Annotated in this window: 106 protein-coding genes, 2 tRNA genes and 2 pseudogenes (1 of these 110 cut by a window edge); 53 read left to right on the top strand and 57 right to left on the bottom strand. The window is 63.3% G+C overall.

The features are described 5' to 3' along the window. Nucleotides 1-282 carry the 3' portion of a DUF3579 domain-containing protein gene (locus tag QM685_RS09380; RefSeq protein ID WP_415115025.1) on the top strand. 66 nt of this gene lie to the left of the window's left edge, so 282 of the gene's 348 nt are visible here — the last part of the coding sequence; the start codon falls outside the window, past its left edge; it ends in the stop codon at nt 280-282. Nucleotides 283-457: 175 nt separating this feature from the next. Here the strand turns inward: QM685_RS09380 and rpsT are convergent, their stop codons facing one another. After that, nucleotides 458-736 carry a 30S ribosomal protein S20 gene (gene rpsT / locus QM685_RS09375; RefSeq protein ID WP_013090353.1) on the bottom strand — a complete coding sequence of 93 codons (279 nt, stop codon included), beginning with the start codon at nt 734-736 and terminating at the stop codon, nt 458-460. A 582-nt stretch (nt 737-1,318) separates the two neighbouring features. Between rpsT and murJ the strand changes: the two genes are divergently transcribed. Further along, nucleotides 1,319-2,869 (top strand): murein biosynthesis integral membrane protein MurJ, encoded by a 1,551-nt coding sequence (gene murJ, locus QM685_RS09370; protein WP_415115023.1) that lies wholly within the window; start codon nt 1,319-1,321, stop codon nt 2,867-2,869. Further along, nucleotides 2,866-3,717 (top strand): SirB1 family protein, encoded by an 852-nt coding sequence (locus tag QM685_RS09365; RefSeq protein ID WP_415115021.1) that lies wholly within the window; start codon nt 2,866-2,868, stop codon nt 3,715-3,717. Before murJ ends, QM685_RS09365 begins: the two co-directional genes overlap by 4 nt. 115 nt (nt 3,718-3,832) lie before the next feature. On the opposite strand, the gene QM685_RS09360 is transcribed toward QM685_RS09365, so the two are convergent. The 5 genes from QM685_RS09360 to lpxK form a co-directional block, all read right to left on the bottom strand. Further along, entirely contained in the window at nt 3,833-4,591 is a 759-nt protein-coding gene (locus QM685_RS09360; RefSeq protein ID WP_415115019.1) for a 3-hydroxyacyl-CoA dehydrogenase, read from the bottom strand. A gap of 260 nt (nt 4,592-4,851) precedes the next feature. Further along, on the bottom strand, nt 4,852-5,517 hold the full coding sequence (gene adk / locus QM685_RS09355) for an adenylate kinase (RefSeq protein ID WP_415115017.1): 666 nt from the start codon (nt 5,515-5,517) through the stop codon (nt 4,852-4,854). Nucleotides 5,518-5,733: 216 nt separating this feature from the next. After that, on the bottom strand, nt 5,734-6,528 hold the full coding sequence (gene kdsB, locus QM685_RS09350; protein ID WP_415115015.1) for a 3-deoxy-manno-octulosonate cytidylyltransferase: 795 nt from the start codon (nt 6,526-6,528) through the stop codon (nt 5,734-5,736). Nucleotides 6,529-6,745: 217 nt separating this feature from the next. After that, a complete protein-coding gene (locus QM685_RS09345; RefSeq protein WP_007180583.1) occupies nt 6,746-6,949 on the bottom strand; it encodes a Trm112 family protein in 204 nt (67 codons plus the stop codon). Continuing rightward, the gene (gene lpxK / locus QM685_RS09340) at nt 6,930-7,946 is read right to left on the bottom strand and encodes a tetraacyldisaccharide 4'-kinase (RefSeq protein ID WP_415115012.1); all 1,017 of its coding nucleotides are present in this window, start codon (nt 7,944-7,946) and stop codon (nt 6,930-6,932) included. Before lpxK ends, QM685_RS09345 begins: the two co-directional genes overlap by 20 nt. A gap of 602 nt (nt 7,947-8,548) precedes the next feature. Between lpxK and xseA the strand changes: the two genes are divergently transcribed. The 3 genes from xseA (at nt 8,549) to QM685_RS09325 (ending at nt 11,780) form a co-directional block, all read left to right on the top strand. Next, nucleotides 8,549-9,928, top strand: a complete 1,380-nt coding sequence (gene xseA, locus QM685_RS09335; RefSeq protein WP_415115010.1) for an exodeoxyribonuclease VII large subunit — start codon at nt 8,549-8,551, stop codon at nt 9,926-9,928. Nucleotides 9,929-10,159: 231 nt separating this feature from the next. Further along, nucleotides 10,160-10,738, top strand: a complete 579-nt coding sequence (locus tag QM685_RS09330) for a superoxide dismutase (protein ID WP_415115008.1) — start codon at nt 10,160-10,162, stop codon at nt 10,736-10,738. A 493-nt stretch (nt 10,739-11,231) separates the two neighbouring features. Continuing rightward, entirely contained in the window at nt 11,232-11,780 is a 549-nt protein-coding gene (locus QM685_RS09325) for a glycine zipper family protein (RefSeq protein ID WP_415115006.1), read from the top strand. A gap of 170 nt (nt 11,781-11,950) precedes the next feature. Here the strand turns inward: QM685_RS09325 and QM685_RS09320 are convergent, their stop codons facing one another. Continuing rightward, nucleotides 11,951-13,447 (bottom strand): NYN domain-containing protein, encoded by a 1,497-nt coding sequence (locus QM685_RS09320; RefSeq protein WP_415115004.1) that lies wholly within the window; start codon nt 13,445-13,447, stop codon nt 11,951-11,953. Nucleotides 13,448-13,583: 136 nt separating this feature from the next. Next, on the bottom strand, nt 13,584-14,237 hold the full coding sequence (gene clpP, locus QM685_RS09315) for an ATP-dependent Clp endopeptidase proteolytic subunit ClpP (RefSeq protein WP_415115393.1): 654 nt from the start codon (nt 14,235-14,237) through the stop codon (nt 13,584-13,586). Nucleotides 14,238-14,505: 268 nt separating this feature from the next. On the opposite strand from clpP, the gene QM685_RS09310 reads away from it, so the two are divergent. Beyond that, nucleotides 14,506-15,588 (top strand): sigma-70 family RNA polymerase sigma factor, encoded by a 1,083-nt coding sequence (locus QM685_RS09310; RefSeq protein ID WP_415115002.1) that lies wholly within the window; start codon nt 14,506-14,508, stop codon nt 15,586-15,588. Here QM685_RS09310 and QM685_RS09305 read toward each other — a convergent pair. From QM685_RS09305 to QM685_RS09295, 3 genes are all read right to left on the bottom strand, one after another. Continuing rightward, a complete protein-coding gene (locus QM685_RS09305) occupies nt 15,544-16,818 on the bottom strand; it encodes an EAL domain-containing protein (protein ID WP_415115391.1) in 1,275 nt (424 codons plus the stop codon). The two genes, QM685_RS09310 and QM685_RS09305, sit on opposite strands and share 45 nt — an antisense overlap. 295 nt (nt 16,819-17,113) lie before the next feature. Then, on the bottom strand, nt 17,114-18,574 hold the full coding sequence (gene mdtD / locus QM685_RS09300) for a multidrug transporter subunit MdtD (protein WP_415115000.1): 1,461 nt from the start codon (nt 18,572-18,574) through the stop codon (nt 17,114-17,116). 130 nt (nt 18,575-18,704) lie between these two features. Then, nucleotides 18,705-20,123 carry a PLP-dependent aminotransferase family protein gene (locus tag QM685_RS09295; protein WP_415114998.1) on the bottom strand — a complete coding sequence of 473 codons (1,419 nt, stop codon included), beginning with the start codon at nt 20,121-20,123 and terminating at the stop codon, nt 18,705-18,707. A 174-nt stretch (nt 20,124-20,297) separates the two neighbouring features. On the opposite strand from QM685_RS09295, the gene QM685_RS09290 reads away from it, so the two are divergent. Next, nucleotides 20,298-20,603, top strand: coding sequence for a DUF2917 domain-containing protein (locus QM685_RS09290; protein ID WP_415114996.1), 306 nt, complete (start codon nt 20,298-20,300; stop codon nt 20,601-20,603). Nucleotides 20,604-20,742: 139 nt separating this feature from the next. Here the strand turns inward: QM685_RS09290 and QM685_RS09285 are convergent, their stop codons facing one another. Then, nucleotides 20,743-21,990, bottom strand: coding sequence for a citrate synthase family protein (locus QM685_RS09285; RefSeq protein ID WP_415114994.1), 1,248 nt, complete (start codon nt 21,988-21,990; stop codon nt 20,743-20,745). Between the two features lie 126 nt (nt 21,991-22,116). On the opposite strand from QM685_RS09285, the gene QM685_RS09280 reads away from it, so the two are divergent. Then, on the top strand, nt 22,117-23,520 hold the full coding sequence (locus QM685_RS09280) for a CoA transferase (RefSeq protein ID WP_415114992.1): 1,404 nt from the start codon (nt 22,117-22,119) through the stop codon (nt 23,518-23,520). 12 nt (nt 23,521-23,532) lie between these two features. On the opposite strand, the gene QM685_RS09275 is transcribed toward QM685_RS09280, so the two are convergent. Beyond that, entirely contained in the window at nt 23,533-24,279 is a 747-nt protein-coding gene (locus QM685_RS09275; protein WP_415114990.1) for a GntR family transcriptional regulator, read from the bottom strand. A gap of 207 nt (nt 24,280-24,486) precedes the next feature. Here QM685_RS09275 and QM685_RS09270 point away from each other — a divergent pair, with 207 nt between their 5' ends. Next, on the top strand, nt 24,487-25,332 hold the full coding sequence (locus QM685_RS09270) for an aldo/keto reductase (RefSeq protein WP_415114988.1): 846 nt from the start codon (nt 24,487-24,489) through the stop codon (nt 25,330-25,332). Between the two features lie 77 nt (nt 25,333-25,409). Here the strand turns inward: QM685_RS09270 and QM685_RS09265 are convergent, their stop codons facing one another. The 12 genes from QM685_RS09265 to QM685_RS09210 all read right to left on the bottom strand — a co-directional run bounded on the left by QM685_RS09265 (nt 25,410) and on the right by QM685_RS09210 (nt 39,483). Next, entirely contained in the window at nt 25,410-25,871 is a 462-nt protein-coding gene (locus QM685_RS09265) for a hypothetical protein (protein WP_415114986.1), read from the bottom strand. A 328-nt stretch (nt 25,872-26,199) separates the two neighbouring features. Next, nucleotides 26,200-26,946: a hypothetical protein gene (locus QM685_RS09260; RefSeq protein WP_415114984.1), complete on the bottom strand. Its 747-nt coding sequence runs from the start codon at nt 26,944-26,946 to the stop codon at nt 26,200-26,202. A 291-nt stretch (nt 26,947-27,237) separates the two neighbouring features. Next, the gene (locus QM685_RS09255; protein ID WP_415114982.1) at nt 27,238-29,490 is read right to left on the bottom strand and encodes an ABC transporter ATP-binding protein; all 2,253 of its coding nucleotides are present in this window, start codon (nt 29,488-29,490) and stop codon (nt 27,238-27,240) included. Beyond that, nucleotides 29,487-30,386, bottom strand: a complete 900-nt coding sequence (locus QM685_RS09250) for an ABC transporter permease (protein WP_415114980.1) — start codon at nt 30,384-30,386, stop codon at nt 29,487-29,489. The genes QM685_RS09255 and QM685_RS09250 overlap by 4 nt, the downstream gene beginning before the upstream one ends. Next, nucleotides 30,383-31,411, bottom strand: a complete 1,029-nt coding sequence (locus QM685_RS09245; RefSeq protein WP_415114978.1) for an ABC transporter permease — start codon at nt 31,409-31,411, stop codon at nt 30,383-30,385. Before QM685_RS09245 ends, QM685_RS09250 begins: the two co-directional genes overlap by 4 nt. 49 nt (nt 31,412-31,460) lie before the next feature. Beyond that, nucleotides 31,461-33,158: an ABC transporter substrate-binding protein gene (locus tag QM685_RS09240; RefSeq protein ID WP_415114976.1), complete on the bottom strand. Its 1,698-nt coding sequence runs from the start codon at nt 33,156-33,158 to the stop codon at nt 31,461-31,463. A gap of 273 nt (nt 33,159-33,431) precedes the next feature. Then, complete coding sequence (locus QM685_RS09235; RefSeq protein ID WP_415114974.1) at nt 33,432-34,460, bottom strand: HoxN/HupN/NixA family nickel/cobalt transporter; 1,029 nt, start codon at nt 34,458-34,460, stop codon at nt 33,432-33,434. Between the two features lie 14 nt (nt 34,461-34,474). Next, nucleotides 34,475-35,002 (bottom strand): cupin domain-containing protein, encoded by a 528-nt coding sequence (locus QM685_RS09230; RefSeq protein ID WP_415114972.1) that lies wholly within the window; start codon nt 35,000-35,002, stop codon nt 34,475-34,477. 230 nt (nt 35,003-35,232) lie between these two features. Further along, nucleotides 35,233-37,338 (bottom strand): elongation factor G, encoded by a 2,106-nt coding sequence (gene fusA / locus QM685_RS09225; protein ID WP_415114969.1) that lies wholly within the window; start codon nt 37,336-37,338, stop codon nt 35,233-35,235. Between the two features lie 266 nt (nt 37,339-37,604). Next, the gene (locus QM685_RS09220) at nt 37,605-38,114 is read right to left on the bottom strand and encodes a DUF192 domain-containing protein (protein WP_415114967.1); all 510 of its coding nucleotides are present in this window, start codon (nt 38,112-38,114) and stop codon (nt 37,605-37,607) included. A gap of 144 nt (nt 38,115-38,258) precedes the next feature. Next, nucleotides 38,259-38,462 (bottom strand): hypothetical protein, encoded by a 204-nt coding sequence (locus QM685_RS09215; RefSeq protein ID WP_415114965.1) that lies wholly within the window; start codon nt 38,460-38,462, stop codon nt 38,259-38,261. A 451-nt stretch (nt 38,463-38,913) separates the two neighbouring features. Beyond that, nucleotides 38,914-39,483 (bottom strand): pseudouridine synthase, encoded by a 570-nt coding sequence (locus QM685_RS09210; protein ID WP_415114963.1) that lies wholly within the window; start codon nt 39,481-39,483, stop codon nt 38,914-38,916. 368 nt (nt 39,484-39,851) lie between these two features. On the opposite strand from QM685_RS09210, the gene icd reads away from it, so the two are divergent. Then, a complete protein-coding gene (gene icd / locus QM685_RS09205) occupies nt 39,852-41,108 on the top strand; it encodes an NADP-dependent isocitrate dehydrogenase (RefSeq protein WP_415114961.1) in 1,257 nt (418 codons plus the stop codon). A 181-nt stretch (nt 41,109-41,289) separates the two neighbouring features. Here icd and QM685_RS09200 read toward each other — a convergent pair whose 3' ends face one another. Beyond that, complete coding sequence (locus QM685_RS09200) at nt 41,290-41,496, bottom strand: cold-shock protein (protein ID WP_007180614.1); 207 nt, start codon at nt 41,494-41,496, stop codon at nt 41,290-41,292. 550 nt (nt 41,497-42,046) lie between these two features. Here QM685_RS09200 and clpS point away from each other — a divergent pair. After that, nucleotides 42,047-42,361: an ATP-dependent Clp protease adapter ClpS gene (clpS, locus tag QM685_RS09195; RefSeq protein ID WP_008919570.1), complete on the top strand. Its 315-nt coding sequence runs from the start codon at nt 42,047-42,049 to the stop codon at nt 42,359-42,361. Further along, complete coding sequence (gene clpA / locus QM685_RS09190; RefSeq protein WP_415114957.1) at nt 42,358-44,655, top strand: ATP-dependent Clp protease ATP-binding subunit ClpA; 2,298 nt, start codon at nt 42,358-42,360, stop codon at nt 44,653-44,655. The genes clpS and clpA overlap by 4 nt, the downstream gene beginning before the upstream one ends. Nucleotides 44,656-44,802: 147 nt before the next feature. Here the strand turns inward: clpA and dut are convergent, their stop codons facing one another. The 6 genes from dut to QM685_RS09160 all read right to left on the bottom strand — a co-directional run bounded on the left by dut (nt 44,803) and on the right by QM685_RS09160 (nt 52,234). Continuing rightward, complete coding sequence (gene dut / locus QM685_RS09185) at nt 44,803-45,249, bottom strand: dUTP diphosphatase (protein ID WP_415114955.1); 447 nt, start codon at nt 45,247-45,249, stop codon at nt 44,803-44,805. 64 nt (nt 45,250-45,313) lie between these two features. Further along, nucleotides 45,314-46,330 carry an LLM class flavin-dependent oxidoreductase gene (locus tag QM685_RS09180; RefSeq protein ID WP_415114953.1) on the bottom strand — a complete coding sequence of 339 codons (1,017 nt, stop codon included), beginning with the start codon at nt 46,328-46,330 and terminating at the stop codon, nt 45,314-45,316. Between the two features lie 69 nt (nt 46,331-46,399). Beyond that, nucleotides 46,400-47,614 (bottom strand): bifunctional phosphopantothenoylcysteine decarboxylase/phosphopantothenate--cysteine ligase CoaBC, encoded by a 1,215-nt coding sequence (coaBC, locus tag QM685_RS09175; protein WP_415114951.1) that lies wholly within the window; start codon nt 47,612-47,614, stop codon nt 46,400-46,402. Nucleotides 47,615-47,731: 117 nt separating this feature from the next. Continuing rightward, the gene (lspA, locus tag QM685_RS09170; RefSeq protein WP_415114949.1) at nt 47,732-48,238 is read right to left on the bottom strand and encodes a signal peptidase II; all 507 of its coding nucleotides are present in this window, start codon (nt 48,236-48,238) and stop codon (nt 47,732-47,734) included. Beyond that, nucleotides 48,238-51,075, bottom strand: a complete 2,838-nt coding sequence (gene ileS / locus QM685_RS09165) for an isoleucine--tRNA ligase (RefSeq protein WP_415114947.1) — start codon at nt 51,073-51,075, stop codon at nt 48,238-48,240. The genes lspA and ileS overlap by 1 nt, the downstream gene beginning before the upstream one ends. A 163-nt stretch (nt 51,076-51,238) precedes the next feature. Next, nucleotides 51,239-52,234 (bottom strand): bifunctional riboflavin kinase/FAD synthetase, encoded by a 996-nt coding sequence (locus tag QM685_RS09160; protein ID WP_415114945.1) that lies wholly within the window; start codon nt 52,232-52,234, stop codon nt 51,239-51,241. Between the two features lie 135 nt (nt 52,235-52,369). Between QM685_RS09160 and purN the strand changes: the two genes are divergently transcribed. From purN to nadC, 6 genes and pseudogenes are all read left to right on the top strand, one after another. Beyond that, nucleotides 52,370-53,023 (top strand): phosphoribosylglycinamide formyltransferase, encoded by a 654-nt coding sequence (gene purN / locus QM685_RS09155; RefSeq protein ID WP_415114943.1) that lies wholly within the window; start codon nt 52,370-52,372, stop codon nt 53,021-53,023. Further along, a complete protein-coding gene (locus QM685_RS09150; protein ID WP_415114941.1) occupies nt 53,020-54,279 on the top strand; it encodes an RsmB/NOP family class I SAM-dependent RNA methyltransferase in 1,260 nt (419 codons plus the stop codon). Before purN ends, QM685_RS09150 begins: the two co-directional genes overlap by 4 nt. Nucleotides 54,280-54,372: 93 nt before the next feature. Next, nucleotides 54,373-55,047, top strand: a pseudogene (locus tag QM685_RS09145) (mechanosensitive ion channel protein MscS); the annotation flags it as partial. Between the two features lie 317 nt (nt 55,048-55,364). Further along, nucleotides 55,365-56,561, top strand: coding sequence for a fatty acid desaturase (locus QM685_RS09140; RefSeq protein WP_415114939.1), 1,197 nt, complete (start codon nt 55,365-55,367; stop codon nt 56,559-56,561). Nucleotides 56,562-56,692: 131 nt separating this feature from the next. Continuing rightward, entirely contained in the window at nt 56,693-57,832 is a 1,140-nt protein-coding gene (gene nadA / locus QM685_RS09135) for a quinolinate synthase NadA (protein WP_415115389.1), read from the top strand. Then, a complete protein-coding gene (gene nadC / locus QM685_RS09130) occupies nt 57,832-58,755 on the top strand; it encodes a carboxylating nicotinate-nucleotide diphosphorylase (protein ID WP_415114937.1) in 924 nt (307 codons plus the stop codon). The genes nadA and nadC overlap by 1 nt, the downstream gene beginning before the upstream one ends. A 105-nt stretch (nt 58,756-58,860) precedes the next feature. On the opposite strand, the gene nadB is transcribed toward nadC, so the two are convergent. The 4 genes from nadB to radC all read right to left on the bottom strand — a co-directional run bounded on the left by nadB (nt 58,861) and on the right by radC (nt 62,212). After that, a complete protein-coding gene (nadB, locus tag QM685_RS09125) occupies nt 58,861-60,459 on the bottom strand; it encodes an L-aspartate oxidase (RefSeq protein WP_415114935.1) in 1,599 nt (532 codons plus the stop codon). A 278-nt stretch (nt 60,460-60,737) separates the two neighbouring features. After that, nucleotides 60,738-60,905, bottom strand: coding sequence for a 50S ribosomal protein L33 (gene rpmG, locus QM685_RS09120; protein ID WP_008919555.1), 168 nt, complete (start codon nt 60,903-60,905; stop codon nt 60,738-60,740). A 10-nt stretch (nt 60,906-60,915) separates the two neighbouring features. Further along, complete coding sequence (gene rpmB / locus QM685_RS09115) at nt 60,916-61,149, bottom strand: 50S ribosomal protein L28 (RefSeq protein WP_027198616.1); 234 nt, start codon at nt 61,147-61,149, stop codon at nt 60,916-60,918. 196 nt (nt 61,150-61,345) lie between these two features. After that, nucleotides 61,346-62,212 (bottom strand): RadC family protein, encoded by an 867-nt coding sequence (radC, locus tag QM685_RS09110; protein WP_415115387.1) that lies wholly within the window; start codon nt 62,210-62,212, stop codon nt 61,346-61,348. Between the two features lie 280 nt (nt 62,213-62,492). Between radC and QM685_RS09105 the strand changes: the two genes are divergently transcribed. The 7 genes from QM685_RS09105 (at nt 62,493) to QM685_RS09075 (ending at nt 69,575) form a co-directional block, all read left to right on the top strand. Then, nucleotides 62,493-62,948: an FKBP-type peptidyl-prolyl cis-trans isomerase gene (locus QM685_RS09105; RefSeq protein ID WP_062128641.1), complete on the top strand. Its 456-nt coding sequence runs from the start codon at nt 62,493-62,495 to the stop codon at nt 62,946-62,948. Nucleotides 62,949-62,950: 2 nt separating this feature from the next. After that, a complete protein-coding gene (ispH, locus tag QM685_RS09100) occupies nt 62,951-63,910 on the top strand; it encodes a 4-hydroxy-3-methylbut-2-enyl diphosphate reductase (protein WP_415114931.1) in 960 nt (319 codons plus the stop codon). Between the two features lie 548 nt (nt 63,911-64,458). After that, nucleotides 64,459-65,664, top strand: a complete 1,206-nt coding sequence (locus tag QM685_RS09095) for a branched-chain amino acid ABC transporter substrate-binding protein (RefSeq protein WP_415114929.1) — start codon at nt 64,459-64,461, stop codon at nt 65,662-65,664. 229 nt (nt 65,665-65,893) lie between these two features. Continuing rightward, nucleotides 65,894-66,844 (top strand): branched-chain amino acid ABC transporter permease, encoded by a 951-nt coding sequence (locus QM685_RS09090; RefSeq protein ID WP_415114927.1) that lies wholly within the window; start codon nt 65,894-65,896, stop codon nt 66,842-66,844. A gap of 17 nt (nt 66,845-66,861) precedes the next feature. After that, nucleotides 66,862-68,031 (top strand): ABC transporter permease subunit, encoded by a 1,170-nt coding sequence (locus QM685_RS09085; RefSeq protein ID WP_415114925.1) that lies wholly within the window; start codon nt 66,862-66,864, stop codon nt 68,029-68,031. A 21-nt stretch (nt 68,032-68,052) separates the two neighbouring features. After that, entirely contained in the window at nt 68,053-68,853 is an 801-nt protein-coding gene (locus QM685_RS09080; RefSeq protein ID WP_415114923.1) for an ABC transporter ATP-binding protein, read from the top strand. Nucleotides 68,854-68,870: 17 nt separating this feature from the next. After that, nucleotides 68,871-69,575 (top strand): ABC transporter ATP-binding protein, encoded by a 705-nt coding sequence (locus tag QM685_RS09075; protein ID WP_415115385.1) that lies wholly within the window; start codon nt 68,871-68,873, stop codon nt 69,573-69,575. Nucleotides 69,576-69,649: 74 nt separating this feature from the next. On the opposite strand, the gene QM685_RS09070 is transcribed toward QM685_RS09075, so the two are convergent. From QM685_RS09070 to QM685_RS09060, 3 genes are all read right to left on the bottom strand, one after another. Beyond that, a complete protein-coding gene (locus QM685_RS09070; protein WP_415114921.1) occupies nt 69,650-70,120 on the bottom strand; it encodes a GNAT family acetyltransferase in 471 nt (156 codons plus the stop codon). A 17-nt stretch (nt 70,121-70,137) separates the two neighbouring features. Continuing rightward, entirely contained in the window at nt 70,138-71,322 is a 1,185-nt protein-coding gene (locus QM685_RS09065; protein ID WP_415114919.1) for an acetylornithine transaminase, read from the bottom strand. Between the two features lie 373 nt (nt 71,323-71,695). Then, on the bottom strand, nt 71,696-72,727 hold the full coding sequence (locus QM685_RS09060) for a CDP-6-deoxy-delta-3,4-glucoseen reductase (protein ID WP_415114917.1): 1,032 nt from the start codon (nt 72,725-72,727) through the stop codon (nt 71,696-71,698). A gap of 94 nt (nt 72,728-72,821) precedes the next feature. Here QM685_RS09060 and QM685_RS09055 point away from each other — a divergent pair, with 94 nt between their 5' ends. Further along, entirely contained in the window at nt 72,822-73,865 is a 1,044-nt protein-coding gene (locus tag QM685_RS09055) for an NAD-dependent epimerase/dehydratase family protein (protein WP_415114915.1), read from the top strand. A 178-nt stretch (nt 73,866-74,043) separates the two neighbouring features. Here the strand turns inward: QM685_RS09055 and QM685_RS09050 are convergent, their stop codons facing one another. Both QM685_RS09050 and QM685_RS09045 read right to left on the bottom strand, forming a co-directional pair. Next, nucleotides 74,044-74,232 (bottom strand): hypothetical protein, encoded by a 189-nt coding sequence (locus QM685_RS09050; RefSeq protein WP_415114913.1) that lies wholly within the window; start codon nt 74,230-74,232, stop codon nt 74,044-74,046. Nucleotides 74,233-74,401: 169 nt separating this feature from the next. Then, nucleotides 74,402-75,112 carry a pseudouridine synthase gene (locus tag QM685_RS09045; protein ID WP_415114911.1) on the bottom strand — a complete coding sequence of 237 codons (711 nt, stop codon included), beginning with the start codon at nt 75,110-75,112 and terminating at the stop codon, nt 74,402-74,404. Between the two features lie 94 nt (nt 75,113-75,206). On the opposite strand from QM685_RS09045, the gene QM685_RS09040 reads away from it, so the two are divergent. The 9 genes from QM685_RS09040 (at nt 75,207) to QM685_RS09000 (ending at nt 86,302) form a co-directional block, all read left to right on the top strand. Then, the gene (locus QM685_RS09040; RefSeq protein WP_415114909.1) at nt 75,207-76,484 is read left to right on the top strand and encodes an MFS transporter; all 1,278 of its coding nucleotides are present in this window, start codon (nt 75,207-75,209) and stop codon (nt 76,482-76,484) included. 203 nt (nt 76,485-76,687) lie between these two features. Next, entirely contained in the window at nt 76,688-77,812 is a 1,125-nt protein-coding gene (locus tag QM685_RS09035) for a MurR/RpiR family transcriptional regulator (RefSeq protein WP_415114907.1), read from the top strand. Continuing rightward, entirely contained in the window at nt 77,809-78,798 is a 990-nt protein-coding gene (locus QM685_RS09030; protein ID WP_415114905.1) for an isoaspartyl peptidase/L-asparaginase family protein, read from the top strand. The genes QM685_RS09035 and QM685_RS09030 overlap by 4 nt, the downstream gene beginning before the upstream one ends. 50 nt (nt 78,799-78,848) lie before the next feature. Continuing rightward, entirely contained in the window at nt 78,849-80,771 is a 1,923-nt protein-coding gene (locus QM685_RS09025) for a dipeptide ABC transporter ATP-binding protein (protein WP_415114903.1), read from the top strand. Nucleotides 80,772-80,880: 109 nt separating this feature from the next. Further along, nucleotides 80,881-82,443 (top strand): glutathione ABC transporter substrate-binding protein GsiB, encoded by a 1,563-nt coding sequence (gsiB, locus tag QM685_RS09020; RefSeq protein ID WP_415114901.1) that lies wholly within the window; start codon nt 80,881-80,883, stop codon nt 82,441-82,443. 96 nt (nt 82,444-82,539) lie between these two features. Beyond that, complete coding sequence (gene gsiC / locus QM685_RS09015) at nt 82,540-83,460, top strand: glutathione ABC transporter permease GsiC (RefSeq protein ID WP_415114899.1); 921 nt, start codon at nt 82,540-82,542, stop codon at nt 83,458-83,460. Between the two features lie 7 nt (nt 83,461-83,467). Continuing rightward, entirely contained in the window at nt 83,468-84,373 is a 906-nt protein-coding gene (gsiD, locus tag QM685_RS09010; RefSeq protein WP_415114897.1) for a glutathione ABC transporter permease GsiD, read from the top strand. Continuing rightward, nucleotides 84,370-85,458, top strand: coding sequence for a P1 family peptidase (locus QM685_RS09005; protein WP_415114895.1), 1,089 nt, complete (start codon nt 84,370-84,372; stop codon nt 85,456-85,458). The genes gsiD and QM685_RS09005 overlap by 4 nt, the downstream gene beginning before the upstream one ends. A 10-nt stretch (nt 85,459-85,468) precedes the next feature. After that, the gene (locus QM685_RS09000) at nt 85,469-86,302 is read left to right on the top strand and encodes a M55 family metallopeptidase (RefSeq protein ID WP_415114893.1); all 834 of its coding nucleotides are present in this window, start codon (nt 85,469-85,471) and stop codon (nt 86,300-86,302) included. 55 nt (nt 86,303-86,357) lie between these two features. On the opposite strand, the gene QM685_RS08995 is transcribed toward QM685_RS09000, so the two are convergent. Next, nucleotides 86,358-87,245: an alpha/beta fold hydrolase gene (locus QM685_RS08995; protein WP_415114891.1), complete on the bottom strand. Its 888-nt coding sequence runs from the start codon at nt 87,243-87,245 to the stop codon at nt 86,358-86,360. Between the two features lie 210 nt (nt 87,246-87,455). On the opposite strand from QM685_RS08995, the gene QM685_RS08990 reads away from it, so the two are divergent. Beyond that, a complete protein-coding gene (locus QM685_RS08990; protein WP_415114889.1) occupies nt 87,456-88,841 on the top strand; it encodes an amino acid permease in 1,386 nt (461 codons plus the stop codon). 255 nt (nt 88,842-89,096) lie between these two features. Here QM685_RS08990 and QM685_RS08985 read toward each other — a convergent pair. Both QM685_RS08985 and hemN read right to left on the bottom strand, forming a co-directional pair. Then, nucleotides 89,097-89,181: transfer RNA gene (locus tag QM685_RS08985), tRNA-Leu, on the bottom strand. 97 nt (nt 89,182-89,278) lie between these two features. After that, on the bottom strand, nt 89,279-90,664 hold the full coding sequence (gene hemN, locus QM685_RS08980; protein WP_415114887.1) for an oxygen-independent coproporphyrinogen III oxidase: 1,386 nt from the start codon (nt 90,662-90,664) through the stop codon (nt 89,279-89,281). 320 nt (nt 90,665-90,984) lie between these two features. On the opposite strand from hemN, the gene QM685_RS08975 reads away from it, so the two are divergent. From QM685_RS08975 to QM685_RS08965, 3 genes are all read left to right on the top strand, one after another. Continuing rightward, the gene (locus QM685_RS08975; protein WP_415115383.1) at nt 90,985-91,266 is read left to right on the top strand and encodes a YkgJ family cysteine cluster protein; all 282 of its coding nucleotides are present in this window, start codon (nt 90,985-90,987) and stop codon (nt 91,264-91,266) included. A 104-nt stretch (nt 91,267-91,370) separates the two neighbouring features. Beyond that, complete coding sequence (locus tag QM685_RS08970; RefSeq protein ID WP_415114885.1) at nt 91,371-91,964, top strand: DUF1439 domain-containing protein; 594 nt, start codon at nt 91,371-91,373, stop codon at nt 91,962-91,964. Between the two features lie 92 nt (nt 91,965-92,056). Next, nucleotides 92,057-92,893 (top strand): undecaprenyl-diphosphate phosphatase, encoded by an 837-nt coding sequence (locus QM685_RS08965; protein WP_415114883.1) that lies wholly within the window; start codon nt 92,057-92,059, stop codon nt 92,891-92,893. A gap of 70 nt (nt 92,894-92,963) precedes the next feature. Here the strand turns inward: QM685_RS08965 and trmB are convergent, their stop codons facing one another. Both trmB and QM685_RS08955 read right to left on the bottom strand, forming a co-directional pair. After that, nucleotides 92,964-93,752 (bottom strand): tRNA (guanosine(46)-N7)-methyltransferase TrmB, encoded by a 789-nt coding sequence (trmB, locus tag QM685_RS08960; RefSeq protein ID WP_415114881.1) that lies wholly within the window; start codon nt 93,750-93,752, stop codon nt 92,964-92,966. A 235-nt stretch (nt 93,753-93,987) separates the two neighbouring features. Beyond that, nucleotides 93,988-94,061 (bottom strand) — tRNA-Gly (locus tag QM685_RS08955). A gap of 265 nt (nt 94,062-94,326) precedes the next feature. On the opposite strand from QM685_RS08955, the gene QM685_RS08950 reads away from it, so the two are divergent. Then, nucleotides 94,327-95,118, top strand: a complete 792-nt coding sequence (locus tag QM685_RS08950) for a hypothetical protein (protein ID WP_415114879.1) — start codon at nt 94,327-94,329, stop codon at nt 95,116-95,118. A 33-nt stretch (nt 95,119-95,151) separates the two neighbouring features. Here QM685_RS08950 and QM685_RS08945 read toward each other — a convergent pair whose 3' ends face one another. Then, nucleotides 95,152-96,003, bottom strand: a complete 852-nt coding sequence (locus QM685_RS08945; protein ID WP_415114877.1) for a hypothetical protein — start codon at nt 96,001-96,003, stop codon at nt 95,152-95,154. A 192-nt stretch (nt 96,004-96,195) separates the two neighbouring features. Further along, nucleotides 96,196-96,843, bottom strand: a complete 648-nt coding sequence (locus QM685_RS08940) for a hypothetical protein (protein ID WP_415114875.1) — start codon at nt 96,841-96,843, stop codon at nt 96,196-96,198. A gap of 80 nt (nt 96,844-96,923) precedes the next feature. Here QM685_RS08940 and QM685_RS08935 point away from each other — a divergent pair, with 80 nt between their 5' ends. Both QM685_RS08935 and QM685_RS08930 read left to right on the top strand, forming a co-directional pair. Beyond that, a complete protein-coding gene (locus QM685_RS08935) occupies nt 96,924-97,151 on the top strand; it encodes a hypothetical protein (protein WP_415114873.1) in 228 nt (75 codons plus the stop codon). Then, nucleotides 97,148-97,423 (top strand): hypothetical protein, encoded by a 276-nt coding sequence (locus QM685_RS08930; RefSeq protein ID WP_415114871.1) that lies wholly within the window; start codon nt 97,148-97,150, stop codon nt 97,421-97,423. The genes QM685_RS08935 and QM685_RS08930 overlap by 4 nt, the downstream gene beginning before the upstream one ends. Nucleotides 97,424-97,457: 34 nt before the next feature. On the opposite strand, the gene QM685_RS08925 is transcribed toward QM685_RS08930, so the two are convergent. Next, the gene (locus QM685_RS08925) at nt 97,458-97,856 is read right to left on the bottom strand and encodes a helix-turn-helix domain-containing protein (RefSeq protein ID WP_415114869.1); all 399 of its coding nucleotides are present in this window, start codon (nt 97,854-97,856) and stop codon (nt 97,458-97,460) included. 258 nt (nt 97,857-98,114) lie between these two features. Here QM685_RS08925 and QM685_RS08920 point away from each other — a divergent pair, with 258 nt between their 5' ends. The 6 genes from QM685_RS08920 to QM685_RS08895 all read left to right on the top strand — a co-directional run bounded on the left by QM685_RS08920 (nt 98,115) and on the right by QM685_RS08895 (nt 102,987). Then, nucleotides 98,115-99,899, top strand: coding sequence for a CHASE domain-containing protein (locus tag QM685_RS08920; protein WP_415114867.1), 1,785 nt, complete (start codon nt 98,115-98,117; stop codon nt 99,897-99,899). Beyond that, nucleotides 99,896-100,510 carry a response regulator transcription factor gene (locus QM685_RS08915; RefSeq protein WP_415114865.1) on the top strand — a complete coding sequence of 205 codons (615 nt, stop codon included), beginning with the start codon at nt 99,896-99,898 and terminating at the stop codon, nt 100,508-100,510. The genes QM685_RS08920 and QM685_RS08915 overlap by 4 nt, the downstream gene beginning before the upstream one ends. A 116-nt stretch (nt 100,511-100,626) precedes the next feature. Further along, nucleotides 100,627-100,932 (top strand): hypothetical protein, encoded by a 306-nt coding sequence (locus QM685_RS08910; protein WP_415114863.1) that lies wholly within the window; start codon nt 100,627-100,629, stop codon nt 100,930-100,932. A gap of 176 nt (nt 100,933-101,108) precedes the next feature. Then, on the top strand, nt 101,109-101,366 hold the full coding sequence (locus QM685_RS08905) for a hypothetical protein (protein ID WP_415114861.1): 258 nt from the start codon (nt 101,109-101,111) through the stop codon (nt 101,364-101,366). A 225-nt stretch (nt 101,367-101,591) separates the two neighbouring features. Further along, the gene (locus QM685_RS08900; protein ID WP_415114859.1) at nt 101,592-101,969 is read left to right on the top strand and encodes a hypothetical protein; all 378 of its coding nucleotides are present in this window, start codon (nt 101,592-101,594) and stop codon (nt 101,967-101,969) included. A 133-nt stretch (nt 101,970-102,102) separates the two neighbouring features. Further along, nucleotides 102,103-102,987 (top strand): reverse transcriptase family protein, encoded by an 885-nt coding sequence (locus QM685_RS08895; RefSeq protein ID WP_415114857.1) that lies wholly within the window; start codon nt 102,103-102,105, stop codon nt 102,985-102,987. A gap of 106 nt (nt 102,988-103,093) precedes the next feature. Here the strand turns inward: QM685_RS08895 and QM685_RS08890 are convergent, their stop codons facing one another. Beyond that, on the bottom strand, nt 103,094-103,654 hold the full coding sequence (locus QM685_RS08890) for a hypothetical protein (RefSeq protein WP_415114855.1): 561 nt from the start codon (nt 103,652-103,654) through the stop codon (nt 103,094-103,096). Between the two features lie 899 nt (nt 103,655-104,553). Here QM685_RS08890 and QM685_RS08885 point away from each other — a divergent pair. After that, a complete protein-coding gene (locus QM685_RS08885; protein ID WP_415114853.1) occupies nt 104,554-105,555 on the top strand; it encodes a BsuBI/PstI family type II restriction endonuclease in 1,002 nt (333 codons plus the stop codon). 3 nt (nt 105,556-105,558) lie between these two features. Here the strand turns inward: QM685_RS08885 and QM685_RS08880 are convergent, their stop codons facing one another. Together QM685_RS08880 and QM685_RS08875 are read right to left on the bottom strand one after the other, a co-directional pair. Further along, nucleotides 105,559-107,097 (bottom strand): Eco57I restriction-modification methylase domain-containing protein, encoded by a 1,539-nt coding sequence (locus tag QM685_RS08880; RefSeq protein WP_415114851.1) that lies wholly within the window; start codon nt 107,095-107,097, stop codon nt 105,559-105,561. 619 nt (nt 107,098-107,716) lie between these two features. Then, nucleotides 107,717-107,962 carry a helix-turn-helix domain-containing protein gene (locus tag QM685_RS08875; RefSeq protein ID WP_415114849.1) on the bottom strand — a complete coding sequence of 82 codons (246 nt, stop codon included), beginning with the start codon at nt 107,960-107,962 and terminating at the stop codon, nt 107,717-107,719. Between the two features lie 371 nt (nt 107,963-108,333). Between QM685_RS08875 and QM685_RS08870 the strand changes: the two genes are divergently transcribed. Further along, entirely contained in the window at nt 108,334-108,552 is a 219-nt protein-coding gene (locus tag QM685_RS08870; RefSeq protein ID WP_415114847.1) for a hypothetical protein, read from the top strand. A 94-nt stretch (nt 108,553-108,646) separates the two neighbouring features. On the opposite strand, the gene QM685_RS08865 is transcribed toward QM685_RS08870, so the two are convergent. The 5 genes and pseudogenes from QM685_RS08865 to QM685_RS08845 all read right to left on the bottom strand — a co-directional run bounded on the left by QM685_RS08865 (nt 108,647) and on the right by QM685_RS08845 (nt 112,135). After that, complete coding sequence (locus QM685_RS08865; protein WP_415115381.1) at nt 108,647-108,898, bottom strand: transposase; 252 nt, start codon at nt 108,896-108,898, stop codon at nt 108,647-108,649. A gap of 65 nt (nt 108,899-108,963) precedes the next feature. After that, nucleotides 108,964-109,671 (bottom strand): annotated as a pseudogene (locus QM685_RS08860) (IS256 family transposase); the annotation flags it as partial. A 282-nt stretch (nt 109,672-109,953) separates the two neighbouring features. Then, nucleotides 109,954-110,517 carry a YggT family protein gene (locus QM685_RS08855; protein ID WP_415114845.1) on the bottom strand — a complete coding sequence of 188 codons (564 nt, stop codon included), beginning with the start codon at nt 110,515-110,517 and terminating at the stop codon, nt 109,954-109,956. A gap of 271 nt (nt 110,518-110,788) precedes the next feature. Next, nucleotides 110,789-111,109, bottom strand: coding sequence for an EthD family reductase (locus QM685_RS08850; protein WP_415114843.1), 321 nt, complete (start codon nt 111,107-111,109; stop codon nt 110,789-110,791). Between the two features lie 96 nt (nt 111,110-111,205). Then, a complete protein-coding gene (locus tag QM685_RS08845; protein ID WP_415114841.1) occupies nt 111,206-112,135 on the bottom strand; it encodes a Rossmann-like and DUF2520 domain-containing protein in 930 nt (309 codons plus the stop codon). Between the two features lie 241 nt (nt 112,136-112,376). Between QM685_RS08845 and QM685_RS08840 the strand changes: the two genes are divergently transcribed. Together QM685_RS08840 and QM685_RS08835 are read left to right on the top strand one after the other, a co-directional pair. Further along, nucleotides 112,377-112,607 (top strand): hypothetical protein, encoded by a 231-nt coding sequence (locus tag QM685_RS08840; RefSeq protein ID WP_415115409.1) that lies wholly within the window; start codon nt 112,377-112,379, stop codon nt 112,605-112,607. Nucleotides 112,608-113,002: 395 nt separating this feature from the next. Next, the gene (locus tag QM685_RS08835; RefSeq protein ID WP_167046451.1) at nt 113,003-113,296 is read left to right on the top strand and encodes a hypothetical protein; all 294 of its coding nucleotides are present in this window, start codon (nt 113,003-113,005) and stop codon (nt 113,294-113,296) included. Nucleotides 113,297-113,325: the final 29 nt, after the last annotated feature.

Below are 113,325 nucleotides of genomic sequence, written 5' to 3'. Positions count from 1 at the left end.
CCGAGCGACTGGTCGGAGCGGCTCGCGGGTGTGATGTCGTCCTTTGGGCCGGGTGTGAGGAAGGGGCCGAACGCCTATATGCAGTACTCGCTGTATGTCCGGCCGACCATGATCGGCGATCTCAAATGCGTGATTCTCGATTCGCGTCTGCGTGACATCGAGCCGATGGCTTTCGATTTCGTGCTCAATTTCGCGAAAGACAACGATCTCGTCGTGACCGAGGCGTGCGAGTTGGAGCTCGAGCACGCGCCTGAGCCGCAAGCCAAAAGACACGTAATCTAACGCAAGCCAGCCCGATCGATCGTCAAAAACAGAAACCCGCGCGCGAGCAGCGGGTTTTTTTGTGGCTGGGGTCCCGCTGCGATCTGCGCTCGAGCGCAAAACAAAAAAGCCCGCCAAAGCGGGCTTCTCGTGCAGCGGAAACAGGAGGTAGCCCGCCGAAGCGGGCCGACCGGAATTACTGCGCTGCGGGCGCTTGCAGACCCTTGATGGCTGCAGCGAGGCGGCTCTTGTGACGAGCGGCCTTGTTCTTGTGGATGATGTTCTTGTCGGCGATGATGTCGATGGTCTTCGACGATGCCTTGAAGATTTCAGCGGCCTTAGCCTGGTCGCCTGCGTCGATTGCCTTGCGGACAGCCTTGATAGCCGTGCGGAACTTCGAGCGCAGTGCCGAATTGTGCGAGTTTGCCTTGGCGGCCTGGCGGGCGCGCTTGCGTGCTTGTGCGGAGTTAGCCATGACGGTTCCTTATCCTGTTCCTGTTTCCAGTACCCGGCCTTCGAAATGATTTCGGGAGGGCGAGGCGCTGCTTCTCGATCCGAACTTCTGGAAGCGATTGCCCAGAAGCGCAAAAGTGTCGAAAAAATCGATCGAACTACGCGAAGGCGGGCCCGTGTTCCCGATTATTCGAGTGCATTGCCAGGCGGCCTTGGGCCTTACCTGAGAATCCTGCCGACAACCGGTTGAAAACTGAGCGAGCTTCGAAACGGGCGATTATAGCAACAAAATCAGACACGTGGCAACGACAAAGCTGTGGTGGCGCCACGGCCGCCCGCGCGACGCCGTGGCGCCCGTGTTTCTGTTTCGTGCCCCGCGACGCCGTCAACGGGCAAGCGGCGCGCCGCACACCGCAGACGCGAGCGCCAAACCCGTCCACCAGATCCCGCTGCAAACCACCAGCCGTCGTCACTCAAAAACGACGGAAAAAACACAAAAATCGCACCTGGCCGCCGATCGGAGCGAACGTCCGCGCGGCAAATCGGTCCGATTCGCTCTCCGGCTCGTCGCCCGCATTGGCGGGACCCGTATAATAAGCGCCCCATGAATCTATTCCGAGCCCTGCTGACGGTCAGCGGCTTCACGCTGCTGTCGCGCGTGACCGGACTGGCCCGTGAAACGTTGATCGCCCGTGCGTTCGGCGCCAGTCAATACACCGACGCTTTTTACGTCGCCTTCCGCATTCCGAACCTGCTGCGCCGCATTTCCGCCGAAGGCGCGTTCTCGCAGGCCTTCGTGCCGATCCTCGCGGAGTTCAAGAACCAGCAAGGTCATGACGCCACCAAGGCGCTCGTCGACGCGACCTCGACCGTGCTCGCGTGGGCGCTCGCCGTGCTGTCGCTGCTCGGCGTGGTCGGCGCATCGGGCGTCGTGTTCGTCGTCGCGTCGGGCCTCGCGCACGAGGGCCACGCGTATCAGCTCGCGGTCGCGATGACGCGCATCATGTTCCCGTACATCATTTTCATCTCGCTGACGTCGCTCGCGTCCGGCGTGCTGAATACGTACAAGAACTTCTCGTTGCCGGCGTTCGCGCCGGTGCTGTTGAACGTCGTGTTCATCGTCGCGGCGGTGTTTGTCGCGCCGCACCTGCAAACGCCGGTCTACGCGCTCGCATGGGCGGTGATCGTGGGCGGCGTGCTGCAATTCATCGTGCAGTTGCCCGGTCTGAAGAAGATCGACATGGTGCCGCGCATCGGCCTGAATCCGCTGCGCGCGCTCGCGCATCGCGGCGTGAAGCGGGTGCTGTCGAAGATGGTGCCGGCGATGTTCGCGGTCTCGGTCGCGCAGATCAGCCTCATCATCAACACGAACATCGCGTCGCGTATCGGGCCCGGCGCGGTGTCGTGGATCAACTACGCCGACCGGCTGATGGAATTCCCGACCGCGCTGCTCGGCGTCGCGCTCGGCACGATCCTGCTGCCGAGCCTGTCGAAAGCTCACGTCGATGCTGATCCGCACGAGTATTCGTCACTGCTCGACTGGGGCCTGCGCGTCACCTTCCTGCTCGCGGCGCCGAGCGCGGTCGCGCTGTTCTTTTTCGCGCAGCCGCTGACGGCCGTGCTGTTCAACTACGGCAAGTTCGACGGCAACTCGGTCGTGATGGTGAGCCGTGCGCTTGCCGCCTACGGTGTCGGCCTGATCGGCCTGATCCTGATCAAGATTCTCGCGCCCGGCTTCTACGCGAAGCAGGACATCAAGACGCCGGTGAAGATCGGCATCGGCGTGCTGATCGTCACGCAGTTGAGCAACTATGTGTTCGTGCCGGTATTCGCGCACGCGGGTCTGACACTGAGCGTCGGGCTCGGCGCTTGCGTGAATGCGTTGCTGCTGTTCATCGGTCTGCGCAAGCGCGGCATCTATATGCCGTCGCGCGGCTGGCTCAAATTCTTCGTGCAACTGCTCGGCGCCTGCCTCGTGCTTGCCGGGGCGATGCGTTGGCTTGCCATCAGCTTCGACTGGATCGGCATGCATAGTCAGCCGGTCAACCGCATTGCGTTACTCGGTGCGTGCCTCGTGCTGTTCGCGGCGCTATATTTCGGTATGCTCTGGCTGATGGGCTTCAAATACGCGTATTTCAAAAGGCGGGTGAAGTGATCACAACGACGCGGGTTCTCGACTATTTCAGCACGCTCGTCGCCGACGACGAAAGTCTGCCGTTGACGGAGGCGGCGCTGTCGCTCGCGCAGGACGCCTATCCCGATCTCGATCTGCAAGGCGCGCTGGCTGAGATCGATGAACTCGTGCTGCGTCTGCGCCGCCGCCTGCCCGACGACGCCGACATCCGCCAGAAAGTCGGCATCCTGAACCGCTTCTTCTTTCGCGAGCTTGGTTTCGCAAGCAATCTGAACGATTACTACGACCCCGACAACAGTCATCTGAACGTCGTGCTGAAGCGTCGCCGCGGCATTCCGATTTCACTCGCGGTGCTGTATCTGGAGATGGCCGAGCAAATCGGCATTCCGGTGCGCGGCGTGTCGTTTCCGGGCCACTTCCTGCTGCGCGTCACGACACCCGACGGCGACGTGATGCTCGATCCGACCACCGGCCATTCGCTGTCCGAGGCGCAGATGGTCGAAATGCTGGAACCGTACGTGGCGTCGGCCGGCGACTCGATCGGCCGCGCGCTGCGCATGCTGCTGCAGCCGGCCACGCGTCGTGAAATCGTCGCGCGGATGCTGCGCAATCTGAAAGCGGTCTATCTGCAGACCGAACGCTGGCAGCGCCTGCTCGCGGTACAGCAACGTCTCGTGATTCTGCTGCCGGAGAATATCGAGGAAGTGCGTGATCGCGGCTTCGCGTACGCGCGGCTCGATTATCTGCGTCCGGCGCTCGAAGACCTCGAAAACTATCTCGGTGACCGCCCCGATGCCGAGGATGCGACGGTGGTCGAGTCGCAACTGCACGAGCTGCGGCAGCGCACGCGGCATGACGGCGGCGCATAGCGCCACGCACGCACTGTTCACCTGTACCAAACAGCAACGCCTGCACATGAGTAGCGCATGTGTAGGCGTTTTTTTGCGTCAGGCCGTGCGGGGCGGCCCGTCGGAATGCTGTGCCTTACTTCGGCTGCATGCGGATCGCGCCGTCCAGACGGATCACTTCGCCGTTGAGCATCGGATTGTCGAAAATCTGCTTGGCGAGCATCGCGTATTCCGCCGGCTTGCCGAGACGTGGCGGGAACGGCACCATCGCGCCCAGCGCGTCCTGCACTTCCTGCGGCATGCCGAGCAGCATCGGCGTTTCGAAGATGCCGGGGGCGATCGTCATCACGCGTATCGCGTTGCGCGACAGGTCGCGCGCGATCGGCAGCGTCATGCCGACCACGCCGCCCTTCGACGCGGAGTAGGCCGCCTGGCCGATCTGGCCGTCGTACGCGGCGACCGACGCCGTGTTGATGATCACGCCGCGCTCGCCATAGGCGTTCGGTTCGTTCTTCGACATTTGCGCCGCGGCGAGCCGGATCATGTTGAACGTGCCGATCAGGTTGATCGAGATCGTGCGCGTGAACAGATCCAGCGAATGCGGGCCGTCCTTGCCGACGGTTTTCGAAGCCGGCGCGACGCCCGCGCAATTGACGAGGCCACGCAGCGTGCCGAGCTTCGTCGCGGCCTCGACGGCCTTGAGCGCATCGTCTTCGCGGCTCACATCGCATTTGACGAACACGCCGCCGAGTTCCTTCGCGAACGCTTCGCCCGCGTCCAGATTCAGGTCGGCAAGCACGACCTTGCCGCCGTTTTCGACGATGAGGCGCGCGGTGGCGGCGCCCAGGCCCGATGCACCGCCGGTGATCAGGAACACATTGTCACGAATCTCCATGTCTTCTCCTTTGCTACGGTTGTTCAGTACTGTCTCGATCGAATATTTTTCCGACGATCGATTGTAGCGGCTATGTTGCAATGCGGAAAGCAAAGGAACGGCAGCGATAGCGCGTGGGGCGGCGTTTTGGGGGGAATGCGCGCAGACAGGGAGGACTAACTAATTCACCTGAGGAATCGATAAGTCCCGATCAGCATGCGGCAACAAAAAACCCGCCGACATGGGCGGGTTTTTCGTCGAACGCCGACAGCGGGTGACGCTTACTTCAGCGCGTCGAACGCCCGGGCGCGGATTTCGTCGACGCTGCCAAGGCCCGAAATACGGCGGTATTGCGGCGCCTTCAGCGTGCTCGACGCAGTGCCGTTCCTTGCCCAGTTGTTGTAGTACTCGATCAGCGGCTTGGTTTGCGACTCGTACACTTCGAGGCGCTTCTTGACCGTTTCTTCCTTGTCGTCGTCGCGCTGGATCAGCGGCTCGCCGGTCACGTCGTCGACGCCTTCGACCTTCGGCGGATTGAACTTGACGTGATACGTGCGGCCCGAAGCCGGGTGCGAGCGGCGGCCGCTCATACGCATGATGATCTCGTCGAACGGCACGTCGATTTCGAGCACGTAGTCGATCGCGACGCCGGCCTGCTTCATCGCCTCGGCTTGCGGAATCGTGCGCGGGAAGCCGTCGAACAGATAGCCGTTCGCGCAGTCCGGCTGCTGCAGGCGCTCCTTCACGAGATTGATGATCAGTTCGTCGGTGACCAGCTCACCCGCGTCCATGAAACGCTTCGCTTCGAGGCCGAGCGGCGTGCCTGCCTTGACGGCCGCGCGCAGCATGTCGCCGGTCGAAATTTGCGGAATGCCGAACTTTTCCTTGATGAAGTTTGCCTGAGTGCCCTTGCCAGCGCCCGGTGCACCCAACAGGATCAAACGCATGTCATATCTCCAGATCTATGTGAATTCTTTGCTGACGCGGCCATTCTTCCGACGGCACTCCAAGGGCCCTCATCAGCCACCGTTTCATGTCTTGCGCTGCACGTCGACATACGACGGCGCTGCAAAACGTCAACGGCGCGACCGGGACGACCCCGCATGCCGCGCATTATGTGGGAGGCGCGTACAAGCGTCCGATTATGCCATGGGTTCCGGCGCTCAAGACCCGAATAAAGCCCGTACACGCGCGAGATCGGCGGGGGTGTCGACGCCCGGCAGCGGCACGTCATGCGTGACGAGTACGGCGATGCGTTCACCATGCCACATCGCACGCAACTGTTCGAGCGCTTCGACCTGCTCGATCGGCGAGATCGCGAGGCTCGGGTAGGTGCGCAGGAATTTCGCGCGATACGCATAGAGGCCGATATGCCGGTACACGATGGCGGGCGCGGGCGGTGCGGGCATCGACGCGACATCGGGCCAGTGCGGTTGCCACGCATCGCGCGCCCACGGAATCGGCGCGCGCGAGAAATACAGCGCGACGCCGCGCGCATCGGGCACGACCTTGACGACGTTCGGACTGAAAATTTCGACGGGATCGGTGATCGGATGCGCGGCGGTGGCGATCGCGCAACCGCTCACCGCCGCGAGATGCGTGGCGACGCCGCGCACGAGCGCCGGATCGATCAGCGGTTCGTCGCCCTGCACGTTGACGACGATCGTGTCGTCGCTCCAGCCGAAGCGCGTCGCGACTTCCGCGAGACGGTCGGTGCCCGACGGATGATCGGCGCGCGTGAGTACGGCATCGAAGCCGTGGTCGTGCGCCGCGTCGAGCACCGCCTGCTCGTCCGATGCGATCAATACCTGCTGCGCGCCCGATTCGCGCGCGCGTTCCGCGACCCGCACCACCATCGGCTTGCCGCCGATGTCCGCGAGCGGCTTGTTGGGCAGACGCGTCGACGCGAGGCGGGCCGGCACGACGGCGATAAACGGGTGAGTGGCAGTGTGGGTCATCGGATGAAGGAAGGGCGGCGAGAGGATCGGAGCAGGCGTCGGAACGAGCGTCGGTACAAACGCCGGGGAAGCGGCTGCGCCCGCGGCGCATAGCCGGACTCAGACGTGCACAGGAAAAACGAAGGCGGCGGCGGATAGATTATGCGGTGAACCTGCGCGAAAATCCTCATTTGCGCGAGGGGGATTGCATTACCGGGCCTCGCGCTGTCGATCTGCTTCAGGCAACCGAGCCCGGATTCAGATCGACCGGCGTGCCTTCGACGGTCTGCCGCGCTTCATCGACCAGCATCACGGGGATGCCGTCGCGGATCGGGTAGGCGAGCTTGTCCGCGTTGCAGATCAGTTCCTGCGCGGCGCGGTCGTAGCTGAGCGGGCCCTTGCAGATCGGGCAGACGAGAATTTCAAGCAGGCGAGCGTCCACGGACTTTCTCCACGACTAATGCAGTGAGGCGGTGATCGAGCGCGGCTTCGACCGGAACTACCCAGATGCGCGCATCGTGCCAGGACCCTAATTTTACCGCATCCTTTTCCGTAATCAGGATCGCGTCGGCGTCGACATCGGTGAACGGATTGCGCTCGAACGCGTAGTGATCGGGCAGCGCGCGGGTCGCGGGCGCGAGGCCGGCCGCGCGCAGCGTCGCGAAAAAACGCTCGGGCGCGCCGATGCCGGCGGCGGCCAGCACGCGCTGACCCGCGAATTGCGCGAGCGGGCGGCGCAGCGCGGGATTGTCGAGATGCCATGCGTCGGCGGGCGCGAGTTGCAGCGCGAACGTGTTCGGCCAGGCGGGCAGCGTGCGCGCGTATGGATCGTTGATCAGCGTCGCGTCGCGGCGGCGCGACAGTGGCTCGCGCAGCGGCCCGGCCGGCAGCAGGAAGCCGTTGCCGCCAAGGCGGTGATCGAACACGACGAGTTCGACGTCGCGCGCGAGACGATAGTGCTGCAGGCCGTCGTCGCTGACGATCACGTCGACGTCGCGGTGCGCGGCGCACAGCGCCTGCGCGGCGGCCACGCGGTCCGGACAGACCCACACCGGCGCGCCGGTGCGGCGCGCGATCAGCAACGGCTCGTCGCCGCCGACGCGCGCCGGCGAGCCCGGCATGACCGGCGTCGGCGTGCTCACGCGCGCGCCGTAGCCGCGCGACACGACACCGGGCGTGAAGCCGGCGGCGCGCAACGCTTCGACGAGCGCGATCACGGTGGGCGTCTTGCCGGTGCCACCGACGGTCACGTTGCCGACCACGACCACCGGCACGCCGATGCGAACCGACTTCAGCCAGCCGAGCGAGAAAGCGGCGCGCCGCGCGGCCGCGATCGCGCCGAATACGCACGCGAGCGGCGCGAGCGCCCACGCGAGCGGTCCGCGCTGCTGCCATTCGCGCGCGAGGCGCGCTTCGAGACGATCGTTGAGTGTGCTCATGAGCGGGTTGCGGGCACCGGCTGCGCGCCGTTCGCCGGATGGGGGCGGCGCGGCGACGCGAAGGCGTGGTGCGCGATACGCGGGGTCAGCATCAACGCGATTCTCCGGGCAATCGAAAATTCAATCGGAAATGAGGCGCAAGTGACGGGCTGGAAGGGCTCCCGCCATCGGCCAGATTTTTGCCGGGGTTTCGGCCGGCGCGGCCGCGCCGGCTCGCTTCGCGGTGCGCCCGGCATACCGTCGAACCCGCCACTCTAGCGCGCGGGCGGCCCGCCCGGCAAGTCGGGTGGCGCGTGCCGCACGCTCGCACAGGCGTTTCCGCGATACCCACAGCCTGTGGATAACTTTGTGGAGAACCTTGCGCCTGATCGGCCGGAAGGGCCATCCCGTGCGCTTTCGCTCGACGCACCGCATCCTTATGGAGATGTAAACGCCATATAAATCAAGGGTATGCTGGAAATTCATAGGCATTCGCGGGGGCTCTGGCGGAATTCGTCAGGCGGTTCCCGCCATGTGGACACTTTTAACAATCTCGCGGTGGCGCTGGACGCCGATAGCCGGTCGGTCTATCGTCTGTCCGGCCAGTCCTACTTATTCCTCGCATGAATCCCGAACCTCCTTTTGCTGCGCCGGCGATGCCCGGTGGTGAGACCGTCGTCCCCGTTTCCGCGCTCAACCGCGCGATAGGCGCGATGCTCGAACGCTCGTTTCCGCTCGTCTGGGTGGCGGGCGAAGTGTCGAATTTCACACGCGCCGCGAGCGGCCACTGGTATTTTTCGATCAAGGACGCGCAGGCGCAGATGCGCTGCGTGATGTTTCGCGGACGCGCGCAATACGCCGAATTCATGCCGCGCGAGGGCGACCGCATCGAAGTGCGCGCGCTGGTCACGATGTACGAGCCGCGCGGCGAGCTGCAACTGAACGTCGAGGCGGTGCGCCGTACCGGCCAGGGGCGTCTGTACGAAGCGTTTTTGCGGCTCAAGGCGCAACTCGAGGCCGAAGGCCTTTTTGCCGCCGAGCGCAAGCGCGCGTTGCCCGCGCATCCGCGGGCGATCGGCATCGTTACGTCGTTGCAGGCCGCCGCGTTGCGCGACGTGCTGACCACGTTGTCGCGCCGCGCGCCGCATATTCCGCTGATCGTTTATCCGGCGCCCGTGCAGGGCGTCGGCGTCGGCGCGAAGCTCGCGGCGATGGTCGAGGCGGCCGGCGCGCGGCGCGAGGTCGACGTGCTGATCGTGTGCCGCGGCGGGGGCTCGATCGAAGACCTGTGGGCATTCAACGAAGAAGTGCTCGCGCGCGCGATCGCGCAAAGCGTGATTCCGGTGGTGAGCGGCGTCGGTCACGAAACCGATTTCACGATCGCCGATTTCGCCGCCGATGTGCGCGCGCCGACGCCGACCGGCGCCGCCGAACTCGTGAGCCCGCAGCGTGTGCTGTTGCTGCGCGAACTCGATCATCGGCACGCGACGCTCGCGCGCGCATTCGGCCGCATGATGGAGCGGCGCGCGCAGCAGCTCGACTGGCTCGCGCGCCGGCTCGTGTCGCCGGCCGAGCGGCTCGCGCGGCAACGCACCCATCTGCAGCAGTTACGCGCGCGGCTCGCGTCCGCGGGCGCGCGTCCGGTGCGTGACGCGCGGGCCCGCTTTGCGCTGCTGCAGATGCGCTGGCAGCGCTGGCGTCCGGATCTCGCGGCCGAGCGCAAGAGCATCGACAATCTCGCGCAGCGATTGAACACCGCGTTGCTACGCCAGCACGAACGTCAGGTCGCGCGCATCGATACGCTTGCCGCGCGGCTCGAAGTGCTCAGCCCGCAACGCACGCTCGAGCGCGGTTATGCGGCAGTGCTCGATGCGCAGAGCGGTCGCGCGGTGCGCGCGCCGTCGTCGCTGAAACCGGGCCGGCGCCTGACGATGCATTTCGCCGAAGGATCGGCCGACGTCGCGCTCGCCGACGTACAGGCGCGTCTGAGCGACGGCTTCTGAGGTTTTTCTGGCGTTTCATGGATGGCGCGTCCTGTCCTGTTCGTTGTCCTGCAAACGAGGCAGGCACGCGCCGTGCGAATCCGTTTTCAAGGCTCTATTTGCCGCATGTTTGTCATACCCGGCATAAAGTCCGTTGGTTTGCGGGGTTATTCCAACTCGCCTACAATCGAGTGCTCGATAGCGTCATCCTCGCAGACTCCCCACAACAGATACAGACAGAAGGAAAGCACCATGGAACATACGCTCCCGCCGTTGCCGTTCGCGAAAAACGCGCTCGCTCCGCACATGTCGGAAGAGACGCTCGAGTATCACTACGGCAAGCATCACCAGACCTATGTGACCAACCTGAACAATCTGATCAAGGGCACGGAGTTCGAAAACCTGCCGCTGGAAGAGATCGTCAAGAAGTCGTCGGGCGGCTTGTTCAACAACTCGGCTCAAGTCTGGAACCACACGTTTTTCTGGAACAGCCTGTCGCCGCAAGGTGGCGGCGCACCGACCGGCGCACTGGGCGACGCAATCAACGCCAAGTGGGGCTCGTTCGACAAGTTCAAGGAAGAATTCACGAAGACCGCGGTCGGCACGTTCGGCTCGGGCTGGGCATGGCTCGTGAAGAAGGCTGACGGTTCGCTCGATCTCGTGTCGACGAGCAACGCCGCCACGCCGCTCACCACCGACGCCAAGCCGCTGCTGACGATCGACGTGTGGGAGCACGCGTACTACATCGACTACCGCAACGCGCGTCCGAAGTTCGTCGAAGCATTCTGGAACATCGCCAACTGGGAATTCGCGGCGAAGAACTTCGCGTGAGATTGCCGGCTGCTGTCTGCCGCGTGAGGTCGTGATGTGACGTGAGGTTCGGGCAGCCCGAACCGATGCTTGCAAGTGCGATCGAGCGCGGTAACGGAAAGATGAAAGCCCTCCTGTGTGAGGGCTTTCTGTTTTCCTGGGGTTGATTGGTACTCGCTCGCGAGAGGTTCAGGGTTTCTTCCCTGAATTCCCTGAAACGTCGATGTGTCTTTCCCGGCGATTTCTGAAAGAAGATTGTCACAGTTGGTAACTGCGGCGGCGTGTGTGCGGCGCGGCGAGATCGTTCGATGCGAGTCCAGGACGCCTGCGGTGGAATTCGATCACTGGTTCACTTACAAGCGTTCCCCGATATAACGTGCGCGATGAGCTCGTTTTCGTGATCCGCGCGACCCGCATGCACGGTCCGGCGAAAAACTTTCTGTAACGAACCGGTAACCACGGAATTCAGCGATTGGCCTAACGTTTGAATTCCAATGTTTGGAAACGCACTGCCATGATTTCCCGTAATAAAACGATTAGCCTGGCTATTCCCGCCGCCGTCATCGCACTCGCGCTAGGCGGTTGCGCGGTGGCGCCACCGACCGGTCCGAGCATTGTCGCGCTGCCGCATAGCGGCCAGCCGCTCGAACAGTTCCAGCAGGACGACTATGCATGCCGCGATTACGCGAATCGTTCGACCAATCCGTCCGGCGCGGCGCAGGCGGCCACTACGAATAGTGTGAACAGCGCGGCGCTTGGCACGCTCGGTGGCGCGGCGGTCGGCGCGCTGCTCGGTGCGGCGGCGGGCAACGCCGGCGCGGGCGCGGCCATCGGCGCGGGCAGCGGTCTGCTGATCGGCGGCGCGAACGGCGCAAATGGCGCCGAGTATTCGGCCGCCGGCTTGCAGGCGCGCTACGACGCTGCCTACGCCCAATGCATGACCTCGAAGGGCGATACGATCGCGCAGCCGCAGCCTTACTACGCGCCGCAACCGGTGTATGTCCAGCCCCGGCCTTATTACGCGCCGCCGCCGGTCATGTATGCGCCCTATCCGTACTATTGAGCGTGCTACCGGGTTGATCCGTCCGTGGCCGTGACTGCAATGGCCGGCCGCTGTAAGGATCTTGTTATATCTGGTTCATTGCGCCGATGGTCACGCGCGGCCAACGACTACGTCGGGGCGACGAACGGGATCGCGGTGTTTGGCCTGTCATGACGGGTGTCGTGGCGTGCTTATTCCGTGTTGTCCGCTGACGCTGCTTTCCGTGGGCGACGCCCGCGCGATGTTGTTTTTCGCGTTGCCTGCCTTGTTGACGCAGAGGCTTCTTCCGCGCTGACTGCCGATGCGGGCGGCTCGGCTGGCGCGGCGATCTCGGGCACTTCATCGATCGTTCGCGGCGTGCCTGGCTTCACCTTCTTCGCAGCCGTCTTGCGCGATGCGCGCTTTTTGGTGCTTTTGGGCTGCCCGCTTTGGTCGGCGTCCGTTTCCGGTTCGTTTTCGCTACCTACGACGACGGGTTCAACGGCAATGCTTTCCGCCGCGGTGACCGAAGAGGTGTTGGACTGGTCGGCGATGAGTCCGTGTGCGGAGGGTGTTTGCTCGTGCGTCTCTTCCCGCTGGAACGGCTCGACGTGGGCAGTGTGCTCCGCGTGTTCGGCGGCAACCGGCTCGATGGCAGCGGGCTCCTCATGAGACGCTTCATTATCAGCGGCTTCGTGCTGGCCACGGCCTGCCTTGCGATTGCCCCGGTCCTTGCGACGCGACTTGTGCTTGCTGCCCGGCTCGGCAGTGGCCACTTGCGCAGCCTGCGCCTCATATGCGCGTTCAACGGCGTGTTCAACCAACTCGGCTTCACCAGGTTGTTCATTCGCGGTTTCGCTCGCGACGCTCACTGCCGCGCTTCGATACACATACGCGCCTGATTTCTCGTCACGGCCGAATTCAAGTAGCCCACGCGCTTGCGCTTCTTCCAGCAGATTGCCAAAAGCACGAAACCCGTAGTACGTCTCGTTGAAATCCGGTTTGCGCCGTTTGATTGCGTTCTTCAGCACGGACGCCCAGATCTTGCCGCTGTCGCCGCGTTCGGAAGCGAGCGCATCGAATGTTTGCACGGCGATTTCAACGGCTTTGCTGCGGCGTTTTTCGAGATCTTCCTTGGGCCGGGCCTTCTCTTCATCCGGCGAACGCCTGGCTGGCTGCTGGGCGCTTTGTGGCTGGCGCGACGATTCTCGCCTCACGACCGAGCGTTGGCTTTCGCGCACGAGGTCGTCGTAAAAAAAGAACTCGTCGCAATTCGCAATCAGCAGATCCGAGGTGGACTGCTGCACACCGACGCCGATCACCTGTTTGGCGTTTTCGCGCAGTTTCGACACGAGCGGTGAAAAATCCGAGTCGCCGCTGATAATGACGAACGTATTGACGTGCGATTTCGTGTAGCAGAGATCGAGCGCGTCGACTACGAGCCGGATGTCGGCGGAATTCTTGCCCGACTGACGCACATGCGGAATCTCGATCAACTCGAAATTGGCCTCGTGCATCGCCCCTTTGAAGCTCTTGTAGCGATCCCAGTCGCAATACGCCTTCTTGACGACGATGCTGCCTTTGAGCAGCAGGCGTTCGAGCACCAGCTTGATGTCGAATTTGTCGTACTTCGCGTCGCGCACGCCGAGCGCGACATTTTCGAAGTCGCAGAATAGCGCCATGCTGACGTTTTCGTTGGATGACGCCATGTGTATCTCCATTGAAGCGGTCGTCGAATTCGACGAATCGCGACATGATAGCGATTCCAGCGAAGGTGAGCAGCTTTTGCGCTCCGGTCGCACTGCGGGATTAAAAACTGCGTCGGGCGGCGACGAGGCGGTTGCGCTACATGTTCTCGTGGCGGTTCGGGGGGGCGCCGCTCAGTACCGCGCGAGTTTCCAGCACTTCGTCGATCAATCCATACTCCCTCGCTTCCAGCGCCGACATGAAGTTGTCACGGTCGGTATCGCGCTCTATTTCTTCGATGCTGCGGCCGGTCCTTTCGGCCATTATCGCGTTGAGACGCGCTCGTAAATACAGGACCTCTTTTGCCTGGATTTCGATATCCGCCGCGGTGCCCTGGCCGCCGCCGGACGGCTGGTGAATCATGATGCGCGCATTCGGCAGCGCATACCGTTTGCCGCGTTGACCCGCGGTGAGCAGGAATGTGCCCATGCTCGCGGCAAACCCGGTGCACAACGTCGAGACCTCCGGCTTGATGAACTGCATGGTGTCGTAAATCGCGAGGCCGTCGTACACCGAGCCGCCCGGCGAGTTGATATAAAAGGAAATATCCTTGTCCGGATTCTCCGATTCCAGAAATAGCAGTTGCGCGACAATGAGACTGGCCGACTGCTCGTTTACCGGTCCGACCAGAAAGACGATGCGCTCGCGCAACAGACGGGAGTAAATGTCATACGCGCGCTCGCCGCGGCCGGATTGCTCGATCACGGTGGGCACGAGGCCCAGACCGGAGGGGGACGAACAGGTGGAATACATGGGTTCCTCGTTACGGGTGGTTCCTGGCGGGCGGGGTGCCGGTTCAAAAAACAGAACCGCGCGCGCCATGCGGCGGTTGTTGCTCATTTGACGAAGCGGCGGCCGGCCGTGTGACAGGAAATTTTTTTCGCTGCGCTGTCACATCGCCGGTTGCCCCGGCGTCAAGTTGAAAGAATGCCGGCGATGGCAACGGGCTGACCAATGTCGCACAATGCCCGTCATTACGCCGGCGCGCCTTTTTCACCACGCACGATCTGGAGGTCTACGCATGACGGAACAGGGAATCGACAAGGCGTCCAGTTTCGAGGCCGCGCGCGCCCGTTTGCTGGCGCTCGCGTATCGGATGCTCGGCAGCCGCGCGGAAGCGGAAGACGTGGTGCAGGACGTCTGGCTCAAATGGCATCTGGCTGATACGCAGGCGGTGCAAACACCGGCGGCATGGCTCACCACCATTACCACGCGCGCGGCGATCGACCGGTTGCGGCACGCGCAGCGCGAGCGCGCGTCGCAGGCCACCGGCTGGCTGCCGGAACCGTGGCTCGACGAGGTCGCGCCGTCTGCGGAGGAACTGGCGTTGCGCGCGGCGGATATGTCGTACGGCGTCATGCTGTTGCTCGAACATCTGAAGCCTGACGAACGCGCGGCGTTCGTACTCCACGAAGCGTTCGATTGCGACTATGCGGAGATCGCCTCGATTCTCGAACGCACACCGGCCGCCTGCAGACAGATCGTCCATCGGGCCAAGGCCCGTTTACGGCGTGCGGGCGCGCCGCTGGAGCGGCCCGATCCCGCGGTGCACGGGCGGATCGTCGAGCGTTTGCGTGTGGCGCTGGAAGCGCAGGACCGGGCGGGTTTGCTGCGGCTCTTCAGCGACGCACCTGAAGTGATGAGCGACGCGCCGCTGCGCGTTTCTCCGAATGCGGAACGGGATGCTCCGCGGAATGCGCCGTTGAGCGCCCCTCTGAACCTGCCCCTCGGTGCGCCGGTCCCGGCACCTGCATCCGAACCCTTGCATTCAGGCGAGCCGGCAACGGCGGGATGGGTGGACACGGTAGCGGCGCTCGCGCTGCAGGCGAACAATGCCGAGGTGGTGTCGATGGAAGGCGCCGTGTGTATCGCGTTGCTCTGCGAAGGCGACGTCGTCGGGGTGATCGACGTGCTGACGGACGGTGCAACGGATGCTTCGGCGAAGATCGTCGCGTTGCGCATCGTGACCAGGACCGAGCGTTTGCGGGCCGCCAACCGCATGCTGGGTCGCGAGGCGGTCAGGCAACTGCTCGCCAGGATCCAGCAGCGTTCGGGGTTTTCAACTGCGGTGAGCCGCGACTTCCCAGTTGATGTCTACGCATAGCACCTGCGTGCCATGGGGCGTATGGGCAGCGATCGACGCAGTCACACACAGGTGCGCTTCATTGATCGACAGATACGGCGGCGTCAGATGCACTTGACCGGGTTGGCGCATTGCCTGAATAAAGTACGGGCGGCGTTCCCAACTCGCGCCTTCCGAATGCAGCAGCGGGCGGAAGCGCTTGGCGCGTTGCGATGTGCGGCCCGGCGGCAACACGTTGTCGCCGATCTGCCGGCCCGAGCCGTCCAGCACGAAGCAGCGCGCTGTTTCGCCCAGCGCCAGCAGCGGCGCGGTGGCCTGACCGACCGGTTCCCCGGCAACCAGTTGCGCGGCGGCTGCCTCGAGCGCGGTGACATAAGGGGTAAGCCGGGCGGATTGCGCCTTCTCGCGAGCGGCAACGCGTTCGCGCAGCGCCGCGGAGAGCGAGTCCATCAGGCCGGCCGCGACTTGCGGCTTGACCGGTTCGACGCTCGGGCCCGCGAAAAACGCGCCCTGGACGAAGTCCACGTTGCATTCGAGCGCGATCAGCGCGTCACGTTCGGTGCTCAGGCTGCCCATCAGCACCAGTTGCCCGGATTCGTGCAGCAGCGAGACGAGACCCGGCAGTACGCGCTCGATGTGCGAATGCTCGCTCGCCTGCGCGAGGATGCAGCGGTCGAGTGTGACGATGTCCGGCCGCAGATTCCACACGCGGTCGATGTTCGAATGCTTGGCGCCGAAGCCGTCCAGCGCGATCAGGAAACCGGATTTGCGCAGCGCGTCGATGATTTCGGCAAATCGCGTGGTTTCGCCGCCCGCCTGTTCCGACACTTCGAGAACTACGCGCTGCGGCGGCAGACCGAGCGTCTTCAGGCTGGCAAGCAGTGCGTCGCCGTAACTGGTGTCCATCAGCGCAGCGGGATGCAGGCTCAGGAAAAGCCATTCGTCGTGGCTGTCGAACGCGTTGAAATTGCCGAGGTGCAGCGATTCGGCCAATCGCCCGAGTTCCAGCAGGTCACCACGCCGCGCGGCCTGCGTGAAAACCTCATGCGAGGGGACCTGGTGCGCATGCTCGTCGTGTGCGCGCAACGATGCGTGATATCCGATCGCCCGCCGGTGCGACACCGAGAAAACTGGCTGGAACACGCTGAAAACGGTGTAGCCGCCATACAGAACGGTGCGCCGGGAGCCTTCGTCACCGGCCATCGGGCGTGGCGGCTGAAAGCCTGGAGGATCGAGTTCGATCATGCTCATCATGTCGGTCGTGTGGAGGTGGCGGCGCTTGCAGGGCTCTGCACGAATTCGCACGCGCAGGTCAAGAGTTTACAGGATAGGCGAGCAAGAACTATGCGCGTGCGCAAACATAGCCGAGGTGTCCAGCAGCCAGGCTCTCAGGCGCCCATTGTGCGCCCGCCGAGGTGCGAAGGCGATCAATCGCACTTCGCTGGTGCGGTGGCCGCCCCGTTGCGGGTCGGCGATGCCTTATCGAAGGCGCTCTCGCGGCATCCGCGCAGATGCGCGCAATCGGCTATTGCTATCGGTCCGGCGTTCAGGTCCGTTCCGAAGGATCGGTCTTTTTCGCGGGCGTGCGGATGTCCGGCGACAACTGCGCGAAGATCCACGACGAGCACGCAGTGATGATGCCGACGCACAGGAACGTCGCATGAAACGCGGGCAGCGAATTGGCGGCGGTCACGCGCTGCATGATGCCGGTAAAGGTCGCCAGCAACGCACCGGCTACGGTTACGCCGAGGCTCATCGAAAGCATCTGCACCAGCGAGAACAGACTGTTGCCGCTGCTCGCGCCGCCGGTGCCGAGGTCCTTGAGCGTCAACGTGTTCATCGCGGTGAACTGGATCGAGTTCACGCCGCCGAAGATCGCCAGTTGAACGAGCCGCAGCCACAGTGGCTGATTCGTGCTGGTCAGCGCAAAGCTCGCCATCATCAGGCCGACCAGAATCGTGTTCGCGATCAGCACGCTTCGGTAGCTGTATCTGAGAATCAGCTTCGTCACGAGGCGCTTGGAGGCCATGCCCGCGGCCGCGACCGGCAGCATCATCAGGCCGGCTTCGAATGCGCTATAGCCGAGACTCACCTGCAACAGCAGAGGGATCAGATAGGGCATCGAACCGCTGCCGATCCGCGCGAACAGATTGCCGAGCAGACCGACGCTAAAGGTATGGATCTTGAAAAGATCGAGCGGGAAGATCGGCGACGGCTCGCGTACCGCGTGCAAACCATAGGCGACGAAACAGGCGAGGCTCAGAATCAGCAGCACCAGCACAGTGGCATGTTGAATGCCGAACTCGGTGCGGCCGTCGAGCGCGAACGAAATCGCCACCATGCCGACAACCAGAAACAGGTAGCCCTTTATATCGAACTTGCCCGTGTCTTCGTTGCGGCTATCCGGCATGAAGATAAACGTCGCGATGCAACCCACGATGCCGACCGGCACGTTGATCAGAAAGATCCAGTGCCACGACGCGATCTTGACGAGCCAGCCGCCGAGCGTCGGGCCGATCAGCGGCCCGATCAGGCCAGGAATCGCCACGAACGACAACGCCGGCAAATAGCGTTCCGCCGGAAAGGTGCGCAGCACCGCGAGCCGTCCCACCGGCAGCAGCATGGCGCCGCCCACGCCTTGCAGCACGCGGAAAACCACCAGTTGATTCAGCGTATGCGCATTCGCGCACAGCAACGAGCCGACAGCGAATATCAGAATCGCGCTAAAGAACACACGCCGCGTGCCGAGCTTGTCGGCCAGCCAGCCGGAGACGGGAATCATCACCGCCATCGTCAGCGAATAGGCAATGACCACCGATTGCATGCGCAGCGGCAACTCGCCGAGGCTCGTCGCCATCGCTGGAAGCGCAGTGTTGACGATGGTCGAGTCCAGCGTCTGCATGAAGAAGCCGGTGGCAACGAGCCACAGCATCACGGTAAGCGAGCGGGCCGAAGGGCCCGAGGCGGTGTCGGGAGCGAGGGAGGGTGGAGTCGGCGTCGTGGACATGGCGGGCGGCTGGGCACGCGGGGGCGGGCTGGGACTCGCTATTCTAGGGAAAAGCGCGGCTCGGCGCAGCGTGAGACGGCGGAGGGCGCGCCGCGCAACGCCCCCGTTGCGGCAACACTTCCTGTTGCGTTTATTCATCCGGCGCCAGCTCGACAGCCGCATGAAAAAACGCCTGTGCCCGCGGCTCGTTGGCGAATGCCACATGAATCCTGATCCACGGACTCACTTCCCGATTCGGCCTGAAGTGCTGACCAGGCAGGACCGTCACACCGAGCGGTACAGCGCATCTCACCAGCCGCTCGGCATCCGTGACATGCGGTACGCGCGCCCACACGAACTTGCCGCCTGCGGGCTCTTCGAAAATCTCCCATCCGGCATCTTCGAGCGTCTGGACGGTCGAGCCAAGCGCGCCGCGCATCTGCCGGCGCAGGCGCTCCAGATATTTGCGATACGCGCCGCGCTCCAGCATCGACACCGCCACCGCTTCGGCAAAGCGCGAGCCGCCAATGCTCGTCAGCATCTTGATATCGACCAGATCCTTGATGATCGCGTGGTTTGCGACCACGCAGCCGATCCGTAGCGATGACGACAGCGTCTTCGACAAACCGCCCACGTAGATCACCTGTTCGAGCTGATCGAGGGTCGCGAGGCGGTCGGTGATCTCGGTCTGGAAATCGGCGTAGATGTCGTCTTCGATGATCTGGAAGCCGTGTTCGCGCGCCAGTTGCAGAAGCCGGAAAGCGACCTGCGGCGCAACCGTGGTGCCGGTCGGATTGTGGAACACGGTATTGATGAGCAGCAGCCTTGGCCGGTGCAACCTGAGCTGCGCCTGCATCACGTCGAGATCCGGACCGTTGCCGGTGCGTGGAATGCCGACCAGCTTCATGCCGTGCAGTCTGAGCAGGCCGTACAGGTTGTAGTAGCCGGGGTCTTCGACAAAGATCGTATCGCCGGGCTTGAGCATGTAGCGCAGCAGCAGATCAAATGCCTGGCTCGCGCCATTGGTGATCAGAATTTGCGACGCATCGGCCTGGATACCCAATTGGGCGATACGGCCTCTCAGGTGTTCGCGCAGGAGTGGATTGCCGAGCGGCGTCGCGTAATCGACCATGCTCGACGGATCGGTACGCGACACATGGCGGATAGCCTGCGCGATGCCGTCCATGTCGCGCCAGCTTTCGGGAATGAAGCCCGTGCTGAGCTTCAGCGTTTCGCCCGGATAGTTGAACTGCTGGAGTAAATGATCCGACTCGACATCGGCGAGGCGTGGGTCCGATGCGCCCTGGCAGCGCATGTCAACCGGCTGACGATCGGCGACATAGAAGCCGGAGCCGTGGCGCGAGTCGACATAGCCGAGCGACACGAGACGGTCATACGCCTCGATTACCGGAAAGCGGCTCACGCCGAAGTCCGCGGAAAACTGGCGGATCGACGGCAGCTTCGAGCCGGGGTGGGCGTTGCGCGAGCGGATCCACGCGCTGACGCCCGTAACGATCTGCTCGGTGAGCGGCACCCCGTTGTCCCGATCGAGCTGGATATCGAGCTTCATACGTCTGCTTCCTTGCTGGCCGGCAAGCGGGAGATTTTTCCGTTCCTGTCACGCCAACTGTTCGGTTTTTTAACTGAACAGTTCCGCCGAAAGTGTTCGGAACTGTGCATGGGTGTCCGATCATCGCACGTCAATAATCGGTGCAACAGGAAATGTTCTTCAAGGAGAACGGCGATGCGTGAGGTACGGATTTTCGAGTTGGAGCATGGCGAGCCCGCAACAGCCTGGCGTGTCGCGCGTCCTGCGATTTTCAAGGTGATCTCGGGCGAGATCTGGCTGACCGTCGAGGGCGAGCATGACGATCACTGGCTCGCGGCTGGCGAATCGATCGAGCTCGCGCGGGGCTCGGTCGCGTGGATCAGCACGGGGCAGGCCGGGGCGCGCTTCGCGCTGGCAAGCGGTTCGGAGCGCAAGGTGCGGAACCCGCTGCCCGGCTGGCCGATGCCGAACTGGCTGGCGCGCCGGCCCAGCGTGGTTTGACACCGTTTCGCGAGCGTCGGCTGATGGGCAGCAGGCGAGGCCAGCCGGCGTGCCGTGGCGGTTTTTGAAGAAGCAGGGAACCCGCGCCCGCCTTTCGTCGCCCATCGGCGCAACGCGGCACAATCCCGCACAACCCCCGCTACCCAGCACCCCCCGTCTCATACTCTCCGATATACCGCGCCCGTGGCCGGATCAACCGTCCGTCGCGCGTCTGTTCCATCGCGTGAGCAATCCAGCCGACCACCCGTCCCGCCGCGAACAGCGTGAACGCCGCCCCGGCCGGCAAGCCGAGCACGCGCTCGATCGCAGCAAGCGCGAAATCGACCGTCGGTTCCGCGCCTGTCGTGTCGCGCACCGCACGCGCGAGCTTCAGCACGTCGTTCAGCGGCGAGCGGGCCGGCGCGCAGTCGTTGAGCAGCGTCAGCAGCAGCCGCGCACGCGGATCGCCATCCGGATAAAGCGGATGACCGAAGCCCGATAGCACCGGCCCTTGCGCGCCGTGTTCGTGGCGCGCGAGGCGGTTCGCCAGATAGCGGTCCAGATCGGGGGCGCGCGACGCCTCTTCGAGCAGCGCCGCGATGCGCACCGTCTCGCCGCCGTGGCGCGGCCCAGCCAATGCCGCGAGCCCGCCCGCGACCGCGCCGAACAGATGCGTGCCCGTCGACGTGATGCAGCGGACCGTAAATGTCGATGCGTTCAGTTCGTGATCCGCGCACGCGACCAGCGCCGCGCGCAGCAGTCCGCTCTGCTGCCGGTTGCGCACCCGCCAGGCCGTCGCGATCTGCCGGTGCAGCGGTTCGTTCGACGCCGCCGCCGGCAGCATCGCGGCGGCGAGCAGCCGCATCACGGCGCACGCGGTGTCGAGTTGCGCGTCGCGCCCGAGCGCCCAGACGCGCGGCATCTGCGCGGCGGCGGCCGGCAGCAGCACGAGCGCGCGATCGAGCGGCGTGCTGTCGCTCCACAGCTTGAGCCACGCGGCCCATTGGGCCGGGGCGAGCGGCACGGCGGGCGCATCGGCGATACGTCGCGCACTGCATTCCCACAACAGCGCCGCGACGTCTTCGAGCGACGCACTGCGCGCGAGCTCGATTGCATCGTGCCCGCGATACAGCAGCCGGCCGTCCGCGACCAGCGTGATCGACGATTCGAGCACCGGCACGCCCCAGTCGAGCACCTTCTGCGCGACCTTGCCCGCGCGCTTGCCGTCCGCCTTGCGGCGCGCGAGGCGGCGCACCTCGGCGGCATCGTAGAGCCGGTGCCGGCCGTGCGCATCCGGCGACGAACCGAGCATGCCGCGGCTCACGTACGCATACAGCGTGGGCAGGCTGACACCGAGCATCGCGGCGGCTTCGGCGGCGGTCAGAAAGGTCGGAGTCGGACTGGGCATGAAAATGCGTGGAAACCGAATAAATCAATATATATTGATTATCATAATCAAGATTGATCGAAGCAAGGCAAAATTCTAGACTCGGTGCATCTTCTTCCTGTCCTTGCCGGGAACGCAATGAATGCCATGACGCCCGAACTTGCCCTCAAACATATCTGGACCGTCGCCGGATGCGATCCGGTCGCGCTGCACGCCATTTCGCTGGGCGGCGCGGACCCCGGTCTGCCGTCGGTCCACCGTGTCGGCGCGCTCGCCTCGGCCACCATCGCCGCGACGGGCCTCGCCGCGGCCGAATACCGGCGCCTGCGTACCGGACGCAGGCAGCACGTATCGGTGCAGATGCGGCGCGCGCTCGCGGCGTTTCGCAGCGAACGTTATCTGCGTATCGACGATGGCCCACCGCCCGTGCTGCGTGATCCGGTCACAGGTTTCTACGAGACCGGCGACGGTCGCTGGATCCAGTTGCACACGAATTTCGCGCATCACCTGCAAGGGGTGCTCAAGGTGCTCGATTGCGGCAACGATCGGGCCGCCGTGGCCGCCGCGATTCGCGGCTGGGAAGGCGCGACGCTCGACGGCGCGCTTGCCGACGCGGGCCTGTGCGCCGCGTTGATTCGCTCGCCCGGCGAGTGGGCCGCGCTCGAACAGGCGCAGGCGATTGCAGGTCTGCCGCTTTTCGAGATCGAGCGTATCGGCGACGCGCCGCCTGGCTCGCCACGCCCGGCTGATACCGGTGGCGGTGCCGACCGGCCGCTCGCGGGCGTGCGGGTGCTGGATCTGTCGCGGATCATCGCGGGACCGGTGGTCGGCCGCGCGCTCGCGCATCATGGCGCGGAGGTGTTGATGATCAACGGGCCGCATCTGCCGAACATCGCGCCGCTCGTGATCGACAACGGCCGCGGCAAGCGTTCGGCGCTCGTCGATCTGCGCGATGCGGCCGGCTGCGACACGTTGAGCGGACTCGCGCGCGACGCCGACGTGTTTCTGCAGGCGTATCGTCCGGGCGCGCTCGCGGCGCGCGGCTTCGGTCCGGACGAACTCGCGCGGCTGCGGCCGGGCATCGTGTATGTGTCGGTGTGCGCGTATGGGCACACGGGGCCGTGGGCGCAGCGGCGCGGCTTCGACAGCCTCGTGCAGTCGGCGAGCGGCATCGCGTGGACCGAGCGCGCGGCGGCGGGTTGCGCGGAGCCGCGGCATCTGCCGTGTCAGGCGCTCGATCATGCGACCGGCTATCTGGCCGCGTTCGGCGCGATGGTGGCGCTGGCGCGGCGGGCCACCGAAGGCGGCAGCTGGCACGTGAAAGTGTCGCTCGCGCAGACGGGGCGCTGGCTTCAGTCGTTCGGGCTGCTGCCCGACGGTCAGCAGGTCCCGGACGTCACGCTCGACGACGTGCGCGATTGCGTCGCGACCGTGCCGTCGGAATTCGGGCGGGTGCTTGCGGTGCAGCCAGCGGAGGAACTGGAGGAGACGCCGGCGTTTTATGCATTGCCGCCGTCACGTATCGGCGCGCATGACGCGAAGTGGGCATAAACGGCAGCCGTGCTACTTCCTCAGCTCCGCCACAAAATCGTAGTAATCGTTCCGGCAATACGTATCGGTCAACTCAATTGCCCGCTGATCCGCCGTGTACCCCACACGCGTAATCAGTAACAACGCTTCATTGGGCGCGATGCTCATCTGCTGCGCAATTTCCTCGCTGGCGTTCACCGCGCGGAAATGCTGCAACGCGCGCACGATCGTCAGTCCGCGATTTTCGAGGTACGTATAAAGCGAGTCGCCGATCGCCTGCGGATCCGGAATCACCGCGGCCGGGAACGTCGAATTCTCGACCGCCATCACGATACCGTCCGCGAGCCGCAACCGGCGCAGCCGCGTTACCGCCGCGGCCGGCGACAGGCCGAGCTGGATCACTTCGTCGCGATTGGCCGGCGAAATCTCGCGCGACAGCCACTTCGAGCTCGGCGTGAAGCCGCGCCGCCGCAGCATTTCGCTGAAGCTCGACAGGCGCGACAACGGATCTTCATAGCGCGGCGTGATGAAACTGCCCGCGCCCTGGGTGCGGCGGATCAAGCCCTGCTCGACCAGAAGCGCGATCGCCTTGCGCGATGTGATGCGCGACACGCCGAGCGCTTCCGACAGCACGCGCTCCGAGGGCAGCGCCTCGCCGGCGTTCCAGCGGTTTTCGTGAATCGCGCCGCCGAGCTTGCGGGCAAGTTGCAGATAGAGCGGCGTGTCGTTTTCCGGGTCCGGGCGCAGGTCGCGCCAGCGGTCTTCCGAGGCAGAGGTCATGGGGCTCACGCAAGATGGGCAAGCGGCAATTCTAGAACATCGGCGCGCTGCGTTATAGCGGGCTTTTGCCTGGCGCACGGCCGCGAGGCCGTCGAGCCGCTAAACTCGTCGCTATGTTTTTCATAGCGTGCGTTGCGCGCGGCAATCCGCGGCGTCACGCGGCAGTAGCGCGCATTGCACTGGATCGGGCCACTTGAAGGAGTCAGCATGACGAGCGATATCGCAAGCGTAAGCCTGCTTGGCGGCGAGCGCATTCCGGCATTGGGGCAGGGCACGTGGGAGATGGGCGAACAGCCGTCGCGCCGCAAGGCGGAAATCGACGCGCTGCGTTGCGGCATCGAACTCGGCATGACGCTGATCGATACCGCCGAAATGTACGGCGACGGCGCGACCGAATCGTTGCTCGGCGAAGCACTCGCCGGTGTGCGCGACAAGGTGTTTCTGGTCAGCAAGGTATATCCGCACAACGCGAGCCGGCGCGGCGTGATCACCGCGTGCGAGCAGAGCCTGAAGCGTCTGAAAACGGATCGGCTCGATCTGTATCTGCTGCACTGGCGCGGCTCGGTGCCGCTCGCGGAAACCGTCGATGCATTCGAGGCGCTGCGTCGCGCGGGCAAGATTCGCCACTGGGGCGTGAGTAACTTCGACACCGACGACATGGAAGAACTCGTCGCGACACCGGGTGGCGACGCGTGCGCGACCAATCAGATTCTGTACAACGTCGCGCGGCGCGGGCCGGAGTTCGATCTGCTGCCGGGGCTCGCCGCGCGCGGCGTGCCGGCGATGGCGTATAGCCCGGTCGATCATGCGCGCCTGCCGAAGCGCTCGCCGCTCGACGATATCGCCGACGCGCGCGGCGTCTCGGTGTTTCAGGTGGCGCTTGCGTGGGTGCTGGGCAAACCCGGTGTATGCGCGATTCCGAAGGCGGCGCGTGTCGAGCATGTGCGCGCCAACCATCTTGCATCGCAGTTGCGGCTGGAAGCCGGCGAACTCGCCGCGCTCGACGCGTACTTCAAACCGCCGCGCGGCAAGCGGCCGCTGGAGATGCTGTAAGCAAAAGAAAAGTGCTGAAAACGAAAGCGCGGCCGCCGCGAGTTGCGGCGCGGCGGCGCGCGAGGCCGGCGATGCGCTCAGCTACAGATGTGATGCTGATGCACGGAACCGAGCACCGCGACTTCGGCGGGGGTGTGCTGGAGGGCGTCGACCGGGACTTGGGCGGCGTCGTTGAGGAAGTCGTCGACGATCGACGACACCGTCACGTCACGCAGGCACAGCGACACGCGCTGGGTTTCGTTGGCCGGCAGCGTGTCGCGCTGGCCGAGGAACAGCACGCCGTACTGGTAGCCGTGGATGATGCCGCGGATCGCGCCGACGCATTGGCCTTGCGCGACGTTGTCGTTGCGCTGCTTGCACATCTGCACGAGCGAGTAGGCCGAGAACGTCGGGTCGACCGGCGGCGCGGCTTGCGAAAGGGTTTGCGGCATCGGCTGCGGCGGTGTTTGCGCATTGGCGAGCGATGCGAGGCCCAGGGCGGCAGCCGTCAGCACGGCGGCGGCCGCACGTTTCGTGGAGGGGGGGACGTTTCGTTGCATGTTGTGGGCCCTCATATCGAACGTTGAATCTGATATGAGGCAGTCGTCTCGGATTGGTTCCATAACACTCGCACGCAATGAGGGTGGTGTTCCCGCCGCCCGTGGCGCGCTTCGCGTGACGGCGCGGGAACGTCTCGTGCGTCCTGCGTGGCGTGTCCGTCGAGCGCGCGCCGAAGGCGGGCGGGCCGCTCCGACCGGCCTCGGGCGGTGACGCTCGACCGGGGGATCGAGACGTCACCGCCGTTGCCGGCGGATAGCGGACAGTATGCCGGTACATGCCGCCGGCGGGTAGGGCGCGGGGGCACCCTACCGAAAGATCGGGCGACGCCTAGTGCCCGTTCCCGCCGCCGTTGCCACCGCCACCACTGCCGCCACCCTTGCCTCCGTGGCCGCCGCCGAAGCCTCCGCCAAAGCCGCCGCCGAACCCGCCACCGAAGCCGCCACCAAACCCACCGCCTTTACCACCGCCGAAACCACCACCAAAGCCACCGCCCGGGCCGCCGCTGGAGCCGCCGCAACCGCAGCCGCTGCTGCTTCCGCCGCCTCCGCTGCCACCGCTGTTGCCACCGCCTCCGCTGCTGCCGCCACCGCCCCCACCACCACTACTCCCGCCACCGCTATTCCCTTTGCCGCTCGCACCGGAACCACCGCTCCCGCTCCCGCTTCCACTGCCGCTCCCTGAACCTGCCGCCGCGCTCCCTGCACCGTTGCCGCTTGCCCCCGCGCCGCCATTGCCCGAACCCGCCGCGCCGCCATTGCCGCTGCCGCCACCGTACCGTCCGCAGCCGGGCACGCCCGCGCCGCAGTCGGTCGGCGCGAATACCGCGGCGGCATCGTCGGCGGCAGTCGGGACGCCGCCCTCGGAGCCGGTCGCCGCGCCGTCGTTCTGCGCGAGTTGCAGCGGAGCCGGTCGGGCGACCCCCGATTCGGATGCACCGGCGAGCACCATCCATCCAGGGATCACGTCCGTCGATGCCGCGTACGCAACCTCGCTCGCCAATCCCGCCACGCCCGCGACGATCACGGCGCAACGCATCACCCCGCTGTAATACGGATTGAATTTTCTGGTCTTCATCGCGCTTCTCCCGAGCGAACGACGGTACTTCGTTGCCGCCTTGTCGCGTGCCGCGTCGTCGGCGGCTGACCTGTCTGAACGCGGGCCTTGTTCTGGCCGCTGATTAGCGATATCCATGCCACGGGTCGCGGAACCTTGAAGCGGCATGGGCGAGATAGGGATGTGCGATGCGCACGAGGAAAAAACGCGAGAAAACGTTTCGACGATGAAACGCGCGGCCCGGAAAGTCGCTTCCCTTCGCGTGATTCGTCAAGGTTGGCGCTGCCGCGCGTGAGGCGACGCTATCCGGCGTTACCCGGCGTCGTGGGGTGCGTCGCCGGAAGCACCGTCATTCACCGGCTTGTCATCATCACTGTCACCATCGCGTGAAGCGGCTTGCACCGCCCGCAACGTATCGACGGGAATATGGCAGCGGATCCGATGCGCGGCAGGCTGAGCGGGATGGCTGCCCGCATCGAGAAACGGTGGGTCCTGCTGCTCGCAGATCGCGCCGAGCTTGCGCGGACAGCGCGTGTGAAAGACGCAGCCCGACGGCATCGCGCCCGCGCCGGGCGGCTCGCCCTCGAGATGGATGCGTGCGCGCGTCGTCGTGCGGCGACTGCTCTGGTCGCCCGGCGCGTCGTCGAGCACACCCTGACCGTTCAGCGTCGGCACCGCCGACAACAACGCCTCGGTATAAGGATGCTGCGGCCCGTCGAACACCGCGGCGGCGGGTCCGATCTCGAGCAGCCGGCCGAGATAGAGCACCGCGATGCGGTCCGACACATAGCGCACCACGTGCAGATCGTGCGAGATGAACACATAGCTGACGCCACGCTCACGCTGCAGATCGGCGAGCAGGTTCAGGATCGCCGCCTGCACCGACACGTCGAGCGATGAAGTCGGCTCGTCGCAGACCACGACGCGCGGCTCGCCGGCAAACGCGCGCGCAATCGCGACGCGCTGCTTGAGGCCGCCCGACAACTGCCGCGAACGCGCGTCGAGATAGCGTTCCGGCAGACGCACGGCGTCGCTCAGCGCGGCGAGCCGTTCGTCGGCCGCCGGACCGCGCAGCGTGGTGAAGCGCGCGAGCGCACGGCCGATCAGCCGCTTCACCGAATGGGCGCGATTGAGCGCCGAGTCCGGATTCTGGAACACGATCTGCATCGACTTCAACTGCTCGCCGCTGCGTCGTGTGACGCGCGTGGCGAGCGGTGCGCCGTCGAGTTCGAGCACGCTGCCCGCGTCGGGCGCGAGCAGGCCGAGCATCAGCCGCGCGAGTGTCGTCTTGCCGCTGCCCGATTCGCCGACGAGGCCTAGCGTTTCGCCGCTCGCGAGTTCGAGCGAGACATCGTCGACCGCGCGCAGCGGTGTGCCGGAAGCGTGGAACGTTTTCGACAGATTGCGTGCGCGCAGCACGGGCCCGGTGCGCCGAAGTTCTTTCGCGTCGTTCGGCTTCGCCGCCGCATCGAGCGCATCGGATGCTTCGGGTGCGTCGGGCATAGCCTCGGGCGTCGCGCGCGGCAATTCGATCGCGCGTTCGTGATAGTGGCAGCGCGCCATCTGATCGCCATGCGCGGCGCAAAGCCGGTAAGGCGGCGGCGCTTCGCGGCGGCAACGTTCGTCGGCGAGACGGCAGCGTTCCGCATAGATGCAGCCCTGCGTGACCGAGCCCGGCAGCGGCAGGGCGCCCGCGATCGTATCGAGCCGCGCGGTGTCCTTGCTGCGCCCGGCTGTCGGCAGGCAACGCAGCAACCCCACCGTGTACGGATGACGCGGCCGCGCGAACACGTCCCGCGTCGCGCCTTCCTCGACCAGCTTGCCCGCGTACAGCACGCCGACGCGTTCGCACATGCGTCCGATCACCGCGAGGTTGTGGCTGATGAACAGCACCGCGGTGCCGAGCTCCTTGCGCAGTTGCGCGATGAGGTCGAGCACTTCCGCTTCGACGGTCGCGTCGAGCCCGGTGGTCGGTTCGTCGAGAATCAGCAGCGCGGGGTTCGACGCGAGCGCCATCGCGATCACGACGCGCTGCTGCATGCCGCCCGACAGTTGATGCGGGTAGCTGTCCATCACGCGCTCCGGCGTGGCGATGCGCACGCGCTTCAACATCTCGAGCGTGCGTTGCAGCGCTTCGTCGCGCGCGAGGCCCGCCGCTTCGTACGCTTCGGATACCTGCGTGGCGATCGTCAGCGACGGATTCAGCGCGCGCGCGGGATCCTGATAGACCATCGAGATCGTCGTCGCGCGCATGCGGCGCAATGCGTCGGCGCCGAGCTTCTGCACGTCCTCGCCGGCGATCACGATCTTGCCCGCCTTCACCTTGCCGTTGCGCGGCAGATAGCGCAGCGTCGCCATCGCCACCGTCGACTTGCCGCAGCCCGATTCGCCGACGAGTCCGTACGCTTCGCCGCGCCGCACGCGAAACGACACGTCCTGCAGCACTTCGCGATCGCGTCCGCGGATCCGGTAGGTGACCGTCAGGCCGACGATGGTCAGCGCATCGGTGCGGTCGCTCTTCGACACGTCGAACGCGGCAAACGACGAAGGCGGCGGCCCGTTCATCGGTCGAGCACTCCCTGCACGCCGTCGGCGACCAGATTGACGCCGACCACCAGCGACGCGATCGCGCCGGCCGCGAACACGACGGTCCACCACGCGCCGCCCGCCATCAGCGTGTACGACTCGGACAGCGCGAGCCCCCAGTCGGCCGATGGCGGCTGGATGCCGAAGCCGAGAAACGACAGCGTCGCGACCGCGAAGATCGCGTAGCCGAGCCGCACGGTCGCCTCGACGAGGATCGGCGGCAATACGTTCGGCAGGATCTCCGCGAACATGATGTACGGCGCGCGTTCGCCGCGTAGCTGCGCGGCGGCCACGTAGTCGAGATGGCGCTCGGTGAACACCGCGGCGCGCACGGTGCGCGCGGTGATCGGCGTGAACGTGATGCCGATCACGAGGATCACCGTGAAATTCGACGCGCCGACCGCGGCGAGCGCGAGCAGCGCGACGATCACGAGCGGCAGCGCGAGCACCGCGTCGATCACGCGGCCCACCACGTTGTCGACCCAGCCCTCGAAGTAGCCGACCAGCAGACCGAGCGCGGTGCCCGCGAGCGTGCCGAGCAGCGTCGCGAGCGGCGCGATGGTCAGGATGTCGCGCGCGCCGACGATCACGCGCGAGAACACGTCGCGGCCGAGCTGATCGGTGCCGAACCAGTGCGTGCGATCGGGCGGCGTCAGCGAGTTCAGCGGATCGGACGCGTACGGATCGAGATGCACGAGCCACGGTCCCGCGATCGCGCAGCCGATCCACCACGCGACGATCAGCGCGCCCGCGACGAAGGTCGGCGAGCGTAGCAGCAGACGCAGGCGGGGAAAACGCGGCTCGGTCGCCGCGCGGGACGCGGGTGACGCCGGCGGCGCGGCGGGCGGTGTGGTCGGCGGCACGGCGGTGCTCATTCGGCGCTCCTCACCCGCAGGCGCGGATTGAGCAGCACGTGCAGCGCGTCGGCGATCAGATTCGCGAGCGTGTAGACCACGCCGATCGTCAGCACGCCCGCCTCGAGCATCGGGAAGTCCTTCGCCTTGGCCGCGTTGTAGATCAGCGAGCCGATGCCCTGGTAGTGGAACAGCGTCTCGACCACCACCAGCCCGCCGATCATGTAGCCGAGCTGCGTCGCGGCCACCGTGATGGTCGGCAGCAGCGCGTTGCGCAGCACGTGCCGCCAGATCACCACGCGGCGCGGCAGCCCCTTCAGGATCGCGGTGCGCGTGTAGTCGGAATCGAGCGCTTCGACGGTGCCCGCGCGCGCCATCCGCGCGATATAGCCGAAGAACACCAGCACCAGCGGCAGCACCGGCAGCACCAGATGCCGCAACTGCTCGAACACCCCCGCATCGGGCGGATACGATGCCTCGATCGGCAGCCAGCGCAGCCACACGCCGAACACCAGAATCAGCACGATCGACGACACGAATTCCGGCACCACGGTCGCCGACAGCCCGGCAATGCTGATCGTGCGATCGAGCCAGCGTCCCGCATGCATCGCCGACCATACGCCGCCCGCGATACCGAGCGGCACGACGACGATGAACGCGAGCAAGCCGAGCTTCGCCGAATGGCCGAGCGCGTCGGCGATGAATGGCCCGACCGGCTCGCGATACGCATACGACAGCCCCATGTCGCCGCGCGCGAAATGCGTGATCCAGTCGGCGTATTGCGTGAGAAGCGGCCGGTCCGCGCCGAGCTGATGATTGAGCGCGGCAACCGCACGCGCGTCGGCGAGCGGCCCGAGCACCGCGCGGCCGATGTCGCCGGGCAGCAGTTGTCCGCCCGCGAACACGATCAGCGACAGCAGCCACAGCGTGATCAGCGACAGCCCGACGCGCGTCGCCAGAAACCGCGCGACGCGGCCGGCATTGCCGTTCGCCGCGCGGGGAGCGCGGGATGCATCGGATGCGGGAGAGGGCGCCGGGGCCGACATCGTCAATTCTCCTGGCGAATCCTGTCGAATCGTGCCGAAGCTCGGACGCTTACGCGCTCAGCGTCGCGCGATCGAAATACAGTTGCGCGAGCGCGGTGAAGCGCACGCCGTTCACGCCCTTGCGCATCGCGATCAACTGATCGTAGAAGAACGGAATGATGACGGGCGTTTCGTCGAGCAGCAGCCTTTGAATTTCGCCGGAGATCTTTCTCTGCGACGCGAGATCGATTGCCGCGACGAATTGCGCGACCAGTTGATCGTATTGCGGATTCTTGAAGTGCGCGGCGTTCCACGTGCCGTTGCTCGTCAGCGGTGCGTTGAGGAACACGTTCGGCACGCCGCGATGGCCGTAGTCGGTGATGCCGAGCGGCGAGTCGAGCCAGTCGGATTTGCCCGGCGTGCCCGCGCCATAATAGAGCGACTGGCTCTCGATCTTCAGATTGATGCGCACGCCGATCGCTTTCGCGGCGTTCTGCACGACCACCGCGAGGTCGGGTATCTCCATGTATTTTTCGGTGGTCAGCGTGACGTCGAAGCCGTTCGGCACGCCGGCCTGCGCGAGCAATTGCTTCGCCTTCGCGACATCGATCCTGCGCTGCGGCACGCCCGCGTCCGATGACGGAAACACCGGCGCGAACGGACTGTCGTTGCCGAGCTGCGCGCGGCCCTTGAATAGACCGCGCACGATCACGTCGCGATCGAGCGACAGCGCGAGCGCCTGGCGCACCCGCTTGTCCCTGAACAGCGGGCTGTCGTTGCGCATGTGGATCTGCCGATGCGCGCTCGATTTCACGCCGACTGCCTTGTAGTCCGGATTGTTCAGGATGCTCGCGCCGCCCTGCACGGTGAAGGTGCCCATCACGTCGGCCTGATGGCCTTGCAATGCGAGCAACTGCGCCTGTTCGTCGGCGTAGAACGTGAACTGTACGCGCTGCGGTAACGCTTTTTCGCCCCAGTAATCCGGATTGCGCACGAACGACGCGCCGACCTTCGGCTGATACTTCTCGAACCGGAACGGACCGGTGCCGATGAAGCTCTTTTCGTAATTGCCCGCGAAGTTGGCGGGCAGGATCACGCCGTTGTAATTATCCGAGGAAACGTAGTACGGGAAATTGCCGTTCGGCGCGTCGAGATGAAACTCCACCGTGTGTTCGTCGACGACCTTCGCGCCGCCTTTCGACAACACGCCCTTCAGCACCGACAGCGCGGCCGAGCCGCTCGCCGGGTCCGCGAGACGGTCGAACGTGGCGACCACGTCTTTCGCGCCGAAGCTCTGGCCGTCGTGGAACTTGACGTTCGGACGCAGCTTGAAGGTCCAGACGTCGCCCTTGTCGTTCGGCTTCCACGACAGCGCGAGCGCCGGTTTCAGCATCAGCTTTTCGCCGTCGTCGTCGATCAGGAATTCGCCGGTCTGGTTCAGCAGCGCGAGGCTCGCGGCGTCGGTCACGGTGAGCGGATCGACCGCGCCCGCCGGCGTCAGATGCGCGACGCGGATTGTCTGATTCGAAGGCGCGGTGCCTTGCGCCCGCGCCCGTGGCGCGCCGAAGAGGCCGCCCCCGGCGAGCGCCAGACCGATCACGCTCGCATGGCGCAGCAACTCGCGGCGCGTGAGGCGGCCGGCCAGAAATTCGTCGAGGGCGTGATTGCCGTAGGCGTCGGCGTTGCGGCGGGCTGCGTTCAGTGCGGCGTCAGGTGCCGTATGAGGTGCCGTATGGGGGGCGAGAAATCGGTCCGCTGGCGTTTTCATCGATGGCGTGTCCAGTCCGTTCTGTTGCCGGTTCCGTGGCGAAAAGCGGTTTCAGTGTAAGCGATTGCTCACCGCTCTGGCGCGCTTGCGGTGCCGTGAGCTTGCCGATCGGCCGATAAAGGAGGCGGGTGTGTCGTTGCCACAACGGTCGCAGCGGGGCCTTCACGACGCACCGACGCCGTTGCGGACGGATCGCCGGTATCGCGCTGGAATCCTTACCGGTCGGCTGGTTCGCGGGCTGTGAGATTTACCGCACGGCTTTACCGTGGGCGCTTACCGCGGCCCGGCGGCCGGCCGCCGCCAGCGATGGAACAGTACCGAGCCGATCCAGCACGCCATGAAGGCCGCGACGATGCCATAGCCGAGCGCGCCGAAACGATCGTTGATGCCCGCGACCGCGTCCCACACGCCGCCGCTCCAGCCGAACCGGTCCGACAGCAGCCCCAGCGCCTCGACGCCGCCGATCACGATGGCCACCAGCGCCGACACGAACGTGATGCTCGCGTTGTAGTAGAGCTTGCGCTTCGGGTCGTCCATTGCCCAGCCGTACGCGTGGACCATCAGCACGTTGTCGGTCGAATCGACGAGCGTCATGCCGGCCGTGAAGAGCGCGGGGAACACGAGGATCGAATAGAGCGGCAGGCCGGTGCTTGCCTGCGACGCGGCGATCGCGAGCAGGCCGATCTCGGTCGCGGTGTCGAAGCCGAGCCCGAACAGCACCCCGACCGGGTACATGTGCCAGCTTTGGGTGACGAGCCGGAACAGCGGCCGTAACGCGCGCGACAGCAGGCCGGCCGGCGCGGGCGCGGCGTCGGTCCGCGCGGTTTGTGCGCCCGTTTCGGCGCCGCGCTGCGCGTGCCGGTAACGGCGCCACACGTCGCGCAGTATCACGAGATTCACCGCCGCGAGCACGAGCAGGAACGTCGCCGAAACGAGGGTGCCGAGCGTGCCGCCCACTTCCCTGAAGTTCTCGAAGCGTCCATGCAGCGAATGCGTGGTCCACGCAATGCCGATCGTCGCCGCGATCACGATCGACGAATGTCCGAGCGAAAACGCGAGCCCGATACCGAGCGGACGCTTGCCGGTTTGCATCAGCTTGCGCGTGACGGCGTCGATGGCCGCGATGTGGTCGGCGTCGACCGCGTGACGCAGCCCGAAGCCGTAGGCGAGCAGCGCGGTGCCGAGCAGCAGCGGATAGTGGCGAAACGCGATCAGCGCCCACAGCCATGCACCGAGGTTGGCGGCGATCAGCACCGCATACAGCGTGACGAGGCGAGGGCGCAGCGAGGTGGTAGGCGTCATGAGGCGCGGGCGGGTTAGTGATCGTGCGGATGTTTGTGAATCGGATCGACCCAGTAGACGGTTTCGGGCTGCTCGACCGCGTCGATGTTCAGATTGACCACGACCGCTTCGTTGTCGCTGCGCACGAGCACGCATTCGAGCGGCTCGTCGGTGCTCGCGTTGATCTCCTGATGCGGCACGTAGGGCGGCACGAAGATGAAGTCGCCCGGACCGGCTTCGGCGGTGAACTCGAGATGCTCGCCCCAGCGCATGCGCGCGTGGCCGCGCACCACGTAGATCACGCTTTCGAGCGCGCCGTGATGATGCGCGCCGGTCTTCGCGTTCGGATGGATCGTCACGGTGCCGGCCCAGATCTTCTGCGCGCCGACGCGCGCTGCGTTGATCGCCGCCGCGCGGTTCATGCCCGGCGTCTGCGCGGTGTTGGTGTCGAGCTGATCGCCGCGGATGACCTTCACGCCGTGCTCGCGCCAGTCGACCGGCGCGGCGGCGTCGGCGGCCTCGTGCTCGGCCCGGTAATGCGGATGTTCGTGATCCTGGCTCATGGTGTCTCCTCCCCGGCCTAGCGGCCGTGCTGCGCTTGAGTACTGACCCATGCCGCCTGGCCGGCCGTGCCTGACCGCTGATGCATAACGGCGGGTCCGCTGCTGTCCGGCATTCTGGCACGTTCAAAAAAGGTGCGGTGCGTGCGCATCGCGGGTGTTGCGGCGAGAAAAAAAGCCCGTCCACGAGGAACGGGCTTCGGGTTGCCAACGCGGCGCCGGCTTCGCGGCGCTTACTGCTTCTTCGCGTTGATCACCGCCTCGGCCACGTTGCTGGGTGTTTCGGCGTAGTGCTTGAACTCCATCGTATAGGTCGCGCGGCCCTGGGTGGCCGAGCGCAGCGACGTCGAATAGCCGAACATCTCGGCGAGCGGCACTTCGGCGCGCACGAGCTTGCCGCCGCCGCCGGCGATGTCTTCCATGCCCTGCACCATGCCGCGCCGGCTCGACAGATCGCCCATCACGTTGCCCATGAACTCTTCGGGCGTTTCCACCTCGACGGCCATCATCGGTTCGAGCAGCACGGGCTTCGCCTTGCGCATCGCTTCCTTGAACGCCATCGAGCCGGCCATGCGGAACGCGTTTTCGTTCGAGTCGACGTCGTGATACGAACCGAACGTGAGCGTCACTTTCACGTCGACGACCGGGTAGCCCGCGAGCACGCCGGCCTTCAGCGTTTCCTGGATGCCCTTGTCGACCGCCGGGATGAATTCGCGCGGAATCACGCCGCCCTTGATCGCGTCGATGAATTCGTAGCCCTTGCCCTGCTCGGACGGCTCCAGCGTGATCACCGCGTGACCGTACTGGCCGCGGCCGCCCGACTGCTTGACGAACTTGCCCTCGACGTCCTCGACCTTGTTGCGCACCGTCTCGCGATACGCGACCTGCGGCTTGCCGACGGTCGCCTCGACGCCGAACTCGCGCTTCATGCGGTCGACCAGAATTTCGAGGTGCAGCTCGCCCATCCCGGAGATGATCGTCTGGCCGGATTCTTCATCCGTCTGCACGCGGAACGATGGGTCTTCCTGCGCGAGACGGTTCAGCGCGATGCCCATCTTTTCCTGGTCGGCCTTCGTTTTCGGTTCGACGGCCTGCGAGATCACCGGGTCGGGGAAGATCATCCTCTCGAGGATGATCACGTGATTCGGATCGCACAGCGTATCGCCGGTGGTCGCTTCCTTCAGGCCGACCGCCGCGGCGATGTCGCCCGCGTAGACCTCCTTGATTTCCTTGCGCTCGTTCGCGTGCATCTGCAGGATGCGGCCGAGGCGCTCCTTCTTTTCCTTGACCGCGTTGTAGACGGTGTCGCCGGAATTGACGACGCCCGAATACACGCGGAAGAAGATCAACTGGCCGACGAAGGGGTCGGTCATGATCTTGAACGCGAGCGCGGAGAACGGATCGTCGTCGTTCGGATGACGCTCGATTTCCTTGTCGTCCTCGTCGTGACCGGTGATCGCCGGCACGTCGGCCGGCGACGGCAGATAGTCGATCACCGCGTCGAGCATCGCCTGCACGCCCTTGTTCTTGAACGCGCTGCCGCACAGCATCGGCACGATCTCGTTGGCGATCGTGCGCGCGCGGATGCCATGCTTGATTTCTTCTTCGGTGAGCGTGTCGCCGCCCAGGTATTTCTCGAGCAGCGTTTCGTTCGCTTCGGCCGCGGCCTCGACCATCCTGTCGTGCCATTCCTTCGCGGTGGCGGCGAGCTCCGCCGGAATGTCGCGGTACTCGAACTTGATGCCCTGGCTGTCGTCGTCCCAGAAGATCGCCTTCATCTTCACGAGGTCGACCACGCCCTGGAAGTGCTCTTCGGCGCCGACCGGAATCTGGATCGGCACCGCGACGCCTTTCAGACGATCGCCGATCTGCCGCTGCACGCGGAAGAAGTCGGCGCCCACGCGGTCCATCTTGTTGACGAACGCGATGCGCGGCACCTTGTACTTGTTCGCCTGGCGCCACACGGTTTCCGACTGCGGCTGCACGCCGCCGACCGAGTCGTACACCATGCACGCGCCGTCGAGCACGCGCATCGAGCGCTCGACTTCGATCGTGAAGTCGACGTGCCCGGGGGTGTCGATGATGTTGATCCGATGCTCGGGATAGTTGCCGGCCATGCCCTTCCAGAACGCCGTGGTGGCCGCCGACGTGATCGTGATGCCGCGCTCCTGCTCCTGCTCCATCCAGTCCATCGTCGCCGCACCGTCGTGAACCTCGCCGATCTTGTGGGTCACGCCGGTGTAGAACAGGATGCGTTCAGTGGTGGTGGTTTTGCCGGCATCGATGTGAGCGCTGATGCCGATGTTCCGGTAGCGCTCGATGGGAGTCTTGCGGGGCACGTGAATCTCCTTGGAATGGTGCGCCTGAAACGCATGCCGGGCGGCCATATGGGCCGCCCGGGGAGTCTGGGTGCTGCTGAACGGAGATTACAAGGATAGCGCGTCGGTCGGTCTTTTGCATGAATCCTGCCAGCCGGCTCGAAGCCCGCCCACGCGGGGTTTCGTGGGCGAAAAAAAGCCGGCGCCTCGTAAGGGCGCCGGCTTTTTTGCGGCAAGGCGCTGCAACGACGGGGCGGCGCGCGTGGTCGCGCGCTGCGCCGGGCCGCTTACTGCGTGAGCCCCGGCACCGGCGGCAGGCCCTGGATTCGCATCCCCGGCTTGATGCCCTTCGACGCGAACCAGCCCTTGCTCATCTCGAGCGCGAACACGCCGTTGTGCGTCGGGCAGTGATTGTTGGTGGTCTCGGCGTCCATCTCGGCGAGGTCGGTGATCGTGCCGTCCGCGCGCATGAACGCGATCGACAGCGGGATCAGCGTGTTCTTCATCCAGAAGCAGTGGCCCGCGTTTTCGTTGAACACGAACAGCATGCCTTCGTTCGGCGCGAGACTGGTGCGGTACATCAGGCCCTGTTCGCGGTCCGCGTCGTTGGCGGCGACGGCCGCGTCGATCACGAACATGCCCGCGGTCAGCTTGATACGCGGAAATTCGCTCGGCTGCTTCGCGCCCGGTGGCATCTGCTGCGCATGAGCGGGGGCGGCGGCAAACGAAATCGCCGCGAGCGGCAGTGCAATGGCGACGGCAAGGCGCGCCATCGACGAGCGCATGGAAAATCGCACGGCAAGACTCCTGGCTGAAATTGACCCGCGCATGTTACGCGAGCGCGTCAAAAACAAAAAGGCAGATCGCCTTGCGGTGATCTGCCTTACAACGCCGTAAGAACGGCAATGAAGCGTATTCTTGACTGCGTTTTTACAAACAACTTATTCCGAAGCTGCCGAAGCTGCGGCAGCAGCGGCTGCCTTCTTGTGCGACTTCGACTTCTTGTGAGCGTGGTGCTTGGTGGTTTTCTTTGCCGACGAAGCTGCCGCGGCCGGAGCTGCCGAAGCTGCTTCCGGAGCCGAAGCTTGTGCGAATGCTGCCGTTGCGAAAAGGCCAGCGACCAGAGCGGCGATCAGTTTGTTCATTGTGTGAATCCTCAGCTTGAGTTAATTAACCAAATGACCCGGCTTATGTAGAGTCATGTCGGTAAACGTGCCATCCACCTTTCGGTTGACAGCCGCATCGAACAAACTCTTTCGACGCGTCTGCTAGCGTTCGGACTTCCGTGCTCGCCGCGAAAACGGCTTGCGCAAAGGTCTTTAAGGCTGAATGCCGGATAGCTTCGCGGCATCTGCGTCGAATAACGCGTGGGATTGGAGAGCGGTTGACGCGAATTTCGCGGAAATTTCCGTTGCGGGAAAACGCGGTGAAAATGCGTTGCCAGGGCTCGTGCAAACATGTTTGTTTCACGCTTTCCCTGTACCTGTTTCACGCGTGGTTTTGTTCGCGAATACAACGGCTTAGACGCGATTGTCGCAACCGTGAAACACGCGTTGGGCGATCACGTATGCGCATATTCAGGCGTTCGTCACGCGTTCAGACGATGCCGTCCCACGGCGCATTCGAGCGTAACTCGATGCTCTCTCCGGGCTGAAGACCCAGTGAAAAAATATCGAGCGCGCCGACGCCGGCGCGCACCAGGCGCAGCGTCGGAAAGCCGACTGCGGCCGTCATGCGGCGCACCTGACGGTTCTTGCCTTCGGTGATCGACAACTCGATCCAGGTGGTGGGTATCGCCGCGCGATAGCGGATCGGCGGCGTGCGCGCCCACAGCGCATCGCCCGGCTCGACATAGGTCGCGCGGCACGGACGCGTGACGTAGTCGCCGAGATCGACGCCGCCCGCGAGCTTCTTCAGCGCGGCGTCGTCGATCGCGCCCTCGACTTGTGCCCAATAACGTTTGACGAGCTTGTGCCGCGGCTCGGCGATGCGCGCCTGCAACGCGCCGTCATCGGTGAGCAGCAGCAGGCCTTCGCTATCGGAGTCGAGCCGGCCCGCCGGATAGACGCCGGGCAACTTGACCCAATCGGCGAGCGACGCGCGCGTCTCGTGCGGCGAAAATTGACAGATGGTGCCGAACGGCTTGTTCAGGGCGAGAAGGCGCATAAGGGATACGGCAGGGAGGGACGTCGCGCGGAGCGAGGCGCCGACGCGGGTCGCGAGATTGTCACGGAGGGTGTCGCGACGATTCTACGACGGCCTCGGACAGCCCCGGCGCGCTTCGATCCGGTCATGAATGGCGCGATGATAATGCATAAACCGGCATCACGATTCCTGTGTCTTATAGAGGAGCGCGGCACGCTCCGTCGTTCGTCCATGTTGGAAAACCCGGAGCTGCGGGCCGGCTCGTCGCGCGCGAGGCGTGGGCTAGAATAGCGGCCAGGCCGCTCGCGGGCGTCCGGCATCGCGCGGCGGGTGGCACCCATTTCGCAGTCTTCCATCAGCTTTTGCACAGCTTTCACTGGAGTCCGATCATGCCGTATCAGCACATCAAGGTTCCGACCGGTGGCGACAGGATTACCGTCAACGCCGATTTTTCGCTCAATGTTTCCGACCAGCCGGTCATCCCGTTTATCGAAGGCGACGGCACCGGTGTGGACATCACGCCGGTCATGATCAAGGTCGTGGACGCGGCGGTCGAGAAAGCGTACGCGGGCAGGAAGAAAATCCACTGGATGGAAATCTACGCGGGCGAGAAGGCGACCAGGGTGTACGGCCCGGACGTGTGGCTGCCGGACGAAACGCTGCAGGCGGTCAAGGAATACGTGGTGTCGATCAAGGGGCCGCTCACCACGCCGGTTGGCGGCGGCATCCGTTCGCTGAACGTCGCGTTGCGCCAGGAGCTCGACCTGTATGTGTGCCTGCGCCCGGTGCAGTATTTCAAGGGCGTGCCGTCGCCGGTGCGCGAGCCCGAGAAGACCAATATGGTGATCTTCCGCGAGAACTCCGAAGACATCTACGCGGGTATCGAATGGCCGGCCGAGTCGGAGCAGGCGAAGAAGCTGATCCGGTTCCTGCGCGACGAAATGGGCGTGAAGAAGATCCGCTTTCCGGAGTCTTCGGGGATCGGCGTGAAGCCGGTATCGCGCGAAGGCACCGAGCGTCTGGTGCGCAAGGCGATCCAGTATGCGATCGACAACGAGCGCCGCTCGGTCACGCTGGTGCACAAGGGCAATATCATGAAGTTCACCGAAGGCGCGTTCCGCGACTACGGTTATGCGCTCGCGCAGAAGGAGTTCAACGCGGAGCTGATCGACGGCGGTCCGTGGATGAAGGTCAAGAATCCGAAGACGGGCGGCGACATCGTCGTGAAGGACGTGATCGCCGATGCGTTCCTGCAGCAGATCCTGCTGCGCCCGGCCGAATACGACGTGATCGCGACGCTGAATCTGAACGGCGATTACATTTCGGATGCGCTCGCCGCGCAGGTCGGCGGCATCGGCATCGCACCGGGCGCGAACCTGTCGGATTCGGTTGCGATGTTCGAAGCGACGCACGGCACCGCGCCGAAATACGCGGGCAAGGACTACGTGAATCCGGGCTCGGAAATTCTCTCGGCGGAAATGATGCTGCGCCACCTCGGCTGGTTCGAGGCGGCGGATCTGATTATCAGCTCGATGGAAAAGTCGATTCTGCAAAAACGCGTGACATACGACTTCGCACGCCTGATGGAAGGCGCGACCCAGGTGTCGTGCTCAGGATTTGGACAGGTAATGATCGAAAATATGTAATTAACGCGTCGCGATTATTCGACGCGCATGAATACCCCGGTGCCGACAAAAGACCGGGGTATTTTTTTACCCGGAATTTTTGCGCTATTCCGTTAGCCGGAAAATCGGCGCGGCCAGAATGACGCCGCAAAAAAGAAACCCGGCGCGAAGCCGGGTTTCAACGGACGGGTACCGAATTGTTTCAGGCGGGTGCCTGAATGTTCGATGCCTGTTTGCCTTTCGGGCCTTGCACGACCTCGAAGGTGACCTTCTGACCTTCCTTGAGGGTCTTGAACCCATTCATCTGGATGGCCGAGAAGTGTGCAAACAGATCCTCACCACCCTCGTCAGGCGTGATGAATCCGAAACCTTTTGCGTCGTTGAACCATTTGACCGTACCAGTTGCCATTTCCAACTTCCCCTGTAACTCATGTCACTACCACGAGCCCTCGAAAAGCCACGACCACGCGAGGCAGCCGCTCCCTCCTCACAAGCTCACCATCGGCATTTTTTCGAAATTATGGCGCAGTGAAAAAAGTGCCAGCTTGATTGTTGGGGCTCTTTATTCGAGTGTCAAGAAAATTTTGAGACACCGTTGATCGCGTTGCAAACACGCTGCTTTTCCAGGGGTTTTTACCGCTTCCGTTATGTGCGGTTGCGCAAGCGGCACGGCTTGAAAAGTCGCATAATCGACTCACATGTCGACAGTGCCCGACGCGCCGAAGCCGGCTGCGGCAAGCGCTCCCAGCCGGCGCCGGCAGGTTGTGCGATACTCGATCCGACCGCGGTGCAGCACGCGCCGCGCGGGGGCCGGCTCCGCAATCGGCCCGTCGAAAGCGCGCATGTCCCGGCAATCATGACAGCGTGATGACCGCCGGGCGGCGGCGAAGGGGCGCATCGGCCGGCTGGCCGGGTTTTGACAGGATTGCGGGCCTGTCCTAGTTGTTTAGAATGGGTGTATGGCGATTATCCCGGACAAGCAGGACGGCACCGTACTGGAGCGGCAGGAGCAGAAACTCAAGCCGCCGTCCATGTACAAGGTGGTGCTGCTGAACGACGACTTCACGCCAATGGAATTTGTCGTGATGATCGTGCAGGAATATTTCAATAAGGATCGTGAAACCGCAACGCAGGTCATGTTGAAGGTGCATCGCGAGGGCAGGGGAGTTTGTGGGGTCTATACGCGGGACATCGCGTCGACCAAAGTCGAGCAAGTCGTTACCCACGCACGGCAGGCCGGGCATCCGCTGCAGTGTGTGATGGAGGAAGCATGATTGCCCAGGAACTGGAAGTCAGCCTGCACATGGCGTTCATGGAAGCGCGCCAGGCACGGCACGAGTTCATAACGGTCGAACACCTTTTGCTCGCGCTGTTGGACAACCCGACGGCGGCGGAAGTGTTGCGTGCATGCGCGGCCAATATCGAGGATCTGCGCCAGAACCTGCGCAACTTCATTCATGACAACACGCCGACCGTGCCGGGCACGGACGACGTCGACACGCAGCCCACGCTGGGTTTCCAGCGTGTGATCCAGCGCGCGATCATGCATGTGCAGTCCACCTCGAACGGCAAGAAGGAAGTGACCGGCGCGAACGTGCTGGTGGCGATCTTCGGCGAGAAGGATTCGCATGCGGTGTACTACCTGCAGCAGCAGGGCGTCACGCGCCTGGACGTGGTCAATTTCATCTCGCACGGCATCGCCAAGACGAGCAGCACCGACGCCGCCAAGGCGAGCGACGCGAATGCCGAGTCCGACGAAGCCGCCGCGCAGAAGGAAACGCCGCTTGCCCAGTTCACACAGAACCTCAACCAGATGGCGAAAGACGGCCGCATCGATCCGCTGATCGGACGCGAGTCGGAAGTCGAGCGCGTGGTGCAGGTGCTGTGCCGCCGGCGCAAGAACAATCCGCTGCTGGTCGGCGAGGCCGGCGTCGGCAAGACCGCGATCGCCGAAGGGCTCGCATGGCGCATCACGCGCGGCGAAGTGCCGGACATCCTCGCGGATGCGCAGGTGTATTCGCTCGACATGGGCGCGCTGCTCGCGGGCACCAAATATCGCGGCGATTTCGAACAGCGTCTGAAGACGGTCCTCAAGGAACTGAAGGAACGTCCGCACGCCATTCTGTTCATCGACGAAATTCATACGCTGATCGGCGCGGGCGCCGCGTCGGGCGGCACGCTGGACGCGTCGAACCTGCTGAAGCCGGCGCTCTCGTCGGGCACGCTCAAATGCATCGGCGCGACCACCTTCACCGAATACCGCGGCATCTTCGAAAAAGACGCGGCGCTGTCGCGCCGGTTCCAGAAGGTCGACGTGACCGAGCCGACCGTCGAGCAGACGGTGGCGATTCTGCGCGGCCTCAAGTCGCGTTTCGAAGAGCACCACGGCGTCAAGTATTCGTCGGGTGCGCTGTCGGCGGCGGCTGAACTGTCGGCGCGCTTCATCACGGATCGTCATCTGCCGGACAAGGCGATCGATGTGATCGACGAAGCGGGCGCGGCGCAGCGCATTCTGCCGAAGTCGAAGCAGAAGAAGACGATCGGCAAGAACGAGATCGAGGAAATCATCTCGAAGATCGCGCGGGTGCCGGCACAAAGCGTGTCGCAGGACGATCGCAGCAAGCTGCAGACGCTCGACCGCGATCTGAAGAGCGTGGTGTTCGGGCAAGACCCGGCCATCGATGCGCTGTCGGCCGCGATCAAGATGGCGCGCGCGGGTCTCGGCAAGCTCGACAAGCCGATCGGCGCGTTCCTGTTCTCCGGCCCGACCGGCGTCGGCAAGACCGAAGTCGCGAAGCAGCTCGCGTTCACGCTCGGCATCGAGCTGATCCGCTTCGACATGTCGGAATACATGGAGCGTCACGCGGTGAGCCGGCTGATCGGCGCGCCGCCGGGCTATGTCGGTTTCGACCAGGGCGGCTTGCTGACCGAGGCGATCACGAAGAAGCCGCACTGCGTGCTGCTGCTCGACGAAATCGAGAAGGCGCATCCGGACATCTTCAACGTGCTGCTGCAGGTGATGGACCACGGCACGCTGACGGACAACAACGGCCGCAAGGCGGACTTCCGCAACGTCATCATCATCATGACGACGAACGCGGGCGCCGAGGCGATGGGCAAGTCGGTGATCGGCTTCACGAACCGCCGCGAGGCGGGCGACGAAATGGTCGACATCAAGCGCATGTTCACGCCGGAGTTCCGTAACCGTCTGGACGCGACGATCAGCTTCCGTGCGCTCGATGAGGAAATCATCATGCGCGTGGTCGACAAGTTCCTGATGCAACTGGAAGATCAGTTGCACGAGAAGAAGGTCGACGCGCTCTTCACCGACGCGCTGCGCCAGCATCTCGCGAAGCACGGTTTCGATCCGCTGATGGGTGCGCGGCCGATGCAGCGCCTGATCCAGGACACGATCCGTCGTGCGCTCGCCGACGAGTTGCTGTTCGGCAAGCTGATGAATGGCGGTCGCGTGACGGTCGACGTCGATGCGGATGACAAGGTGCAGTTGACGTTCGACGAGCATCCGGCACCGCGTAATCCGAATCCGGAAGCAGTCGAAGTCGAGTAAGGCGCGCAACGGGCGCTACGCCAGGCCAGTTAGGCCGGTTGAGCTTAAAAAAGAACGGCGCGGGTTTATCCCGCGCCGTTCTTTTTTGTGCCTGGTTTTCTTCAGGCTTTCTTCAGGCGATGTGCTTAAAAACGCAGCCGCCAGGCCTCAATGCTTGCCGGTACTACCGAACCCGCCGGCACCGCGGTCGCTCTGCGCAAAGTCATCGACGATATTGAACTCGGCCTGCACGACCGGCACTATCACCAGTTGCGCGAGGCGTTCCATCGGATTCAGCACGAACGTCGTTTCACCGCGATTCCACGTCGAAATCATCAGTTGCCCCTGGTAGTCGGAATCGATCAGACCGACCAGATTGCCGAGCACGATCCCGTGCTTATGTCCGAGGCCCGAGCGCGGCAGAATCAGCGCCGCATAACCCGGATCGCCAACATGGATCGCGAGACCGGTCGGCACCAGCGCGGTTTCGCCGGGTGCGAGCGTCAACGGTTCGTCGAGGCAGGCGCGCAGGTCGAGGCCGGCGCTGCCGGTCGTCGCGTAGGCGGGAAGCTGTTCGCGCATGCGCTCATCGAGAATCTTCAGGTCGAGTTTCATTCAGGTTCTGTCGTTGGTGTTGGAGTAAGCGTTGAGATGGGCGGCGCGTCGACAGGACATACCGTCAAGCCGCCGGGTTCGAGCCGAGCTGGAACGCCTCGGCGAGAAGTTCGTAGGAGCGCAATCGCGCGCGATAGCTGCCGGCAACGGTCAGCACCATCAGCTCGTCCGCCTGGAACTGCTCCTGCAGGTTCGTGAGCCGCTCGGTCACGGTTTCCGGCGTGCCGATGATGCTGCGCGGCTTTTCCCGATCGATCACCAGTTGTTCGCGCTCGCCGTACTCCTGCGCGACGCCCTGTTCGATCGTCGGAATCGGTTCGTTCAAACCGTATGCCATTTGCACGCGACGCAGATCGACGGCTTTTTCGAGGTCCGCGGCCTCCTGCGCGGTATCCGCGCAGATCACGAAGACCGCGGCCGCGAGATACGGCTGCGACGCTTCCTCGCTCGGCTGGAAACGCTCGCGGTACGCGAGCGCGACCGGCTTGCCGAAATGCGCGTTGATGAAATGCGCGAACGAAAAGCGGATGCCGAGCTGCGCCGCGAGCAGACCGCCGAATTCGCTCGAGCCGAGCATCCACAGTTGCGGACGCGTGTCGATTTGCGGTTGCAGCAGCACGCCCTGCGCGAGGTGATCGGCGGGAAGCGTGCCGTGCAGGAGCCCGAGCAGATCGGCGACCTGCTGCGGGAAAATCTCGCCGCGATTGTAGGCGCCGCCGGCCACTGCCTGCGCGGTCCGCATATCGCCGCCGGGCGCGCGCCCGACGCCGAGATCGACACGATTCGGAAACAGCGCCTCGAGCATCATGAACTGCTCGGCGACCTTGAACGGGCTGTAGTACGGCAGCATCACGCCGCCCGAGCCGATGCGAATGCGTCGGGTCACGCTGCCGAGGCGCGCCAGCATCACTTCGGGGCAGGGATTCGATACGCCGCGCAGGCCGTGGTGCTCGGCGCACCAGTAGCGCGTATAGCCGAGGTCGTCGGCAAGTTGCGCGAGTTCGACGGTGGCGGCGATCGCGTCCGCGACCGAGTGTCCGGAGATCACCGGCGTTTGATCGAGCACGGAAAGTAGCGTCATGTCAGTAGTGCTCCAGATGACTCCGGTCGGGGCAGCCGGCGGCGGAGCGTCCAGGCCGCCGCCGGCTGCTCAGCGAACCGGGCTGGTGTCAGGCAGGCGCTTGGCGATTTCCGTGATGAGCGCGCGCGCGAGCGTCTGCTTGTCGGCGCGCGGCAGCTTCGTTGCGCTGCCTGCTTCGAACAGGATCACTTCGTTATCGTCGAGCCCGAACGTCTGCGGGCCCAGATTACCGATCAGCAGCGGCACGTTCTTGCGCACGCGCTTTTCCTCGCCGTGGATGTCGAGGTTGCCGCTCTCCGCCGCGAAGCCGACCGCGAACGGTGGTTTCGGCAGCTTCGCGACCGCGGCCAGGATGTCCGGATTCTCGACGAACGCGAAGCTCGGCAGCGCGCGCTCCGCGGTCTTCTTGATCTTCTGCTCGCTGACGTGATCGACACGCCAGTCCGCGACCGCCGCCACGCCGATGAAGATGTCCGCGTCGCCGACCGCGCGCATCACCGCGTCGTGCATCTGCTGCGCGGTCTGCACGTCCTCGCGGAACACGCCCCACGGGGTTTCCAGCGCGACCGGGCCGGCCACCAGATGCACGTCGGCACCGGCCTGCTGCGCGGCGCGCGCGAGCGCGAAGCCCATCTTGCCGCTCGAGCGGTTGGTGATGCCGCGCACCGGGTCGAGCGGTTCGAAGGTCGGCCCGGCGGTCAGCAGCACGCGCCGGCCGGCCAGGATCTTCGGCGCGAAGAACGACGCGATCGCCTCGAAGGTTGCGGCCGCTTCCAGCATGCGCCCGTCGCCGATTTCACCGCAAGCCTGTGGGCCCGAATCGGGACCGAGCACTTCGATGCCGTCCGCGCGCAGTTGCGCGACATTGCGCTGCGTGGCCGGGTTTTGCCACATCTGCCGGTTCATCGCCGGCACGACGAGCAGCGGACAGTCGCGCGCGACGCACAGCGTCGACAACAGATCGTCGGCCATGCCGTGCGCGAGTCTGGCGAGGAAGTCGGTGGAGGCGGGCGCGATCACGATCGCGTCCGCTTCGCGCGACAGATCGATATGCGCCATGTTGTTCGGCACGCGCCCGTCCCACTGACTCGTGTAGACCGGCCGGCCCGACAGCGCCTGCATCGTGATGGGGGTGATGAACTGGGTGGCCGCTTCGGTCATGACGACCTGCACGGTCGCGCCTGCCTTGGTCAGCAGACGCGTGAGTTCGGCGATCTTGTAGCAGGCGATGCCGCCCGTCATGCCGAGGACGAGGTGTTTGCCTGCGAGTTCTGCGGTTGCCAACGAAAGCCTCCGACAAAGCGTGATCGCGCGGCGGCGCGAGACGTTGCCCGCGGTTGCCGCCGTGCCTTTCCAACGGATGCGCGCGCCGCGAGCGAAGCGGCACCCGCGCCGGCGACGTCAGCGTGAACCGCGTACGCGCCGCAACTCGTCGAGTACGAGCAGGATCGCGCCGATCGTGATCGCGCTGTCGGCGAGATTGAACGCCGGCCAGTGCGAGCCGCCCACGTGGAAATCGAGGAAGTCGATCACGTGGCCGTACATCAACCGGTCGATCACATTGCCGAGCGCGCCGCCGAGAATCAGCGCGAGCGCCGTGCAGAACATCTTCTGTCCGCTGTGACGCTTGAGCAGATAGCAGATCACCAGCGCGGCGACCACGCCGAGCGCGGTGAATGCCCAGCGTTGCCAGCCGCCCGCCATCGCGAGGAAGCTGAACGCGGCGCCGCGGTTGTACACGAGGATCAGGTTGAAAAACGACGTGATCTCATGCGGCACACCGTACTCGAACATCTTGCGGACCGCGATTTTCGTCAACTGGTCGAACAGGATGACGATCAGCGCGATGCCGAGCCAGGGTACCAGCGAACTGCTTCGGGCCGATGTTTTCGACATGCTTCCCGCCATTATGCCGCGCTCCTCGTTTCGCCATTGCCGAACAGATTGCTGAAGCAGCGGCCGCACAGCGACGGATGCTCGGCGTTTGCGCCGACGTCGGCGCGGTAGTGCCAGCAGCGCTCGCACTTCAGATACTTCGACGCGATCACTTCGACGCCTTCGTCCGCTTCGCTCGCCACCTTCACGACGCTCGCCGCCGACGTGATCAGCACGAACTTCAGGTCGTCGCCGAGGCTCGCGAGCGCGTCGTAACGCGCGCCGCTCGCGCGGATTTCGACTTCCGCCTGCAGCGACGAACCGATCAGGTTCGCGACGCGCGCTTCTTCCAGCGCCTTGGTCACGTCGCCGCGCGCCGCGCGCAGCAGCGTCCATTTGTCGAGCAGCGCGCCCGCTTCCGGCACGGCCGGGTACGCGTGATACGTCTCGGTGAAAATCGTCTCGCCATGGGGCTGGAACACCTTCCACGCTTCTTCCGCGGTGAACGACAGGAACGGCGCCATCACGCGCAGCAGGCCGTGCGCGATGTGATAGAGCGCGGTCTGCGCCGAGCGGCGCGCGACCGAATCCGCGGCGGTCGTGTACAGGCGGTCCTTCAGCACGTCGAGATAGAAGCCGCCCAGGTCTTCCGAGCAGAACGTCTGCAGCTTCGCGACGACCGGGTGGAATTCGTACTTCTCGTAGTGCGCGAGGATGTCGTTCTGCAGGTTCGCCGACAGCGCCACCGCGTAGCGGTCGATCTCGAGCCAGTCTTCGAGCGGACGCGCGTGCCGCGCGAAGTCGAAGTCCGACAGGTTCGCGAGCAGGAAGCGCAGCGTGTTGCGGATCCGGCGATAGCTTTCCGTCACGCGCTTGAGGATTTCCTCGGAGATCGCCAGTTCGCCCGAGTAGTCGGTCGACGCGATCCACAGGCGGATGATTTCCGCGCCGAGGCGGTTCGCCACTTCATGCGGATCGATACCGTTGCCGAGCGACTTGCTCATCTTGCGGCCTTCGCCGTCGACGGTGAAGCCGTGCGTGAGCAGCGCGTTATATGGCGGGCGGCCGTCGAGCATCGACGCGGTCAAGAGTGACGAGTGGAACCAGCCGCGGTGCTGGTCCGAGCCTTCCAGATACAGGTCGGCCGGGAACTGCAGCTCGTCCTTGTGCGAGCCGCGCAGCACGTGCCAGTGCGTGGTGCCCGAGTCGAACCACACGTCGAGCGTGTCGCGGTTCTTTTCGTACAGGTTGGCGTCGTCGCCGATCAGCTCGCGCGGATCGAGCGTTTGCCATGCCTCGATGCCTTCCTTCTCGACGCGCCGCGCGACCTGTTCGAGCAACTCGAGCGTGCGCGGATGCAGCTCGCCGGTTTCCTTGTGCACGAAGAACGCCATCGGCACGCCCCATTGACGCTGACGCGACAGCGTCCAGTCCGGGCGGTTCGCGATCATGCTGAACAGGCGCTGCTTGCCCCACGACGGATAGAACGCGGTGTTCTCGATGCCTTCGAGCGCGGTTTCGCGCAGCGTCCTGTCGCTGTCGTTCGGCTTCACGTCCATGCCGGCGAACCACTGGGACGTGGCGCGATAGATGATCGGCGTCTTGTGGCGCCAGCAGTGCATGTAGCTGTGCGAGTACTTCTCGGTGCGCAGCAGCGAGCCGGCGCCTTGCAGCGCCTCGACGATCTGCGGATTGGCCGCCCAGATCGACAGGCCGCCGAACAGCGCGAGCGATTCGATGTAGCGGCCGTCGCCCATCACCGGGTTGATGATGTCCGAGTCCGCCATGCCGTGCGCCTTGCACGACACGAAGTCTTCCACGCCGTAGGCGGGCGACGAGTGCACGATACCCGTACCGCTTTCGGTCGTCACGTAGTCGCCGAGATAGACCGGCGCCGTGCGCTTGTAGGCCGGATGCGCGGACGCGAGCGGATGGTTGAAGCGCAGGTTCACGAGCTTCTCGCCCGGCGTGGTCGCGATGACCGTGCCGTCGAAGCCGTATTGCTTCAGGCACGCTTCGACGCGCTCTTCGGCGAGGATCAGCAGACCGCGCGGCGTGTCGACCAGCGCGTAGACGATCTCCGGATGCAGGTTCAGCGCCTGGTTGGCGGGGATGGTCCACGGCGTGGTGGTCCAGATCACGATGCCGCCCTCGTTGCGCGGCAGCGCGGCGAGGCCGAACGCCTGCGCGGTCTTTTCCGGCTCGGCGAAGCTGAACAGCACGTCGATGGTCGGATCGGTCTTGTCCTTGTACTCGACTTCCGCTTCGGCGAGCGCCGAGCCGCAGTCGAAACACCAGTTGACCGGCTTCAGGCCGCGGAACACGTAGCCCTTTTCCATGATTTTCGCGAGCGCGCGGATTTCGCCGGCTTCGTTCGCGAAATTCATCGTCTTGTACGGATTGTCCCAGTCGCCGAGCACGCCGAGACGCCGGAAGCCGGCCTTCTGCTTTTCGATCTGCTCGGTTGCGTAGGCGCGCGCCTTCTGCATCACTTCGGCCGCCGGCAGCGATTTGCCGAACTGTTTTTCGATCTGGATTTCGATCGGCATGCCGTGACAGTCCCAGCCCGGCACGTAGACCGCGTCGAAGCCCGCCAGATTGCGCGCCTTGACGATCATGTCCTTCAGGATCTTGTTCACCGCGTGGCCGAGGTGGATATCGCCGTTCGCATACGGCGGGCCGTCGTGCAGGATGAACTTCTTGCGGCCCTTCGAGGCGGCGCGGATCTTCTCGTAGACCTTGCGTTCCTGCCAGTCCTTGACCCATTGCGGCTCGCGCCTGGGCAAGTCGCCGCGCATCGGGAACGGCGTGTCGAGCAGGTTGACCGGGTAGCGGGACTGCGGTTTCGAATCGGCTTTCTTGTTGCTCATGATGTGGGTGCGGTGAATGCGTTGTATGCGTAGCGAGCGGTGCGCCTCGTTCTCGCGAGGGCGTGGGACGCGCCCGGCAGGCGGCTCGCGTGAAGCCCGGACGCCCTTCGATGCGCGCGGCGGCGGCTCGGGCGGCGCCGCGCGCCGGTCCGGACCGCGGCAGCTATCTAATTCGGTCGGTGGCCGAGGTGGCGAAACCGGTGGAGCGGCTGCCCGGCGTGCCGGCGCCGACGGCCGCGAACCACGCGCGGGCATTGGCGACGTCGCGCGCGATCGCGGCGGTGAGCGTTTCGAGGTCGGCGAACTTTTCCTCGTCGCGCAGCTTCTTCAGGAATTCGACGCGCACGAGTTTGCCATACGCGTCGCCGTGCCAGTCGAGCAGATGCACTTCGAGCAGCACGCGGCCGGAATCGTCGACGGTGGGGCGCAGGCCGAGGCTCGCGACGCCCGGCAGCGGGTGCTCGGCGATGCCGTGCACCTGCACGACGAAAATGCCGGCGAGCGCCGGGCGCTTGTGCGCGATCGGCAGATTGAGCGTGGGAAAGCCGAGATCACGGCCGAGTTTCATGCCGTGCGTGACGTGGCCGCTGATCAGATAGTCGCGGCCGAGCGCGGCGCGCGCCGCGTCGAGGTCGCCCGCGATCAGCGCGGCGCGCACGCCCGAGCTCGAAATGCGCGCGCCCGACGGATCGGCCACCGTCGCCATCTGTTCGACTTCGAAGCCGTATTGCTTGCCGGCCGCCTGCAGCGACGCGAAATCGCCGGCGCGCTTCGCGCCGTAGCGGAAGTCGTCGCCGATCATGATCCAGCGCGCGTGCAGCCCGTTGACGATGATCCGCTCGACGAACGCGTCCGGCGACTGGCTCGCGAACGTGTGATTGAAGTGCTCGACGACGACCCGGTCGACCCCGTTGGTGCGCAGCGCCTCGAGCTTGTCGCGCAGCATCGCGATGCGCGGCGGCGCGCCGGCCGGGTTGAAGAATTCGCGTGGGTGGGGCTCGAAGGTCATCACGCAGACGGGCAGGCCGCGCGCGTCGGCGGCCGCGCGCACGTGCGCGAGCAGAGCCTGGTGGCCGCGGTGGACACCGTCGAAATTGCCGATGGTCAGCGCGCAGGGCGCGCGGCTCTCGGCATTGGGAAGACCGCGGAAAACTCTCACGATAGCGGGCGGCGGTTGCGGCGGTTGGGTTGCAGTGGCGGCCAGGGTGCCGCAAAACAATCGATTATAAACGCTTGGTGCAACAGACGGCTGCGCGGCCGCTGTCCGACTGTTGCCGAATGATAAAATCCGCGCATGAAAAAACTCGTCATCCTGATTTCCGGACGGGGCAGCAATATGGAAGCCATCGTGCGCGCCTGCGCGAGCGAGGGCTGGCCGGCGCGGATCGCCGCCGTGATTGCCAACCGTCCCGATGCCGCGGGCCTCGCGTTCGCGGCGTCGCACGGCATCGCCACCGCGGTGGTCGACCACCGCCAGTTTGCCGATCGCGACAGCTTCGACGCGGCGCTCGCCGAGATGATCGACGCGTTCGCACCGGACCTCGTGGTGCTCGCCGGCTTCATGCGGGTGCTCACCGCGCGCTTCGTCGACCATTACGCCGGGCGCATGCTGAACGTGCATCCTTCGCTGCTGCCGAGCTTTCCCGGCCTCAAGACCCACCAGCAGGCGCTCGACGCCGGCGTGCGGCTGCACGGCGCGTCGGTGCATTTCGTCACGTCGCAGCTCGATCACGGGCCGATCGTCGTGCAGTCGGCGGTGCCCGTCGTCGCGAACGACACCGCCGCCACGCTCGCCGCGCGCGTGCTGGCGACCGAACACATCATTTATCCACGCGCGGTGCGCTGGTTCGTCGAAGGGCGTCTCGCGCTCGACGGCCTGCGTGTCACGCTTACGCCGCCGGAGCCGCAATGGCTCTTTGCCGGTCACACCGCCGGAGAGGGCGCATGAGATTGCATGGTTTCCTGATTGGACAAACTGAAACGCTGCTGGCCGAAGTGCTGAGGCTCAACGGCCCCGCCGACGCCACCACGAGCCGCTTTTTCCGCGCTCATCCGAAGCTCGGGCACGGCGAGCGCGGCGTGATCGCCGAGGCGGTGTTCGCGGTGCTGCGCCGCCGGATGGAGTTCGCGCACCTCGCCGAAAGCGGCTCCGGCAGCCCGGCGCGCCGCATGGCCCTGCTCGGCCTGATGCAGACGGCCGGGCGCAGCGCGTTGAAGCCGTTCGTCACCGAGGCCGAGGCGACGTGGCTCGAACACGTGTCGAAGATCGATCCGGAAAGCCTGCCGCTGCGGATTCGCCTGAACCTGCCCGACTGGATCTGCCAGGCGCTCGCCACGCGCTTCGAGGCCGCCGAGCTCGCGCAACTGGCCGCCGCGCTGAACTACCCGGCGCCGTTGGATTTGCGTGCGAACCCGATCAAGGCGAGCCGCGACGACGTACTGGGGGCGCTGTCGAAGGCCGGCATCGAGGCCGGCGCGACGCCGTTCGCGCCGCTTGGCGTGCGCGTGGTCGGCAAGCCGCCGCTCACGAAGCTCGACGCGTTCCAGCAGGGTTGGCTCGAAGTGCAGGACGAGGGCAGCCAGCTCCTGTGTTCGCTGGTCGCGCCGCGGCGCGGCGAGATGATCGTCGATTTCTGCGCGGGCGCGGGCGGCAAGACGCTCGCGCTCGGCGCGGCGATGCGCTCGACCGGCCGTCTCTATGCGTTCGATATCTCCGAGCGGCGGCTTGCCAAGCTCAAGCCGCGTCTCGCGCGCAGCGGGTTGTCGAACGTGAACCCGGTGCTGATCGACAGCGAGCACGACGCGAAGATCAAGCGGCTCGCCGGCAAGATCGACCGCGTGCTCGTCGATGCGCCGTGCAGCGGCCTCGGCACGCTGCGCCGCAATCCCGATCTGAAATGGCGCCAGTCGCCGGAGTCGGTTGCCGAGCTGGCGCCGAAGCAGGCGTCGATTCTCGCGAGCGCGGCGCGTCTCGTGAAGAAGGGCGGGCGGCTGGTCTACGCGACGTGCTCGATTCTCGAAGCGGAAAACGAGGCGATCGTGCAGCAGTTCCTCGCCGACCACCCGGACTTCGCGCTCATGCCCGTGCGCGATGTGCTCGCCGAGCAGCGCATCGACCTCGAAATGGGCGACTACCTGTCGCTGTGGCCTCACCGCCACGCCACGGACGGTTTCTTCGCCGCCGTGCTCGAGCGCCAGAGCTAGGCGCAACCGGCTTTTCGCCGGCGCGCGGGGACTGGCTTTCGGCCCCGCCGCGCCGGAGATTTCGGCAACCTCATGCATACCGTCTTTCCCCACATGTTCGGCGACATCGCGCGCGACTTCGGTCAGCCCGTGATGTTGTGGCAGGTCGGCATCCTGCTCGCGACGCTGCTGGTCGCGTGGCTCGTCGCGCGTACACTGCGCCGCCGGTTGACACCGCCGTGGGCCCCGCGTTACCAGACCCTGCGCTTCGGGATGGAGAGCCTGAACCGCGCGGCCTTTCCGCTGATCGGCGCGGCGCTCGTGTGGCTCGCGCGGGCGATCGCCGGCCAGTTCATGCACACCGCGCTGCTCGATCTGGCGCTGGTGCCGCTCGTCGGCATCGGCCTGATCTACATCGTGTTCTTCTTCGCGCGACGGGTCTTTAATCGCGACGGCGGCGTGCATCCGTGGCTGTTCCTCGTCGAGAAGACCGTGTCGGTGGTCGTATGGATCGGCATGGTGCTCACGCTGATGGGCATCCAGGACGAGGTGATCGCGTGGATGGGCAGCGTGCAATTCCGGGTCGCCAACGCGCACATGACGCTGCTGTCGCTCGTGACGGGGCTGCTGTGGGTCGGTGTCACGATGATCGTCGCGATGTGGCTCGGCTCGACATTCGAAGACCGTCTGATGCGCTCGAAAACGCTCGACGCGAACCTGAAAGTGGTGGTTGCGCGCGTCGGCCGGGCAGCCTTCGTGCTCGCGGCGGTGCTGGTCAGCCTGTCGATGTCGGTCTCACAGGCGGCACAATGCCGCATCCGGCAACAATGACCGATTCCGCGCCCGATTCCACGGCCGATGCCGCGCTCAGGCCCGCGGACGGCGCCGCCAACCACGGCCGGTGAGGCCGTTTCACCCTGCCGCGAGCCGAGAATTGCGGACGCGGCAGGCGCCATTCTGTTGATAGCACACAAAAAATCCCTATTTGTTACAAACACTTGGAACGCTTCAAGTAGAATATCGTCCTATCCCGCTGTATGCTTTCACTTTCATGACACACGCGCGGCGCGTGTGCTCCGTATCTCTCGTTCTGCAGGTAACTTACCTTGTTGAATTCCTTGCTCGATTTTCTTGCTCACGGTCTGTTGCGCTTCTCGTGGTGGCAACTCGTCGTGTACACGCTCATCGCGACGCACATCACGATCATCGGCGTGACCGTTTATCTGCATCGCTGCCAGGCGCACCGCGCGCTGGAGTTGCACCCCATCGCAAGTCATTTTTTCCGTTTCTGGCTGTGGATGACCACCGGTATGCTGACCGGCCAGTGGGCCGCGATTCACCGCAAGCACCACGCCAAGTGCGAGACCGAGGAAGATCCGCACAGCCCGCAGACGCGCGGCATCTGGAAGGTGCTGCTGGAAGGCGCCGAACTCTATCGCACTGAAGCGAAAAATGAAGAGACGATGCGCAAATTCAGCCACGGCACGCCGAACGACTGGATCGAGCGCAACGTCTACACGAAGTACCCGATCCTCGGCGTGAGCCTGATGATGGTGCTCAACGTCGCGCTGTTCGGCGTCGTCGGCCTGACGATCTGGGCCGTGCAGATGATCTGGATTCCGTTCTGGGCCGCGGGCGTGGTCAACGGTCTCGCGCACTTCTGGGGCTACCGCAACTTCAATTCGGCGGATGCGAGCACCAACATTCTCCCGTGGGGCATCATCATTGGCGGCGAGGAGCTGCATAACAATCATCACACGTATGCGACGTCGGCCAAGCTGTCGAACAAGTGGTACGAGTTCGATATCGGCTGGATGTACATCCGCATCATGCAGGCGTTCCGTCTGGCCAAGGTGAAAAAGGTTGCTCCGACGCCGCGTCTGACCACCGGCAAGCTCGTGCTCGATCAGGACACGCTGCAGGCCGTGCTCGCAAACCGCTACGAAGTGATGGCGCGTTACGCGAAGGCGATCAAGCGCGCGTATCGTCAGGAGCTCGCACATCTGAAGGAAGTCGGCGCGCGCGAGAAGTATCAGGTGATGCGCGGCGCGCGTAGCTGGTTCCACAAGGAAGAGGCGGGCCTGAACGAACCGCAGAAGCGTCAACTGCCGCAGATTTTCGCGAACAGCCAGAAGCTGAAGACGTACATCGACATGCGTAACGAACTCGCGTCGATGTGGGAGCGTTCCAATGCTTCGCGCGAGCAACTGCTGGTGCAGTTGCAGGACTGGTGCCACCGCGCCGAGCAAAGCGGTATCAAGGCGCTGCAGGACTTTGCGATGCGACTGCGTCGCTATGCCTGAAATCCATTAAAATTTCGGCACGTCACAAAACCCCGCGTTGGCGGGGTTTTTTATTTTGGGCCGCGAAAACCGTTGCGACGATAGCGACGCGACCGAAATTCCGCGGCGGCCGAGCGAGGGCAGAGGAGATGATGGAGCAGCAGGCGATCAGGACCGTCGAATACGACCGGCCTCAGCAGCAGGGCACGACCTGCGGAATCGGGCAGGCGTGGGCGAAAGTGCCCGAGATGCCGTCGGCGGAAGAAAAGCGGGCGCTGAAGGCACGCATTCGCGCGCTGCTCGAACGCGAGAAGGCAGTGCTCGTCGCGCATTATTATGTCGACGCTGAATTGCAGGAGCTGGCCGACGAAACCGGCGGCTGCGTGGCCGATTCGCTGGAAATGGCGCGTTTCGGACGAGATCACGACGCGCAAACGCTGGTGGTCGCGGGCGTGCGTTTCATGGGCGAGACCGCGAAAATCCTCAGTCCCGACAAGCGCATTCTGATGCCGGATCTGGACGCGACCTGTTCACTCGACCTCGGCTGTCCGGTCGACGAATTTACGGCTTTCTGCGACGCGCATCCGGACCGCACGGTGGTCGTGTATGCGAACACGAGCGCGGCGGTGAAGGCGCGCGCGGACTGGATGGTGACGTCGTCGATCGGGCTCGAGATCGTCGCCGATCTGCACGCACGCGGCGAAAAGATCATCTGGGCGCCGGATCGCCATCTCGGCAGCTATATCCAGGGCAAGACCGGCGCGGACATGCTGATGTGGCAAGGCTCGTGCCTCGTGCACGACGAATTCAAAGGCATCGAACTCGATCTGCTGCGCGCGGACTATCCGCACGCGAAGGTGCTCGTGCATCCGGAGTCGCCGCCCAACGTGGTCGCGCAGGCCGATGTCGTCGGCTCGACCACGCAGTTGATCGATGCCGCGCAGAAGCTCGACGCGAGCCATTTCATCGTCGCGACCGATCTCGGCATCCTGCACAAGATGCAGCTCGCCGCGCCCGGCAAGACGTTGATTGCCGCGCCCACGGCGGGTAACAGCGCGACCTGCAAGAGCTGCGCGCATTGTCCGTGGATGGCGATGAACGGCCTCGCCAATCTGGCTGACGTACTCGAGCGCGGCCATAACGAAATTTTCGTCGATCGCGCGGTCGGCGCGCGCGCGCGTGTGCCGATCGACCGGATGCTCGACTTCGCCGCGTGTCAAAAGAAGCGCGTACAGGCAAGCGGCGATCTCGCGCGCGACGCGCAACTGTATTCGAATGTGGGGGCAGCGTAATGACGGTGGTCGAGAAAACGCTTGCGCAGGCAGCGGAGTACAAAGGATCTGACGCGGTATCGCCGCTCTTCGCGGAGATTCGCGCGGAATACGGCGCCGCATTCGATGCGGCGCTCGCGCGCAACGTTGCTGATGCGCTCGCCGAAGATATCGGTACTGGCGATCAGACCGGCCGGCTCGTGTCCGCGGACGACGTCCGCAACGCACGCATCATCGTGCGCGAAGAGGCGGTGCTGTGCGGCGTGCCGTGGTTCGACGCGGTGATGCACGCGATCGATTCGCGTATTGAGGTTCAATGGCATTACCGTGAAGGCGTTCGCATGAGCGCGAATACCCCGGTCTGCGAGTTGCGGGGGCCGGTGCGCGCGCTGCTGACCGCGGAGCGCAACGCGATGAATTTCCTGCAACTGCTATCGGGCGTGGCGAGCGTGACGCGCCGCTATGCGGACGCGATCGCCCACACACGCACGCGCGTTCTGGACACGCGCAAGACCTTGCCCGGTTTGCGGCTCGCGCAGAAGTACGCGGTGCGTGTCGGCGGTGGCGCGAATCAGCGGCTCGCGCTGTACGACGGTATTCTGATCAAGGAAAACCACATTGCCGCCGCGGGCGGCGTGGGCGCGGCGATGGACGCGGCGCTCGCATTGAATGCGGGCGTACCGATCCAGATCGAAGTCGAAACGCTCGAGCAACTGGAAATCGCGCTCGCACATCATGCGCAGTCCATTCTGCTCGACAACTTTTCGTTCGACATGATGCGTGACGCGGTTCGTATCACGGTGGGGCGGGCGGTGCTCGAGGTGTCCGGCGGCGTGAACTTCGAGACTGTGCGCACGATTGCGGAGACGGGCGTCGATCGTGTGTCGATCGGTGCGCTGACCAAGGACGTGCGCGCTACCGACTATTCGATGCGGATCGTCTGAGGCCCGCATATAAGCGCTTAAGCTCGCAGCGACTGCTGAACGAGGCCATTGCTGGTGGATTCCAGCAATGGCCTTTTCGTTTTGACGCTTGCCAATCGGGACCGGTCAGGCGTTAGGCTTGCGCACATACTCCGGCGACAGCACGCTCGGCAGCGCCTTCGGCAACGTGGCGGGCCAATCTCGGCTGAAATGCAGGCCTCGGCTTTCGCGCCGCGAGCGCGCGCCTTCGACGATCAGCGATGCCACGTCGACCAGGTTGCGCAGCTCCAGCAAATCGCGGCTCACCTTGAAGTTTGCGTAGTACTCATGGATCTCGTCGCGCAGCAACGCAAGTCGATGCTTTGCGCGCTCGAGCCGCTTGTCGGTACGCACGATGCCGACGTAATTCCACATCAGCCGGCGCAGCTCGTCCCAATTGTGCGCGACCACGACTTCCTCGTCCGGATCGGACACGCGGCTTTCGTCCCAGGCCGGCAGCGGTGCATGGATGGCGGCGCTGAAGCCTTCCGCCTCGATTGCCTGCGCAGCGGAGCGGCCGATCACGAGACACTCGAGCAGCGAGTTGCTCGCGAGCCGGTTTGCGCCGTGCAGACCGGTGCAGGACGTCTCGCCGACAGCATAGAGGCCCGCCAGATCGGTGCGGCCCGCGAGATCGGTGACGACGCCGCCGCAGGTGTAGTGCGCGGCGGGTACGACCGGAATCGGTTCTTTGGTGATGTCGATGCCGAATTCGAGGCAGCGGGCCAGAATCGTCGGGAAGTGCTCATGCAGGAATTCGGCCGGCTGATGACTGATGTCGAGATACACGCAATCGATGCCGCGCTTCTTGATCTCGAAGTCGATTGCGCGCGCGACGATATCGCGTGGCGCGAGCTCCGCGCGTTCGTCGTGATTCGGCATGAAGCGCGTGCCGTCCGGCAGCTTCAGGATGCCGCCTTCGCCGCGTACCGCTTCCGAAATCAGAAATGACTTCGCGTACGGATGGAACAGGCAGGTCGGATGGAACTGGATGAATTCCATGTTCGACACGCGGCAGCCGGCGCGCCATGCCATCGCGATACCGTCGCCGGTCGCGGTATCGGGGTTGGTCGTGTACAGATAGACCTTGCCGGCACCGCCGGTCGCGAGCACCGTATGCGGTGCTTCGATCGTCACGGTACGGCCGCTTTGCAGGTCGAGCGCATACAGGCCGTGGCAACGGCGGCCGGGCAGGCCGAGACGCTCGGACGTGATCAGGTCGATTGCGTGGTGGTCTTCGAACAGCGTGATGTTCGGGTGGCGGCGCACCTTTTCGTTGAGCGTGGCGACGACCGCGTGGCCCGTCGCATCGGCTGCGTGAATGATCCGGCGATGGCTGTGGCCGCCTTCGCGCGTCAGATGGAAACCGAGTTCGGCGGCGTCGTCTTTCGTGAACGGCACGCCCTGTTCGATCAGCCATTCGATCGCGGCGCGCCCGTGTTCGACGATGAAGCGCGTCGCCGCTTCGTCGCATAGACCCCCGCCCGCGATCAGCGTGTCGCGTACGTGATCGTCGATGCTGTCCGCGGAATCGAGTACTGCGGCGATGCCGCCTTGCGCCCAGTCGCTCGCGCCTTCGGTCAAGGAGCGCTTGGCGATCACCGCAACCCGCCGAGTTTGCGCGAGATTGAGCGCGACGCTCAAACCAGCGAGACCGCTACCGACAATCGCCACATCGAATTCCATTGCCCACATCTCCGTCTTTCGTTTTGCGATGACGGCGCGCGAGCCGCGCGCCGCCGAAACGACAAAGGATACGCGTCGCGGCGGACGAACGAAAGCTGGCCGAACGGAAGAGGGCGGTTTGCGCGGATAAGGCGCGGACGAATTGCGGTGGCGAAGGTGACGCCAAACAGGCGGTGCGGCGCTGCTGTCGCCAGGTGTGCCCAAAAACAAAAAAGCCTCGCACGGATGGCGAGGCTTTTTGCTTGTCTTCTGCCTTCGTCAGGCTCGAGGACCCAAGATTATTTGATCTTGGTTTCCTTGTAGTCAACGTGCTTGCGGATGACCGGATCAAATTTCTTGATCAGCATCTTTTCCGGCATGTTGCGTTTGTTCTTCGTCGTCGTATAGAAGTGACCCGTGCCAGCGGTCGACTCCAGCTTGATCTTGTCGCGTGCGCCTTTCGCCATGATTTACTCCTTAGGCTTCACCGCGTGCGCGCAGGTCTGCGAGCACAGCGTCGATACCGTTCTTGTCGATCAGGCGCAGGCCGGCGTTCGAAATGCGCAGACGCACCCAGCGGTTTTCGCTTTCCACCCAGATACGGCGGTTTTGCAGGTTCGGCAGGAACCGGCGCTTGGTCTTGTTGTTCGCGTGGGAAACGTTGTTGCCGCTCATCGGCGCTTTCCCAGTTACTTGGCATACGCGTGCCATGAGAGCACTCCTAATACGCTAATTCTGAGTTCGAACGCCGTGAAAGTTTCCCGGAAAGAGCCGCGCTGAAGTGGGAGTCGAGAAACTCGCTACTACAGCCGCCCGACCTTTGCGGAACGCCTTGGTGGCTTCGGAACAGGGGGTTGGAAATAGGCAAACCGGGATTCTAGCAGAAAAAAAGCCGCAAAATCAAACCTTATTTGTGACGCCGGCCATGCGCGCCACGCGGGGAGCCTCCCGGTTCCAGGGGCTCTCCCGGTTTGCACGCGAGCCCCGGCCAGCCGGCGCGGGCGAACGAGTATACGCTGTCCGCGCCGATCACCAGGTGATCGATCAACTGCACGTCGACCAGCGCGAGCGCGTCGCGTAACGTCTGCGTCAGGCGGCAGTCGCTCGCGCTCGGCTGCACGGCACCGGACGGGTGATTGTGCGCAACGATGAGGTTCGCCGCATTCGCGGCAAGCGCGCGGCGCACGATCTCGCGCGGATATACGGCCATGCGCGTGAGCGAGCCACGCGCGTTTTCCTCACAGCGGATCAGCCGATGCCGCGCGTCGAGAAACAGCGACACGAACACCTCCTGCGGTTGTCCGCCGATCCGCAAACGCAGGTAATTTTCGACCGCTTCGGGCGAATTCATCAATTGGCGCTTGCGCATCTTGTCGACGAGCGAGCGGCGCGCCATTTCCATGATCGCGAGCAACTGCGCCTTTTTCGCCGGGCCGATGCCGCGGATGCCGTCGAAATCCATGTAGGTCGCATCGAGCATCGCGCGCAGCGAGCCGAAGCGATCCAGCAGCGCGCGTGCGACGCTGAACACATCGTGACCGGGCAAGCCGGAGCCGAGCACCAGCGCGATCATTTCGGTATCCGACAGTACATGGGCGCCCTGATTGATCAGCCGCTCGCGCGGCATGTCGCGCTTGAGCCACTTGCCGTGCAGGAGCCGCGGCTGGGCTCGCGGCTTGGCCGCGGCTGCCTTGGCCGCTTTGGCCGATCTGGCGAGTCCTGTAGTTCTGGACGGCCTGACAGCCCCAGCAGCCCCAGCCGTTACAGGTCCCATAGCCGCTGCGTCGGCCCGGATACGGGTTTCCGGCCTCGTCCGGGCCTCTGGCGCAGATGTGTCGTCGATTGTGCTGGCGAAATCAGCCATATATATAGAATCCTCCGCTTTGGATGGCGGCGCGCGGTGTAACGCGCCTCCGTTGCGCGCGACGGACTCGAACCGTCGCCCGCTAGGTGGCTTACAATAAACGCTTTGCGCACGGCACCCGACGGTTTGCCACACGCGTAGACTGCCCGTGGCGCACGCGTGCAGCGCGCAACGACAGAGCGAGCATTGCATGAGCATCATCGACATTTCCGAGGTGAAACCCGGTTCACACGTCACGCTGCATTACCGGCTTTCCCTTGCCGATGGCGCCGAAGTGATCAACACGTTTAATGACAAGCCGGCCACGCTGCTGCTCGGCGCCGGTCAACTGGCGCCGCCGCTGGAAGATATTTTGCTGGGTTTGAAGGTGGGCCACCATTCGACCTTTCAGCTAGCCCCGGGGCAGGCATTCGGTCCGCGTAATCCGGACCTGATCCAGCGCGTGTCCCTCGCCACGCTGCGGGAAAACAGCATGATCGGCGAGGATTTTTCCCCGGGTGACCTGGTCGAATTCAACGCGCCGGGCGGCGGGCGCTACGCCGGCGTGCTGAAGGAAGTCGGTGAAACGTCGGCCCTGTTCGATTTCAACCACCCGCTTGCCGGCCAGGCGCTGGCGTTCGAAGTGAAAATCATCGGGATTCTGTAAACATGAGCATCACGGATACGACTCTCGCCGAAGCGGAGATCCTGCTGGCTCAGCCACGCGGATTCTGCGCTGGCGTCGACCGGGCGATCGAGATCGTCGAACGGGCCATCAAGCTGCACGGCTCGCCGATCTACGTGCGCCACGAAATCGTCCATAACGCCTATGTGGTCGAAGATCTGCGCAAGAAGGGGGCGATCTTCATCGAGCGGCTCGAGGAAGTGCCCTCGGGCAACACGGTCATCTTCAGCGCGCACGGTGTGTCGAAGGCCGTGCGCGCGGAGGCGGAATCACGCGGGCTGCGGGTGTACGACGCGACCTGTCCGCTCGTGACCAAGGTGCACATCGAAGTCGCGAAGATGCGCCAGGACGGTTTCGACATCGTGATGATCGGCCACAAGGGCCACCCGGAAGTCGAAGGGACGATGGGCCAGGCGGGCGAAGGCATGCATCTCGTCGAAGACATCGAAGACGTGCAGGCGTTGCAACTGGCCGATCCCGAGCGCATCGCGTTCGTTACGCAAACCACGCTGTCGGTCGACGACGCCGCCGAAATCATCGGTGCGCTGAAGGCCAAATATCCGTCCATCCGCGAGCCGAAGAAGCAGGACATCTGCTACGCGACGCAGAATCGCCAGGATGCCGTGAAGTTCATGGCGCCGCAGTGCGATGTCGTGATCGTCGTCGGCAGCCCGAACAGCTCGAACTCCAACCGCTTGCGCGAGCTCGCCGAAAAACTCGGCGTGCCGGCCTATATGGTCGATTCACCTGATCAGATCGATCCGGTCTGGGTCGAAGGCAAGCGCCGCATCGGCGTGACGGCCGGCGCGTCGGCGCCGGAAGTGCTGGCCCAGGCGGTGATCGCGCGCTTGCGCGAGCTCGGCGTGCGCAATGTGCGCGCGCTCGACGGCATCGAGGAAAACATCGCGTTTCCGCTGCCGCGCGGCTTGGGGCTGCCCGCCTGACCATTCGCCACACGGAAAGAAAAGAGAAAAGCGCACCCGAGAGTGCGCTTTTTTTATGCTCCCTGAGCCGGCGAGCTATGTCATAAATAAGTACCGGATTGACAGAATTTGTTAATTTCGGTGGTTTTGCGCACAAACTAATTCGCATGGTGATCAGGTATTTTATTGATTTTCTATCGATGCGTCCCCGTTTTAAACTCATAGGACGGGCTCGCGCGAATTAACCATGCACTGAATTAGTGCGCTTTGTCTAATGCGCGCTAAAAGCTCATACCGACGCGAGGCCCGGTGCATCCGGCATTCGCCCCGAGCCGCCCGCAACACTTGATGCCAGCGGGCTCGACGGTGGTGCAACTGATGCACGGAAAAGAATCGCAACCGGGTTGCGCTTTTTCGCCGATTTTGCTCTCAAAATAAGGTTGCAATGCAGGAAAACCCTGCCGGTTCAACAATATTGCCAGCCGCATAATTGGAGTTACAATGCGCGCGTTCTCAAGGCCTTAAGGTCCTGAACAGTGGATTTTGCAAGGCGCGGGAGACCTTACTTGATGCGAGTCAAATTTGCTTACGCCGTGTCCATCGCGGCCGCGGTTGCGATGCTGACTGCGTGCGGCAAGAAACAACAGGATGGCGAAGCGGGAGCGGGCGCATCGGCGGCAACGGCTGCGGCGGTAGCATCCGCGAGTGAAGTGACGATCGTGAAGATCGGTCATGCGGCTCCGTTGACGGGCGGCATCGCGCATCTGGGCAAGGACAACGAAAATGGGGCGCGCCTCGCGGTCGAGGAAATCAATGCGCAGGGTCTGACGATCGACGGTCACAAGATCCAGCTGGAGCTCGACGCGCAGGACGATGCGGCGGACCCGAAAACGGGCACCGCCGTCGCGCAGAAGCTGGTGGACGACCACGTGGTCGCGGTGGTCGGGCACCTCAACTCCGGGGTATCGATTCCGGCGTCGAAGATTTATAGCGACGCGAGCATCGTGCAGATCTCGCCGTCGTCGACGAATCCGGCGTACACGCAGCAGGGGTTCAAGACGACCTACCGCGTGGTCGCCACCGACGCGCAACAGGGTCCGGCGCTTGCTAACTACGCCACGAAGGCGTTGGGCGCCAGACGCATCGCGGTAGTGGACGATGCGACCGCCTACGGCAAGGGTCTCGCGGACGAGTTCGTGAAGACCGCGGAGGCAGGCGGAGCGAAGATCGTCGCGCGGGAGGCGACGAACGACAAGGCCACGGATTTCCGGGCCATCCTCACGAAGATCAAGAGTGTTCAGCCGGACGCAATCATGTTCGGCGGTATGGACGCGACGGGCGGGCCGTTTACGAAGCAGGCGGCGGCGCTCGGTATCAGGGCAAAAATCCTTGGCGGCGACGGTGTGTGTACCGACAAGGTAGGTGAGCTGGCGGGAACCGCCGTGCAAAACCTGGTCTGTTCGGAGGCGGGACTTGCGCTTTCGAAGATGGACAAGGGAGCGGACTTCGAAAAGAAGTACGAGGACCGTTTCCACACACCGGTGCAGATTTACGCGCCGTTCACGTATGACGCTGTGTACGTGATCGTCGATGCAATGAAGCGCGCTAATTCGATCGAGGCGCCCAAGGTGCTGGCTGCGATGCCTTCGACCGATTACAACGGGGTAATCGGCCACATCGCGTTCGACGACAAGGGTGATTTGAAAGAGGGCGCCATTACGCTTTACGACTTCAAGGACGGCAAGAAAGCAGTTCTCGACGTCGTCAAGATGTGATGACGGGAAGTTGAGCCTGACGGCACCGACACCATCCAACGGTGCCGTTTTTGCATCCGCTCATGGCGAGCCCGCGACCGTATCACGGTCGTCAGGGCAAACCGGCGGCGGATAACCCTTACCGGTCTTTTATATCAGTACCCGCAGTGCCGTTGAGATTCCGTAGCGCATCACCGCCTACCGGCCGATGAAGAACGAGAATCCAGCCGCACGGGCTAAGGAGCATTAAATGGATATCTTCATCCAGCAGATCCTGAATGGACTGGTGCTTGGCAGTGTCTACGCCATCATCGCACTGGGCTATACGATGGTTTACGGCATTCTGGGCATCATCAACTTCGCTCACGGCGATGTGTTGATGGTGGGCGCGATGGTCGCGCTCTCCGCCATAGGTGTGCTGCAGAACCACTTTCCCGGCCTCGGCAACGTGCTGACGCTCGTCATCGCGTTGATCATCGCAGCGGCGGTTTGCTCGGTGGTCGGCTACACGATCGAGCGCGTGGCCTACCGGCCATTGCGCCGGGCGCCGCGACTCGCGCCGCTGATCACCGCGATCGGTGTGTCGATCCTGCTGCAGACGCTCGCGATGATGATCTGGTCGCGCAATCCGCTGCCGTTCCCGCAGTTGCTGCCGACCGATCCGATCAACGTGATCAAGGCCACCGACACGACGCCCGGCGCCGTGATCTCGATGACCGAAATCGTGATCATCGTCGTCGCTTTCGTCGTGATGGCCGGTCTGCTGCTGCTCGTGCACAAGACCAAACTCGGCCGTGCGATGCGCGCGATCGCCGAGAACCCGAACGTCGCGAGCCTGATGGGCGTGAGCCCGAACTTCGTGATTTCGGCGACCTTCATGATCGGCTCCGCGCTCGCCGCGCTCGCCGGTGTGATGATCGCGTCCGAATACGGCAACGCGCACTTCTACATGGGCTTCATCCCCGGCCTGAAGGCCTTTACCGCGGCGGTGCTCGGCGGTATCGGCAATCTCGGCGGCGCGATGGTGGGCGGCGTGCTGCTCGGCCTCATCGAACAGTTGGGCGCCGGCTATATCGGCAACCTGACGGGAGGGGTGTTCGGCAGTAACTATCAGGACGTGTTCGCATTCATCGTGCTGATCGTCGTGCTGGTGTTCCGTCCGTCGGGTCTGCTCGGCGAACGCGTGGCGGATCGCGCCTGACCTCGGGAGAAATAAACATGACCTCAATTCAACCGATCGAGCCGTCCACGACGCTCATCCCCGAAAAGAACCTGACGAAGACGCTGGCTGTCGGCATCGTCACGGCCATCCTCGTGATCGCGGCGCCGATCATCATCGGCACGGCGGGCGGCAACTACTGGGTCCGCGTGCTCGACTTCGCGATGCTGTACGTGATGCTGGCACTCGGCCTCAATGTGGTGGTCGGCTTCGCCGGCCTGCTCGATCTGGGCTACATCGCGTTCTACGCGATCGGCGCTTACACGGCAGCGCTGCTGAGCTCGCCGCACCTGACCACGCAGTTCGACTGGATCGCGCATCTCGCGCCGAACGGCCTGCACACGCCGATCTGGATCATCGTGCCGATCGCGATGGCGCTCGCGGCGGTCTTCGGGATTCTGCTCGGCGCGCCGACGCTGCGTTTGCGTGGCGACTATCTGGCGATCGTGACCCTCGGCTTCGGGGAAATCGTGCGGATCTTCATGAACAACCTCGACCGTCCGGTGAACATCACCAACGGCCCGAAGGGGATCACCGGCATCGATCCGGTGCAGGTCGGCGGCTTCAGCCTCGCGCAGACGCACTCGCTGTTCGGCTTCCAGTTCCCGTCGGTGTACTCGTATTACTACCTGTTCGTGCTGTGCGCGCTGTTCGTGATCTGGGTATGTACGCGTCTGCAGCATTCGCGTATCGGCCGCGCATGGGCCGCGATCCGCGAAGACGAAATTGCCGCGAAGGCGATGGGCATCAACACCCGTAACGTGAAGCTGCTCGCGTTCGCGATGGGCGCGTCGTTCGGCGGTCTGTCGGGCGCGATGTTCGGTGCGTTCCAGGGCTTCGTGTCGCCTGAATCGTTCACGTTCTGGGAATCGGTCGTGGTGCTCGCGTGCGTGGTGCTCGGCGGCATGGGACACATCCCAGGCGTGATCCTCGGCGCGGTGCTGCTGGCGGTGTTCCCTGAATTCCTGCGCTCGACGATGGGTCCGTTGCAGAACATGATCTTCGGCCATGAAATCGTCGACACCGAAGTGATCCGTCAGTTGCTGTACGGTCTCGCGATGGTCGTGATCATGCTGTATCGCTCGGAAGGCCTGTGGCCCGCGCCGAAGCACGAAGACAAGATCGCGAAGCTGGCGAAGCGCAGCGGCAAGAAGCCGGCGCGCGCCTGAAGCACGCAGGGAGAAAAAGACATGAGCGATAACGTAAGCAACAACGCGGGCAACGGTCAGATCCGCCTGTCGGTGAAGGGCGTGAACAAACGCTTCGGCGGCCTGCAGGCGCTGTCGGACGTCGGGCTGGAGATCAAGGCCGGCCAGATCTACGGCCTGATCGGCCCGAACGGCGCCGGCAAGACGACCTTCTTCAACGTGATTACCGGCCTGTATACGCCGGATTCGGGCGAATTCAAGCTCGACGGCGAGAACTACACGCCGACCGCGGTGTACCAGGTCGCGAAGGCGGGCATCGCCCGTACGTTCCAGAACATCCGTCTGTTCGGCGGCATGACCGCGCTCGAGAACGTGATGGTCGGCCGTCACGTGCGCACGAAGCACGGCCTGCTCGGCGCGGTGTTCCAGACGCCGTCCGAGCGCAAGGAAGAGCGCGAGATCAAGGAGCGCGCGATCGAACTGCTCGACTACGTCGGCATCGCGCAGTACGCGGACTACACGTCGCGCAACCTGTCTTATGGCCACCAGCGTCGGCTGGAAATCGCGCGTGCGCTGGCAACCGATCCGAAGCTGCTCGCGCTCGACGAACCGGCCGCCGGCATGAACGCGACCGAGAAGGTCGAGCTGACCAGGCTGCTCGACAAGATCCGTACGGACGGCAGGACGATCCTGCTGATCGAGCACGACGTGAAGCTGGTGATGGGTCTGTGCAACCAGATGACGGTGCTCGACTACGGCAAGGTGATTGCGCAGGGTCTGCCGCAGGACGTGCAGAAGGATCCGAAGGTGATCGAAGCTTATCTGGGTGCGGGAGTCCACTGATGTCCACGACGCAAGCAATGTTGAAAATCAAGGGCCTGCAGGTCAACTACGGCGGCATCCAGGCAGTCAAGGGTATCGACCTCGAGGTCGGGCAGGGCGAACTGGTCACGCTGATCGGCGCGAACGGCGCGGGCAAGACCACGACGATGAAGGCGATCACGGGGCTGAAGGCGTACTCCGCGGGTGATATCGAATACATGGGCCAGTCGATCAAGGGGCTGCCCGCGCACGAGCTGCTCAAGCGCGGTCTCGCGATGGTGCCGGAAGGCCGCGGCATCTTCGCGCGCATGTCGATCGTCGAGAACATGCAGATGGGCGCGTATCTGCGTAACGACACGGAGGCGATCAAGGCGGACGTCGAGCGCATGTTCGGCTTCTTCCCGCGCCTGAAGGAACGGGCCACGCAGTTCGCGGGCACGCTGTCGGGCGGCGAACAGCAGATGCTGGCGATGGCGCGCGCGATCATCTCGCGCCCGAAACTGCTGCTGCTGGACGAACCGTCGATGGGTCTGTCGCCGATCATGGTCGAGAAGATCTTCGAAGTGGTGCGCTCGATTTCGTCCGAAGGCATGACGGTGCTGCTGGTCGAGCAGAACGCGCGTCTCGCGCTGCAGGCGGCGAACCGCGGCTACGTGATGGACTCGGGTCTGATCACGATGTCCGGCGACGCGAAGCAGATGCTCGACGATCCGAAGGTGCGGGCTGCTTATCTCGGTGAGTGAGCGGATGAATCGATGAAAAAAAGGCCGTATGCGTTTGTCGCATGCGGCCTTTTTCCATTGAGGCGTTCGAATCTTCAGCCAGCCGGCACCGCATCCGCGAATTCGCCGAGCCGTTTGCCGAGGCTGATCACCGCATCGGCGCGATAACCGAGCGCCTCGTAAAACGCCCGAATGTCGGACTTCGCGGACAGCACCTGCAGATTCAGCTTCGGACAGCCCAGCGCGGTCAACGCGTTTTCGACGTGCGCGACGAGCCGCGTGCCGATGCCATGACGCCGCACCGCTTCATCGACCGCGAGCGAATACAGCCAGCCGCGGTGCCCATCGTAGCCGCCCATCACGGTGCCGACGAGACGTCCGTCGAGCACCGCGACGAAGAACAGCTCGGGCTGCGTCGCGAGCTTGTTCGCGATCGACAGACGCGGATTGCGCTGCGGTCTCGTCACGTCCCGGTACTCGGGAAAGGCCTGCTGCCACAGCGCGATCACGGCATCGGTGTCGCTCGCGTCGAAGCGGCGGATCGAAAGCGTCGTGTGCGTCGTCATCGGCACGCTCCCTTTGATTACAGCGAGTCGAGCACCGAACGGAGCATCGCCAGCATCTGGTCGATCTCTTCGTTCGTCACGTTCAACGCCGGCATGAAACGCAGCAGATTCGGGCGCGCCGCGTTCAGCAGCAGACCGTCCGGTTGCATCTCGCGCGCCTTCTCGACGATCTGGTTGCCGATGTCCTTGCCGAGCAGCAGCGCGCGCAGCAGACCTTCGCCGCGCTCGCCCTTGAAGCCGCGCTCTTCCGACAGCTCGAGCAGCTTCGCGCGCAGATATTCGCCGCGCGCGGCCACGCCTTCGAGGAAGCCGGGCGCCGTCAATTGCGAGATCACCGAGTAGCCGACCGCGGTCATCAGCGGATTGCCGTTGTAGGTGCCGCCCTGGTCGCCCGCTTCGAACACCGCGATTTCGGCCTTCGAGAGCAGCGCCGCGAGCGGCACGCCGCCGCCGATACCCTTGCCGAGCGTCATGATGTCCGGCTCGATGCCCGACAGCTGATACGCGAACAGCGTGCCCGCGCGGCCGCAACCGCTTTGCACTTCATCGACGATCAGCAGCAGGTTGTGCTTCTTCGTCAGTTCGCGAAGCTGCCGCATGAATTCGCGCGACGCCGGAATCACGCCGCCTTCGCCCTGAATCGGTTCGAGCATCACGGCAACGGTTTTCGCGTTGATCAGCTTTTCCACCGACGCGATGTCGTTCAGGTCCGCCTTCGGAAAACCCGCCACCTGCGGCGCGTAGATCGTGTCCCAGCCCGGCTTGCCGCTGGCCGACATCGTCGCGAGCGTGCGGCCGTGGAAGCTGTGATCGAACGTGATGATCTCGAAAGCGCCGTCCTTGAACTTCCTGCCCCACTTGCGCGCGAGCTTGATCGCGCCTTCGTTCGCTTCGGCGCCGCTGTTCGCGAAGAACACCTTGTCGAAGCAACTGTGTTGCGTGAGCAGGCCGGCGAGCTTCGCCATCGGCTCGTTGTAGAACGCGGGCGACGGGTTGAGCAGCAGCTTCGCCTGCGTGTTCAGTGCCTCGATCATGCCGTCGTTGCAGTGGCCGAGACTGTTGACCGCCCAGCCCTGAATGAAATCCAGATAGCGCTTGCCGTTATTGTCGTAAATCCACGAGCCCTTGCCGTGCGTGAAAACGATTTCGGGCCGGTTCGTGATGTACATCAGCGACTCGATCGGATACTCATTGAAATTCATGACGGCAGGCTCCAGGCAAAAGGGTAAAAGCAGGGTGAAGGATCAGTGACGGGTTGGCCCATAAAAAAGGCGGCCGGAAAAACAGAAAAGCCACGGCATGCCGTGGCTTTCATGATTCGAACAGCTTGCGCCTTGCGCGGCGCGAATCCGTGACGAAGCCAGCGGCGTCCCTAAGGGAGCGGCGAGCGGCGACGTCGGAGTTCGGACTGGATGCGGTTCATGCGCGAAAGAATACGACAAGGAAAGCGCCGGTGTAAACCATGAATTTGCAGCGATGCTGCTTCGACGCATATTTTTTTGCGCTGCCTCGCTGCTGACATGTTCAGGCGGAACGGCCCGCACGCTTTCACGCAGGCCGTTCGCGCGGGCAGGATCAGACCGCGTTCGCGAGATCGGCCGCGCTCGTGAACGAGTCCGCGTAAAACTCGTCTTCGGGCAGGCCATGATGCTGGGTGAAATCGCGCAGCGCCGACTCGACCATGACCGGCGCGCCGCACGCATACACCTGGTAGCCCGACAGATCGGGCAGATCCTCGATCACCGCGCGATGCACGAAGCCCGTGCGGCCGGTCCATGCGTCGCTCGCGTCGGGCTCGGAGAGCACCGGCACGAATTTGAAGTTCGGAATCTCACGCGCCCATTGCTCGGCGAGTTCGAGCAGATACAGGTCTTTCTTGCGGCGCGCGCCCCAGTAGAGCGTCATCGGCCGCGAGGTGTTCTTGAACACCGCATGCTCGACGATCGCCTTCAGCGGCGCGAAGCCCGTACCCGACGCGAGCAGTACGATCGGCTTGTCCGAATCCTCGCGCAGGAAGAACGTGCCGAGCGGCGCTTCGAAGCGCAGGATGTCGCGCTCCTTCATCGTGGTGAATACGTGGTCGGTGAAGGCGCCGCCGGGCATATGGCGGATATGCAGCTCGATCGGACCTTCCACGTGCGGCGCGTTCGCCATCGAATAGCTGCGGCGCTTGCCGTCTTTCAGAATGAATTCGAGGTACTGGCCGGCCAGATATTGCAGACGTTCGTTGGCGGGCAGTTGCAGCTTCACGACGATCACGTCGTCGGCGCGGCGCTCGATCGAGCTTACCCGGCACGGCAGTTTCTTGACCTGCACGTCGCCGACGCCGGCCACTTCGCGGATGTCCACCTCGAGATCGGAGCACGCGCTCGCGCAGCACAGCAGCGCCATGCCGCGCGTCTTTTCGTCGTTCGACAGCGCCGACGACGAATGCGCGCGCTGTTCGACCTGGCCGCTCACGACGGTGCCCTTGCACGAACCGCACGCGCCGTTCTTGCAGCCGTACGGCAGGCCGATGCCTTGACGCAGGGCGGCGGAGAGCACCGGTTCGTCCTGTTCTACCTGAAACTGCCGGCCGCTTTGCCGGAGCGTGACGTTAAATGCCATAGAGTGTTCGGAATCGAAAAGTCGGAATCGTTATCGGATCCGCCGGATTGACCGCGCGGTACCTGTTGCGTGTGACGGCTACAATGCGTCCACCATGAAAGCGACACGAAACTTCCGCCGCCCGCGCGTGCTGATCGTAGGATGCGGCGACGTCGGCATGCGCTGCGTGCCTCTGTTGCGGCCGCGCGCGCATCTCTTCGCATTGACGAGCCATGCCGGGCGTTGTGCCGAGCTGCGCGCCGCGGGCGTGACGCCGCTGGTCGGCGATCTCGACGAGCGGCGCAGCCTCAGGCGGCTTGCGGGTCTCGCGCCGACGGTGCTGCATCTCGCTCCGCCGCAGAAGTCCGGCGACGACGACCGGCGCACCCGCGCGCTGCTCGCGGCACTCGGCGCGGCGAGTGTCGCGAGAGGTCGAATGGCCGTTTTCGCAGCGGCGCAGCCCGTTGCGCCGGTCGCTCGAATGCGCCGCGCCCGCGCTTCATATCTGGACGCTGAAACAGCCGGTATTGTACCCGACAGGGTGCGCCGCACCGCCGCTTCGCGCGCGCCGGTGCGCATCGTCTATGCCAGTACGACGGGGGTCTACGGCGACTGCGGCGGCGCGTGGATCGACGAAACGCGCGCGACGCGGCCGGCCAATGCGCGCGCGAAACGGCGCGTATCAGCGGAATGGCAATTGCGGCGGGCAACCGCGCGCGGCAGCGTGCGCGCGAGCATCGCGCGGATTCCGGGCATCTATGCGTGCAACCGCCTGCCGCTCGCGCGGCTCGAACGGGGCACGCCCGCGCTGATCGATGCCGACGACGTCTACACGAATCACATCCACGCGGACGATCTCGCCGCGATCCTCGTGCGCCTCGCGACCCACGGCCGGCCCGCGCGCGCGTTCCATGCGTCCGACGATTCGTCGCTGAAGATGGGCGAGTACTTCGACGCGGTCGCCGATGCGTTCGGCCTCGCGCGGGCGCCGCGCATCACCCGCGCGCAGGCGCAGGCGCAGATCGATCCGATGTTGCTGTCCTTCATGCGCGAATCGCGGCGGCTCGTGAACCGGCGTCTCAAGGAGGAGTTGCGCGTGCGTTTGCGCTATCCGAGCGTGGGGGATTTCCTGAGCGAGGTCGTAAAGGCGGGCGGCTAGCCCGTCGAAACAGGGGGCGCGCGCGGCGGCGGATCAGTCAGGCGGAAGCGGCCAAAACAGCGGCGAAAAAACCCCGCATGCCGAGACATCGCTGCCCCGCAAAAACGCGTATCCGCCGCGCCGCATCAATGGACCGCGCGCGCCTGCATCGTGGCGTGGTTCATCCGTGCCGGCCGTGTCAGGTCAGTGCCGGCAGCACTTCCAGCAGCAGGAAACACAGCATCCCGCCAATCAAGGCGCCGATCAGGTTCGGATGATACTTGTGCCGCAGCCGCATGATGATCAACGATCCGCCGACCAGCAGCAGAGCAAAACAGATAAACGCAATCATCGCCTGCGAGATCGCGATCGTGCCGTCGATGTGCATGGCGCCCCTCCTTGAAAATCTTTGTAGTCGTTTGTTTAAACGAGTATAGGGCGACATGCGAGGAACGGCATGCTGCGGCGCAACGCGCTATGTGCGATGCACCGCAATGCGCGCGGGCTTTTCCCGGCGCTTCAAAGGCTTATGGGGTGACGTCTGGCGCAGTACATGTTTACCCGCCCCGTAGCGCGCCGAGCTCGCTTTCGTCGAGCCATTGCCATGCGCCGGGGGCGAGCGTCGCGGGCAACGCGAGTGCGCCGATCCGCTCGCGATGCAGCGCCTCACAGCGGTTGCCCGAGGCCGCGATCATCCGCTTGACCTGGTGGTATTTGCCTTCGAGCACGGTCAGCGCGAGCGTGTGGGTAGCGCGCGCCTCTACGTCGAGCGCGGTGCTCGGCTTCGTCTCTCCGTGCAGCAGCACGCCGGCGCGCAAGGCGCCCAGTTGCGCGTCGTCGAGCGGATGGCGCGTGGTCGCGACGTACAGCTTCGGCACCTTGCGTTTCGGCGACGTGAACTGATGCACGAACTTGCCGTCGTCGGAGAGCAGCAGCAGACCCGTGGTGTCCTGGTCGAGGCGGCCGACGCACTGCACGCCGCGCTCGGCGAACTGCGGCGGCAGCAGGCTGAACACGCTCGAATGATGCTGCGGATCGCGCGAGCATTCGTAGCCGGCGGGCTTGTTCAGCAGCAGATACGCGTGCTCGCGATACGGCCATTCGACGCCGTCGACATGAAAGCGAAACGTGCCGTCGGCGACGGGGAAATCGGCGTCGGCATCGGTGCACGTGGCGCCGTCGATGGTGACGCGCGCATCGCCGATCAGCGCGCGGCATTGCCGGCGCGAACCGAAACCTTGAGTAAAGAGAATGCTTTCGAGATTCATGGCGAGCGAAGAATAACACCGCAAGAAGCGGAGCGCCCCGCGAGACCCGAGCGTCGACGATGAACGCCTCACGTTGAATCCTGGGAGTTCATCGATGTCCGTCATGCCTTCACCGTCATCCTCGTCTTGCGCCGCGGCCCGATTGCCCGGCGCGTTCCGGCGCCTTGCCTGGTCGAACCTGTGCGCGCAGTCGGTCGAACAGATCAGCCTCGCCGCCGCGCCGCTGGTCGCGGTGTTCGCGCTCGGCGCGAGTGCGCGCGATACCGGTCTGCTGCAAACCGCGCAGACGCTGCCGTTCCTGCTGCTGTCGATGCCGCTCGGCGTCTGGGCCGACCGCCGCTCGCGCCGCGTGCTGATGACGCTTGCCGAGAGCGTGCGCGTATGCGCGATGCTGGGCGTGCTGCTGCTCGTGCTCACGCATACGCTGAATCTGCCGCTGCTCGCCGCGCTCGGCTTCGTCGCCGCGACCGGTACGGTGGCCTACAACGTCGCGGCGCCCTCGCTGGTGCCGTCGATCGTGCCGCGCGAAGCCTATGCGAATGCGAACGGCCGGCTCGAGCTCGCGCGCAGCGTCGCGTATTCGGCGGGGCCGGCAGCGGGCGGTTTGCTGGTCGGCTGGATCGGCGCGGGCTGGGCGTATGGCGGCGCGGCCGCATTGTCGGCGCTGGCCGTCGCGTTGCTCGCGGGACTGCGCGAGCCGCCGCGCGCGGCCACGCCACCGCGCCATTTCATGCTGGAGTTGCGCGACGGCACGCGCTTCGTGCTGCACGACCCGCTGCTGCTGCCGATGCTCGCGACCGCGGTGTTCTTCAACCTCGGCTTCTTCATCCTGCAGGCGGTGTATGTGCCGTACGCGGTGCACCGGTTGGGGCTCAGCGCGTCGGCGGTCGGCGTGACGCTCGGCGCGTACGGCGTCGGCATGGTGTGCGGCGCGCTCGCCACACCCGCGATCGCGCGACGCCTCGCGTTCGGCCGCATGCTGGTGATCGGGCCGTCGTGCGGTCTGATCGCATCGCTCGTGATGGTGGCGACCCTGGTCGCGCCGTCGTTCTGGCTCGCGCTGGCGAGCTTCTTTTTGCTCGGCGCCGGGCCGATCCTGTGGGTCGTCGGCTCGACGACGCTGCGTCAGGCGATCACGCCCGAACGGATGATGGGCCGCGTGTCCGCGCTGATCAGCACCGCCACCTACGGCGCGCGGCCGGTCGGCGCGTTGCTCGGCGCGGCGCTCAGCGCGCGCTGGAACATCGATGCATGCCTCGTCGCGGCGGCGCTCGCGTTTCTCGTGCAGGCGCTGATCATTTTCATGTCGCCGGCCGCGCGGCTCATGCGCATCCCGGAGCAGGGCGCCGGCCAGGGCGCCGCCGCGTGCTGACGGCATCGCGGCGCACCGCAAGCCGCCGCGATGAAAATTCATTTTCATCGCGCGGCAGCGTCGCGGGAGAGGCGAAACCCCTTGTCTGATGAGGTTTCGTCAGTGAAAACCCTCAAATATGAAAATGAATTTTTTTCTGGACGGGTTCTGTGTAAATATACTTTCATCCACTCCGAATAGAGCAATCGCGTTTGTCCCCCTGCATGATTCATCGCCCGTCCGCTGTTTCGAATCCCGCCGAGCAGGCCATTGCCGCGCGCATCGTCGCGGCGATGCCGACGCTCACGCCGATCCACCGGCGCATGGGCGAATACGTGCTGGCCAATCTGTTTCGCGCCGCGACGATGCGGATCGACGAACTGGCGAGCGTGGTCGGCGCGTCGGTGGCGAGCGCGAACCGCTTTGCGCGCGCGCTCGGCTTCGACGGCTACCCGCAGTTTCGTGAGGCGCTGGTGCGCGGCTTCGAGGCGACGCTCGCGCCGGTCGAGCGGCTGCGCAGCGCGCAGGAATCGCTCGCGGCCACCGACGATCTGGTCGACGCATCGCTCGAGCAGGCGGCCAACAATCTGCACGCGACGCGCACGTCGATCGACCGCGCGAGCGCCGACGCCGCCGTCGACGCGATCATCGCCGCGCGCCGCGTTCTGGTGATCGGCTTCGGCGCGAGCGCGTTTCTCGCGGGCCTGATGGAGCACGCGCTGCTGCCGTATCACGACAACGTGCGCTCGCTCGCGCTGGCCGGCGGCCCATCGCATGCGGCGCGGAATCTGGTGCGCACGAACGAGGGCGATCTGGTGATCGGCATCGCGTTTCCGCGTTACGTCGAAGACACGATCGAACTCGCGCGCCGCGCGGTCGGCCGCGGCGCACGCGTGCTCGCGCTCACCGACGGTCCGCGCTCGCCGCTCGCGCAGTTCGCGGACCTCGCGCTGTATGTCCGCGCCGACCGGCGGCTCGCGTCGAATGCCGACTCGGCCGTGCTGGCCGTGATCGAGGCGCTGTGCGACGCGGTCGCGTATCGCGCGCAACGCTCGGTGAAGGCGGCTGCCGACGTCAGCGAATTCGTGCTGCCGTGGCTGTTCGATCCGCAAAGCGGTTCGGCAGGCGCGGCGAATGAACCGGCGCGCGCGGTGAGCAGGAACGCACGCGCGAGAGACGGGAAGGCGAGGCGCGCCAAAGGCGTCAACGGTATCGAAGCCAAAGGTATCGAAGCCGAAGCCGCCGAGGCCAAGGCCACCCCAACTCACCGCGCTGAACCCAAAGCCGCCGAAGCCGCCGCCATTTCCCGCAATACCCGAACAACCCGTACTCCACGATCCAGACGATGAACTCCAACGCAGTCATTGCCATTCACGGCGGCGCAGGCACGATCCTGCGCGCGTCGCTGTCGGCCAGCGCCGAAACCGAATATCACGCGGCGCTCAACGCGATCCTGAGCGCCGGCCAGCGCGTGCTCGCCGACGGCGGCAGCGCGCTCGACGCGGTCAGCGAAGCGGTGCGTCTGCTCGAAGACTGCCCGCTCTTCAACGCGGGCCACGGCGCGGTCTACACGTCGGCCGGCACGCACGAGCTCGATGCCGCGATCATGGACGGCCGCACGCTCGACGCCGGCGCCGTCTGCTGCGTGAAGCGCGTGCGCAATCCGATTCTGGCCGCGCGCCGCGTGCTGGAGCGCAGCGAGCACGTGCTGTTCACCGGCGAAGGCGCGGAGGCGTTCGCGGCCGCGCAGGGGCTCGAGTTCGTCGATAGCAGCTACTTCGATACCGAGGCGCGGCATCGTCAATGGCAGATCGCGCGCGAGCAGCAGCGCCCGATGCTCGACCACGACGGCGCGACGCTCGCGGCCGCGGCTTCGGCGAGCCAGGATCCGATGCCGCACGAGCCGATCGATCCGAACCGCAAGTTCGGCACCGTCGGCGCGGTCGCGCTCGACCGGCACGGCCACCTGGCCGCGGCGACGTCGACGGGCGGCGTCACCAACAAGCAGGTCGGGCGCGTCGGCGACACGCCGCTGATCGGCGCGGGCTGCTACGCGGACGACGCGACCTGCGCGGTGTCGACCACCGGCTCCGGCGAAATGTTCATGCGCATGGTCGCCGCCTATGACGTCGCCGCGCAGATGGCCTACCGCGAGGTCTCGCTCGAACAGGCCGCGCACGACGTCGTGATGAACCGCCTGCCGAAGATCGACGGACGCGGCGGCCTGATTGCCGTCGACGCACGCGGCAACGTCACGCTGCCGTTCAATACCGAGGGCATGTATCGCGGGTTCGCGCGGCATGGCGAAGCGCCGGTGACGGCGATCTATCGCTAGCTGTTTGCCTGGATTGCGTGAGCGCCTGAACCGAATTCAAAGGAACCACCGTGCCGACTTCATCGCACACCGCCCGCCCGCTTATCGAAACCTTGCCGCCGCAACGCGTGCTCGCGGTCGACGATCTGACGGTCGCGTTCCGCAGCGGCGGCTCGACCTTCAACGCGGTGCGCAATCTGTCGCTGACGGTCGAGCGCGGCGAGACGCTGGCGATCGTCGGCGAATCGGGCTCCGGCAAATCGGTCACGTCGCTCGCGCTGATGCGACTGATCGAGCACGGCGGCGGCCGCGTCGCCGGCGGCAGCATCGCGTTCCGGCGCCGTGACGGCAGCGTGCTCGATCTCGCGAAAGCGTCGTCCGGCACGATGCGCGCGATTCGCGGTGCCGACATCGCGATGATTTTCCAGGAGCCGATGACCTCGCTCAACCCGGTCTTCACGGTCGGCGATCAGATCGGCGAGGCGATCGCGCTGCATCAGGGCAAGAGCCGCGAGGCCGCGCGCGCCGAAACCGTGCGCCTGCTCGAACTCGTGCGGATTCCGGAAGCGAAACGCGTGGCCGCGCGCTTTCCGCATCAACTGTCGGGCGGCATGCGCCAGCGCGTGATGATCGCGATGGCGCTGTCGTGCAAGCCCGCGCTGCTGATCGCCGACGAGCCGACCACCGCGCTCGACGTGACGATCCAGGCGCAGATCCTGCAACTGATCCGCGGCTTGCAGGACGAGATGAACATGGGCGTGATCTTTATCACGCACGACATGGGCGTGGTCGCCGAAGTGGCCGACCGCGTGCTCGTGATGTATCGCGGCGAGAAAGTGGAGGAGGGCGCGGCGGACGCGCTGTTCGCCGCGCCGTCGCATCCATATACGAAGGCGCTGCTTGCCGCGGTGCCGCGTCTCGGCTCGATGCAGGGCACCGATCAGCCGGCGCGCTTCCCGATCCTGACCGTCGCCGACGCGAGCCTGAGCGGTACCGAAGAGGGTGTCGAGCCGGCCGCCGCGGTCGCCGAAGAAGCGCAGCCGCCCGTGCGCGAAGACACGCCGCCGATTCTGCGCGTGCGTGATCTCGTCACGCGCTTTCCGGTCAGAAGCGGCCTGTTCGGCCGCGTGACGGGCCGCGTGCATGCGGTCGAGAAAGTCAGCTTCGATCTGCGGCCCGGCGAAACGCTCGCGCTCGTCGGCGAATCCGGCTGCGGCAAGTCGACCACGGGCCGCTCGCTGCTGCGCCTGGTGGAAAGCCAGAGCGGGTCGATCGAATTCGGCGGCAAGGACATCAGTTCGCTGACCGGGCCCGCGCTGCAGGCGCTGCGGCGCGACATCCAGTTTATTTTCCAGGACCCGTTCGCGTCGCTGAATCCGCGTTTGACGGTGGGCTTTTCGATCATGGAGCCGCTGCTCGTGCATGGTGTCGCGCAGGGTGCCGAGGCACAGGCGCGGGTTGCGTGGCTGCTCGAAAAGGTCGGCTTGCCGGCCGAGGCCGCGCGCCGCTATCCGCATGAATTTTCCGGCGGGCAGCGCCAGCGCATCGCGATTGCGCGCGCGCTCGCATTGAACCCGAAAGTCGTGATCGCCGACGAATCCGTGTCCGCGCTCGATGTCTCCGTGCAGGCGCAGATCGTCAATCTGATGCTCGACCTGCAGCGCGAACTCGGTGTCGCGTATCTGTTCATTTCGCACGACATGGCGGTCGTCGAGCGTATCAGCCATCGCGTCGCGGTGATGTATCTCGGCCAGATCGTCGAGATCGGTCCGCGCCGCGCGGTGTTCGAGGCGCCGCAGCATCCGTACACGAAGAAGCTGATGAGCGCGGTGCCGGTCGCCGATCCCGCGCGCCGTCACGCGAAGCGCATGCTCGCCGCCGACGACATTCCGAGTCCGATCCGCGCGCTGCACGACGATCCGGCCATTGCGCCGCTCGTCGCGGTGGGACCGGATCATTTCGTCGCGCGGCATCGCGTGGGCGGCGCGTATTGAGTAGAGACCAAAGTAGCAGCACTGAAACACAAGTACTGAACCACAAGCCAACCACAACGACCCTGTCGCACCCTTAACCACGTTTCATCTCGCAGCCTGGAGCAACCTCATGAACCTGCTGGTCCCGTCTTCTCCGTTTCGTTTGCGCGCGCTGGTCAGCGGCGGCGCGGTGGTGTTCGCGATGCTCGCGGGCAATCCGGCGTACGCCGAAACCACGGCCGTGATGGCCGTCGCGTCGACCTTCACGACGCTCGACCCGTACGACGCGAACGACACGCTGTCGCAAGCGGTCGCGAAGTCGTTCTACCAGGGGCTGTTCGGCTTCGACAAGGACATGAAGCTCGTCAATGTGCTCGCCGACAGCTATGAGGCGAGCCCCGACGCGCGCGTCTACACGATCAAGCTGCGCCACGGTGTGAAGTTCCAGGACGGTACCGACTTCAACGCGGCGGCGGTCAAGGCGAACTTCGACCGCGTGACCGATCCGGCGAACAAGCTGAAGCGCTACAACATGTTCAACCGCATCGAGAAGACCGAGGTGGTCGATCCGTACACGGTGCGCATCACGCTGAAGGCGCCGTTCTCCGCGTTCATCAACGTGCTCGCGCATCCGTCGGCGGTGATGATTTCGCCGGACGCGCTGAAGAAGTACGGCAAGGACATCGCGTTCCATCCGGTCGGCACCGGCCCGTTCGAACTCGTGAAGTGGGACCCGGCGGGCGACCTGACGGTGAAGAAGTTCGCCGGCTACTGGAAGAAGGGTTATCCGAAGATCGATGCGATCGACTGGAAGCCGGTCGTCGACAACAACACGCGCGCCGCGCTGATGCGCACCGGCGAAGCGGACTTCGCGTTCCAGGTGCCGTTCGAGCAGGCCGCGCAATTGCAGTCGAGCCCGAAGGTCGATCTGATCGCGGCGCCGTCGATCATCGAGCGCTACATCAGCCTGAACATGAACCAGAAGCCCTTCGACAACCTGAAGGTGCGCGAAGCGCTGAACTACGCGGTGAACAAGGAAGCGCTGACGAAGGTCGCGTTCGCCGGCTATGCGACGCCGGCCGAAGGCGTGGTGCCGCAGGGCGTCGATTACGCGACGAAGCTCGGCCCCTGGCCGTACGATCCGGCGAAGGCGCGCGAGCTGCTGAAGGAAGCCGGCTATCCGAACGGTTTCGAAACCACGCTGTGGTCCGCGTATAACTACTCGACCGCGCAGAAGGTGATCCAGTTCGTGCAGCAGCAGCTCGCGCAGGTCGGCATCAAGGCGAGCGTCGAGGCGCTGGAGGCGGGCCAGCGCGTGGCCAGGGTCGAAAGCGCGCAGGACCCGGCGAGCGCGCCGGTGCGCATGTACTACGCGGGCTGGTCGTCGTCGACCGGTGAAGCCGACTGGGCGATCAGCCCGCTGCTCGCCGGCTACTCGTTCCCGCCGAAGATGGTCAACACCGCGTATTACAAGAATGACACCGTCGACAGTGATCTGAAGAAGGCGCTCGAAACCACCGACCGCACGCAGAAGGCCGCGCTCTACACGGATGCGCAAAAGCGCATCTGGGCCGACGCGCCGTGGATCTTCCTCGTCAAGGAGAAGGTCGTGTACGCGCGCAGCAAGCGTCTGTCGGGTGCGTACGTCGCGCCGGACGGCTCGTTCAATTTCGACGAGATCGCGATCAAGTGATGCGCTGATCGTGCGGCAGTCGCGGCTGCACTTACCGCCGCCCGTCTGCCGCCGCATTCGATTCTCCGTTGCCCGCATCCTTGCCGGACTGGTTTCATGCTGAACTTTCTCGTCAAACGTCTCTTTGGCCTGCTGCCGACGCTCTTCATCGTCGCCGTGCTGGTGTTCCTCTTCGTGCATCTGCTGCCGGGCGATCCGGCGCGGCTCGCCGCCGGTCCCGAAGCGGACGAGGCGACCGTCGCGCTGGTGCGCTCCGACCTCGGCCTCGACAAGCCGCTGCCGCAGCAGTTCGTGCGTTTCTTCTGGCGGATGGCGCACGGCGACTTCGGCACCTCGACGCGCAGCAAGCGGCCGGTGAGCGAGGAAATCGCCGAGCGCTTCATGCCGACCCTGTGGCTGACGATCGCGAGCATGGTGTGGGCGGTCGTGTTCGGCATGGCGCTCGGCATCGTGTCGGCGGTGTGGCGCAACCGCTGGCCCGACCGGTTGGGGATGACGCTCGCGGTGTCGGGTATTTCGTTTCCGGCATTCGCGCTCGGCATGCTGCTGATGGAAATCTTCTCGGTGAAACTCGGCTGGCTGCCGATCGTCGGCGACGGTTCGTGGCGCAGCTACGTGCTGCCGTCGCTGACGCTCGGCGCGGCGGTCGCGGCGGTGATGGCGCGCTTCACGCGCGCGTCGTTCGTCGAAGTGATGCACGAGGATTTCGTGCGCACCGCGCGCGCGAAGGGCGTGCCCGAGCGGCTCGTGATCGTCAAGCATTGCCTGCGCAACGCGCTGATTCCCGTCGTCACGATGATGGGCTTGCAGTTCGGCTTTCTGCTGGGCGGCTCGATCGTCGTCGAGGTGGTGTTCAACTGGCCGGGCCTCGGGCGCCTGCTCGTCGATGCCGTATCGATGCGCGACTACCCGATCATTCAGGCCGAGGTGCTGTTGTTCTCGCTCGAATTCATCATCATCAATCTGATCGTGGATGTGCTGTACGCCGTGATCAACCCGACTATCCGTTTCAAGTGAGGCCCGCATGAGCACCACTGCCACCGGGCCGAACGAGGCCAACGCCACGCCCGCCGAACGCGCGATCCGCACCCCGTGGAGCGAGTTCTGGCGCAAATTCCGCAAGCAGCATGTCGCGATGATCGCCGGCGTGTTCGTACTGCTGCTGATCGTGGTCGCGATCGTCGCGCCGCATATCGTGCCGTACGATCCGGAGAACTTCTTCGACTACGACGCGCTGAACGCGGGGCCGTCGGCCGCGCACTGGTTCGGCGTCGATTCGCTGGGCCGCGATATCTTCAGCCGCATCCTCGTCGGTTCGCGCATTTCGCTCGAGGCGGGCTTTCTGTCGGTTGCGATCGGCGCGGTGATCGGCACGTTCTTCGGCCTGCTGGCCGGCTACTACGAAGGCTGGTGGGACCGCATCACGATGCGTGTCGCCGACGTGCTGTTCGCGTTCCCCGGCATTCTGCTCGCGATCGGCGTGGTCGCGATTCTCGGCAACGGCATGATCAACGTGATCTGCGCGGTCGCGATCTTCAGCATTCCGGCGTTCGCGCGGCTCGTGCGCGGCAATACGCTGATGCTCAAGCAGCTCACCTATATCGAGGCGGCGCGCAGCATCGGCGCGTCGGACTGGACGATCATCGTGCGGCATATTCTGCCGGGCACGATTTCGTCGGTCGTCGTGTATCTGACGATGCGCATCGGCACGTCGATCATCACCGCGGCGAGCCTGTCGTTTCTCGGTCTCGGCGCGCAACCGCCGACCCCCGAGTGGGGCGCGATGCTCAACGAGGCGCGCGCCGACATGGTGACGGCGCCGCACATCGCGCTGTTTCCGAGTCTCGCGATCTTCCTGACCGTGCTCGCGTTCAACCTGCTCGGCGACGGTCTGCGCGACGCGCTCGATCCGAAGCTGGACCGTCCATGAGCGTGTTCGATTCTTCCGTGTTGCGCGCGCCGCATATCGGCCAGTTGCCCGCCGGCGCGCTCGGCACGATAGCGGACGTGGCGGGCGTCACAGTCGGGCATTGCACGCTCGCCGACGGCGCGCTGCAAACCGGCGTGACGGTGATCCGTCCGCACCGGGGCGATCCGTTCGTCGACAAGGTGCCCGCGGCGGCGTCGGTCATCAACGGCTTCGGCAAGAGCGTCGGGCTCGTGCAGCTCGACGAACTCGGCACGCTGGAGACGCCGATCGCCTTGACCAACACGTTCGGCGTCGGCGCGCTCGCGCAGGCGCAGATCCGGGCGGCGATCCGCGCGAATCCACGCATCGGCCGCGAATGGTCGACGGTCAATCCGCTCGTGTTCGAATGCAACGACGGGTATCTGAACGATATCCAGGCGCTCGCCGTTAGCGGGCAGCATTTCGACGAAGCATTCGATGCCGCCGGCAGCGATGTGGCAAGCGGTGCGGTCGGCGCGGGGCGCGGGATGTCGTGCTTCGATCTGAAGGGCGGGATCGGCAACGCGTCGCGTGTGGTCAGCGCGGCGGGGCGCGATTACACCGTGGGGGCGCTCGTGCTCGCGAACTTCGGCCGTCTGCCGATGCTGACGATCGACGGCACGCCGCTCGGCCGCGTGCTGGCCGAACGCGCGGCTGCGGTCGCCGCCAGTGCCGCTAGCGCCGCGAAGCCCGAGCAAGGCTCGATCATCATGATCGTCGCCACCGACGCGCCGCTCGACGCGCGTCAGCTCAAGCGCCTGTCGTTGCGCGCGGCGGCCGGCCTCGCGCGCACCGGCTCGGTGTACGGCCACGGCAGCGGCGATATCGCGCTCGCGTTCTCGAGCGCGTATACGGTGCCGCACGGCGCCGACTTCGTCACGCTGCCGCCGCTCGTCGCCGATCACTGCCTCGATCCGCTGTTTCGCGCCTGCGCGGACAGCGTCGAGCAGGCGATCGTCGATGCGTTGTGGAGCGCCGAATCCGTGACCGGCCGCGACGGCCATCAACGCCTGTCGCTGCGCGACAGCGTGCCGGATCTTGCCCAACTGCTGACTGCTACCTGCTGACTACTCCGCAATGAAAGTTCTCGTTTCCACCGACATCGAAGGCGTGGCCGGTGTCTTCCATCCCGAGCAGACGCACGCGGGCAACGGCGAATACGAAGCCGCGCGCCGCTGGATGACGTTCGAAGCCAACGCCGCGATCGAAGGTGCGTTCGCGGGCGGCGCGACCGACGTATGGGTCAACGATTCGCACGGCGGCTTTCGCAACCTGCTGCCCGACCTGCTCGATCCGCGCGCGCGGATCGTGCTCGGCAAGCCGCGCACGCTCGGCATGATGGCCGGGCTCGAATACGGCGCGGCGCTCGTGTTCATGATCGGCTATCACGCGAAGGCGCAAACGCACGGCATCCTCGCGCACACGATCAACAGCTTTGCGTTCGCGCGTGTCGCGTTCAATGGTGTCGAACTCGGCGAAGCGGGGTTGTACGGCGCGCTCGCCGAGGAATATGGCGCACGTGTCGCGCTTTTATCGGGCGACGACGTGTTCGCCGAGGAAACCGCGCCGCGCTTTCCGGGCGCGCGCTTCGTCGTCACGAAGCGCGCCAGCGGGCATGCGAGCGGTGTGACGCAATCGCCCGCGAGCGTGCGCGAGGCGCTTCGCGATGCCGCGCACGACGTGGTGCTACAGCACCTCGACGCGGGCCGCGCGCCGCAAGCAACGCGTGCGCGGGCACAAGCGGTCGAGTGTGAACTGCGTGTGCAGACGAGCGGGCTCGCCGATCTGTTTTGCCAATGGCCGACGCTCACGCGCGTCGATGGCGTGACGCTGCGCTTTAGCGCGGCGTCGGCCGAGCATGCGGTGCGGATGTTGAACTGCCTGTCGGCGATGTCGTTCATGCTGCGTTGAGCGGCCGGCGACGCTGGCGCTTGCACGCGGGCCGACCGATGCAGACCGATGCGCTCTATTGCTGCCGGCTCAACTCACGCGCCGCGCGGTCGATCGCATCGGCCACCGCGCCCGCATGCGACACCGGCACGAGATGGCTCGACGCGACCGGCACCACCTTCGCGCCGATCCGCTCGGCGATCATTTTCTGCAGCGCGGGCGACACCGCGCGGTCTTTCGTCGTCAGCACGTACCACGACGGCTTGTCTTTCCAGCCAACCTGATCGACCGGTTCGTTGAACGCCTGCGCCGCGATCGGCACCTGCGCGGCCGCGAGCACACGCGTGACGGTCTGCGGCACGTCGGCCGCGAGGTCGTTGTGATAGTGCGCGCGGTCGAGCCACAGAAAACCGTTCGCGTCCGCGCTGATGCTCTGGCCGGCCGGCATCGGCGTTCCCTGTTTCAGCACGTCCATCGCCGATTGGTGCATGTCGGGCGCGAGCGCGGCCACGTACACGAGCCCGGCGACGTTCGGCGCATTCCCCGCGACCTCGGTGATCACGACGCCGCCCCACGAATGCCCGACCAGCAGCACCGGACCGTTCTCGCGCGCGAGCACGCGGCGGGTCGCGGCGACGTCGTCGGCGAGCGACGTGAGCGGGTTCTGCACCGAGCTCACGTGATAGCCCTTTTGCTGCAGCTTCGCGACCACGCCGTTCCAGCTCGAGCCGTCGACGAACGCGCCATGCACCAGCACGATGTTGCGCACGGGGCCGGTGAGCGGCGCGGCAGCGGGCTTGCCGCCCGCTTCGGTTGCGGGTGGGGTAGCCGGTTCGTTGGCCGGCTGCTCCGCGGACGGTGGGCTGGCGGCTGGCGCGGCGGCCGGAGTGGTTTGCGCGAGCGCCGTCGCGCCCGCGAAGCAGAGGCACAAAACGGCGCCGCAAAGCAGACGTTCAGGCAGCATGTTGAGTCTCCGCAGGCTGAGAGTTCGACTACGGCAACATACCGAAGCGCGATTCCCATGACAATAAGAATCGGCGCGCTTAAGTGCGGAGCAGAACCAACGGGGGTTGCACCGAATGTCTGATGAATATCGGCCGGCGTAAAATTATCGGTTTTGCCGGGCCGGATCATGCGTGCGGGCCGGTGGTCGATCTCCATACAGCAGGGCGCAATGAATAGTGCACAGCAGCAACAGGGCCTGAAGCGCGGGCTCAAGAATCGCCACATCCAGTTGATCGCGCTGGGCGGCGCGATCGGCACGGGTCTCTTTCTCGGCTCCGCGAGCGTGTTGCAGGCGGCCGGTCCGTCGATGATTCTCGGCTACGCGATCGGCGGCGTGATCGCGTTCATGATCATGCGGCAACTCGGCGAGATGGTCGCGCAGGAGCCGGTCGCCGGATCGTTCAGCCACTTCGCTTACAAATACTGGGGCGACTTTCCCGGCTTCCTGTCGGGCTGGAACTACTGGGTGCTGTACGTGCTCGTCAGCATGGCCGAGCTGACCGCGGTCGGCACCTACGTGCATTACTGGTGGCCGAGCGTGCCGACCTGGGTGTCGGCGCTGGTGTGCTTCGCGATCATCAACGCGATTAACCTCGCCAACGTGAAGGCCTACGGCGAAACCGAGTTCTGGTTCGCGATCGTCAAGGTCGTCGCGGTGATCGGCATGATCCTGTTCGGCGGCTATCTGCTGGTGAGCGGTCACGGCGGCCCGCAGGCATCGGTCGCGAACCTGTGGAGCCACGGCGGCTTCTTCCCGCACGGCTTTCACGGGCTCTTCATGATGCTCGCGGTGATCATGTTCTCGTTCGGCGGGCTCGAGCTGATCGGCATTACGGCCGCCGAGGCCGCCGAGCCGCAAAAGAGCATTCCGAAAGCGGTCAACCAGGTGATCCTGCGGATTTTGATTTTCTATATCTGCTCGCTCGCGGTGCTGCTGTCGCTGTATCCGTGGAACGAGGTGGCGGCGGGCGGCAGCCCGTTCGTGATGATCTTCTCGCAGATCGGCTCGACGCTCACCGCGAACGTGCTGAACGTGGTGGTGCTGACCGCCGCGCTGTCGGTGTACAACAGCGGCGTGTATGCGAACAGCCGCATGCTGTACGGTCTCGCGGAGCAGGGCAACGCGCCGCGCGCGCTGCTGAAAGTCGACCGGCGCGGCGTTCCGTACATGGCGATCGGCTTGTCCGCGCTCGCGACGTTCGCGTGCGTGATCATCAACTACGTGATTCCGGCCGAGGCGCTGGGCCTGTTGATGTCGCTCGTGGTCGCGGCACTGGTGCTGAACTGGGCGCTGATCAGCCTCACCCATCTGAAGTCGCGCAAGGCGATGGTGGCCGCCGGCGAAACGCTGGTGTTCCGCTCGTTCTGGTTCCCGGTCAGCAACTGGATCTGCCTCGCGTTCATGGCGCTGATCCTCGTGATTCTCGCGTTGACGCCGGGGTTGTCGGTGTCGGTGTGGCTGGTGCCTGCGTGGCTCGTGCTGATGTGGGGTGGGTATGTGATCAAGCGGCGGCGCGAGGGTGTGGGTGGCGGTATCGGGGTGGCGGGCAGATAGATAGATGCCGATTTGTATGATGCGGGGGGTGGCGGCCTGGTTTTTTTACGGGCCGATTTTCACGAATCGGTAATCTCCGTCCGATCGCTCGGTGCGAAGTCGGCCTATGCCGATGGTGTCGGGCGATTATTTAAAGGCTTTGCGTCGCGCGGTATTTTTCGCGAGGAGCCAACGTTTCTGGTGGGGGAGACAGATGGGACTGCTAGGGGCTGACGATGTCTTCCGGACGATTGAAAGTCGGGAAGATCTTTTTGATGGTGCCCAGGGCCGGAATCGAACCGGCACGCCTTGCGGCGGGGGATTTTGAGTCCCCTGCGTCTACCAATTTCACCACCTGGGCAGGTTCTGCGTAAATGCAGAAGCCGCAGATTATGGCCGAAAATCGATCGGCGGGCAAGCCGATTGCTTTCGCCCGCCGCGCGGCTGGCGGACCGGCTTCACACCGTGCGAGAAAACCGTTCGAGCGTCTGCTCGCCGAGATAGCGGTCAAACACCATCGCGATATTGCGCACGAGCATGCGTCCAGCCATTTGCACTTCGAGCTTGCGGGCACCGAGCGCGATCAGTCCATCTTCCTCGAAGCCGCGCAAGCGCGCGAGTTCCGGTGCGAACGTCCCGGCGAAGCGGATGCCGTATGCGGCTTCCAGTTCGTCGAAGCGCACTTCGAGATTGCACATGATCTGCGTGATCACGTCGCGCCGCAAACGGTCGTCGGCGGACAGGCGGATGCCGCGCGCAATCGCGAGCCGGTCCGCGTCGATCGCTTCAGCATAAGCTGGCAGGTCCTTCGCGTTCTGCGCGTACACGTCACCGACCTTGCCGATCGACGATGCGCCGAAGCCGATCAGATCGCATTCGGCCCGCGTGCTATAGCCCTGGAAATTGCGATGCAACGAACGCTGCGCCTGTGCGCGCGCGAGTTCGTCGGAGGGCAGCGCGAAGTGATCCATGCCGATATAGACATAGCCCGCCTCCGTCAGACGTTCGACCACCCGTTGCAGCAGCGCGAGCCGCTCGGCGGGCGACGGCAGCGTCGCGGGGTCCATCTGGCGCTGCATCTTGAAGAGCTGCGGCATGTGCGCGTACGCGAACACCGAGAGGCGGTCCGGCGCGAGTGCGAGCATCGTGTCGAGCGTGCGGCTGAAGCTCGCGACAGTTTGATGCGGCAGGCCGTAAATCAGATCGACGCCGATCGAATGAAAACCCGCGGCGCGCGCGGCCTGCATCACCGACTCGGTCATTTCGAACGGCTGAATGCGGTTGATCGCCTGCTGCACGCGCGGATCGAAGTCCTGCACGCCGAGGCTCAGCCGGTTGAAGCCGAGGCGGCGCAGAAGCGCGATGGTATCGGGCGACGCTTCGCGCGGATCGACCTCGATCGAATATTCGGCTTCATCGTCGGGCAGCAGCGTGAAATGCTCACGCGTCGCGGCCATTAGCTCCGCCATTTCATCGTGCGACAGAAAGGTCGGCGTGCCGCCGCCCCAATGCAGTTGCGACACCGGCCGCCGCGTGTCGAAACACGCTGCCTGCAGGCTGATTTCGCGTTTCAACCGCTCGACGTACGGACGCGCATGCGCGCGATTCTTCGTCGCGACCTTGTTGCAGCCGCAGTAGAAGCACACGGTGTCGCAGAACGGAATGTGGAAGTAGAGCGACAGATCGGTCGACGCGGCGCCCGGGTCGGCGGCGGCGCGTCGATAGTCGGCGGGGTCGAACGTATCGCGAAACTGCGGCGCGGTCGGATAGGACGTATAGCGTGGACCGTTCGCGCTGTAGCGGGCAAGGAGATCGGGACGAAATAGCGAGTCGGCGAGGGACATGGATAACTCGTGGCGGTTGGGCCGTTGCGCGGAGCGCGTCATGAGGCAGCACAGCGAAGTTGCCGCGGGGCGGCGGAAGCGGCGTCTTTCATGCAAGGCCTTTCGGAGCTTTCGAGTCTAAGTGAGCGCTCATCGCCTCGATTGTGTAAAAAGGTCGCACGGAAAGTGCAGTGGCACAATGCAGGTCTGGCAACGCGTTGCCAAGGTTTCAGTTCAGGAAGGATGACGTGGATCAAGAGTTGAACAGCGGATCGGGAAGTGCCGGGGTGAAAGAGGCGAGGGCGAACGCAGTTACCGCGCAACCCGAGTCGCCGTTTCAGGTGGCCGGTCACGCGTGCCGCCCCGATTGCGGAGCCTGCTGTATCGCGCCGTCGATTTCGAGCCCGATTCCGGGCATGCCGAACGGCAAGCCGGCGGGCGTGCGCTGTGTGCAACTCGGCGACGATCTGCGCTGCACGATCTTCGGCCGGCCGGAGCGGCCCGCGTGCTGCTCGGGGCTGCAGCCGCAACGCGAGATGTGCGGCGCGAACCGTGGCGAAGCGCTCGCATGGCTCACGCAACTCGAGGCGCAAACGCAGCCGCAACCTCTATCCCGTCGCTAACCGTCTCTAACGCGTGGCGCCCGTCATCGAGGTGGTCGCGCGACCGAACCGCATCAGGCAAACGCAAGCAAGATGTCCGCAAGGGTTTCCATAGGAGATTTCGCATGACTCGACCCGCAGCGCCCACCCGGCGCCGCTTTCTGCGCGCCGCGCTGACCGGCTGCAGCGTGCTCGGCATCACCATTTCGCTTGCGGCTTGCGCAAGCTCGACGTTTCCATTCATCCCGTCGCACTACACGTTCTCGAAGCAGCAGGTGCAAGAGGCGGTACAACGCAAATTCCCCTATCAGCGCACGGTGTCGCAGGTGTTCGACGTCGCGTTGTCCAATCCGGTGGTGGGCTTGCTGCCCGATGCGAACCGCGTATCGGTGCAGCTCGACGCGCGCTTTGCGAGCCCGTTCCTGCAGCAGCCGGTCGATGGCGTGTTCACGCTGTCGAGCGAACTCGCGTACGACCCGGCCAGCCGCTCGGTGATCCTCAAAGCGCCGAATGTCGACAACGTCAGCGTGAGCGGTCAGGCGCAGATGTACACGCAGCAGATCAACGCCGCCGCGGCACTGCTCGCCACGCAATTGCTGAGCAACTATCCGATCTACACGTTCAAGCCCGAGCAACTGCAATTTGCCGGCGTGAATTACGAACCCGGTACAATCACCATCCTTACAAACGGCATACGCGTGCAGATCGTCGAAAAATGACACGTGCGCGCGGCCGGCAGGGCCGCGCATGCCTGGATCACCTCCATGCGGGCCCTGTTCGTTGTGACAACCTACCGCGATAAGGGGCACGGATGGACTGGTTATTGGCTTGCAAAGCGCTGATTCTCGGCGTCGTCGAGGGTTTGACGGAATTCTTGCCGGTGTCGAGCACCGGTCATCTGATCGTCGTCGGCAGCCTGCTCGATTTCTCCGACGATCACGCGAAAACCTTCGATGTCGTGATCCAGCTCGGCGCGATTCTCGCCGTGTGCTGGGAGTTTCGCTGCCGCATCGGCGATGTCGTGATCGGTTTGCCGAGCCGGCCCGACGCGCGCCGCTTCGCGCTGAACGTGATCATCGCGACGATTCCGGCGATCCTCCTCGGCCTGCTGTTCGAGAAATCGATCAAGGCGGCGCTGTTTTCGCCGGTGCCGGTCGCGTTTGCGCTGGTCGTGGGCGGCGTTGTGATCCTGTGGGCCGAAGCACGTCAGCGCGCGCGCGGCGAAGCAGCGGTGCGGGTGCGCAGCGTCGATGATCTGGGCCCGCTCGATGCGCTGAAGGTCGGCCTCGCGCAGTGCTTCGCGCTGATTCCGGGCACCTCGCGCTCGGGCGCGACGATCATCGGCGGGATGCTGTTCGGACTGGAGCGTCGCGTCGCCACCGAGTTTTCGTTTTTTCTCGCGATTCCGATTATGTTCGGCGCGACCGCCTACGAGTTGTACAAGGACTGGCACCTGCTCACGACCGATGCGCTCGGCAGCTTCGCGCTCGGTTTCGTGGCGGCGTTCGTGAGTGCGTTTATCTGCGTGCGCTGGTTGCTGCGCTATGTCGCGTCGCACGACTTCACCGTGTTCGCGTGGTACCGGATCGGCTTCGGCCTGCTGATTCTGCTGATCGGGTATAGCGGCGGGTTGAGCTGGGCGGATTGAGGTTCGCTGTCCGTGCAATGAAAAAAGGTCTGCGTTTGCAGACCTTTTTCGTTGGGTTGCCGCGTTCGCGTTACGCCGCGTCGCGCTTGCGGAACACGAGATCCCACACACCGTGACCGAGCCGCAAACCGCGCCGCTCGAACTTCGTCACCGGACGGTAGGCTGGGCGTGGCGCGTAGCCGTCGGCGGTGTTTTCGAGCAGCGGATCGGCGCCGAGCACTTCGAGCATCTGCTCGGCGTAGTTCTGCCAGTCGGTCGCGCAATGCAGATATGCGCCGGGCTTCAGGCGCGACACGAGTTGCGCGACGAACTTCGGCTGGATCAGCCGGCGCTTGTGATGGCGCGCCTTGTGCCACGGGTCCGGAAAGAAGATGTGCACGCCGTTGAGGCTGTCTGGCGCGATCATCTGTTCGAGCACTTCGACCGCGTCGTGCTGGATGATGCGGATGTTCGTCAGCGACTGCTCGCCGATCAGCTTCAGCAGCGCGCCGACGCCGGGCTCGTGAACTTCGATGCCGAGGAAATCGTCGTCGGGACGTTGCGCCGCGATTTCCGCGGTGGTCGCGCCCATGCCGAAACCGATTTCCAGTACGCGCGGCGCCTCGCGGCCGAACACGACATTCCAGTCGGGCTGTTGCGGCGCGAAGGGCAGCACGAAACGCGGGCCGAGTTCGTCGAGCGCGCGGCGCTGGCCGGTCGACACGCGGCCTGCGCGCGTGACGAAGCTGCGGATGCGGCGGTGGTGGAGTGTGTTTCCGGATGTTGCGCCGGGCGTGTCGTCGGCGGGCTGGTCCGCGGCTGTGCTCGCGGGCGTCGGGAGTTCGTCCGGCAGGCCGGAGTCGTTTGGATCGTGGATCATCGTCGATGCTGCTGCAAGGGTGAGGGCTTCGTGGCTTGCGTGGCGAGGCCGTGGGCGGTTTGCCGTTTCGCGGTGCGCGCCGCGTGGTCCGAAGCCTACGAATGGCGTGAGCCGTACGGCCTTCGGGCAGGGCGCAGCGCTTTTTGTCGCGCGCTTTGTCCGGCGGGTGCCACTACAAAAAAGCCGCCTTCAGGGAGGCGGCTCTTGCTGGATTGCGCTGAGCTCAGATGGAAAGTGGAGCGGGCGATGGGAATCGAACCCACGGCTCTAGCTTGGGAAGCTAGGGTATTACCATTATACGACGCCCGCGGAGCGCGCTATTTTACAGGGGTTTGAGCCGTTTGGGGAGGCGGGATCGTGTGAAGTGGGGTGAAAAGTGTATCCACTTCGGAAATTCTTGCTGGATACGCTGCGGCGGGTCGATCGATCGCGAGGCTGTTCGTCTCCGCTCAGTCCGGCGGGGCATTTTGCGAGGGCTTAATGCTGACCTGCAATACAACGGGAGCGGGCTGTGGTATTTTCGAGATCGTACGAAGCGGTCCAGAACCAAAAGAAATAACAGACGGGGTCAGAGTTGGCAAACTACATCGATGAAGAAATTCTCTGCGAGGCATACACGCATCTCGAGATCGACATCTTCAAGGATAAGGCAAAGCTCACGAAGTTGAAAAGCGAGATTACATCCTTTATGGAAGAGCGCGCTAAATTCTTCTTCTTGGGAGATGACGTTCACGTAAAGATTGAGTTTGAGGAAGGAAGCCTTAAGACTCGAATAATTGTTATTGGTGCAGCCGCTTCCACCATCGTGGCAGGCGTTTCAGCCTACGGTTCGTTCCGTTCCGGCGTGGACCAAATTTCGAAAGACGCCACGATGTTGGCTCAAAGTGCGAACCAGGAGCTGATTTTCAGGACGCGAACGGCTTACTGCGACCGAATTAGCATTGAGAAGCGCAAAGGGGTATTTGGTCGCGTAGACGCGTTGTTGGGGGAGCTTGATGTCGTTCGTTTGGCAGTGTCGGAGCCGAATATTCCGAGCCGCGCGATCGACCTTAAGACGTTCAACGGGGCGGTTGATAAATTGGTTGACTGGGACGCAAAGGCCGACAAACTATTCGGCAAACTCAACACAGTGGAGACCCAAGAGTGCATTGCTGCGGGATTGCTTGAGGAGTTGGATAAACTGCCGGATGCTGCTCCTTGGGAGAGTGATTTGAAGAAAAAATCGTTCCGAGCTTCAATGATCGATGCCGACCCTAAGAAGGCTTCGGACCTCGTAGCTGCGGCGGCGCGTTTTGCTTCAGTTGTCCAATCGCTTCGAGACAAGATGGCGGCGAGAGTAAAGGCTAACGGTCCGCAGCAAGCCTAATCGTTACCGTGCCTGAATATTTGACGCGGACAGTCATTCGCTTGATACGCGCCGTACTACTTCGTTCATAGAGTAGTGAACGAACTGTTTGCCAAGCTCGGTAAGTACATATTGCTTGCTGCTCTCGAAGGCTGATTCAACGGTGGAAGCGGCTGGTCCCGGCGGCTTCCTCGCTGTTTGCTTGCGCAGGAATTGGCCATCGGAATTAGTGTCACGTGCTTGTCGGATGACACCACCTGTACTCAGGTCACGGATCAGCAGCTTGTATAGGTCAGCCTCCGCCGAGTCCTCGCGAACGACGTTGCCGTAAATCGCGGTCCAGATATCAAATCGCGTTGAGCCGGGATTGCTAAAAATTTCGCGAATTACAGCAAGATGCGATTCGTGATAGGTGTCCAACCAGTCGATAAAAAGCCGAACAACGTCATCGGAACACAGTCGTGTTCCAGCAGCATTCGTCACGAGGTTTGCCACATAACGACGCTTTTCTTCGGTGTCGGCTTTGTCCCAAGTGCGAAAGGCCTTCCGCACGATGTCTAGATATTCGTCGCTCGCGAGCCGCTCATCGATGTCATCGCCGATTGCCTCGAATCGACGACCGATCTCTTGCATGGTCGCACTGAGGGTCTCCATCTTGGCTTGATGTTCTTTGAGCCATTGCGTCTGGAGAGATGATGCATGCAAACCGGCCTCTTCGGTCTTCATGCTCGCGAGGGCGCTGATGAATCCGCCGACCCATGGGATGCTCCCGAGCGCCGCCAAAGCAAACTTTTCAAGGATGCGGCGTTTAGTGCTCGGGTTTAGCTTTTCGAGCTGAGTCCTGATTTGATCGACGGCCGAATCCGTTGGAACGATCGGGTTAGGCGTGCTGTTATCCGAATTCATCCAGCCTCCACGCATTGTGCTTTAGGGCACGCCCAATTCTACAGCACAGGTTCTCGGATTTTTGCGTGGGCGGGCGATAGAGAGGGCGCTATCGCCCGTAGTCAGCGTGTGGGCGGTCTGACAGTGCGGAAAGCCTGCACAGCAACAACGAAACGCATAGCGCACGGCCGAAGCAGACCTTCGACCGAGCGTTTATTTACCACTGGCAACCGTTGCAAAGGCTTCCGGGAATTCTTCTCCGCACAGACTAAGAAGGGCGTTATATATCTCGCTATCTTGTTCTGGACCGTCAGAATGAGTGCACAGAGCAAGATATACGTTCCTTTGCTCCTGCACTCCGAAGATCAGCCACTCACCGGTCAGTTTTCGCTTGGCGGCGCGATCTTGGTAGCCTTCGATCACGAGTTTGTGAGCTAACTTTCCTTGCCAGCCAAGTTTGGACGGATTTTCATTTTCCTCAGCTGCGACGTGCGCACATAATTCATCGAACTTGTCACTCTCCGGGCCAGACAGGCCCCATTGGTTGACGATGTTTCGCATAAGAAAGCGCGGATCGAAGAAATGAACTTTCCATAGGCCACGCAGAGGTTCGTGCTTGAAAGGGCGTGGTTTCGCAGTGCTGCTGCGATTTGGACCGTGCCCTTCAAGTTGTTGGATTACGTCGGTGATCGCAAACGTGTTGATGGTTCGATGCTTCCACGCGCTGGTTAATTGTGAGAGCAAGTATTTGCTCAATCGTGACTTGTCGATTCCAGCCAGTCCGGCGTTCGATTCAGTGAACGACTGAATGTCTTGCTCTGAAATGCCGAAGCCGGCCATGATGCTCGGATCAAGATCCACGATTCGTTCTCTTTTCTAGCGGGTGTTGCGGGCAACGTCCTCTGTTGTCCAGACAACGAAGTTGGCGGGAAAGTCTTCGCATGAACGATACCCCACCATACCACGGCGATCTCCCGCCCTTAACTGCCGATCAGATTCGCGAACTGGTTGCTGCCCTTCGTGATGTTTTCGAAAGCAACCTCTCTCGCGAGCAGTTTGACGACAAGCTGCTGATGTCTCTTGAGGATGTGCCGGGATATGAATCTGGTGAAGCGTCGTCATCGCTGATCGAGTCGGCGTGGGCCGCGTATCGAGGGCCCCGAGAATGACGCGACCATTATTCCATCTTGGAGAGATTGTCGCGACGCGCGGCGTCTTCGCGCATCTTGAACATCACCGCATCGCGGCGTTTTCATATCTGATGCGTCACGCCTGCGGTGACTGGGGAATGGTGCCGTCCGAGGATGCAGCGGCGAACCGGTTTGCGGTAGAGCATGGTGCGCGCATCCTGTCGAGCTACGACATCGCGGGCAAACGTGTATGGATCATCACCGAAGCAGATCGCAGCATGACGACACTGCTGTTTCCGGACGAATATTGATCGACAGGGATGGCATTGGGCCGAGTCTCGAATGCTATTTGCGTCGATGGCCCTTGCCCGAATGCCGCGACCTGAGCATATCGGTGAACTGCTGCACAAAATCTACGACGAGCGCGCGTTCGTCGGGATCAAGCCCCTTCAGCGCTTCCGCAATATTCGCCATCTGGTCATTGGGACGTTTCGATCCCCGCTGCAATAGCTGATCGACCGAGCAATCTAGTGCATCACTCAGTTGCTGAAGACGGTGGATTGTCGGCACTCGGGTTCCGCGTTCCCAGCGGCTGATTGCTTCCTGTTCAAGGTCGATCATCTCCGCCAACTGGGCCTGTGTCAGTCCGTTGGCGCGTCGTCGGTCGGCTATCGCTTTGCCGACGCGCGCGGCAAGAAGCGCATCTTGCGCGTCGTCAGGCTGTGGAATGGAGCGGTTTGGCATAGGACAGAATGGTGGTCTCTATGCCAAAACAGATGAACGCCCTATGTGGAATGTATATTCCTATATGGTTGTATAATTAAAGTTTTCTACGCTTCGTGGAGTTGGGTTCTGGAATAGCGCGGCGATGATGCGCCGGATTCGTCTATTCCTGCCAGATTTCAACCGCGGCCCTATCTCCGTTCAGTGCCCTCAAATCATCAATTAGCAACGACCGGCTTCCACTTACAATGGGTGGCTCTAGCTACTTGCCTGATTTTGATGAAGCTGCTCTTCAAGCATCACCGCCCGTCCGTAAGAGCAGTTGCTGCGGTGCTTGTCGGCTGGGTGGCAATCGCGATGATCGCTATCGGAGTGCTCATCGCATCGGAAGTAGCGCGCTTGCGCAGTGAATTCGTTGCGCAAAGTGCCGCGACCTACGAAATCATCCGGCAACGTCTTGACCAGAACGAGGCCGTCCTCGCGGGGATTGATTCGCTTCTGCATACGTTTCCGGGGGTCGAATCGTCAGGGCTGCGCGACTACGCTCATCAGATGCTGGCCCGATATCCCCACATTTACATGATCGAGTTGCAGCCGCGCGTGGAGCGGGCGGATCTTCGTGCATTCGAGACATGGGCAAAGGCCAAAATCTACCCCGAGTACATCGTCAAAGACTACGGATATAGTGGTGTGCGCAAATGGCGGCCGGTCGCCGACCGCCCAGTCTATTATCCGATCACGTTTATGGAGCCTCAAACCAACGAGGCCATGCCGGTTCTCGGATTGGATGTATATGCTGACGACAAATTCCGAACAGCTATAGATCAAACGATTCGGACGGGGCTACCGTCGATTTCTGCTCCATTCGATCTGTACGAAGGGGGGCGAGCGTATCTGATCTTCAAGGCTGTCTATGTCAGCGCGCCGGAAGATCAAGCGTCAAGGGCGCAACTTGCGACCCGGGTGGTGTCAATGCTGATTCATACTGGAAAATTCTTGAATCGCAACGAGACGCCGTCGCCGTTGGTGTCCATGCGTATCTACGAGCAGGGCTTCGACTACGATCAACTGGACGGCATGATTGATCAGGTGGATGCCAAGCCTGGTCCAGCATGGATCCGGCAATTCATGCCTGAATTCGTCTATCGGAAGACTCTGCCAAGCCAGATACAGCCGTTCGTCTTTGAAACACGGCGGCAACTTGGAGCGGAGATCGTTCCGGTGCTGCAAGTTGCGTTGGCACTAGTTGCCACCCTCGTCATCAGCCTGCTTGCGCTCGTTATCTATCAGCAGCAGATCGTGAGTAGACGGAGCGCTCGCGAGAACGAGCGACGCATGTATCTGCGAGAAGAGCAGGAGCAGGTTGCCCGCTTACATACGATGGGTGAGATGGCCTCGGGAATTGCCCATGAGCTAAACCAGCCGTTGGCTGCGATTCTCAGTTACAACCAGGCGTGCGTCCGCATGCTCCAAGAATCGAGTCCCGACCTTGTGGCTATTGAAGGTGCCATGAAATCTATGTCGGGGCAGGCAAAGCGGGCAGCCGATATCATCGTGCGGCTACGAGCCTTCGTCAGCAAGCGTCCGGCTCAGGTACTTCTGCTGGATATGCGGAAGGTCGTGCAGAGCGCACTCTCATTGGCCGAGCCGTGGTTAAGACAGGCTTCGGTCGTGGTCAACGTCGATATGCCTATGCAAATTCCCGACGTGCTTGCGGATAGCGTTCAAATCGAGCAGATCGTGCTTAACCTGATCCGCAATGCGGTTGAGGCGATGGAGTCGATGTCCACAGGCAGTCGCTTACTGTCGCTGGCACTGAAACATGATGAGAAGTCAGTAATGCTGTTTGTGCGCGATACCGGGCCGGGCGTTTCCCAAGATGTGCGTAAGATGCTGTTCCATCCGTTCCACACAAGCAAAGCGGACGGCATGGGGCTTGGGTTGACTATCTGCCAATCTATTGCGGAAACCTACGGGGGGACGGTGATCGAAAATCCGTCGATGTCGTCCGGCGCTGAATTTCAATTGATCTTGCCGATCAACGAACCAAGGAACTTGTCATGACGTCCACCGACGAAACGGTCGTCTATCTAGTCGATGATGATGCAGCGGTGCGTGACGCCTTGGCCCTTTTGATTCGCTCCATTGGCTTAAAGGTTAAGAGCTACGGAGATCCCGTTGCGTTTCTCGCCAACCTCAAGGGCGACGAGACCGGTTGCCTCGTGCTCGATATCCGAATGCCCGCATTGAACGGCTTTGCCGTGCAAGAACGATTGAATGCGATGGGATGTGGTTTGCCCATTATCCTGATCACCGGGCATGGCGACATGGCGCAATGCCGCCGCGCATTCCGTGCCGGTGCGGTGGATTTTCTGACCAAGCCGATTGATGAGACTGCACTTATCGAGAGTTTGCAAACGGCTATTCATCGCGGTAGGGAACAGCAGGGCATGCGACGGCAAATCGACGATGCCCGTGAACGGGTGAGCCGTTTGACGCCGAGAGAGCGTTCCGTGTTCGATCTCGTGTGCGACGGATTGCAGAATAAAGTGATCGCTGACCGCCTGCATCTGTCGCTGCGAACAGTGGAGGCGTATCGCTCGTCCATGGTCGAAAAACTTGAAGCGGGATCAGTCGCGGATCTGGTCCGACTGCGCCTTATCGGCAGCAACTAGCGAAACTTGATACCGTAGATTCCACATTCTTTCCCGTATTTCCCTGACTGTTTCGCCGGGTTGCCGATTCATAGAATCAGAGTGATCGTAGGCGTAAGTTATTTTCAGGGAAATTTATGGGGAATATTAAATCCAAGCGGCCGCTGATGATCGTTGGTTTTTTCGTCTTGGCATTTGTTGCATATAAGGCGTTTTCCCATTCCAATGGGGGCTCCGAAGGAGCGGCACAGGACCCCGAAGTCGATTTCTATTACGCAGTACGCGATAAAGTCTCGACGATGAGTCAAGCTCCTGCATGTCAATATGGTGCTCGTGCGCTTCTTTCGATTGCAAGCCCCACGAATTCATGGCCGTTGAACGTTCGTAAGGCTCAGGTAGATAAAGTAATTGATGGTCTGCCCGATGATTGTTTTTCGAACTAGTGCTGAACGTGGGCTCGAGCTTGATGGTGCCAATCGCAGGGCGGGAATGAAAAAGCAGAAATTATTTAACATATCCCTCAACCGGGCGCGCCCGATGCTGTCCGAGAGCAGCGTGTTGAAAATACGATTGTTCGTATCCTTGATGATAGCTTCATCAACAGAAAAACAAGGAAAAAATGTTCGATATTGTGTCGTTCCTAGCAGCACTCGCGTTTGGCGTGTACGCAAAAAACAAAGGACGAACATACGTTTGGGGCGCACTTCCGTTTTTGCTTAACGCAGCAATGCATCTCTACACGGAGGTCGGAGGAGGTGGCCCGGGGGAGCCAATGAGGACCATCTATGCCTTTGCGATTACCTGCTTTCTTTATTTCATTGTCGGGCAAGCTGCTATTGCTGAAAAGCGCGAAGCAGAGAGACGAAAATTAGAATAATGCTTCCGCCTTTTGCAGTTTCGCCGCTCGTTTTTCCAATAACTCCAGCGAGGCGTAATCAATCCATTCTCGCAGGTCTAAACATCGGACTGAGGATATGGATTTAACCTCTTAATCCACGCTCTATAGTGACACGCATTATAAGTGACAACGTGAGAGCAATTCCGTTCGTCACTCGCTGATGGTCACGGGAAAATAATCGCAAGACAAACGGGGTGAATTCGGATGATCAAACTGGAAATCAGTATCACTGGCGCTGGGACTGAAGAGCTGCGCCAGCTAGAAGCGTTGATGCAGAAAATTCTTGCTTCAATGAAACCGCAACTGACGAGAGTCGAGGCGAAAGTTGCTTTGACTCCTGCCGTGGACCGCTACGAGTCAACGAAAAAGAAGATCCTCTCCCATATTCAATGGCAGAGGACCGAGACAACGGACTGCATGAAGCGAGACTTTTGGGAGCTCGATATTCAGGACTGGCTGAACCCCAAAGACAAGAGGGATCTTGGGGCAGCTCTGGACTCGCTGTGTGAAGACGGGATGCTGGAGTGCACGGGACTGTGGGAGTATTACCTGACATCGAAAGGTTATAACGCGATCTACTAAGTGCGGGGCGGGGGCATGTCGTATAACTCGGGAAGCGGATTTTTCGCGATGTTCGAGCGTCTTTGGCGCACACTGGTCGCGAGCTTTTGGATTTTTCTGCTTTTCTTTATCCCTGCGCTCGCACTAGCGGGGATTGGCAGAGCGTACGTTCCGCGAAACGTTCGACGCCACGCCGGTGTTGAAAGACATTCATCGGCGGATCAAGCTGGCCATTCTCGATCGAGTAAGGTTCCCAAACTATTTGACTGGCAGTGTGAAGGGGCAGGACTATCGTACGAACGCGCTGCTGCATCGCAATTCAAAGATCCTGATTAGCGAAGACATCCAAGGATTTTTTCCCTCGACCACGCAGCATCTCGTGCAGGAAGTCTGGTCGCAGTTCTTCGGTTTTTCGGCCGACGTGGCGCACTGCCTAGCTGCTCTTTGCAGTAAAGATGGTGCTCTTCCACAAGGCGCCATCACGAGTCCGCATGTCGCGAATCTCGTTTTTTGGCGTGTCGAGCCAGTGATACATGCGGAGATGGCGTCACGAGGGATACGCTACTCGCGATATGTTGATGATGTTTGTGTTTCTTCCAGCACTGGCATTGCTCATATCGATAAGCAATCAGTGATCGCAGTCGTGTACGCAATGCTGGCTCGGCACGGCTATGCTGCCAAACGTTCGAAACACAAAATCCAGACGGCGAGCGGCCGCATCACAGCAACGAAGCTTGGTGTCAACGGCGATCCAAGCTTATCAGGTCAGCAGAGAGGTCAGATTCGTGCTGCCGTACACAAACTTGAGCTGACATTCGCGGCCGGGGCTTTTTCGGAGGCGCGAGCGCTGTTGCCGTCCGTTACAGGTCGCGTCAGTATGCTTGCACGTTTTCACTCCACTGAGGGACAAGCGTTGAAGCAACGCCTCTCGTCTATACGCGAACAATTGCAACTTGTCCCAATGGTGGCGAAAAGAGATTCCTCGACTGACATGGGAGTGTCTGTCGGGTTTGAGGGCAATTCAACCGTTCCATGGTGATCTGTTCAGCCGCGACGCCCGGCCGATTGGATTTTATTGAACACGGAGCAGACGCTCGATGCTCAGAATGAATCTGTTCGGGCGAGACGCTATCGTCAGGTCACGCCTATAAGAGATCGGGTATGTCTTGAGCCGTGAGAGTCGTGACGAGGCCCCTGAGAATTTGCCGCATTAGCGCTTCCTTAATTTCCGTAAAGCAATTTTCCGGCTTCCCAATGTCCTCACGTCTGTATAGGAAAATTGCCCCCTCCCATGCTCCCGCCATCATCTTCGAACCCAGCAGGCGACCTGCCTCATTTCGCGAGTTCGGCATAGCCAACCGATGGGTATAAAAAGAGTCAACGCGGAACGGCTCGTTGTTCCCTACCGCGAAGTCTGGAAGCAAGAACGGAACGAGATCAGGGACGAGGCCTGACCGGTTAGCTGATAAGGTCGCTCGTACGTAATATTCGTCGAGTTCCAATGCTCCGCGTCCATATGGCGGACCTAGCTCGATTTCGACGGAGAACGCGCCTGCTGTCAAAGCATGCCTTCTGACTGTCTCAACGACGAAATTCCGAAGCATCTCGCTCGGCGTTGTTCCTTCGGCAGCGCAAATGATTGTGAAGGCGTCAGCGGTAGGTGCGTCAACGCGGGTTTTGAGAATGTAGGGTTTGCTTTCTGTCATCACAATTTCCACCAGGGTCGGCGATATTGTGACACAAAGAGATGTTTGTGCCCTATACTTGTGTCCCAAGTGCGATTTTGTGCCCCACAGAAGGTAGGCAACAGGTGGGCAGAGAAGAGGTATCGGTTCGCACCGCAGTAGGACCGATGGGATCTCGAAAAATAAAAGCCCCCGCGACGCGCCAACGTCGCGGGGGCTTCTGGCAAGGTGGTGAAGGCACCCCTCTGCCACCTACAGCTTCGTCTCGGAAGACGGCCTAGAGCTTATACGCTCAAGGGGTTGTGGGCAACTATTGCCTTCGATTCTCTGTGAGGATGGATATGCTACGTGCATCCAACCCTAAGAGCGTGTTGGTGCGACAGTATGTTCGGTTCAGATTTGGTCGCACTGAGAATGTGCGCATGCACTGGCGCTCGTATCCCAATTAGTTTTTCTTGCGCTGGTTAAAGGTCAGCGGCCGCACTGTGAAAACAGTGCGGCTTTTTTTCCATGAGGCCATACAGCAGCTTATCCGAAGCGTTGCTGGCGTGAGAACTGGCATCGCCGTGAAGCCCGCATGAACAGTGGGGCTACGTGGACTCGGGAGAAAACCCGACGTGAGAATGCGCGTGGATAGTGGTGTTGCTTAACGCGCCGGGGCTTGGGAAGCTAGGGTATTACCATTATACGACGCCCGCGGAACCGATAATTTTACAGGGATTTTAGCGCTTTTGGGAGCTGGGATCGTGGTTAGTGGCGTGAAAAGTGTATTCACTCCTGAAGTTCTTGCTGGCTTCGCCGTGAGCGAGCGTCGTCGGTGACGATGCCAGTTTCACCGGTTTCTCGTCGCCAGTGATGGACACATTCTGAGATGGCTCATACCATTCATAGTGATCAAATACTGTGGGGTGCAAGCCAAGATGGCATTACATGACGATGTAGCAAGGTTGCGCGATGCGCGGACACAAGGCGGAGGCGCCGCTGTACCAGCCTCTCTCCAAGGAGTTACGAAGGAAAAAATCAGGCAAGTCCTCGGGCGTCTAGATCTCAGCAACAATGCGGATCTTGTTGACGGTGTATTTGCGCTTCTCGATGACCAGACCGACAGTTGGTTTTCAAAAGCTCCAGCTGGGACGAAATTCTGTCACGGCGCGAGTACTGCGCACTTAGCTTGCCATATCGGCATCATCCAACGAGGACATGGAAAGTTGGATCGTGAAGGTCGGGACTATTGGATCAAGCCGCTTCGTGAACTGGGTGGCATCGAACCGATATTGCTTCACGGCAATGAGTTCATTTTCGGCCATGTCGTTGCCAAGTCACCTAACTCGTCCTATCGGTTGACTGAGGACTTCAAGGCAATCCTTCAGGCTCCAGATGACCAATGGCCTGGGATGCTCGCTGCGTGGGCACAGTTGGACGCAGCGAGACGGCGCCGGGAGTTTCAAGCCGCCATGGCAGAAGCATCTAGGCAACTGGTGGACACCGGACACAGCGATCTCATCCGGGCGAGCATTGACCACTATGCGACTCGTTTCCTGCCCGGTTTTGAGGTCGTCTACGTCGATGATGGCGATGGCGACCGGATTACTAACCAAGATCGTGAGGTGTTGTCTCGAGCGGGTATTGAGTTGTGGCTCGGGGACGCGATGCCAGATGTGCTTCTGTGGAACCCAGCGACTGACCGGCTGTGGGTTATTGAGGCCGTGACCAGCGACGGCGAGGTGGACCTTCATAAGGTGAACCAGCTTCGGACGCTTGCGGCGCGTTGCGGAAAAGCGGGGATTGATTTCACCACGGCTTATCCTACATGGAAGGAGGTCGCCGCAAGACAGGGTGCCCAAGGAAACGTCGCTGTGGGCAGCTACATCTGGATTCAATCTGACCCAGCCAAACACTTCTGGGTCGGTTCCTTCGAGTAGGTGCTAGAGAAAGGCTTCCAAAATCGCGTCTATCTGTTGTTGTCCCGGAAGTTCTTCGCCAAGACGGCGGCCCGCCTCTTCAAGCTGCTCCACGGTCGGATAGTGGAGATTGCGCAGATCTGTGGCGTTGACTTGAGTGTGACCGCTAAACTGGCGGAAATAGTGATCAACTGCGGTCGAGTTCAGGAATAGCGCGAGCCCGCGTGCAAGGTCGTTGGAAAGCCCCTTGCCATTCAAATGGAAGTAGTTGAGGTGGTTTTCAAAGCCCACCGCCTCTGCTTCGACACGTGCGGGGTCGTAGATGACGGCTACCAATCGCCGTTTCTCCTCTTTTGAGGAGAAGCGTTTAGTCAGCACGTAAGTTCCCCGTGGGACTATCAACGCCGCCGTCGCTTCGTTCAAAACAAGGCCGTTCGGCTTCTTCGCACCCAGTTTGGGCCACGACACAAATCCCTCGTTGAAATGGCAGGGATAGATCAGCGGTACACTGCCCGGTTCCGGGTCTTTGCGCAAGAAGTCGCGTGCGCGGAAGTCCACAACGCGGCCGGTTGAGACAGTTATACCCAAGTCGCCAAGCGAGCAGGGAAGTGCGCGCACACGTCGGGCAAGATTGCCGTCTTCCTCTGAGATTGCTAACCGAATGAACGCATGCGGATCACTGGGCAACACTACTTCCGCGAACGGAATATCGCGCGCAGTTGCGTCGAGGTCTTGCGGGCCGTGACTCAACGAGATACTGACCGTTGTGGGTTGCGGCTGGGCTTTGACGAGTTGATAGATGATGTTCTCTTGTAGGACCTCATCATCTTTGAATGCGTGCTTCCGCGACTCATACACATGAATCTTACGCAGTGCAGAGTGCCCTAACATGAGGCGCCGAAACGGCTCGAAGTAGGAGCCATTGCAGAAGCTGCGCGGCGTGATTGCTACAAGCTGGCCACGGGGCTTGAGCTGATCGAGAGCGACGGCAACGAAAGCCGCATAAAGGTTGGTTGTTTCGATGCCCATACCGCTCAATGCCTTGCGCGTCTTCGAGCCGGTGTTGATCTTCGCGTAAGGTGGATTAAGGATGGCGCAATCGTATTGCTCGGGCGCGGAATGCTTCGACAGGAGAGGTTCTGCAGAGTGGAGGATGTAGTCATCCGCGACGATGCAAGATGTGAAGGCGATTCCCGCCTCTTCGCACTCGTTAGCGCAAGCGGCCAGTGTTTCTGCAAGGTATCGTCTGAGAAGCGAGTCAACCTCAAAGGTGGTGACGTGAACGGATCGAGGGCGGTCCTTCCGGCCGACGATCTCCCGGACGAAAGCGGCAGTTAGCGAGCCCACACCCGCGCCCGCATCGAGGAGGCGAACAGTCTCGGGGAACTGGTCGAATAGTCCAGCCATGAACATAGCAACGGGGGCAGGCGTCATAAACTGTCCTAGCTTGCTGCGCTGCTTGGGGTCAAGGATCGGGGAGATTTCGCGGCGTGCCATGTCGGCGTGGCGGATCGCTAGGGCGATTTGCTGGGACATTTCCAATAATTGCGTCGATTCACTCACTATCTATCACCATCCTGATGGCTATGCAGCCTTCATTTCGTCTTGCCCTACATTATCCCCGCGCAGCGTGGAAGCTGCTACTAGAACGTTCGGCTAGGGCATGAGGTACCACACATCCATGTCCAGCCACATCTGTCGTGCAGTATCAATTCCTGCGCGGCAAACTTAACATCAGATGATTTGTCTATGGGAGGGACGCAAGGGGGCGCGACCAGCGCTGGTTGAGCTGTAGCGATAGGCATGGAGCAAGCAGCGCAATCGGCTTGTGCTAGTCGCTCAGACTCAACGATGGCCCTTCGTTATGTTGACCCGCGAACTGTCGGGATAGTCGTCGCATAGACGACACCTAACATCGCAATGATTTCCTCCGCTGACCACCGACCAGATTCGCGAGCTGGCAGGCGCGATTCGCGAAGCCTTTGGCGGTGGCCTTTCACGGCTAGATTTCACGGACAGGCTGCTGACATTTCTCAAAGACATGCCGGGACATGAAACCGGCGAGCTATCGGCATTGCAGATTGAGTCGGCATGGCTCGCATACGTCGATAGTCGGCGGTAGCGCTGACGTCGAGCCAGAGCGAGCCGAGCATTGCAGCTGTCGCCCTTGATTTCTAATTGGCTATTTGTGTCGGTGTGCTTTGGTGTGGGCGACATTGAACTCCAGCATTTCATCAGGCGTGACACCCAAGGTTTTGGCGAGGACACAGATATTGTAGAGCGCGATATTCCGCTGACCGCGTTCGATCCCGCCAACGTACGACCGTGCTAAGCCCGATTCGAGAGCGAGTGTCTCCTGCGACCAGCCCTTCGCCTTTCGCAGTTCCACCAACCGTTTTCCAAACATTTCTAGCGGATCGTAATCCATCGATGAACGTCCAAAAGCATCCAACCGAGGATATGAATTTGACCTCTATGAATCCACGCTTTATAGTAACACTCACTATAAGTGACAATTTGAAGCCGCTATGGCAGACTGCCACAGTCGCCGGAAAAACGAACGGGATGAAATCAAACGGTCAAACTCGAAACCAGTCTCACGGGGGTCGGACGAATTGAGTCAGCTTGAAGCGTTCATCGCATGAGTGAACAGCCGGGTCGAATTGCTTGCAATGATTGCGGTTGATTAAGGCGACCGCTGCTGATTCATAGTTCTTTCCAACTGGGCGAAGAACACCTCTTCGTGGCGATGCTGATGTATAACCCGTCAACGAGCACTCCGAATTCTGGAGGCGGTAGATGAACGTTGATGGGTGCAAGACACTACTTGATGCGGCAGATTTAATTGGCTGGTTCCGTCAGCGTACGGAGATCGTTGCTGACTTCAACCACGCCGGTAGGCCGGATATTTTCGGTTCCTGTCGCGGCTACGATGCCTCGCGGCCAGTTGAAACGAACCTGTCCGCATTTTTGTGGGCGAGGCGGTTAAAAAAAATCGTTACCCGCGCGCCTGCGTGAACCGGTCGCCAAACAGGACGGCAAATTGATTCATGGCGGACTTCCAGTCATAGGCGTGGCGTACGGACTTTGGAAGCACGTTACGCAATGCCAGCTACAGCAGTTTGATGGCCGCTTCGTTATTGGGGAAGTGGCCGCGCGTCTTGATGATCTTGCGCAACTGCATGTTCAGACTTTCGATGGCGTTTGTGGTGTACACAACCCGTCGGATCTCTGGCGGAAACACGAAGAACGGCGTGACATGCTTCCAGGATTGCGCAATCGTTGGGTAGCTGACGCCCCAAGGACCCTCAGCGAAGACCTGTAAGGCCTGCTGCGCAGCCGCTTCATTCGAGGCCGCGTAGATTTTGGCCGCAGCGCCGCCGCGAGGGCCTTACGATCCTTATAGCTAGCGTACTCCAGACTGTTGCGGATCAGGTGCACGATGCAGGTCTGCACAGCTGTCCTGGGATAATCGGTACCGATTGCTTCGGCCAGTCCTTTCAGACCATCGACCACGGCGATCAGGATGTCCTGACATCTGCGCGTCCTGAGTTCGTTGAACACCTTGAGCCAGAACTTCGCCCCCTCGGTCTGCTCGATCCACAGGCCCAGCACGTCGCGCTGCCCGTCGCTCTGGATGCCCAGCGCAAGATAACCGCCTTGTTGCTGACCACGCAATCATCGCGGATCTTCACCCGCAGGGCGTCGAGGAATACCACCGGATACCGGATACATGGGCTCGAGCGGGCGGCTCTGCCAGGCCAGCGTTTCGGCCATGACCTCGTCGGTAACCGAACTGATGAAATCGGGCGAGACCCCGGTGCCATAGGCCTCAGCGAGAAATGCCTGGATCTTGCGTACGCTCATGTCGCGGGCGTACATCGCGATGATGCGTTCATCGAAACCCCTGAACCGGCGCTCGTGCTTCGGAATCAGGACCGGTTCGAAGCTGCCGTCGCGGTCACGCGGCAATTCAACTCTTACCGGACCCCGGTCGGTGATCACCGTCTTGCCACTGGCGCCATTGCGTTCATTGGCCTGCCCGGCTGGCTTGGATTGCCCTGGCCGGTAGCCCAGATGCATGTTCATCCCAGCGCTCACCGCGCGTTCAATGACCGCCTTGTTGAACGCCAGCATCAGGTCCTGCACCTGGGCGGGTGTCATCGGGCCTTTGACCAATTCATCCAGCAGGGCTTTGGGCCGCTGCCTGAGCTGCAACCGTGCGCTTCTTCTTCATCGGCATATCCATGAGCATTTACCCCCTCATGTTATGCCTCGCCCACGAAATTACGGATAGGTCCGTTGAAACCGCAATAAGTACAAGAACTGGAGGGTAGCCGCCGCATGCACCGGCAAGCAGCGGCGACGCAAACATGACACGAGGCTCTCCACCGCGCGTCAGCCCGCCTTACCGCGCGATCAGATCACAAAATAAGTCAACTGAACCGCCGCCCGCGTGACCACCATCTGCAGCACCTGCACGATCACGAACAGCAGGATCGGCGACAGATCGATGCCGCCGAACTGCGGCAATACGCGGCGCAGCGGATTCAGAAACGGCGCGGTCAGTTGATACAGGATCGGCATCGCCGGCGAACGCGGATTGAGCCACGACAGCAAAGCCATCAGGATCGTCATCCAGATGATCAGATTCAGCGCCCACTTGATCGCGGTCAGCACCGCGACGATCAGCAGCGTCGGCACGAGCGTGAGCGGGTCGGCGCCGGTGAGCACGACCATCAGCACCACGTAGATGATCGCCGCGATCAGCGTCGCGACGATACTCGCCCAGTCGATGTTGCGCGTGCTCGGCAGCACGTGCCGCAGCGGCAGCACGATCCAGTTGGTCGCCTGCATCACGGCGTTCGATACCGGGTTGTATGGCGGCAGGCGCACGACCTGCAGCCAGGCGCGCAGCAGCAGCGCCGCGCCGAACAGCGTGAAGATGGTATTGAGCAGAAAACGGGCGATATCGCCAAACATCTCGTGTCCTTATGCTTCAGATGACGGCCGCCGGCCGGCCGCGGGCTACCGGCATCGCCCGATCGGTGCGCGCCGGCGGTTGGTTGGGAATCGCGGGTGCCTTGCTCACGCAACGGCGCCTCACGCCTCGTCTGTTTTGTCTGTCTGATGCGGCCGCGCGAGCTGCTTGCGGTGATTCGCGCGGAACTGCGTTACGTGGCTTCGAGCCATGTTCGTCAGCTAGCGGCTCGACGCCATTGCGCGCCGCGGCTCGCCTGCTGTCTGTCCGGCATCACACGGAAATCCGGACCTCGCTGATCAGAATCGTGCCGTTGCCGCCATCGGTGTAGTTGGGGATGTCAGCCAACAGTTGCCCGGAGGCGGGCTTGAATACTTTATAGAAGTCATCCGCGCTATCGAACAGGAAATGACCCGCGGCCACGTACGGCGGCGGCGTCCCGGGCGGGCCGGCGTTGATGCCCGCGTCGACCGACCAGCCCTTGAGCGCCGCCCCGAACAGCCTTGCCGCGAGCGGCATGTGCGTGGCGCAGTAGTAGTCCATGTCGAAGCGGCCGTTTTCCCGGTACGGATAGAGGATGCTGACCTTGATCATTGTGCGTTCTCGTCTGTTGATCCCGAAGCGTGGCGCGGGCGAGCGAAAGGCTCGCTGGCGGTTCGCTTGCCGCGCCGGACGTCACATTATCACGGCTTACTTGACGCTTGCACCTGCCGCCGCCTGATTCAGCGAGCGGCTCAGCGATTCTTCCACCGCTTCGGAGATGGCCTCAATCGCGGCGGGCGGCGTCGCGCGGCGTTGCGCGAGGTTGAGCGCGCGGCGCGTCAGCAGACCGTAGAGCGCGGCGTGGTCGCCGCCGAATCCTTCGAGCAGCGCCAGTTGCTTCCGCACGACGCCGGTGTCGCCGCGCGACACCGGTCCCGCTAGCGCGTTCGGCAGGCCCTTGTCGCGGGCGGTTTCGATCGTGCCGGCGAGCATCGGCAGCAGCGCGCGCAGCGCGTCGTCCTCGGCGAAACCGAGCGTGCGCCAGAGCGCGACGCATTCGGCAACGCTGCAGAGCGCGAAGCTCGCCGCATAGTGCGCGGCGGCGTGATAGAGCATGCGGCCGCCCGGTGGAATCGACAGCGGATGGCAGCGCAACGCGACGGCGAGCGCGCTCAGCGTGTCCTTCAGCGCGCCGTCGGCCTCGATCGTCACCGAGCAGCCGGCGATCCGCTCGAGGTCGGCGAGCTCGCCGCCAAACAGATACAGCGGATGAAAGCCGCCGATCGCGGCGCCCTGGTCACGCGCCGGCGCGAGCAGCTCGACCGGCGAGGCGCCGCTGCAATGCACGAGCGCCTTGCCGCTAGTCGCCTGTGGAGCGAATCGGAGTGTGTGCGCTGTCGTACCGATACTGTCGTCGGGAACGGCTAAAAACACGATATCGGCGGCGTCCACGACCTGTTGCGGATCGTTGCAGGCCGCGCAGTGTTCGATCTGGGTGGCGAGCCGGCGTGCGGAATCGGCCGAGCGGCTCGCCACCGCCGTGACCGGATAGCCGGCGCGCGCAAAACTCAGCGCGAGACAACGCGCGAGCCGCCCTGCGCCGATGAAGCCGACGCGCGGCAAGGAGGACTGGGACATGGTCGGCTGCTCCAGACGGAGCGTTCGAAGGAAAAGCAGCAGTATCGCGCATCCGGCGAGCCGCGGGCGCGATCCCGCCCTTACGGTTGCCCCGGCTTGCCCGCGTGCTTTCGTCGGATCAGTGTGCCGCCGATATGACACCCGCGGTCGGCCATCGGATGGCGCAATGCCCGTGGGCCTGAAAACTGCTCACAATTGTGAATAAAGTGAACAAGGTCGTTCAGTATTCGACGAGCCGGTTTTGCAGTTGCTGTTCCGTACTTCTGCTGTTTCGTACTTCTTTTGCAGTCAGAGATTCGGGAGGGTTGAGATGAGTATTTTTTCTTACCGAAAACACCTGCGGTTCCTGACGCGCGCGCAGCGCCGTCGCTGGTGGGATCAGAAAAAGCGCCTGACGCCGCGGGTGCGGATCAGCGGGGCCTACGTGCCGCCGAATGTGTCCCGCGAATTCGTGTATGTGAAGGTCGGTTAGCCGCGCGTCCTTTGCAGGTGAGAAAATGCCCGACCAGACGACTGGCCGGGCATTTTTTATGCGAAATTCCTTCCCGCTGTCAGGATTGAAGCGAATTTGTAATCAAACATTACCGGAATGCGAACTGCGGCGCGCCAGCGCGATCCCACCTTTGACGCGCAAGCGGGCAGTGCCGCTCAATCCCTTCCCAACCCCTTGATTCCCGGCCTGTTTTGCTCCCGTCACGTCGGCCTTCGCGCATACGCTGGCGGCACGCCGGTGCGCGTGCCGTGTCGTCAATTGCAATTTGCAACAAATGCGAACAGCCAGGCCGGGGCTTTTTCGATACATTGATTCAACAGCATGCGAGGCATGCGCAGTCGGCGACCTTGGCAGGCCGCGCTAGGAGAAGAAAAGTGAAAAAGATCGTTCCGTTTGTCGTTGCAGCCGCTCTCGGCTTGGGGCTTGCCGGAGCCGCTGAGGCGCACGTTTCCGTTGGTATCGGTATTGGGGTACCGATCGCGCCGGCGTATCCGGTGTATGCGGCGCCCCCGCCCGTCTATTACGCACCGCCCCCGCCGCCGGTCTATGCGCCGGTCGTGGTCGCGCCGCCTCCGGTGGTCGTCGGCGGCTATTACGGGTATGGGCGTCCTTACTATCGGCACGGGTACTATCGTGGCTACTACGGCCACGGATACTACCGCCGCTAATCGCGAGCGCGCGTGAAGCAGCATTAGAG

Source organism: Paraburkholderia sp. (genome assembly GCF_047605525.1).
Taxonomy (GTDB): domain Bacteria; phylum Pseudomonadota; class Gammaproteobacteria; order Burkholderiales; family Burkholderiaceae; genus Paraburkholderia.
This window is presented reverse-complemented; position numbering and strand designations above follow the sequence as displayed.

Coding starts and splice junctions, on each gene's coding strand:
- rpsT (WP_013090353.1), bottom strand. CDS start 736: ATGGCTAACTCCGCACAAGCACGCAAGCGCGCCCGCCAGGCCGCCAAG.
- murJ (WP_415115023.1), top strand. CDS start 1,319: ATGAATCTATTCCGAGCCCTGCTGACGGTCAGCGGCTTCACGCTGCTG.
- QM685_RS09360 (WP_415115019.1), bottom strand. CDS start 4,591: ATGGAGATTCGTGACAATGTGTTCCTGATCACCGGCGGTGCATCGGGC.
- adk (WP_415115017.1), bottom strand. CDS start 5,517: ATGCGTTTGATCCTGTTGGGTGCACCGGGCGCTGGCAAGGGCACTCAG.
- kdsB (WP_415115015.1), bottom strand. CDS start 6,528: ATGACCCACACTGCCACTCACCCGTTTATCGCCGTCGTGCCGGCCCGC.
- lpxK (WP_415115012.1), bottom strand. CDS start 7,946: ATGAGCACACTCAACGATCGTCTCGAAGCGCGCCTCGCGCGCGAATGG.
- xseA (WP_415115010.1), top strand. CDS start 8,549: ATGAATCCCGAACCTCCTTTTGCTGCGCCGGCGATGCCCGGTGGTGAG.
- QM685_RS09330 (WP_415115008.1), top strand. CDS start 10,160: ATGGAACATACGCTCCCGCCGTTGCCGTTCGCGAAAAACGCGCTCGCT.
- QM685_RS09325 (WP_415115006.1), top strand. CDS start 11,232: ATGATTTCCCGTAATAAAACGATTAGCCTGGCTATTCCCGCCGCCGTC.
- QM685_RS09320 (WP_415115004.1), bottom strand. CDS start 13,447: ATGGCGTCATCCAACGAAAACGTCAGCATGGCGCTATTCTGCGACTTC.
- clpP (WP_415115393.1), bottom strand. CDS start 14,237: ATGTATTCCACCTGTTCGTCCCCCTCCGGTCTGGGCCTCGTGCCCACC.
- QM685_RS09310 (WP_415115002.1), top strand. CDS start 14,506: ATGACGGAACAGGGAATCGACAAGGCGTCCAGTTTCGAGGCCGCGCGC.
- QM685_RS09305 (WP_415115391.1), bottom strand. CDS start 16,818: ATGAGCATGATCGAACTCGATCCTCCAGGCTTTCAGCCGCCACGCCCG.
- mdtD (WP_415115000.1), bottom strand. CDS start 18,574: ATGTCCACGACGCCGACTCCACCCTCCCTCGCTCCCGACACCGCCTCG.
- QM685_RS09295 (WP_415114998.1), bottom strand. CDS start 20,123: ATGAAGCTCGATATCCAGCTCGATCGGGACAACGGGGTGCCGCTCACC.
- QM685_RS09290 (WP_415114996.1), top strand. CDS start 20,298: ATGCGTGAGGTACGGATTTTCGAGTTGGAGCATGGCGAGCCCGCAACA.
- QM685_RS09285 (WP_415114994.1), bottom strand. CDS start 21,990: ATGCCCAGTCCGACTCCGACCTTTCTGACCGCCGCCGAAGCCGCCGCG.
- QM685_RS09280 (WP_415114992.1), top strand. CDS start 22,117: ATGACGCCCGAACTTGCCCTCAAACATATCTGGACCGTCGCCGGATGC.
- QM685_RS09275 (WP_415114990.1), bottom strand. CDS start 24,279: ATGACCTCTGCCTCGGAAGACCGCTGGCGCGACCTGCGCCCGGACCCG.
- QM685_RS09270 (WP_415114988.1), top strand. CDS start 24,487: ATGACGAGCGATATCGCAAGCGTAAGCCTGCTTGGCGGCGAGCGCATT.
- QM685_RS09265 (WP_415114986.1), bottom strand. CDS start 25,871: ATGCAACGAAACGTCCCCCCCTCCACGAAACGTGCGGCCGCCGCCGTG.
- QM685_RS09260 (WP_415114984.1), bottom strand. CDS start 26,946: ATGAAGACCAGAAAATTCAATCCGTATTACAGCGGGGTGATGCGTTGC.
- QM685_RS09255 (WP_415114982.1), bottom strand. CDS start 29,490: ATGAACGGGCCGCCGCCTTCGTCGTTTGCCGCGTTCGACGTGTCGAAG.
- QM685_RS09250 (WP_415114980.1), bottom strand. CDS start 30,386: ATGAGCACCGCCGTGCCGCCGACCACACCGCCCGCCGCGCCGCCGGCG.
- QM685_RS09245 (WP_415114978.1), bottom strand. CDS start 31,411: ATGTCGGCCCCGGCGCCCTCTCCCGCATCCGATGCATCCCGCGCTCCC.
- QM685_RS09240 (WP_415114976.1), bottom strand. CDS start 33,158: ATGAAAACGCCAGCGGACCGATTTCTCGCCCCCCATACGGCACCTCAT.
- QM685_RS09235 (WP_415114974.1), bottom strand. CDS start 34,460: ATGACGCCTACCACCTCGCTGCGCCCTCGCCTCGTCACGCTGTATGCG.
- QM685_RS09230 (WP_415114972.1), bottom strand. CDS start 35,002: ATGAGCCAGGATCACGAACATCCGCATTACCGGGCCGAGCACGAGGCC.
- QM685_RS09215 (WP_415114965.1), bottom strand. CDS start 38,462: ATGAACAAACTGATCGCCGCTCTGGTCGCTGGCCTTTTCGCAACGGCA.
- QM685_RS09210 (WP_415114963.1), bottom strand. CDS start 39,483: ATGCGCCTTCTCGCCCTGAACAAGCCGTTCGGCACCATCTGTCAATTT.
- icd (WP_415114961.1), top strand. CDS start 39,852: ATGCCGTATCAGCACATCAAGGTTCCGACCGGTGGCGACAGGATTACC.
- QM685_RS09200 (WP_007180614.1), bottom strand. CDS start 41,496: ATGGCAACTGGTACGGTCAAATGGTTCAACGACGCAAAAGGTTTCGGA.
- clpS (WP_008919570.1), top strand. CDS start 42,047: ATGGCGATTATCCCGGACAAGCAGGACGGCACCGTACTGGAGCGGCAG.
- clpA (WP_415114957.1), top strand. CDS start 42,358: ATGATTGCCCAGGAACTGGAAGTCAGCCTGCACATGGCGTTCATGGAA.
- dut (WP_415114955.1), bottom strand. CDS start 45,249: ATGAAACTCGACCTGAAGATTCTCGATGAGCGCATGCGCGAACAGCTT.
- QM685_RS09180 (WP_415114953.1), bottom strand. CDS start 46,330: ATGACGCTACTTTCCGTGCTCGATCAAACGCCGGTGATCTCCGGACAC.
- lspA (WP_415114949.1), bottom strand. CDS start 48,238: ATGGCGGGAAGCATGTCGAAAACATCGGCCCGAAGCAGTTCGCTGGTA.
- ileS (WP_415114947.1), bottom strand. CDS start 51,075: ATGAGCAACAAGAAAGCCGATTCGAAACCGCAGTCCCGCTACCCGGTC.
- purN (WP_415114943.1), top strand. CDS start 52,370: ATGAAAAAACTCGTCATCCTGATTTCCGGACGGGGCAGCAATATGGAA.
- QM685_RS09150 (WP_415114941.1), top strand. CDS start 53,020: ATGAGATTGCATGGTTTCCTGATTGGACAAACTGAAACGCTGCTGGCC.
- nadA (WP_415115389.1), top strand. CDS start 56,693: ATGGAGCAGCAGGCGATCAGGACCGTCGAATACGACCGGCCTCAGCAG.
- nadC (WP_415114937.1), top strand. CDS start 57,832: ATGACGGTGGTCGAGAAAACGCTTGCGCAGGCAGCGGAGTACAAAGGA.
- nadB (WP_415114935.1), bottom strand. CDS start 60,459: ATGGAATTCGATGTGGCGATTGTCGGTAGCGGTCTCGCTGGTTTGAGC.
- rpmG (WP_008919555.1), bottom strand. CDS start 60,905: ATGGCGAAAGGCGCACGCGACAAGATCAAGCTGGAGTCGACCGCTGGC.
- rpmB (WP_027198616.1), bottom strand. CDS start 61,149: ATGGCACGCGTATGCCAAGTAACTGGGAAAGCGCCGATGAGCGGCAAC.
- radC (WP_415115387.1), bottom strand. CDS start 62,212: ATGGGACCTGTAACGGCTGGGGCTGCTGGGGCTGTCAGGCCGTCCAGA.
- QM685_RS09105 (WP_062128641.1), top strand. CDS start 62,493: ATGAGCATCATCGACATTTCCGAGGTGAAACCCGGTTCACACGTCACG.
- ispH (WP_415114931.1), top strand. CDS start 62,951: ATGAGCATCACGGATACGACTCTCGCCGAAGCGGAGATCCTGCTGGCT.
- QM685_RS09095 (WP_415114929.1), top strand. CDS start 64,459: ATGCGAGTCAAATTTGCTTACGCCGTGTCCATCGCGGCCGCGGTTGCG.
- QM685_RS09090 (WP_415114927.1), top strand. CDS start 65,894: ATGGATATCTTCATCCAGCAGATCCTGAATGGACTGGTGCTTGGCAGT.
- QM685_RS09085 (WP_415114925.1), top strand. CDS start 66,862: ATGACCTCAATTCAACCGATCGAGCCGTCCACGACGCTCATCCCCGAA.
- QM685_RS09080 (WP_415114923.1), top strand. CDS start 68,053: ATGAGCGATAACGTAAGCAACAACGCGGGCAACGGTCAGATCCGCCTG.
- QM685_RS09075 (WP_415115385.1), top strand. CDS start 68,871: ATGTTGAAAATCAAGGGCCTGCAGGTCAACTACGGCGGCATCCAGGCA.
- QM685_RS09070 (WP_415114921.1), bottom strand. CDS start 70,120: ATGACGACGCACACGACGCTTTCGATCCGCCGCTTCGACGCGAGCGAC.
- QM685_RS09065 (WP_415114919.1), bottom strand. CDS start 71,322: ATGAATTTCAATGAGTATCCGATCGAGTCGCTGATGTACATCACGAAC.
- QM685_RS09060 (WP_415114917.1), bottom strand. CDS start 72,727: ATGGCATTTAACGTCACGCTCCGGCAAAGCGGCCGGCAGTTTCAGGTA.
- QM685_RS09055 (WP_415114915.1), top strand. CDS start 72,822: ATGAAAGCGACACGAAACTTCCGCCGCCCGCGCGTGCTGATCGTAGGA.
- QM685_RS09050 (WP_415114913.1), bottom strand. CDS start 74,232: ATGCACATCGACGGCACGATCGCGATCTCGCAGGCGATGATTGCGTTT.
- QM685_RS09045 (WP_415114911.1), bottom strand. CDS start 75,112: ATGAATCTCGAAAGCATTCTCTTTACTCAAGGTTTCGGTTCGCGCCGG.
- QM685_RS09040 (WP_415114909.1), top strand. CDS start 75,207: ATGTCCGTCATGCCTTCACCGTCATCCTCGTCTTGCGCCGCGGCCCGA.
- QM685_RS09035 (WP_415114907.1), top strand. CDS start 76,688: ATGATTCATCGCCCGTCCGCTGTTTCGAATCCCGCCGAGCAGGCCATT.
- QM685_RS09030 (WP_415114905.1), top strand. CDS start 77,809: ATGAACTCCAACGCAGTCATTGCCATTCACGGCGGCGCAGGCACGATC.
- gsiB (WP_415114901.1), top strand. CDS start 80,881: ATGAACCTGCTGGTCCCGTCTTCTCCGTTTCGTTTGCGCGCGCTGGTC.
- gsiC (WP_415114899.1), top strand. CDS start 82,540: ATGCTGAACTTTCTCGTCAAACGTCTCTTTGGCCTGCTGCCGACGCTC.
- gsiD (WP_415114897.1), top strand. CDS start 83,468: ATGAGCACCACTGCCACCGGGCCGAACGAGGCCAACGCCACGCCCGCC.
- QM685_RS09005 (WP_415114895.1), top strand. CDS start 84,370: ATGAGCGTGTTCGATTCTTCCGTGTTGCGCGCGCCGCATATCGGCCAG.
- QM685_RS09000 (WP_415114893.1), top strand. CDS start 85,469: ATGAAAGTTCTCGTTTCCACCGACATCGAAGGCGTGGCCGGTGTCTTC.
- QM685_RS08995 (WP_415114891.1), bottom strand. CDS start 87,245: ATGCTGCCTGAACGTCTGCTTTGCGGCGCCGTTTTGTGCCTCTGCTTC.
- QM685_RS08990 (WP_415114889.1), top strand. CDS start 87,456: ATGAATAGTGCACAGCAGCAACAGGGCCTGAAGCGCGGGCTCAAGAAT.
- hemN (WP_415114887.1), bottom strand. CDS start 90,664: ATGTCCCTCGCCGACTCGCTATTTCGTCCCGATCTCCTTGCCCGCTAC.
- QM685_RS08970 (WP_415114885.1), top strand. CDS start 91,371: ATGACTCGACCCGCAGCGCCCACCCGGCGCCGCTTTCTGCGCGCCGCG.
- QM685_RS08965 (WP_415114883.1), top strand. CDS start 92,057: ATGGACTGGTTATTGGCTTGCAAAGCGCTGATTCTCGGCGTCGTCGAG.
- trmB (WP_415114881.1), bottom strand. CDS start 93,752: ATGATCCACGATCCAAACGACTCCGGCCTGCCGGACGAACTCCCGACG.
- QM685_RS08945 (WP_415114877.1), bottom strand. CDS start 96,003: ATGAATTCGGATAACAGCACGCCTAACCCGATCGTTCCAACGGATTCG.
- QM685_RS08935 (WP_415114873.1), top strand. CDS start 96,924: ATGAACGATACCCCACCATACCACGGCGATCTCCCGCCCTTAACTGCC.
- QM685_RS08930 (WP_415114871.1), top strand. CDS start 97,148: ATGACGCGACCATTATTCCATCTTGGAGAGATTGTCGCGACGCGCGGC.
- QM685_RS08925 (WP_415114869.1), bottom strand. CDS start 97,856: ATGCCAAACCGCTCCATTCCACAGCCTGACGACGCGCAAGATGCGCTT.
- QM685_RS08920 (WP_415114867.1), top strand. CDS start 98,115: ATGAAGCTGCTCTTCAAGCATCACCGCCCGTCCGTAAGAGCAGTTGCT.
- QM685_RS08915 (WP_415114865.1), top strand. CDS start 99,896: ATGACGTCCACCGACGAAACGGTCGTCTATCTAGTCGATGATGATGCA.
- QM685_RS08910 (WP_415114863.1), top strand. CDS start 100,627: ATGGGGAATATTAAATCCAAGCGGCCGCTGATGATCGTTGGTTTTTTC.
- QM685_RS08905 (WP_415114861.1), top strand. CDS start 101,109: ATGTTCGATATTGTGTCGTTCCTAGCAGCACTCGCGTTTGGCGTGTAC.
- QM685_RS08900 (WP_415114859.1), top strand. CDS start 101,592: ATGATCAAACTGGAAATCAGTATCACTGGCGCTGGGACTGAAGAGCTG.
- QM685_RS08890 (WP_415114855.1), bottom strand. CDS start 103,654: ATGACAGAAAGCAAACCCTACATTCTCAAAACCCGCGTTGACGCACCT.
- QM685_RS08885 (WP_415114853.1), top strand. CDS start 104,554: ATGGCATTACATGACGATGTAGCAAGGTTGCGCGATGCGCGGACACAA.
- QM685_RS08875 (WP_415114849.1), bottom strand. CDS start 107,962: ATGGATTACGATCCGCTAGAAATGTTTGGAAAACGGTTGGTGGAACTG.
- QM685_RS08870 (WP_415114847.1), top strand. CDS start 108,334: ATGAACGTTGATGGGTGCAAGACACTACTTGATGCGGCAGATTTAATT.
- QM685_RS08855 (WP_415114845.1), bottom strand. CDS start 110,517: ATGTTTGGCGATATCGCCCGTTTTCTGCTCAATACCATCTTCACGCTG.
- QM685_RS08850 (WP_415114843.1), bottom strand. CDS start 111,109: ATGATCAAGGTCAGCATCCTCTATCCGTACCGGGAAAACGGCCGCTTC.
- QM685_RS08845 (WP_415114841.1), bottom strand. CDS start 112,135: ATGTCCCAGTCCTCCTTGCCGCGCGTCGGCTTCATCGGCGCAGGGCGG.